This window comes from Arcticibacterium sp. (assembly GCF_055134445.1).
Window position 1 is genome coordinate 173,014 of record NZ_JBSRVI010000035.1, and the last position, 95,862, is coordinate 268,875.

Genomic DNA, 95,862 nt, shown 5'->3' on the forward strand with positions numbered 1-95,862 from the left:
AAGTTTTTAATACAAAAAACCTTTACGTTTGCGATGGCTCCGTTTTTCCTACCTCTGGAAATGTAAACATAGGCCTTACAATAGCCGCTTTGGCTCTTAGGTTAGCAGACCATTTAGAAGGGGATAAGGTATGACTTTAGGGATTATAGGTGGTAGTGGTTTTATTGGGAAAGATTTTCTTCAAAGGTATGGGTGTGATTTCTCTACCATACGGGTATTACATAGGAGACCAGTAGAAAACCTAAGTGCTGGAATGGTCGAAATCATTGGTTCGCTAGACAATCAAGAGGCGATTGAACGCCTTACAAGTGGTTGCGACGTTTTAGTACATGCTGGCTTTGATCATTCTTATAGAGATAACATTGCTGGCATTAGGAATATACTAAAGGCTTGTGAAACGAATAATGTTAAAACCCTTATATATCTAAGCTCCTATATAGTTTATGACTTAAGTAGGGATAAGTCTACGATTAATGAAATTTCTAAAAAATCGAAACTTCAAGACATTTATACCCATGAAAAGCAAAAGATAGAGGACCTATTAGCAAAGGCACCATCATCGTTATTGAAAATTGTTTTACAGCCTACCATTGTTTATGGCTTAGCTGGGAACTGGAGCAAAACCATAATAGGCCTATTGCATTCGCCAGAATTAGTCATTCCCAAAAATGGAAAAGGAAAAGTGGCTGCGGTTTATGTGGCAGATGTTTCTCAAGCCATTTTTAGAGCGACCCAACTGGAAGGAACAAACTTTAAGCAGGCCTATCAATGTTTTTTGATTTCTTATAAAAATACTGTTCAATGGCATGATTTATATGAATTACATGCATCTGTTATATACGGGGAGCAGAAACAACTTACTTATTCACCTAGCAATGATAATGTTTTTGCAGAGGGTAGCCTTAAAAATTTTATAATAACAATTCTCTATTCTCGCCTGGGTGGTTTTTTAATGCGTCCAATACTCAAAATACTTAAAGGCGTTTTAGAGTCAAAGAAAACCGAGTCGGATACTTTGCAAAAAATCAGTGTTAGCTTAAATGGTCTGTCAAGAGCTCTTCACCTAGGAAGCCCCAATGTGACAATTGATAAAGCGGAACAAGAGCTAGGCTATCGACCAGAATATGATTTAAAAGAATCTTTTAAAGAAATGTGCATTCATTATGACAAATAGTATAAAGGTTTCTATTATTACGCCCATGTTTAATGCGGGGGCTTATATTTCTGAGACCATAGATTCTGTTATAAATCAATCCTATGAAAACTGGGAAATGCTTATAAGTGATGACTGCTCTCAAGATGATAGCGTAGCAGTGGTGAAAGCGTATGCAGCAAAAGATGTTCGCATTAAACTATTCTTAAACCCAAAGAATGTAGGGCCAGCAGAAACTAGAAATAATAGTTTATCAAACGCAAGCGGTCGATTTATCGCTTTTTTAGACGCAGATGATCTCTGGAGCCCGCATAAACTTGAAGAGCAGCTTCATTTTATGCTGAATAGATCCGTTGGCTTTTCTTTTACGGAATTTCATCGTTTTAAAGGAGAGCTAGAAGGTGAGCGAGTAAGTGTACCCAAAACTATAGTTTATAGTGAATTACTGAAAAACACCGCAATTGCTACTTCAACGGTTTTAATAGATACCAAGATTGTTTCATGGCCAATAAAAATGCGGCAAGTCTATTATGATGACTTTGTGCTATGGTTAGAAATTTTGAAAAAAGAGGCTAAAGCTTATGGCATGCAAAAGGACCTGATGGCATATAGGGTATTGCCGGGTTCAGTTTCTAGAAATAAACTTAATTCGGCGGTTGAGGTTTGGCTTACTTATAGAAGAATAGAGAAAATTAACTTATTAAAATCCGCTTGGTTCTTTGTAAATTGGACTTTTAATGCTGTAAAAAAGTATAGAAAGTTCTAAGTTTTAGAAAAACCATTTAATAAAAAAGGTCTATTATGCTTTAGATTAAAGAAAATGGTGTATACTTTTATTTCATAATAATTGACTAAAAAGAAAATAACATGAAGAAATTTTACAAACTGCTGCCTGCGATTCTTGGAATTGCAGTAGCTACTAGCACATTTGCACAAGATAACGTAGGTATAGGTACGGTAAGTCCAGATAACTCTGCGGTATTAGATATTCAATCTCAAAACAAGGGTTTATTAATACCTAGAATGAGTTTGGAAGAAAGAAACTTAATTGATAATCCGGCTCAGGGTTTGTTAGTTTATCAAACTGGTAATGAAGCAGGTTTTTACTTCTTTAATGGTAAAGACTGGTCTGCAATGTCAGACAATGAAGCCAAGTCTATCGCGGCAGATCCAAACGACTGGACGAGAACAGGAAACAATATTGGAGCGTCGGATTTTATTGGAGCTTTAAATAATATTCCTTTAGTTTTTAAAGTTGGTAGTGTTCAAAGTGGTTATATTGGTACTTCTGCAACCGAAAATACATTTTTTGGTCAATATTCAGGAAGTGTGACTTCAGGTGTTAATAATACGGGATATGGGTCGAGCTCTTTAAGAAGTAATACAACGGGTATTCAGAATACAGCAATAGGGATGAATGCACTTCGTTCAAATACTTCTGGTTCTTATAACACCGCTTTTGCAAGAAATGCTTTGTATGCTAATACAACTGGTACAGGAAACGTTGCCATTGGTTTATCTTCTATGGTTTCTAATACAACGGGTGGTAACAACTTGGCCTTTGGTACAAACTCATTGTATCAAAATACCGCTGGACAGGGTAACTTGGCTCTAGGTTCTTATGCTTTGTATAAAGGTCAAGGGAATAATAATGTCGGTATTGGTAATAATGCTGGTTATAACAACATCGCTGGTACTAACAATATCTTTTTAGGAAATAGTGCTGGTTATAATGAAACAGGTTCTGATAAGCTATACGTAGCTACCACTAATACTACCATGCCGCTAATTTATGGTGATTTCTCTGCTAAGTTTGTATCTATTGGAGATGTAACCCCAGCAAAAAGATCTTCTGCAAATACTTCTGGAGGGTATAACCTTTTGGTAAAAGGTGGAATTTTAACTGAGAAAGTAAAGGTAGCATTAGCTTCTTCTGCAGATTGGGCTGATTATGTTTTTGCGGCTGATTATAAGTTAATGCCTTTAAGTGATGTTGAGAAGTTTGTAAAAGAAAACAATCATTTACCTAATGTTCCTTCCGCAGAAGAAATGGCTGCAAATGGTTTAGAAGTAGCAGAGACCTCTAAAATGTTTATGGAGAAAATTGAGGAATTGACGCTTTATATGATTGAACTAAATAAAGAAGTTAAGTCTTTAAAAGCCGAAAATCAGGCTCTTAAAGCATCTATTAAATAATTCACATTTTTTTAATGTTATTTTTAGTATAGAGCCTTTAGTGATAAAGGCTCTATTTTTATGGATATATTATTTACAGGCTCTACAGGTTTTTTAGGTTCTCATCTTTATAATCAATTGATGGTTAAGAATGAGGTTCACGAAGTCGTTAGAAAGAAAACAGCAAGCAATAGAAATAACATTGTTTGTGATTTGACAAAGGAAGTGCCAGAAATTGGCGAAAGTAATATTGATGCCGTGGTACATTGTGCTGGTTTAGCACATTTTGTTCCTAAAACTAAGGACTCGAAAGACAAGTTTTACAAGGATAATGTGAGCATAACTGCTAACTTACTTAAGGGCTTGGAGAGGCATAAAAATAAGCCTCGTTATTTTGTGTTTATTAGTTCTGTCGCAGTTTATGGATTACACAATGGAATAGATATTGATGAAACCTTCCCTTTGGATGCGGTTGATCCTTATGGATTAAGTAAAATTGAAAGTGAACGCTTGGTGAAAGCTTGGTGTGAAACGCATCGTGTGATTTTAACAATTTTTAGGCTACCTTTAATTGCGGGAGATAACCCTCCAGGGAATTTGGGAGCTATGCTCTCTGCTGTTAAAAAGGGCTATTATGTGAGAGTAATGGGGAGAAGCCCTAAGAGGAGTGTTGTATTGGCCTCGGATGTAGCCAATATAATAGAGCGGTCTTTTGAAATAGGAGGGGTTTTTAATCTTACTGATGACAGAGACCTTACTTTCGTGGAGTTAGAACGAGCAATGAAAATTGGCTATGGCATTAACAAAAGAACAATATTGCTGCCTCTGTTTCTGGTTATTCTTTTTGCAAAAATTGGTGATTTTGTAGAGTATGTATTTGGAATGTCAGTACCAATTAACTCTAATAAGTTAGAAAAGCTAACGAGTGACTTGACTTTTAAAAGTATTAATGCTAGCGATTCTTTGAAATGGCGGCCAAATAAGGTATTGGCCTATTATCACAACAAAACATAATGACGTATATTATTTCCTTTTTTATTCTAGTGCTATTAACGCAATTTTATATTGGAATAGCCAAGCGGTATAATATAGTGGATATTCCAAATGAGAGGAGCTCGCATAAAGTTATAACTACGAGAGGCTTAGGAATTGTTTTTGTGCTTGCAACAATGGTTTTTTTTGTGGTTAGTGGCTTTAAATATCCTTTTTTCATGGTTGGTGTGTCAATAGTAGCCTTGGTAAGTTTTTTGGATGACATTTATACGCTTTCTGGTGGTCAAAGAATTTTGGTTCAAGTAGCGTCCATGATTTTGGTTTTTATGGAATTAGGTGTTTTTAACGAGGCCTTGATTCTTGTTCTTGTTTTTTTTGTTTTAGGTGTGGGATTTATGAATGCTTATAACTTTATGGACGGAATTAATGGTTTGACAGGCGGCTACTCTCTAATTTCAATTTTGTCCTTTTATTATATAAATGAATTTGTTTTTTCATTCGTAGATTCTAGGCTTCTGACCTTTCTTGGAATGGGCGTAATAATTTTCCTTTTTTATAATTTTAGGAAAAAAGCAAAGGGCTTTTCTGGAGATGTTGGGAGTATTAGCATGGGTTTAATTGTGGCATTTCTGATGTTTAAATTAATTTTGGATTCAAACGACTGGAAGTATTTGCTACTTGTTTTTATCTACTTGATGGATACGTCTTGTACAATTTTTGTTAGGTTAATGGATAAGCAAAATATTTTTGTTGCCCACAGAAGGCATTTTTATCAATTACTCACAAACGAAGTAGGAATAGGACATTTAAAGGTTTCGTTGCTTTATGCCGGTATGCAGGCGGTATTAAATTGTTGGATTATTAGCTATAAGCATTTTGATTTTATTTTCTTAATACCCTTTCTTATTCTTTTAGTTATAAGTTTTTTAACTAGGAAAAGGATAGAATGGGCGTTAAATTCTTTACCGAAAAATAAATTTCACTAAAATTGGAACTCCAGTAATTAAATAATAATTAAATTGGGTTCTTTAATAAGCACATGAACAAATACTTACTATCGGTATCCGAAAAATTCGTTTCCAAATGGCTCATCTTGCTGATGGACATTGTTATTGTCTGTTGCTCTTTTGTCTTGGCTTCTTTTATAGAATTTAATTTTGATTTTCGATACTTTGATGCCTCGGTTTTTAAATACCAATTAATAATTGTAGTTGTTCTAAGAACAGCGGCATTTATTTATTTTAAGACTTATACAGGAATCATAAGGCATACAAGTATAGAAGATGCTGTTAATATTTTTAAAGCCACCTCTTTATCTAGTCTTGTATTAATTGTTCTCAATTATATAGATTTTGAGATCTTGTCTCCCTATTTTCATGTTCCAATTTCCATCATTATCATTGGTTTTTTTATCGTTTCCGTGGGGCTAATTTTTAGCCGAATAATGGTAAAAAGTACCTATGAAAGATTATTGAATTCATTTAAGGTGGAAAAAAAGGTTTTTATATATGGAGCGGGTTATTTAGGTAGAATTAGTAAGAATACACTTCAACAGGATAAACGATTGAGATATGAGGTATTGGCTTTTATTGACGATAATCCTCAATTGATAGGTAAAACTATTGAAGGGGTTAGGGTAATAAGCAGGAAAGTTGCAATAACTTCCTATTTAAAAGGAGATATTAAAAAGCTTAAATCCATAGAAGTAGTTTTTGCTATTCAAGGTATAAGCTCAACTAGGAAAAATGAAATCATCGATGAATTGCTAGAAACAGGAATAACCATTAAAATTATTCCACCGGTAAAACAGTGGATGAATGGGGAATTAAGTTCTAGTCAAATTAAAAGTATTAGAATTGAAGATCTTCTTGAACGTGATCCCATTACTTTAAATAATAGACTTGTAAGTTCTTTTTTAAGGGGTAAGGTGATTCTTGTTACGGGAGCAGCAGGCAGCATAGGAAGTGAAATTGTTAAACAAGTCATACGTTTTGAACCTAAAAAGGTTCTCATGTTAGATCAGGCAGAATCGGCATTATACGACTTAGAAACTGAGCTGAAAAGATTAGGAAAACAAACCAGTATTGAATGTGTTTCCCTTGTAGGAAGTGTCTTGGACAAAGTGCAGTTAACGAATGTTTTTGAGAAGGAGCAACCAAATGTTGTCTTTCATGCAGCGGCATATAAACATGTACCCTTGATGGAGGCCTATCCTAATAAATCAATCGAAGTCAATGTTTTAGGTACTAGAAATATTGCAGACCTTTCTTTGAAACATAAAGTAGACAGATTTGTGTTTATTTCAACGGACAAGGCGGTAAACCCAACCAATGTGATGGGTGCAACTAAGAGATTAGCGGAAATGTATGTTCAAAGCCTTAATGTAAATCAAAATAAAACAAGATTTATTACAACAAGGTTCGGAAATGTACTAGGCTCTAATGGTTCAGTCATCCCTTTGTTTAAAAGACAGATTGAAGATGGAGGACTAATTACCGTTACAGATAAACGAATCATAAGATATTTTATGACCATTCCAGAAGCATGTCAGCTTGTTTTGGAAGCAGGTACCATGGGTAAAGGGGGAGAGATTTTTGTTTTTGAAATGGGGGAGCCAGTGAGGATATTTGATTTAGCAATGAGAATGATAAAACTCTCTGGCCTTCAAATTGGTCAGGATATTGAGATAAAGATAACTGGGTTAAGGCCTGGAGAAAAGCTGTTTGAAGAGTTATTAAATGACGCAGAAGCAACTTTGCCTACCCATCATCCGAAAATAATGATATCAAAAGTCAAGTCATGCAATACCGAAGAACTAAGTACTGCAATAGAACGTTTAAGTAAAAGCTTAAATGAGGAAAAGATATCTTTGGTGTCTCAGTTGAAAACCTTAGTGCCAGAATATATTAGTCAAAATTCGGAGTATCAATCCCTTGATATTATTGATTTGAGTTCCAAGTTAGACCAAGGTTTATAGCTGTTCGGTTTCCTAAAAAATCGCCCCAGTCACTTGCCACGGCAACATTTAATATATAGCTTTTAATTCTTGTATTCCATCCCAAAAATAAAGATCGCTGAACAAGTTTATTGAACTCAAACGCATAATTACCATAGTTTTTACTTTCAGCATATTTTGCAACGAAGTTTTGATTATTATAGGATAGCATGCTGCTAAAGTTTAAAGCTAAAATTCGGGTGTTAAAAACTTTCGAACTAATAATTTCAGATGATTTGGGTATTAAAGAAGAGTATTCGCTAATAGGTAGAAAAAAAGAATTGGCTAAAGTTATCGATTGATACGTCCATCCGTCTTTATACAATGAGTTGTTAAAGTAATTATCCTGTCCCCTTAGTTCTGGGATTATATTTCCACTTCCTCCTTTACCTCCTTGATTTCTAGAGTCTATGTATTCAAAGTTAATTTTTCTAAGTTTGACTTTGGAGTTTGTATTTATAGGAGGACTTAAACTTATACCTAATAAACCATCGCTAATATTACTTAAGTAAAACAAACTGCCATCTTCATAGATGCTTTGACGATATATAAGAAGCTTTCCAATAAGAGTTTCGAACGCTAAGGCTACATCAATAGTTCCAAGGTGGTTACCCGCCCTATTAAATGCTTCATTATAGGGTACGCCATCTTTGTCCAGACCAGCGTCCAATTTTCTGTTTAGGCTTAAGCCAGAAACGACGTTGATGTATGTTTTTAAATCAGAAGGGTATTTTGTTATAATTTGTTCTGTTCTAATATCATACCATGGAACGATCGGTCGCCCTCCCCATTGTACTTGATGATTAAATCCTCCATAAAACTTAATCTTCCAAGCTGGTCTACCAATTCGGGTGTAGAAGGTTTTTTGATGTAGGTAGTAGTTTTTTACGGAGTCCGTACTGCCAAACCACCCGTGTGCATAGGAACCTTTGATTGAGATAAGACCGTTTCCTATTATAGGTACATAGTTGGGCGTAGAGATTTGAACTTTTGGGATAGGTAAGGCATTACCTGACCAAACAAACGAGCCACTAGAAAGCGTTGAGTCTACTAAGCCTAAAACCTCTTTTCTTCTTCCGGCATATAGTTCAAAATTGCCATGTCGAACTTTAAAATAACCTTCTGGAATTATGACTTGATTGACCTTTCCGGCATTGATTACCCCAGTAAAACCGTAACCATAACTAAGCTTATTAAGAGCCTTCTTTAGCGTGTATAGGCTGTCATATTCATGTTTAACAGAGGATTTTAATTGTAAAAACTGCGATTCATATGGGACTTCTCCATATTGATTAGCTTGCAACCAAAAAGGAAGCTTATCAGTGGTTGATAGGAATAATGAAGATGACGCTGTATACTCATTGTTCTTAATTATACTTTGGCAGTTACCATCTATTCCTGCAAACATTAACGCAAGAGTCATTGATATACAGGATAAACCCTTTCTCATTATTTAATTATATTAATTAGGCCCGAGTAAGAAAGGGTTTCCCCTCTTTTGTTTAGTGCCTCTACGCTATATGTAAATGTTCCCGTGGGCAAATTTATTCCTTTATAACTGCCATCCCAACTAAAGTATGGGTCGTCACTATAAAAAACTATTCTTCCCCAGCGATCGTAAATATTAATTTTAAAGGAGCTTAAAGCATTTAAATTTCCGAAAACTTTAAAGGTTTTATTTTCTAATATGCTGCTCGTGGGCGAGAATGTGTTAGGGAAGAAAAACTCAGCATCTATAGGGAGTGTTGCGATATTAGAGTATGATTCTAAGCCAGATGAAGTAATAACGCGAATAATAAACCGTGCTTCAAATTCATTGTTCTCTAAGTTGGGTTGATAGGCTCCATCTCCAAAATTAGTTCCTGAAGAAATTGATGTTCTTAAGTTAGAATTCGTTTCATCAATTGCAATAATTTCATAAGCGTCTATTGAGTTTGGAGAGAAAGGAAGACTCTCTTCCCAAAATAGTTCTGAAACATTGTCAGTTTCCAGATAAATAGAACAAACCTCTGGAGAGCGTTTAGATCTACTACCACATTCATCTAAGTATTGGACTTGGAAGCATTGACTTTTAGAAGAGGCGTCTAAATTAGTATTAAAAGAGCTTTGGGAAGCATCAACACTGTCAACAAGGTTTGTTTCGCTATAGAGATAAAACTTGTCTTTATTCAATAACCAGCCACTGTCATCTTTAAATTTGACGATGGGTAAATCATTTTCAATAGTGACATATAAACTATTTATACTTTCGGGTTCAAAGTCTTTTCGAGAAATACATATTTCATTAGAAAGACTTTCACCCTCATATTTGAATCTGAAAAGTTGTCCCGACGTTTGTACTTTTATTCTATAACAGTAGTCGTTTGAGCAGTTAATGGTATGATAGTATTCTGGAGGGGAGTTTGGTACTGCAATGTCTGTGCTGCTCGACAGGTTCTCTTTTACAATTATGGAGGTACTATGCTCTAAAAATCTTCCGTATATGGGCTGGTTTGGCCAATCGAATTGCCTTTTTTTATATTCATCCCAATTTAAAATGTTCTCTTGCTCAGTAAAGGTTGGGTCGAAAAAAGGAATGGTACAGATTTCTGCCGATTGTTCAATTCCACATGATATATTTCTTATGGCATAGAAACAATAGGATTTTGTAGAGTCCTCAATTTCAAAGGGGATATTTCCAGGTTGTTGATTACTTAAATACGGGCTTGCATTATAAGGTGTGTTTTTTTCTGTCTTATATACCTCATACCCCGAACCGTTAAAAGCACCAACTAAGGAAATTGTACCTGAGGAGGCTGTGTTTAACTCAATTTTGTCAATGTTCGGGTGAAACAATAAATCTATACCAGAGGCAGTGGGTGCTCTTAATGTTACTGGACTTGGAGCCCCACAATTTATAGCAAGACCAGTGTAGAAACCTTCTACATTGATGTCGATGGGTAATGCTATATTTTTGGTTTTCGAAAAAGAAAGCTCAGCCTTCTTAACCGTTTCCTTTGCTCCTATACCCCAATTAATTTCATAGTAGTCAAAACTATTTACAATAGCTTCTGGGATATCAATAGTCAAACTGGAGTTATTACATAGTGTGTAACTAAACTTTGGAGTATTGTCTACCCGAACCGTAACATTCTTACATGAATAAAAAGCATCCCCGCTGGCCTTTTTTCCATATTGTAATATGGTGTAATTAGACGTTTTTTCCGGCTTGAAATAAGTGTTTTCGGTACTTGTAACTGGACCTAAAGAATTTAATTTAGATTTATCTTGTCCTTGGTAGTAGTAAATATATTTAATGTCTGAAAACCCTGTTTTATCCTGCAATTTTACAGTATAGGGTCCACAGCCTACATTTGGAGTTAGTAACTCAAATCCATCTTGCAGATAGTTAGGGTTTTTACTAAGATCAGTTTCACATAAATCTTGTGAAAAGGAGGCAAAAGGGAAACCTAACAAAAGGTATATACCAAATGCAACGAAGTTAATTTTATTTATACTTAACTCGGCCATTCCGTTTCATATTAAGGGACTATAAAGGTAATTAGAATACGGCAGTTCTGTCAACAAATATTATTTAATGGTTTGATAGAGCATGTTCGCCTTGAATAAAAAAAATTATTTAAATATATACCTCAATGAGCTTCTAGAGCCAAAAGAGGAAGAGTATAACGTGCCTTCATCTAAAGAAAATATTTGTTGGAAAAACCATTTTTGGTTGAATGCTTTTTGAAGAAGTATATTTGAAGAATGTTGCTTTTTTAAAAAATCGTTAATGTAGGTGCCGAAATTAAGCGAAAAGGTATGTCTAATTTCATAATTTACGAATTTGAAATTTCCCTTAAATAATACTGAATAGTATTTAACTCTATTATTGTATGCAAGCTCGCCGCTTTCTGACTTATATAGAATAAAAGGGTTTCCAATTATTCTATCCTTATAGGACCAGCTTTGATAAACACCATGTAAAAAGTAATTGTCGATTTCACCTAGATTGCTTTCGTTGACTTTCCCAAACCTCGTTCTCCCTTGACTTTTTGTATAGAAAAAATCAAAATCAAATTTATTTAACAGAGTGTAAGGCGTGGATATACTTATAGTGTAAAGACCATCTTCTATATTATTCAAGTTTTTAACTGAGCGACCGAAATCATAAGGTTGCTGTTTGCCAACGTAAAGTTTCCAATTATTAATTCTTATTTCTGTGCCAATATCAATAGAACCTAATTGATTCCCGATGGCAAGACCTCCGTCAAATCCTGTTACTTTTTGGGGATTAGGAGGTACAATTTTCTGCAAAAAAGGAATAAGTAAATATTGGTAAGAGTACAAAGGGTAGGGTGCTAAGTAACCATTTATCGTTGGAGGGATTGGTCCCCCAACGTCTTTCAAAATTTCAGAATATCCTCCCCACATGGCCTGATGGTTGATGCCGGTGTAAAACTTAACCTTTGCGTTTTCTTTGCCGAGTTTTAGATACAGCCATTTTTGATGTAAAAGATGACCTGAAACGACACTGTCTTTGCCAAACCATCCATGTGAAATTCCGGCTTTAATAGAGACCCTGCCTTTTTTTTCAATCGGAACATAGCCTGGCGTATGGAATTGTACTTTAGGCATGGGTAAGGCGTTTCCAGACCAAATGTAAGAACCTGAGGTACTCAATGTATCGGTCAATCCGAAGATTTCCTTTCTTCGCCCAATATAAAGTTCTAATGATTTCCAGCGTGCTTTTAAAAAGGCTTCAGAAAGTAGAAATTCAGTGTTCTTATTGAAATTACTTAATGCTGTTATGCCATATGCCCAATCAACTGACTTTAATTTACCCACCGTATTTCTGGTGCTGTCATATTGGTTTTGAAGTGAGAATTTGAGCTGTAAAGAAGGTAAGGTTTTAGGTGTTTCTCCATAATTATTGGCATGAAGCCAAAATGGAGCCTTGTTTTCATTGGCCAAGAATAAACTTGACTCCAACCAAATCGATGTTTTCTTTGAAGATTGAGCATTCAATTCGAGCCCTCTTACCAAAAACATAATAAGGAAAAGTTGAATTATTCGTTTGAAAGATATCAAGGTCTAATGGCTTTAAGTTATTTATAATCAAGTTACGGAATAGAATTTAATTTTGGAGACATTGAAGCCTTTCGAACGCTTAAATTTATTATTAGGTAGGTCATTTTTACTGGTTTCCATAAAATGTTCAATATTTCATATAATTTTGTAAATTCAAAAGGCATGGATTTTAGATTTTAATTTCGTTTTCATGAAGTATACCATATATCTGATTCTTTCTTTTACAATACTGGTTTCCTGTGCAAGGAACATTACTTCTAATAAGTCGGGGGGCTCTTCTGAGGTTTCGAATTATGAAGAGTCTCTTGCTGGGGTTAGACCAAAGATGAAAATGATGAAAGAACCCGTGAACAATAAAGCTGAAGAAAAAGAGCTTGATAGAAATGCTTATGTGCCGGTGTCTTTAAAAAGCGATAATGAAAAAATTGATAAAGTTCTAGATGACATTTCAAAACATAATGCCTCTATTACAGAGCTTCCAGGTTATCGTTTGCAGATTTTCTCTGGTAATAGTAGAGAAGGTTTTGAAATAGCGAAATCGTATATCTTACAACATTATCCTGAGTTAGAAATTTACGAGTCGTACAGTCAACCAACTTACAGGGTTAAGGTTGGAGATTTTTTAAAGAAGATGGATGCAGACAAGTATTATGCATCAATAGTAGGGAGGTTTTCTTCTTCCAAAGTGGTAATGGACAATGTAGATGTCCAAAAAGGTTTAAAAATAAATTAATCGATTTTGAAAAAAGCACTTATTACTGGCGTAACAGGTCAGGACGGAGCCTATTTGGCTGAGTTTTTACTTGAGAAGGGATATGAAGTTCACGGAATTAAAAGAAGAGCTTCATTATTCAACACAGATAGAATAGATCATATTTATAAAGACCTTCATGAGGCAGATGTGAGGTTTGTGTTACATTATGGCGATCTAAGTGATTCTACAAACATCATTAGAATCATTCAAGATGTTCAGCCAGATGAAATTTATAACCTTGGAGCCATGTCTCATGTTCAGGTTAGTTTTGACTCACCTGAGTATACCGCGAACGTCGATGGCATAGGTACGCTTAGAATTTTAGAAGCGGTTAGGATTTTAGGTCTGACAAAAAAAACAAGGATATATCAGGCTTCAACTTCTGAATTGTACGGCCTTGTTCAAGAGGTTCCTCAAAAAGAGACCACACCATTTTATCCACGTTCCCCTTATGCGGTGGCCAAAATGTATGCGTATTGGATTACTGTGAATTATAGGGAAGCTTATGATATGTTTGCTTGTAATGGTATATTGTTTAATCACGAATCTCCGCTTAGAGGTGAAACGTTCGTTACAAGAAAGATTACAAGGGCAGTAGCACAGATAGCATTAGGCAAGAAGAATTGTCTTTATCTTGGAAACATGGATGCCAGAAGAGACTGGGGCCATGCTAAGGACTATATTGAAGCCATGTGGTTAATCTTACAGCAAGAAAAACCGGAGGATTTTGTAATTGCTACGGGTGTTACCACCACAGTTAAAGATTTTGTAAAGATGGCTTTCAAAGAAGTTGGGATTACATTAGAATTTAAAGGCTCTGAAGAGAAGGAAGTTGCTGTAGTAGTAGCTTGTTCTAATCCAGAATTTCAAGTGGCCATAGGTGAAACTGTAGTGGCTGTTGACCCGAAATACTATAGACCAACGGAGGTAGAATTATTAATTGGAGATCCTACAAAATCCAAAACTCAACTTGGTTGGGAGCCTAAATATGACCTGCCCATGATGGTGAAAGAAATGGTGGCGGCCGATGTAAATCTGTTTCAGAATCAATCAGGCTTAAACAAAGCAGGTAAAGCCTTGTAATTTATTTTTCGTTAATGCGTTCTTTATAAGTCTTCTGATTAGTGAAGGTTAATTTTATCAAATTTTAGATAAACTTCACTGCTCAAGAGGCTTTATGTTTGAGATTCATGGGGAGCTTCATATAATTGGAATGAAAATTGTATATTAGACCTAATGTATCTTTAAATACAGAATGTGATTAAATGAAAAAAAGCATTTACATCTTATTGTTTTTGGTATCTGGGCTAGAAGCATTTCCTCAAGACCCTCAGTTTTCTCAGTTTTATGCTGCTCCCATGTATCATAATCCTGCCTTTACGGGTGGAGGCTATGCACCAAGGCTGATTTTCAATTATAGAAATCAATGGCCCTCATTAGCTGCTAATTATACTACTTCTGCCGTTTCTGTAGATCACTATATAGACAAATTCAATAGTGGCGTAGGTTTAATGGTCGTAAACGACCAGCAAGGATCTTCTAGATTAAAGAATACAGAGATATCGGGCTTTTATTCTTATCAGTTAAATTTAATCGATGACCATTATTTAAGAATGGGTGTTCAGGCTACCAGCTCAAACAGAACCTTCGACTCTAACGGTTTAACATTCCCAGATCAGTTTGATAATAATGGATATACTGGTGGAGTTTCTTCAGATCCTTTAGCTAATTCAGGGAGTACCGTTAAGTTTGTGGACTTTAGTGGAGGTATTTTGTATTATAATCCGTCGGCATATTTGGGGGTTTCGGTGCATCACCTTACACAACCGGATATGGCTTTTACTTCAACAGGTGACAATCTTCCCAGGAAAATAATGGTAAATGGAGGTTTGAATATTCCATTGGCAGACTTATCCACTACGGGAAACAAAGAATTTGTTTTAATACCAACCTTCCTATATAAACAACAAGGAAAATTTAACCAGTTGGATTTGGGAGCCTACGTTACATATAGCCCTTTGACTTTTGGTCTTTGGTATAGAGGAATCCCCATTAAGAAAAACGATACGAATGCATTGAATCATGATGCTTTAGTGGCTTTAGTTGGTTTTAGATTCGATAACTTTTCTTTCGGATATAGTTATGATTTGACCATTAGTGGATTAGGAGCATCATCAGGAGGTTCTCATGAAATATCAATAGCTTATCAATTTGACCCATTTGAGACTTCTAAAAGCCAAAGCCCGCGAAGGAGAAAAAAGTCATTGTCGTGCCCCAAGTTTTAGGAGGTGCGACGTGGAGGTAATAGTACTTATTTAGAGGTTTGTCTTTCAAACCTCTTTTTTTCGTTTATATTGCGGTAATCAACGACCTAACTACAAAGAAATATTTCTGATGGCATCAAATTTATGGGCTAAAAAGTCAATTGATAAGCTGGTACAGTCTGCTTCTGGAGAAAAGAATGAATTAAAGCGGACACTTAGTTCCACCAGTCTAGTAGCATTGGGAGTTGGGGCAATCATAGGAGCGGGACTATTTTCCTTAACCGGTATTGCTGCCGCGAATCATGCAGGCCCAGCAGTCACCATTTCATTTATACTTGCAGCAGTAGGTTGTGCATTTGCCGGACTATGTTACGCAGAGTTTGCTTCTATGATTCCAGTTGCAGGGAGTGCTTATACTTATTCTTATGCCACAATGGGAGAATTTGTAGCTTGGATTATTGGTTGGGATCTAGTTTTAGAATACGCATTAGGTGCTGCCACGGTGGCCGTTTCTTGGTCGAGATACTTGTTAGAACTTTTGAGCTCTTGGGGTATTCACTTACCCGTAAATTTTGTTTGTTCCCCTTATGAAGTGCTGGAGTTAGCAGATGGAACTATCGTCAATGGTGGTTACATTAACCTTCCCGCAGTGGTTATTGTGGTTTTATTATCCCTATTATTAATTAGAGGAACGCACGAATCGGCTAGAATGAATAATATTCTAGTAGTTTTAAAAATTGCGGTAGTCATTCTTTTTATAACACTTGGCTGGGGTCACATTGACCCACAAAACTATGTGCCTTATATTCCAGAAAATACAGGAGTAAGGAGTCAATTTGGTTGGACGGGAATTGCCACGGCAGCTGCCGTAGTATTTTTTGCATTTATTGGTTTTGATGCGGTATCCACCGCAGCTCAGGAAGCCAAAAATCCTCAAAAGGGTATGCCAATCGGGATATTGGGCTCCTTAATCATTTGTACCATACTTTATGTTTTATTCTCACATGTAATGACAGGCCTTGTCCATTATACAGAATTTGCCAATGACGCCAAACCTGCAGCTACGGCCTTTGCTAAGACTGGATATGGCTTCCATCAAAATGGTTTAATCATTGCAATATTGGCGGGTTACACATCGGTTATGCTTGTGATGTTATTAGGACAAAGTCGGGTGTTTTATTCCATGAGCACAGATGGTCTATTACCAAAGTTCTTTGGAGCAGTCCATAAAAAGTTTCACTCGCCTTGGAAAACCAATTTGTTCTTTATGGTTTTTGTTTCACTTTTTGCCGGATTTGTACCCGTTAGTGATCTGGGGCATATGGTGAGTATAGGTACTCTGTTTGCCTTTAGTCTTGTTTGTGCTGGAGTATGGATTTTAAGGGTCAAAAGCCCAGAAATACCTAGGGCTTTTAAAACGCCACTGGTTCCATTAGTCCCAATTTTGGGTATCATTGTTTGTGTTTATCTTATGACCTCATTGCCAATAGAGGCATGGTATAGGCTTGGTATTTGGCTAGCTTTGGGCTTGGTGATATATTTTGTGTATGGGCAAAAAAACAGTAAAATAAATAAGGAAGAAGACGAAAATATGTAATTAGATATCGAAAATGCATTAATAGTGATACTATTTCGTTTATCTTGCGAGCCACTTTTGAATAAATAACCTATAACCCAAATAAAAGAATGATGCTTTTGAACCTCTTGGCTTTCCTAGACCCAGAAAAAGGAATTGACGAAATTATTAATGAATGGTTTACACCTATTGCAGACGCTTGGGGTAATATTGTTCTTTTTAAAGTTTTTGGAGTTCCATTCATTTTAGTTCTTTTGGTAGGTGGGGCTTTGATGTTTACCATCTATTTTACTTTAATAAACATTAGAAGATTTCCTTTGGCTATCAATATAGTAAGAGGGAAGTATGATCATATAGAACAAGGCGAAGATCCTGTAACGACCCAAAATTTAAATGTAGTAGACGGTGATATAGTAGATACCATCAGGATAGAAGGAAAGGATGGAGAGGTTAGTCATTTTCAAGCCTTAGCCACAGCGGTGTCAGGTACAGTAGGATTAGGGAATATAGCTGGAGTTGCTTTAGCTGTAGGTCTTGGAGGTCCAGGAGCAACTTTCTGGATGATTGTTTGTGGGGTACTTGGTATGTCAACGAAGTTTGTAGAGTGTACTTTAGGCGTAAAGTATAGAGACATAGGTAAAGATGGAACAGTATACGGAGGACCAATGTACTATTTGAAGAAAGGTTTCGCTGAAATAGGTCTTTCTGGAATCGGAAAAGTTCTGGCTGTTATTTTTGCCATATTATGTGTTGGTGCTTCTTTCGGTGGAGGTAATGCAGCACAGTCTAACCAAGCAGCTTCGCAATTGGCCTCTTTAATGGGATTGACGGGAGGAAGCTCTGGTACCATAATTGGTCTTTTTATTGCGGTTCTAGTGGGCATAGTGATTATTGGAGGGATTAAAAGAATTGCTTCAGTAACTGAAAAAATTGTTCCTTTTATGGCAGCCATTTATGTAATAGCTTGTCTTTTTATAATCTTATCTAATTACGATTTAATTGGTTATGCCTTTGGTGAAATATTTTCTCAGGCTTTTACAATGAAAGCAGGTTGGGGTGGATTTTTTGGTGTGATGATGGTAGGTTTTCAACGTGCTGCTTTTTCTAATGAAGCAGGAGCGGGTTCGGCATCTATTGCTCACTCGGCTGTGAAAACAATTTATCCCGCGTCGGAAGGCTTGGTGGCTTTATTAGAGCCGTTTATAGACACGGTTGTTATTTGTACCATGACCGCTTTAGTAATTATTATATATAACAGCACAGGTATTTTTGAGTATGGTGGTGCAACCGTTTTAATTAATGGACAAGAAGTGGAGGGTGCTGTTTTAACATCCATGGCATTTGAGTCCGAAATCTCATGGTTTCCGTATATTCTTACTATCGCTATTGTTCTGTTTGCTATTTCCACGATGATCTCTTGGTCTTACTATGGACTTCAAGCTTGGATGTATCTTTTTGGAAAAAGTAAGCTAGCAGACTTATCTTATAAGGTAATGTTTCTTATTTTTATAGTGATTGGTGCTGCTGCAAATATGTCGGCGGTTTGGGGATTTTCAGATGCCATGATTCTAGCTCTGGTTTTCCCAAATATGATAGGTCTTTTCTTCTTGTTTCCTAAGGTGAAGCAAGAATTGAATAGATATTTGGATGCTATTAATGTTAAAAAGTTCTTTAAATAAATGAAATAAAATATCTTGGTTTAGATGACCTTTATTTCGAATTAACCACAGCTATTTTGGATTGTAACTTAAAACTGCGAGTTTTGCATTTTAGATAAGTCTACAACCTTTAGCCTGAAATAAATAATAAACACATGAAAGGTGCTACTTTAGAAAATGAATACGCTTACATCAAAGACAGTAAGGTATTTTTAAAAGGGTTTTTAGAATTACCCGACAGACAAATTGGAGAAGTAAAAAGAACAGAAGAAGAAGCTTTTCAATACTTTATAAATCGCTATGATATTGCGGTTAAAAAAGTAGAACAGCTTGAGAAAGAAATTGATGGAGCCGCTAATAAAGGCTCATATCTTACTAAACTGCTTCAGCTTAGAAAGAGATTAGAAACCTTTGATGGAATTGGAAATTTTACACCACTTCTTACTAGGTTAGATCTTAAAGAGGCCTATCTGAATGGTCTCATTGAGCTTAATCAAAAGAATAATTTAAAGGTAAAGGAAGAATTGCTTTCTGAAACAAAAGCAATTGCAGACAGTGAAGACTGGGGGCCAGTTTCTGATACGCTACAAGATATTAGAACGAGATGGATAAGAACTGGACCAGTAGAGAAAAAGCTTAATGATGAAAAGGAGGAAGAGTTTAAAACACTTTTAGACTCCTTTTATCAAAGGAGGAAAATCTTCTTTGATGAGCAGAATAGGATTATAGACGAGCGTAAAGCCAAGTATGAGGCTTTGATAGAGACTTCTTATGATCTTCACAGAAGAAAAGACTGGGAAGAGGCGTTTGAAGACATGAAGAAAATGCAGCGGGAATGGAAAGATGTAGGTGAGCTGCCAGCAAAAATGATGAAGTTTCTTTATAGGAACTTCAAAAAGTCCAATACGGGCTTTTATGAAAAATACTGTAGGGTTAAAGGTATTCAGGTTCAGAGAAGAGTGGATCCTAGGGTGGATGCTCAAATGAGAATGATGAAGGAGGCGGAAAGGTTAGCTTCTGCTGAAAATGATGCTATTTTTGATTCAACAGTGAAGGCCAAAGTTCTTCTTAATGAGTGGAAAAACGTGAGGGTTCCTTCTCACGTGGCCGATAGAGGTGTGGCTGAAAGATTTAGAGCTGCATGTGATAAGATTTTTGAATTAAGTTATCTTATGAAAGTTGTTGGAAGAAAGAATCCAACGTTTAACTTTTTAGATGATGATCAAAAAAATCATACGAAATATCGTGAAATGGAGAGCATAGTTAGAAGAGCTCGCCATGATTTGCAAGAGTTAGAGCAAACCACAAAACAGGGTATGGGAGACAGTGGAGACATGGATAGTATGATGTTTAACAACCTAAAAACTCAAAAGAGAAAGCTTCTAATGAAGGAAATTATATTAGAAGAACTTAGACGAAGAGTAGATTCTTAATTGTAATAAATGGTTTTAATGAGTTTCGTGCTTTTCGCACTATTCTTTTTTTTGTTGCATAAGAGCAGCATATCCTTAGCTCAGGGTTTAGGTTCTTACCTTATTATTTTGTTTTTGGGTTTTGTAGCAGGAACCATACCCGCGGGTTATATATTGTCGTTTTTTGATGGTATTGGCTCTCCTTTTTTGTGGGCAATTACTACTTCTGTTTTAGCAGGACTTTTCTTTCTTGGTGTTTATCTTTTCGGTAGCCCGAAGGCAAAAAGGTTAGAAGAATTAATTGCTATTTCTATTAGGAATGGTAAATCGATGTGGGCTGGATGCTCCAAATGGGAAAAACTTACTTTTGGGATTTTGGGCTTAGGTCTTGTTATCTGTACCAGTATTAATTTACTTGTTTTGTTTATGAGTTATCCCAATGAATGGGATAGCATGACAGGACATTTGGTTAAATGTGCCTATTATATTCAAAATGGAAATATGGACAGGTTGGGAGGAACCACATGGTCCATTGATTTTTATCCTAATTCACTTCCCACACTCCAAATATTAGGATTTCATATTTTTGGAGAAAAGGGCTTTAAGCTTATTCATTTCTTATCTTATTGGGCTTTCGTTCTGACTTCTTATGAAATAACCAAAGAGATTTTTACCTCTAAAAAAGGTGCTGTCTTTGTAGGGTTAATGGCCGCTTTGCTGCCTACAGCCTTAATTCAGGCCGTTACTACTGAAACGGATATTGTACAATCAGCCTATTTGGGATTGGTTGTTTATTTTCTTTTAAAGGTGTACAGAAATGCTTCTTGGCAAAATATAATACTATTTGTATTGTCTACTTCTGTTTGGGTTTCTCATAAAGTGACATTTTTACTAATAGGTCCTGCTGTTGCCGTTTTAGTCCTATATATGTTTTGGAAAAGTGAAGCCATCAGGAAAAAGAGTATTGCTACCATTCTTTTAATGCTTGTCGGTTTCTCAATCTATGTTATACCTAATGGATACATTGCAAATGTTAAAGAGGTAGGGAAGTTTAGCTTAGGAGCTCTTTCTGCACCAGCAGAGGTCATGAAATGGCATGGTATTGAAGGTTATTCTACTGGAGAAAAACTAAAGAATTTTCAATTCAATGTTTTAAGGTATTCGTCAGATTTTCTTCAGTTGGACGGCATTAGAAATACAGACTTGGGTGCTGAAATTAATAATTCCTTTAGGTTTATTCCTAATAAAGTTTTTGACAAATTTGGTTTAGAGCGAGGCCTGTTTTGGGTGGTTTATCCCTTTGAAATGATGGGAGATAAACAAATGCATTTTTATAAGGAAAGACCATATTGGGGCATTATTAGCTTTATGATGGTTTTACCTGCTATATTTTTTGTATTCTTGTTTAGGAAAAGAAAAACCAACTCCGAAGAAGTTAACATGTCATTGATTTTTATAATCGCAGGTCTGTTACATTTTTTAAGTTTATGTTTTTCTGCCCCCTATGACCCTATTAAGGCTAGATATTTCATGAATATGTGTGTGTGGTTTTTACCACTTTTAGCCTGGTTTTTTCATTTGACCAAAGGGAGAATGTATTTAGCTTTTTGTTCTATTGTTATCGTCATTACTGGAATTTTAACATTAACGCATAGAGGTTTATATCCATTAGTGGGAGAAAATAATATTTTTGAACTTGACCGGATTGCTCAGCTTAATGTTACGAGGCCAGAAGGAACGGAGGCTTATCAGAAATTTGATGAGTTGGTACCTAAAGATGCAATAGTAGCTTTAGCTGCCCAGCAAGAACATGAAGATTATGTTTACCCACTCTGGGGAAAGGATTTTGAAAGGAAATTGATACCCATTCACCCATTTAGGGCAGCTTTAAAACCCATCCCTAAAGATGCCGAATACCTGTTTTATTCCGAAGGTGTGGTAGAATACCAAGAAGGGGATATACAGCTTAATGAAGGAGACATTCTTAAAGATTCTCCTGTGCCCGATAGTAAATTCTTCTTAAGAAAGCTTTAAGCTCTTTCATTTAGTATAAGAACTACCCAGTTTTTCATTAAATTTGTATGCTTAATTTAATTTAGATTTTAAGGAACATTTCAAATGGATATAGAAGAATTTATTCAACTTTTTGCAGAGCAATTTGACGAAACTGACGAGGGGGAATTTACACCAGAAACAGAATTTCGAAAATTGGACGAGTGGGATTCAATGGTGGCATTAATGGTTATTGCCATGGTTGATGAAGAATTTAATGTTAAAGTAAGCGGCGATGACATCAGAAACTCTACAACTATTCAAGATTTAATGGATGTAGTGGAATCAAAAAAATAAACGGATATGTCTCATTTAAATATACCGAATGTAAGCATAAGAGGTTTAGCTGCCACTGTTCCGGCTATGATGAAGGATAATTTGACGGATCCTTTGGTTCATGATGCCGAGAAGGTATTGAAAAACACGGGTATTCAAATAAGGCACCTTGCACCTAGTCATATATGTGCTTCCGATTTGTGTGAAGATGCGGCTAAAAGGTTAATAAGCGAATTGGGCTGGCATGCGGAGGAAATAGACTGCCTTATCTTTGTGAGACAAACGCCCGACTATATTCTACCAGCTTCGGCTACATTACTACAAGAAAAACTTGGTTTATCAGAAGGGTGCTATGCCTTAGATATTGCGATGGGATGCAGTGGCTTTGTTTTTGGCTTAAGTAATATTGCCGCTTTAATGCAAGGTGGCCTTTTCAAAAAAGGTTTGCTTCTCGTAGGAGATACCATTTCAAGAACGTGCTCTGTAAACGATAGAAGTACTTATCCTTTATTTGGAGATGCGGGTACGGCCACGGCATTAGAATTTGATAAAGATGCCGCCGAAATGAAGTTTTCTTTTGGTACCGATGGTTCGGGAAAAGATGCTATAATTATCAAAGACGGTGGCTTTAGGCATCCTTTTTCTGAAGAATCTTTGATTCAAAAGGAAAAGGGAGAAGGTATATTTAGGTCTGATTCGGACCTTGAACTAGAGGGGATGGATGTTTTCTCTTTTGGAATTAGCAAAGGCCCTAGCAGTGTAAGAGATTTAGTTGATTTTTTCGAGCTTGATTTTGATGAGGTAGACAACTTCGTTTTTCATCAGGCTAACCTTTTTATGAACGAAAAGATTAGGAAAAAACTAAAAATTGAAGAATCTAAGGTGCCTTATTCTTTAGGGAAATTTGGGAATACCAGTTCTGCTACCATTCCTTTAACGCTTGTTAGTGAAAGGAAGGAGGTTTTAAAGAACACACTACAAAAGCACATTGCTTGTGGTTTTGGTGTAGGTTTATCTTGGGGTTCAGTATATTTTGAAACCGAGAATATTGTAGTTCCTGAGATTGGATACTTGAATTGATATATTATGTCAGCATTTTTAAAGGCCATTTCTTATTATTTACCAGAAAGAATTTTGACCAACGATGAGTTGGTAGCGGAGTTCCCAGAATGGACTGTAGAGAAGGTAGCTAAGAAGGTTGGTATTAACAATAGGCACATAGCAGCAGAAGATGAGTTTGTGTCTGATATGGCTATAAAGGCTTCTGAAAAACTATTTAAGGAATTTAAAATTGACCCTTCAGAAATTGATTTTATACTTCTTTGCACGCAGAGTCCAGATTATTTTTTGCCAGCAACGGCATGTATCGTTCAGGACAGATTAGGGATACCTCAGAATGCTGGTGCTTTAGACTTTAATCAAGGGTGTTCTGGTTATGTTTATGGTTTGGCTCTTGCAAAGGGCTTAATAACTGCCAATATTGCTAAGAATGTTTTATTGATAACTTCAGAGGTTTATTCCAAGCATATTCAAAATTCTGATAAAGGAAATAGGACCATTTTTGGTGACGCAGCTTCGGCCAGTGTTATTAGTACGGAAGGTTTTGCAGAAATTGGGGAATTTGTGGTGGGTACAGACGGAAGCGGTTTTGACGATTTAATCGTGAAAAACGGTGGAATGAAATCTCCAAAGCAAGGTGATGGAAACGTAGAAGACTATCTCTATATGAACGGTTCTGGCGTTTTTAACTTTACCATTGCTGCAGTTCCAGGTTTAATTAAAGAAACACTTAAAAAGAACGGTTTAGAAGATGTGTCTGAAGCCGATTGGTATGTGTTTCATCAAGCAAATTCATTTATGTTAAACCATTTAAGAAAGAAGGTTAACATTGAAAATGAACAATTTTTAATGCACATGGAGGATTGTGGAAACACCGTTTCTTCTACCTTGCCAATTGTATTAAAAGAGCATTTAGATCGTTTTAAAAGTGGTCATAAAATTATTTTAGCGGGTTTTGGCGTAGGTTACTCTTGGGGTGGAACCATGCTTACCGCTGTATAAAAGTAATTTGATATGAAGAATCTAATTATTATTGGGGCTAGGGGTTTTGGGCGAGAAGTCTATGATTTGGCCAAGAATACTCAGGCTTTTAAAGATTCAGAGTATCAAATAAAGGGTTTCTTGGATGACAAAGCCGACGCATTAGATGGCTATAAAAATTATCCGCCCATTTTAGGGGGCGTGGAAAGCTATGAAATTCAATCAGACGATGTGTTTGTTTGTGCTTTAGGCACCGTTCAGCCTAAGAAACATTATGCAGAGCTTATTTTAAGTAAAGGTGGCTCGTTTATAAATTTGGTGGATTTACAAGCCAATGTAAGGTCCGATATCAGTCATTTAAAAGGTGTTCTTATTTTCTCTTTTGTCTTTGTTTCGGTAGACGTTACACTGTCTGATTTTGTATCTCTTCAGCATTTTTCTTGTTTAGGTCACGATGCTAAAGTGGGAATGTGGTCACACATGAGCTCTTATAGCACTATTACGGGTTATACTGTTTTAGAAGATGAAGTAATGCTTCAAACTGCCGCAAAGGTGGTTCCGAAGAAAACGGTTGGCAAGGGGGCCATGGTTGGTGCCAACTCTTTGGTAGTTAAGAATGTTAAACCCGGAGATTCCGTTTTTGGTAGCCCTGCCAGAAAAATGTAAGAAAATATGGTTGTGAATCCTTTGGTAAGTGTCGTGATGATTACTTACAATCATGAGTTGTTCATTGAAGAATCTCTCTTTTCTATTTTAAATCAAGAAACCAGTTTTGAATACGAAGTCATTGTCGGAAATGATCATTCTACGGATAGTACCGACAAGATTGTTAGAAACATTATAGAGACGCATCCTAAAGGTTATAGGATTAGATACTATAATAATAATCCAAACTTGGGTGTTACCACCAACTCTAAGAAGGCTTTGGATATGGTAAGGGGTAAATATATGGCTCTTTGTGAAGGCGATGATTTCTGGATTGATAACAAGAAACTTCAAAAGCAAGCTGATTTTTTAGAACGTAATGAAGACTATGTTCTTTGTTTTCATAACACTAGGATAGATTACTTCGACAACCAAGGAGCGTCTTACCTTCTCAATGAAGGTATTCAAAAGAATATTTTTACCCTAGATGATATGATAGGGGAAGATGAAATCTGGTTTATGGCAACAGCCAGTTTATTTATTAGAACCTCAGCCTACGGCAAAACACCCGATTGGTTCCTGAAGTCTAAAAGTGGGGATATACCTATTATTATCCTAACAGCTAGATTTGGTAAGATGAGATATTTGCCTGACGTGATGGCGGTTTATAGAAAGAATTTAGCCAGTTATAGTCATACTGACAGTCACGAGGATAAGTATTTCCTTTGGAATAGAATATTCATGTACAATAAGCTGAACGAAGAAACTGCGTTTAAATATAATGATCGTTTTAAAAGGAATATTGCTAGATATTACTTCATGCTTTTAAATTCAAGGCAGTATAAGGACAGGTATGTCAAAAATTTCCCAATAGTTTTTAAATACATTCTGCTTACCTTTCCAAGGATTCCAAATTTGAAATTGATTTTAAGGGATCATTTAATGCCTCCATTTGTAATGAATATTTTTAGGAAGGTAAAGAGGATGTTGGGGCTTATCCCACCGCAATAAATTTTATTTAGTTACAAAAGAATAATTCTTGATGTCTCAATTTCTTTCAGCTATAATTCCGAATGAAAAGTATTTCGACAATGATGCTTTTAAAGAGGAGAATGTGAAAATATTCCAGAATTGTTGGTATTATGTAGGCCTAAGTTCAAGTTTAAATACAGCCAATGATTTTTTAACGACTGATATTGGAGGCAAATCCGTTGTCATTCAAAACATTAAAGGAGTGGTTAAAGCTTTTCATAATGTTTGTACACATAGGTTTAATAAGCTTAAAATAGAAAGAGCGGGTAATGGGTCTTTAACTTGCCCTTATCACGGCTGGTCTTATAATCAAGACGGCATTCCTTTTGGCATTCCCTTAAAAAAAGAGTTTCAAGGACTTGACAAAGAATCTTTACAAACGCTTTGCTTACCAAAATTCAAAGTGGATACCTGTGGTGAGTTTGTATTTGTTAATGTTTCCAATTCTTGTGTTTCCTTAGAGGAATTTCTTGGCGAAAGTGTCAATAAGCTTAAGGAATTAAGCAAAATGATTGGCAGGAAGGTGGAATACCATGAAATATCCAATAAGGCCAATTGGAAAATAGTAGTAGAAAATACCTTAGAAGGTTATCACATCACCAATGTACATCCGACCACTTTTTTTAAACAAGGTTTTAATCTAAAATCGGAGGTTGATTTTGAGGTACAAGGTTACCATACAAATATGACATTGCACTTGGCTGAAAGTCATAAAGAAGATAAGAAAAGGGCCAAATTTCACAAGCTTTTGGGCAACCGACCATTTCAGCCAGACGGATTTTTTCATCAATTGATTTTCCCAAACCTTTCCATAGGTTCTTTATTCGGTATCACGGTTTATATAGGAAGTATTAAGTCTGTTTCACCTGAGGAATCTATTTTTGCCTATGAGCTATATGAAACAAATCTTGGTGATGGCGAGCTTTTGTCGGATGCCATATCGGAGGTCGTAAAATTTTCTTCCATTGAGTTTACCAGAACTACCTTGGCAGAAGACAAAGAAATTTGTGAAAATGTACAGAAAGGTATGGAACAGTCAAATTTGGTAAAAGGAGTATTGAACTCTTCTGAAATAAGAATCTGGGAGTTTCAGAAAACATATATGAATCTAATTAATAAATAAAAGTGGTAAATAAACTTACAATTATTGGAGGGGGAATGACAGGCTTGACGGCTGCATATTTGGCGGCAAAAAAGGGTCAGAAGGTTCAAATAATAGAAGGGAGTGATAAAATTGGAGGCTTACTTAATACTTTTGAAATAGGAGGGAATCAATTAGAACACTATTACCATCATTTCTTTACCCAAGATGCTGAGCTTCATTGGTTATTGAAGGAACTTAATATCTCTGACCAAACCGGTTACTATAATACCTCTATGGGGGTTTTTAGAAATGGGAAACTCTATGGTTTTAATGGTATTCTTGATTTGCTAAAGTTTAAACCTGCCAATCTTTTTGATAAGTTTAGATGGGGTTTAACCACGCTTTACTTAGGAAAGGTAGCAAACCCTACTAAAAGCGAAAATGTATCAACATTAGAGTGGTTTTATAAGTGGGCGGGCAAAGGTATGACCAATGCTCTATGGAAACCGATGCTGGACATTAAGTTTGGTCCATATGCAGACAAAGTGCCGCTTACATGGATGATTGGCAGACTGGCTCAAAGACTTAATTCTAGAAAAGGAGGAGACGAACGACTGGCTTACATTAAAGGAAGCTGGAAAACGCTTTTAGATACCATGAAGGCCGAATTGGAAAAGTTGGGCGTAGAAATTATTACGAATGAACCAGTTCAAGAGATTGTGGTAGAGCATAATCGGATCAAAGGTATTAAAACCAAATCGCTAGAAATTAATGATGGTAAATACTTGGTGACCATTCCATCCATTTTCTTTGATAAAGTAAAAGGGATGCCTGTAGATTTTGGAGGTAAGAATATTGAGTATTTTGGGGCAGTTTGCACCATTTTAGAGCTTAAAAAATCTTTAAGTAATATTTACTGGATGAATGTAGCCGATGATGGTTTCCCTTTTGGTGGAATTATAGAGCACACTAACATGATTCCAAAAGAAGAATATAATGGCTCGCATATAGTTTATTTATCTAGATACTTTGCGATGAGCGAAGACCTAGCAAGTATGAACGAAGAGGAGATTAAGAAAGTGATGATACCACCATTGAAGAAAATTAACCCTGAGTTTTCAGAAGATTGGATTAAAAATGTTTTTGTTTTCAAAACGAATACAGCAGCTACCGTTTGCGACTTAAACTTTTCAGACAAAGTACCTTCTTGTAAAACGGATATTGAAGGATTATATGTGGCCAATATGACCCATATTTATCCAGACGAAAGAAGTACGAATAATTCTATTCGTGTGGCTGCAGAAGCTTGTAAAGTGATGGGTATTGATACCTCAGACGTTCCTTATGGAGCTTCACTATCTGGTAAAATTGGCTTTACCGAAAAGTAATTCGTTTTACTGTATTGAACAAAAAAAATAGGTCTATTTCCTTTCGGGAGATAGACCTATTTTAGTTTTATGAGTTACGTATAAGAAATGTTGCTCAACTTCTTTTTGGCGTTTTGATTTGCCGTATAGAGTAGAAATATTCCAAATAGTACCATTGGAATACTGAGTATTTGACCCATGTTTAAGGACATACCTTCTTCAAAAGCTTCTTGGTTTTCCTTAAGATATTCGTAGAAGAATCGTAGTACAAAAATCCAAACGAAGAAAATCCCTGAAAGTAGGCCATCTGGCAAATCGGCTTTGTACTTATTCCAAAGGCTGTACATAATCACAAATAATATTAGACAAGATATTGCTTCATATAATTGAGACGGATGTCTAGGTACCTGAGCAAACTCAAAGTTTCTTAAAAAGTTAAAAGCCCAAGGTACATCTGTTGGTTTACCTACTATTTCAGAATTCATTAGGTTTCCAAATCGTATGAAAAATCCAACGAGTGCTACGGTAACCGCCACTCTATCTACAATCCAAAGAAAAGATTGGTCAGCTCTTTTTCTGGAATAAAGCCATAAGGCGAGAACAATTCCAAAGCCCGCACCATGGCTAGCAAGACCGGCGTATGGTGGGATAAGCATATCTTTCATGAACTTGATGGGATTTTCACCAAAATGTTGCCATTCATAGAATACATAATGACCTATTCTGGCACCCAGAACGGTAGCCAAAATCATGGTGAGTAAAAGGGCGTCCAAATCTTTTTCTGGCTTACCCTCTTCTTTGAAAATTTTGGTAATAACCTGATAACCTAAAAGGAAGCCTCCGGCAAACATAAGACCGTACCATCGAAGCTCAAATTCTCCGATTTTAACAATAGTTGGGTTGATATCCCAGATGATTTCAGCTAGTAACATATTGAAGTTTTGATTGATGTAAAATTAGCCCTTTATTAACAAATTGAACAAAATTCTTGTGAATCTTGACTGCTTTATGGAATTTTGGATCATAATGACAGCTAAAAGTCAATTACATATCGCATCAGCTACAAATTACGTTTTTATACGACGTACATACCGTGTCTAATTTAAAGGATACGGCAATTTTCATTTTTTTTGAACTTAAATTATTCTAATGCAAGCCATCAAAGTAGGTATCATTGGTGGGGCAGGTTATACTGGAGGAGAACTTTTAAGAATCCTTCTTAACCACCCAAACGTAAAAATCCTTTTTAGTAATTCCGAAAGCCAATCTGGTAAGTTGGTTTCAGAAACGCATAAAGATCTTTTTGGAGAAACAGATTTACGCTTCTCTAACGAGAAGAATTTTGAAAATGTAGATGTGATTTTCTTATGTTCTGGTCATGGCCAGTCTGCAAAATTCTTAGAGGCGAATGATGTGCCCATTGATGTAAGAATAATAGACTTGAGTACGGACTTTCGTGATGAAAGTAATGGCTTTACTTACGGACTTCCTGAGTTACAGAAAGAGAAAATAGAAGCAAGTCATAAGATTGCCAATCCAGGCTGTTTTGCTACTTCTATTCAGTTGGCCATATTGCCTTTGGCAAAAGAAGGCTTGTTGAAAGATGAGGTTCATGTGAGTGCGGTGACGGGTTCTACAGGTGCTGGTCAATCTCCAAGTGCTACAGGTCATTTTAGCTGGAGAGATAGTAACATTTCGGTTTACAAAGCTTTTACACATCAGCATTTGCAGGAAATAACCCAGAGTTTGAAGTCGCTTCAAAACGATTTTGAATCTGAAATAAGCTTTATTCCGTATCGAGGAAATTTTACTAGAGGAATAATGGCTAATATTTATACCACATTTGATGGCTCCTTAGAAGAGGCGGTTAGTCTTTACAAGGGATTTTATAAGGACGCTCCATTTGTGCATATATCAGAAGGTACTATTGATCTTAAAATGGTAGTCAATACCAATAAGTGCGTTTTACAGTTGCAAAAGCACGGTTCCAAACTGCTGATAACAAGTATTATCGACAATCTTGTTAAAGGAGCTTCTGGTCAGGCTGTTCAAAACATGAACATCACTTTTGGTTTAGAGGAGACAACAGGTTTAAACCTGAAACCATCAGGTTTTTAGATAAAAAGTAAGAAAATCACTTATAAGTAAGAATTTAACAATGAATACATTTAATGTATACCCAGTATATGACATAACTCCTGTAAAAGCAGAAGGGTCTAAGCTTTGGGATGATAAGGGAATAGAGTATTTGGATCTATATGGAGGTCATGCGGTTATTTCTATTGGGCATTCGCATCCACATTATGTAAAGTCAATTCAAGATCAGGTAGCTAGATTGGGGTTTTACTCCAATTCCGTAAAAATGCCTCTTCAAGACGAGCTGGCAAGCAAACTTGGTGAGCTGTCTGGGTTAACTGATTATAGTTTGTTTTTAGCAAATTCAGGTGCAGAGGCCAACGAGAATGCTTTAAAATTGGCTTCTTTTCATAACGGCAGAAAAAAGATTATCGCCTTTTCTAAAGGTTTTCATGGGAGAACATCGGCAGCGGTAGCCGTTACAGATAATCCTGGCATTCAAGCGGCCATAAATTTTGCAGAGCATGTGGTTATTTTACCTTTCAATGATGCGGAAGCCGTTAGAGCTGCAGTTGACAATGAAACCTGTGCGGTAATTATGGAGGGAATTCAAGGTGTAGGAGGCGTAAATGTTGCCACAGCAGAGTTTCAAAAAGCGATTAGGGAGGCTTGTGATAAAACCGGAGCTATTTATATTCATGACAGTGTCCAATGTGGTTATGGTAGGTCAGGTCATTTTTTTAGTTTTCAAGATACAGATATTAAGCCAGACATTATTTCTATGGCTAAAGGAATGGGTAATGGCTTTCCGGTAGGGGGAATTCTAATTTCGCCAAAATTTGAAGCTAAATTTGGAATGCTAGGAACGACATTTGGTGGAAACCATTTGGCATGTGCTGCGGCTATTGCGGTATTGGATGTATTAAAGTCCGAGAATTTGATTTCAAAAGCTCAGGAGCTTGGAGAATATGTGGTAAATGCACTGAAACCCTTGGTAGAAAGTGGTAAAATAAAAGAAGTAAGAGGAAAGGGGCTGATGATAGGTATAGAACTAGATGGTCCAATAAAGTCGATAAGAGAAAAGCTGATTTTTGAAGACAAGATATTTGTAGGAGCTTCGGGAGCAAATATACTTAGGTTACTACCTAGTCTAAATGTAAAGAAAAGTGAATTAGATAGGTTTTTAGTAGCTTTGGAGGGATATTTAGGATAATTCTGAGTTGTTCAAAATACTTACTATAATCTTGATGTTTGGTCAATTTAATTTCTTTTCTCATCGACTACCATTAATAAATGTCTCTCCACTTACACGTTTGGTCTTAATTTTAGGCAAAATTCAACGGTGTAGGGGTATGGATTTATTAGGTTTTTGTAGATTTCGTTCACTTTACAATATATAATGAAATCTAACAGACGTATATTTTTTAAACAGGCGGCCGGTGGAGCAGCAGGGTTGGGAGTTGCGGTTTCTAGCTTTTCGTTGGCATCTTGTGATAATAATAAGCACAACGCGGCATGTGAGGCTGCCACCAGTGAAGAACCCATTTTGAAAATAGGGGATGGTATTGCTATTGTAAATACCGAATATGGTGATGTTCAGGGTTTTAAATTAAGAGGAATAAACACTTTTTTAGGAATACCTTATGGGGCAGACACTTCTGGAGCAAATCGCTTTATGCCTCCTAAACCTCCAGAAAAATGGACTGATATAAAACCGGTATGGTGGTGGGGAAACTCAGCTCCACAACAAATGGCAGGTAGATATAGTAACCCAGGTTCCACCTTTGTGGATCATTGGAATTATGATGATGTTAGTGAAGATTGCTTAAAACTTAATATTTGGACTTCTGCCATAAATGATAAGGTGAAAAGACCTGTTATTGTTTGGCTTCATGGCGGTGGTTTTAAAAATGGAAACGGCATTGAGCAAGACGGTTATAATGGAGAGAATATTAGCCGGAAAGGAGATATTGTATTTTGTTCGCTAAATCACAGGCTAGGAGCTTTAGGTTTTACAAACTTGGCTGCGGTAGGAGGAAAGGATTTTGAATCCTCAGGAAATGTGGGGATGTTGGATATTGTTTTGGCATTGAAGTGGGTGAAAAACAACATTGAAAACTTTGGTGGAGATCCGGATAATGTCACTATTATGGGACAGTCTGGTGGTGGTGCTAAGGTTTGTACCTTAATGGCGATGCCTTCTGCTAAAGGTCTTTTTCATAAAGCCATTCCATTAAGTGGTTCAAGGATAAATGCCCAAGAAAAGGCGGATTCTGAAAAATTAGGCTCCAACGTATTGAATGCGTCTGGATTAAGCATAAAAGAACTTCAAGCGTTGCCTTGGCAAGAGTTCATTGATATTGCCAATTCGGTAGAAGCTAAATTTAAAGAGACGAGACTAGAAAGTGATGGTAGAAGAATTGGTTTTGTGCCAGTAGAGAACGCTATTGACATTCCAATAGGGGATTTTTTCTCTGACCCTGAAGGCCTTTCTTCGGATATACCTATGATGCTATGTACTACGTTTCATGAGTGGTCGCCTAGTAAAAGTAATCCAAGTTTAGAAAGAATTGGCTTTAATGATGTTATAGCTGAAATGAAAGAGAGTTTTGGAGATAATGCCGTTAAGGTGATGCAATCTTTCAGAAGCAATTTTCCAGAGGCAAGTCCTATTGAGATTTACGCTTTAATAGTAAGTTCACGACAAGACGTTATTAAAACGGCGAATACAAAATTAAATCAAACAGCACCTGTTTACTTAGCATGGTTTGGATGGGAGCCGCCCCACTTTGACGGGAGGTTAAGGGCATTTCATTGTTTAGATATATGCTTTTGGTTTTTTAATACGGATTTGATGTATACCCATACCGGCGGAGGATCGAGGCCTCGAGAATTGGCCGAGAAAATGTCGGATGCCTTATTGTATTTTATTAGAACCGGAAATCCTAATGGTTCTAGGTTGCCGATTTGGCCGAAGTATTCATTAAAAAACGGTGAAACAATGATTTTAAAGGATATTCCAGAAATGAAAAATAATCCAGATAAAGAGGCAAGAGCTTCTTTGGTATCTTAGCTAATATGAATATGAAAAGGATTGTTTTCGCGTTTTGTTTTTTTGCCGCTTCTCTTGGAAGCTGGGCTCAGACAGATGTTTTACCAGCTGAAGTGTCAGATGTAAAAATGACACCAATTTTCCATGCTTCTGTGGTTTTGGAATGGAATGGTAAGACTATATATGTTGACCCTTATAATGGAGCGGAAGGGTTTAAGGGTTTTGCAAATGCTGATGTTATTGTTATTACACATGCTCATGGAGATCATATGAGTTTGGAAACGCTCGGTGGTTTTAATCTGGCGAATACAATCGTTTTGGCTCCTGAATCTGTGGCGTCTAAACTTGGGGGATTACCTTTTAAAGAAATAATTTCCATTAAAAATGGCCAAATAGATGCTAGAAATGGAATAGGGGTTGAGGCTGTCCCAATGTACAATTTACCGGATGATGAATCTTCCAGACATAAAAAAGGATGGGGGAATGGCTATATCATAACGCTTGGCGGTCAGCGATTCTATTTTTCTGGAGATACCGAGGACATTGCAGAGATGAGAAACCTTCAAAACATTGACTATGCATTTGTTTGCATGAACTTACCCTATACCATGACGGTTGAGGCTGCGGCTTCAGCAGTTCTTGATTTTAAACCTAAGCATGTTTACCCATTTCACTATCGCGGTGGTGACGGTGAGTTTTCTGATATCGAGAAATTTAGGGATATCGTGAATAAGACAAACCCAAATATTGACGTAAGGCTCAGAGAGTGGTATAATTAAAAACTTCCCTTTTTCTTTCTCCCAACGGTCATAAATACAATGCCCACCAGAATAATCAAACTGGCGATAATAGAATTATTACTCAGGGTTTCATTGGCTATATAATATCCAAGAATCATAGCTACTACAGGGTTAACAAACGCGTAGGATGATGTTAAAATAGGCGGGGCATTATTAATGAGCCAAACATAAGCGGTATAGCCAATATAAGAACCAATAAATATTAGGTATGCTAAAGCACTAAAGCTTTCGAGCGATATGTTTGCAATAGAGCTTACTTGATTTTTTTCCAGAATAAATGAGGCCAATAAAGCGATTAGACCCCCAGAGAGCATTTGGATACTCACACCTTGTGAACCCTTTGATTGCTTGGTTTTCAAGCTTATTAAAGAACCATATGCCCAAGCTATTGAACCAAGAAAAACTATTGAAATGGGAAATATCTGAGCAATGCCTATTTCTCCTTTTAGGCTAAAGGGGTTAAAGATGAAAAGTACCCCAATAACGCCGAGAATCATTCCAATGCCCGAAATCTTAGAAGGACTGGTTTTACTAATGAAGAAATAATCTAAGGCGAAAACCCAAATGGGTAGTAAGGCTACCAAAAGAGCTACCAAACCAGAAGGTATATGCAGGATGCCAAAGGAAACGGAACTGGTGCCTATTCCAGTCAAAAGAATACCAATAGTAGCACTTCCCTTCACTTCTTTTTTGGATTTTGGAAGTCCGTGCCTTATTACTGAAAATATAAAAAGTAAAAATCCGCCAAGGGTAAACCTGATTCCCGTTAGTAATAAAGGAGGTAAATCTCTTATCCCAATTTTGACACCCAAGTAAGTGCTTCCCCAGATAATGTATACCAGTAAAAGGTTGAGGAATAATTTGCTTTTGTAACTTTCTAAAAAGAGCATTTAACCATGTTTAATATGGCATATAACCTTTGCAAATGTAGTCTGAATATTAATATTTCATGTTTTGTAATAATGAATTATTTCTTAAGTGCGGTTGATTTGCCATACTAATTTTAGAAAATAGGATGATTCCGTCTTAAATTGCTAAACTTCAAAGAACAAACTAAATCTAGTCCTATGAAAAATCACGAGGTAAAAGTATACCCCTCAAAATATAACCTTAGAAAAGAAGACCAGTTAGCTTGGAAGCTAGCGGCCATGGTGACAGATAATGTAACTATCTCTAAAGAGGTAGAAGACATGGTAATCAATAGAATTATTGATAACGCCTCGGTGGCGGTAGCCTCATTAAACAGAGAACCCATTATAAATGCCAGAGCTCAGGCATTAGCTCATGTTAGATTAGAAAACGGTGCTTCCGTATTTGGTTTGCCTAACAATATTAAAGTACATGCCGAGTGGGCTGCATGGGCAAACTGCGTGGCGGTAAGAGAGCTAGATTATCATGATACTTTTCTTGCCGCAGATTATTCGCACCCTGGTGATAGTATTCCGGCAGTTTTGGCGGTAGCACAGCAGCTTGGATTAGGCGGGGAAGCTTTATTGAGGGGGATAGTGGCGTCTTATGAAGTTCACGTAAACCTTGTAAAGGGAATCTGTTTGCATGAGCATAAAATTGACCACGTAGCTCATCTTTGTCCTGCTCAGGCAGCAGGTGTTTGTGCCCTTCTAGGTTTAGATACCGAAACCACTTATCAGGCTATTCAGCAAGCATTACATGTGAGTATTAGCACGCGTCAGTCTCGTAAAGGAGAAATCTCTAGTTGGAAAGCCTATGTACCTGCCCATGGAGCAAAACTGGCGATAGAAGCGGTGGATAGAGCTATGAGAGGGGAAGGAAGCCCTTCGCCGATTTATGAGGGAGAAGATTCTGTTATCGCTTGGATTTTAGATGGTCCAGACGCTAATTATACCGTTCCCTTGCCTGAAAAAGGGGAAGAGAAAAGGGCAATATTAGAAACATATACCAAAGAGCATTCTGCCGAGTATCAATCGCAGGCTTTGATAGATTTGGCTTTTAAGATGCGAAAAAGCATCAAAGACTTCTCTGAAATAAAGAGTATCTTGATAGAAACATCGCATCATACACATTATGTGATAGGAACAGGGGCAAACGACCCTCAGAAAATGGATCCTAATAGTTCTAGAGAAACATTAGACCACAGTATTATGTACATTTTTACGGTAGCTCTAGAAGATGGTTTTTGGCATCATGAAAAATCATATAACAAAGAAAGAGCTAACAAGCCAGAAACGGTTAAACTTTGGCATAAGGTAGAAACCTTTGAAAAGGAAAGATGGACAAAACTTTACCACCATAAAGACCCAGACAAAAAGGCTTTTGGCGGTAGTGTAATTATCACGATGAATAATGGCGAAGTCATTTCGGATGAGCTGGAAAGAGCGAATGCTCACCCTGCAGGTGCCATTCCTTTTGTGAGAGAAAATTATATCAAGAAATTTGATATGCTAACGGAAAACATCATTACCAAAGAAGAGCGTGATAGGTTTATTGGTTTAGCCGAAGATCTGTCCAAACTGACTTCAGAAGAGGTTATGCAATTGAATGTCCTAGCTCCTGAAGGCTATGTAGTTGAATCAAAAATTAAAGGAATTTTCGGATGATAACGAATCAATTAAGTCCTTATACCAAAAGAGAGAATTTTGTTGCCGCTCTTAAATCGGGCAAATTATTACGTTTCCCAGGGGCTTATAATCCCATGGTGGGCATGCTGATTGAGCAAAAGGGTTTTGAAGGGGTTTATGTTTCCGGTGCGGTCATGGCAAATTCCATGGGTTTGCCAGATATTGGCTTTACTACAATGACAGAAGTGTGTCTTTTTGCTTCGCAAATTGCCAGAATTACGGCTTTGCCTACCTTGATGGACATTGACACGGGATTTGGTGAGAGCATGAACGTGGCACGCTGTATTCAGGAAATTGAACATGCCGGACTGAGTGCTTGCCATATGGAAGATCAGGTGAACCCTAAAAGGTGTGGTCATTTAGATAATAAGATTATAGTTCCTGTCAATGAAATGGTGCAGAAGATTCAAACGGCAGTTAGAGCCAAGTCAGACCCTAATTTTATGGTTATGGCAAGGACAGACGCCAGAGCTTCGGAAGGTTTGGAAAAAACAATAGAGAGAATTAAAGCCTACGTAGATGCTGGTGCAGATATGATTTTTCCTGAAGCGATGTATTCTGAGGCAGATTTTGAAGCAGTCAGAAAAGCCGTTTCAGTACCTATATTGGCCAATATGACGGAATTTGGTAAGTCAAAACTTCTGAATACGACACAACTTAGCAATTTGGGCGTCAATGTAGTCATTTACCCTGTTACCATGCAAAGACTAGCTATGAAGGCTGTGGAAGATGGTTTAGATATCATAAAAGAGCAGGGCACTCAAGAACCGATTTTAGATAAAATGCAGACGAGGAAAAGGCTGTACGAGGTATTGAAGTATGAAGATTATAATGCCTTTGACAGTGATATTTATAATTTTAAACTGGACTGATTGATGCTACCATTTTTATGGCATCAATTCGTTTTAACATCAATAAACCCTAGAATAATGAACGAAGAACCTATAATTTATAAAGGTTTAGCCGGCGTAACTGTGGATTATACAAGTATTTCCAAAGTCATGCCTGAGACCAATTCTTTGACCTACCGGGGTTATGCGGTGGAAGAGCTTTGCGAGAAAAAGAGTTTTGAAAATGTAGCTTATTTGTTGGTAAATAATGATTTACCCAATTCCGAGGAAAGAGCAGTCTTCACTGACAAAGAAAAATGTCAAAGAACGCTGTCAAAAGAGCTCTTGAATATTCTTGAGAATTTACCAAAAACATCACATCCAATGGATAGCTTACGAACAGGTGTAAGTGTTTTAGGCTGTGAAGATACCCGAATTTGGGATAGTTCTAGAGAAACCAATATGGATAAATACATTTCTCTATTGGCTAAGATTCCAGCAATAATTGCTGCGTCTTATAGGCACAAAATCGGTCAGGATTTTATTCCTGCTGATAATAAGCTAAGCTTTTCGGAAAACTTCTTTTATATGTGTTTTGGTAAAGTACCAGCACCAGAGGTTATCAAAGCTTTTGATGTTTCTTTGATTTTGTATGCAGAACATAGTTTTAATGCTTCCACATTTACAGCCAGAGTCATTACAAGTACTACTTCCGATATTTATTCGGCGGTTACGGGTGCCATTGGAGCATTAAAAGGACCATTACACGGAGGTGCCAATGAACAAGTTATGCACATGCTAAAGGAAGTCGGAACTAAAGAAAATGCGGAGGCTTGGATGCTGGACGCCTTGTTGAACAAAAAGAAAATCATGGGTTTTGGGCACCGAGTTTACCGGAATGGAGACAGCCGTGTACCGACCATGAAAAAATATGCGTTAAAAACAGCAGAATTCACAAATAATATAGCTTTGATGGAAACATCCGAGAAGCTTGAAGAAGTCATGGTGAGCAAAAAGGGGATTTACCCAAATCTTGACTTTCCTGCAGGGCCGGCTTATTATATGATGGGTTTTGAAATAGAAATGTTTACGCCAATATTCGTTATGAGTCGTATAGCAGGTTGGTCGGCTCACATCATGGAGCAAAACGCCAGCAATAAATTAATAAGACCATTAAGTGCTTATGATGGCGTGCCTCAGAGGACTGTTAAGTGAAGGAAATTTAATTTCCTGAATTTTTTTAGACAGAAAATTAACAAATCTCCTGCTTTTTTATCTCCTGTTTATTAATTATTAATAAAGCATTAACTCTATACGTTGATATTTGCGAGCGAAATTTATCGTAGTTAATTTTTGTCAGGGAGTGTTTATATAAGGTGATTTTGATGTCTGTACTGTTTTAGTACAGGCTCAAAATTCCGTTTATCTCATTACTTAAGAATATCGCTGTCCCACCTATGAATTATCTTCTAAAATTTGGCTGGATTAAAAGATAGGTATGCTTTTTCATTGGCGTTCAAATTTAAGTTTTAGTCCTGCTAGGTTTATTCCATAGTCTTAAACAAAAGTTGATACGGAGATTGGGGTGAATATATGGTTTGACCATAAAGCATAATGACCACTTCAAGAGATGATGCATTTTTTATTTTCAGGCTAACTAAAGCATGAGGTAAAGTCAATTGAATAGGAGATGGAAGTGTAATGAACGCTGATGTGTCAATTGTTGTCTTCTTGCTCTATATTTCGACATGCAAGCTGATATTCCAGAAATTGCGAAATCGATGTGGGCGTTCTTGTACAACAAGGCATTGAAACATTTACTTTGTTTTGTAATCAATTTCAATAGGAAGTGTGTCCTGAACAAATCTGACTGAATGAAAGAAATAAGGGAAAACTTGTGTTGCTATTTAAGGGCTAAAATTTCATTATAAAATCTGTAAGGTTATCATCTCTTTCTAAGCCTAGTTTTCTTCTAAGCCGGTATCTCGAGGTATGTACACTCTCAATAGAGATTCCTAGTAATTTCGACATGTCTTTGCTATTGAAATTAAGTTTTATCAAGGCACATAGTTTGTCGTCTCCAGCGGTAAGTTCTGGGAATTGAGTATGAAGGTTGTCGTAAAACTGACTGTTAATAGCTACGAAACGAGTTTCAAACTCTTCCCAGTTTTGGTTATGATTTACTTCTAATGATTTTACGGCTCTTTTAAGTTTATTGGGTTCTATCTGCCAGTCCATTTTCTCTAGACTGGATTTGAACTCATCAATAATTTCCTCCTTTTCTATAAGTTTCAAAGCCGAAACTGCCATTTCACGATTTTTTAATTCTAGTAGTTCCTTCGTTTTCTGAGCTTCCAACTCCTGATTTTTCTTTGCAATTCTTTTTTCAGCTTCGTATTTGTTTCTGAGATATTTAAAGGATAAAAGAGCTAGTGCAATAAGTGAAACTAAGGCAATTATAAGAATGGTTCTTTGTAGGAAAAGTATCTCTTCTGCCGATTCAAGTTCGTTTAATTTTTGTTTTTGAATAAGGGCATCGGCTTTTTCTTGTTCTACTCTAAATTGGTCTTGAATCTCTAATAGCCCTCTGTTGTTTTCGCTTCGGCTATCAAAAAAAAGCATATCCAATTCTTTAACCTTTTTGAGTTCTTCATAAGCTAAAGGTAAATTTCCTTTCATAAAGTATACCTTAGAAAGGTATTCATGAATAAGGTTCGCGAAATCTCTGTGGCTGTCGTAGGTCTCTGAAAGCTCCAATGCTTTTCTATAATTTTTTTCTGCTTCGTCTAATTGACCATTGGATTGGTAAGCTAAACCCTGATGTGTTAGGACCAAGACATTATAAGAGCGATTATGTATTCTAAACCATTCTCTTACTTCTTCAAATAGTTTTATGGCTTGATTAACTTTATTAGTATTCGCTAGAATTACGGCTTCTTCAAATTGAAGTTCGGCTAAAGGAATAGCCGAGGTTTCGTCGAAGTAAAGAAAACAGCTGTCTAAATATATTTTGGCTTTATCGAAATCTTGAAACTCTCTGTTTAAAGCACACATGGCGGAGTAGCTTTCGACAAGAATTACGGGTGACGCTTTTTCTTTGCTTATTAGCCCCTTTTTTATTTCAATAGATTTATTGACAAAATTGAACGCCTCTTTTTCTCTTTTGTAGAATCCATAATAACGGCCGATGTCCACATATAAGGAGCCAATTAGTTTTTCATTTTTAGATGCTGATGCTAAAGAAAGAGCTTTCCATAAGTAGTCGTAAGAAATTTTATATTTCGCGTGATGCCCATTTATGAAAGCTATTCGTCTAAGAACTTTGATCGCATTTACTGTATCATTTGAGGACATGTAATCTTTGTAGCTTTCGTCCAGAATTTTTAAACTGCTTTTATAATCCGTAAATCTCAATTCATTTGCCTCCTTAAATTTTTTATCTGCTATAGGAGTGTTTTGAGCATGAGTTTGTACTGAACAGAAAACGAATGCTGTCATTACCAAAAAGAAAGGTAGCTGTCTATTGAAATTCATATATCTTGGATCAAAACAATGATTTAAGTCTATCAATTTAGCCAGAATTTCGTGCTTTGGCCTCTAATTATCTAGAGAAATGAGTATTTGTTCAGTTTTGGTCTAGTTTTCTTCGCATTTTACTAAACGGACTTTTACCACTATGATGAGTTAACATTTTTTGTAAAAAGGAGTTTCAAGTTCTGCTAATAACTTGATTTTAGCTTTAGAAAATGTACCTCTTAAAGCATTTTATGACGCTTTTTGATGAATTTACTTTTTCAATGAATAAGTATTATTAAAGGAGTGTGAGAAAGAATAAGTTAAGATACCCCATTGCTTTTTTGAGTAGGTAAAAATGACTGGAACTTCAATTTCAGTCTTTTTAGATATTGGAATCTGGTCAACTAATTTTCGTTTGTTCAGTTTTTGAATAGTTCGTTTCTATGGCGTATAGTTAATTATGTATTTGTTTTGGTAATGTGATAATCAAAACAATAATTAGCACTTTATCTTGAGTGCGTTTTGGGTTTCACAAGTTTTATTTCATCCCAATACATTAGTTTAATCAAAAAATGAACTACTCAACCCAGCATTTAGTAAAAAGAGCCACAAACCCTTTTTTTACACTCCTGCTTTTCTTTTTAGTCTCATGTAAAGACACCAAGCCTGCTATTTCTCAGGCCCAAATTGATAAGCTAGGTATTACAGACGTCTCTCATATAAGTGCGGCGTCAAAAAGAGCACTTGACTGGCCTGCAGACCTAGGGAACGAATGGTTTTTGGAATTTGGAGGTCTAGAACCACTTAAAGGCGATTTGGGCTATGAGGAAGGTGTTGTTCGAAGAGACCCAAGTGCCGTTCTGAAAATTGAAGATACTTATTATGTTTGGTATACTAGAAGCACTGGGCCCACGCAAGGTTTTGCGGGAGATATAGAAAATGAAAAAGTTTTCCCGTGGGATAGAAGTGAGATTTGGTATGCAACGTCTAAGGATGGTTGGAAATGGAAAGAAGAAGGTATTGCAATAGCTAGAGGAGAAAAAGGTAGTTACGATGACCGCTCAGTTTTTACATCGGAAATTATGGTTTACGACGGCAAATATTATTTATGTTATCAAACCGTAAAATCTCCTTATGTGGTTAGGGTAATTGAAGAAGTAGGAATAGCTTGGGCTGATTCTCCAAACGGACCTTGGCATAAAAGTTCTGGACCAATAGTGAGCCCATCTACTAATGGTGTTTGGAAAGGAACGGAAGATAATCGTTTTGCAGTAGAGAAAAAAGGTGATTTTGATAGCCACAAAACACATGACCCTTGCATTCTTCCTTATAAAGGAAAGTTTTACCTGTATTATAAAGGGGAGCAAATGGGCGAAGAGATTACTTGGGGAGGAAGACAAATTCGTCATGGGGTCGCCATTGCCGATAATCCATTGGGGCCCTACGTAAAATCACCTTACAATCCAATTAGTAACAGTGGCCATGAAATCTGTGTGTGGCCATATAAAGATGGAATTGCATCATTAATAACTACAGATGGTCCAGAGAAAAACACAATTCAATGGGCTCCAGATGGCGTTAACTTTAGTATCATGGCTTCCATTAAAGGGGCTCCTCATGCTATCGGATTAAATAGAGAATTGACTTCTGATGAAGACCCTGTTCAAATTATGGGTTGGGGTTTATCTCATATATATAATTCAGGAAATTATCAAAGCATCATGCGTTTTGAGTCTCGCAAAGTAAGAGAACATAAAGCGGTAGGAGAAAAAGGAAATTTGAAATAGTTTAACAATAGCATTATTATGATTGTAACAAAATACGAAGGAAATAAAACCTTCACGGTTTCTGAAGAATTAACTACACCCCCTCAGGCTGGAGAGGTACAGATTAAAGTGGCATACTGCGGAATTTGTGGAACAGATGTTCATATTTATCATGGCATGATGGATAAGAGAGTGGCGATGCCTCAAACCATCGGCCACGAAATGTCAGGAGAAATTTCTGCTTTAGGAGAAGGGGTTGTCGGTTTTGAAATTGGAGATAAGGTGGTTGTAAGACCGCTAGATAACAGAGCAGAGAAACCTTCAGATAAAGGTATAAGTCATATTTGTAGAGACCTGAAATTCATTGGTATTGATAGCCCTGGAGCGATGCAGCAATACTGGAATATTTTCGATTTTACAGTCCATAAGCTGAAAGCAGATACAGATTTGAAACTGGCTGCCCTTATTGAACCATTGGCCGTGGCTTGTCATGACGTACGCCTTTCTGGTCTTAAAGAAGGAGAAACAGCCGTAGTTTTAGGAGGAGGTCCAATTGGAATGTTGGTCGCTTTTGTGGCCAAAAGCCAAGGTGCCCAGGTTATCATTTCTGAGGTTAATCCAGTAAGAATAGCCATGGCGAAAAGTTGGGGTTTTGATGTCGTTAGTCCTCGAGAAACCGACCTGAAAGCTTACGTAGAAAGTAAAACTGAAAATAGATTAGCGGATGTCGTATTTGAAGTAGCTGGTGTTCAGCCCGCTCTTGATATTATGACGGAAATCGCTGGATTAAGAGGAAGAATTGTAATGGTGGCTATCCATGGCCAGCCTAAAAATGTCAACCTGTTTAACTTTTTCTGGAAAGAACTAAAGCTAATAGGAGCGAGAGTTTATGAACCTGAAGATTACGAAAAAGCCATTGAGTTGGTGACCATTAATGAACTGCCGTTCGAGGAGTTAATAACAGATGTGCAGCCTTTGAGCAACATTCAAAAAGCATTCGAACAAAACGATTTGAATCCTAATGGTATGAAAGTCCTATTGGATTGTCAAGCATAATCAAAAACGAGATATGAGTATTTTAGATAAATTCAGATTAGACGGAAAAGTAGCCTTAGTTACAGGTTGTAAAAGAGGAATAGGTAAAGCCATGGCGGTCGCTCTTGCAGAAGCAGGTGCAGATATTATTGGTGTAAGTGCTTCATTAGAAAAAAATGGTAGTGCGGTTCAGAAAGCAGTGGAGGCCACAGGCAGATCTTTTAAAGCATACACGTGTGACTTTTCAGATAGAAGTTTATTGTACGCATTTATCAAGGAAGTTAAAGCAGATAATCCTGTCATAGATATTTTGATTAACAATGCAGGAACTATTCTAAGAACACCTGCAGCAGAACATCCTGATGAAATGTGGGATAAAGTGATAGAAGTAAACCAAAATGCTCAATTTATTCTAACCAGAGAAATCGGTAAAGAAATGGTTAGTCGTGGTTCTGGAAAGATCGTTTTTACGGCTTCTCTATTGACTTTTCAAGGAGGAATTACAGTGCCAGGTTATGCGGCATCTAAAGGAGCAATTGGTCAACTAACGATGGCCTTTGCTAACGAGTGGGCATCAAAAGGTGTCAATGTAAATGCAATAGCCCCCGGTTATATCAGTACGGATAATACGGAAGCTCTACGTAAAGATGCCGACCGTTCTACGTCTATTTTAAGTAGAATTCCAGCAGGTAGATGGGGACAACCAGAAGACTTTGCGGGGCCAACAGTATTTCTTTGCTCAGAGGCAGCCTCATATATGAGCGGTTCCATTATGCTAGTCGACGGAGGTTGGATGGGCAGGTAATTAAAATAACTAAATATGAGAGTCCTAAAATTAGTCTTCTTAGTCATTTTCTTTAATTCCACTGTTTTTGCTCAGCCAGGATTAGAGAAGTCTTTGGAAAACAATAGTCAACACACGAGGGACTTGGGTGGCTATAAATGGAAAATGAAAATGATGCTGCCAGGAGAAGGTATGAAAGCAGGCTTGCATCAGCTTCCTCCTACAGATTTGGAAACCAATTTTTGGAATGCTGCCAAGGTACCTGGTGATGTCTATACGGATTTATGGAAAGTTGGAGTCCTAGAAGATCCATATTTTGGAAGAAACAGTGTAAAAGCACAGTGGGTGCAGCAGTATGAGTGGTGGTATGCCTATCAATTTAATATGACGGATGCGATAGAAAATAGGATGGTTCGTCTTGATTTTGAGGGCGTAGATTTTGCTTGTGATGTTTGGCTAAATGGTACTTTTTTAGGACATCACGAAGGAGCATTTTCCCCTTTCTCTTTTGATATTAATGAGGCCGTTAGAGTAGCGAAAGATAGGTTGGGTAGTTCCAATTTATTAATGATACGCCTCGCTCCACCGCCAGCAGTCAATTCTTTGGTGGCCGGCAGGAAGACCCCTTGGTTTGGAGATTATTGGCGTGATTTGACACCTTTCGGAATTACAGGAAATGTTAGTTTGGTCTATACAGGTAAAAGTAGATTGAAAGATGTCTACTTAAGACCTCTTGTGAAAAATGAGAATAAAGCTTCTGTTTCTCTAGAAATTGAGATAGAGAATATAAGTAATATAGATAAAAACATCTCGATTAGTTCTATTATTGAAGGCAAGAATTTTAAAAGTGAGCCTGTTCAGAATACTTTCGACGTTATATTAAAACCTGGCATAAATAAGATTATAAGAGAAATTCCTATTCCCAATCCGCAGCTGTGGTGGACTTGGGATATGGGTAAACCAAACCTATATTTGTCGAAGGTAAGCCTTAAAGAAGGAGAGAAAACGCTAGATATTAAGGAAACTGTGTTTGGCTTAAGGAAGATAGAAATGGAATGGAATCCAGGGTTTACCAAAGATGAAGTAAGTTTTCCAAGAACGACGGTTTTAAATGGTAAGCCTATTTTTATTAGATCTGCCTGTTGGGGTGGACCTCCAGATATCTTTGTTGGTCGCACTACTGACGAAAAGTATAGAAAGCTAATAGCTTTGGCGAAGGAAGCTAATATGAATAATATTAGGATATTTGGTTGGCATCCGCCTGAAATACCACTTTTTTATGAGTTATGTAATGAGGCAGGCATTTCTGTTTGGCAGGATATCGTTCCCTTGGGAACAGGTAACTTTCCGCAAGAAGATGCTTTTGTAGATAGAATCATTAATGAAGCAGTGGATGTTATTAAAGTAAGAAGGAACAATCCATCGCTTATAATGATGGAAGGTGGTGAAGAGATGATGTTGAGAGCAACAGACCCAAAGTCAACAAGAATAATGCTTGAAAAGTTGGGTGCCAAACTTCAAGAGCATGTAGACCTACCGTTTGTTCCAGATTCTCCATTGACAGATGAGCCTTCACTAGAGGCTGGTTTCAAACCAAAAGAAGCTGTTCATGCTTTGGCTTATTTCTATGGCATGGGAAGATGGCTTATGGAGGATTGGATAAAGTCTATGGACTATCCCATTGTACCTGAATTGGCGGTTACTTCTGTGCCAAATGTAGAGAGTTTGAAAAAGTTTATTCCAGAAAATGAAATGTGGCCACCGGGATTGAGTTGGGGACATCACTGGGCAGATCTTGATCACCTTAGAATGCAGAACTTCGACACATTTGGCGATGAGCGAACGGGTTCTTTACAAGAATTTGTGGATGCTACGCAAGACGCTCAGGGAACTGTATTTCAATTAACCATTGAGCACTTCAGGAGAAATAAGCCGAAAACTAGTGGGATAGCCATTTGCCATTTTATGACGTATTGGCCCGATATGAAATGGGGGATTATAGACAATTATCAAACACCCAAAAGGTCTTTCAGTTTTGTAAAGACCGCTTATCAACCCGTTCTGATTAATCTAAATTTTGAGAAAAGAAGATGGACCAACACAGAGCCCTTTAAGGCCAGTGTTTGGGTGGTGAATGACTATTATAAGGACTTTGAAAATTTGAAAGCTTCTTATGAGATTTTAAATGAAAAAGGAGACCTTTTGATTAGTAAAACTGTAAAAATTGATAAAGTTATGCCCAATAGTTCTAATATGTTTTTTGAGATAAGTCAGGATGTTTTGAGCCAAGTGAAGAACTCTTTTGACGTTAAGCTTCAACTATCAGATCTTAGCGGAAATGAAATTTCAGCGAATAAGTATCATTTCTTAATTGGAGACCAATCCTTAGCGTCTTTAAAAATGAAGGAAATGGGCGAAGAACGCATAAAGAGAAATGATCAATATACCTATGGAAATTACTTTATGTTTTTTCCAGAATATAATGGAGAGGGTAAACAAATAGAAAGCAAGACAGATAACATTTCAACGGTTGGTTTTCCAAAGAAATAGATAATACATAAATATTTGAAAAATGAATAAATCATTAAAGTTTAAACTATTTATTGATGGTAAATGGGAGGAATCAATCTCGAATGTAACGGAAGATATTCTTAACCCTTCTGACGAATCGGTGGTGGGTACAATAAATATAGCGGTTATAGAAGATGCCGAAAAGGCTCTTCAAGCGGCTACAGTGGCACAGAAGTTATGGGGAAAGTGGCCCGCTAGGAAAAGGGCGGAGTTGATGCGTAAGTTTGCACAAGAGATCAGGGATAACAAGGATTTCTTAGCTCATCTTTTGGTTAAGGAGCAAGGCAAATTAATCTCATGGGCCTATGGGGAGGTAGAGGCTACTTCAACCTTTATAGAGTATGCTTGTGATTGGGCACGACAGATTGAAGGCGACATTTTGCCGTCCGATAATGCAGATGAGCAGATTTGGATAAAGAAGGTTCCTAGAGGTGTGGTGGTAGCCATTACAGCTTGGAATTTCCCATTGGCTTTAGCAGCAAGGAAAATAGGGCCCGCTTTAGTCGCAGGTAATGCTGTGGTGCTAAAACCTACCCCTGATGCTCCATTAGCTACATTGGCACTTTGCGATATCGCTAATAAAGTAGGAATTCCTGCTGGTGTGCTAAACATGATAACTGGCGGTGTGGAAGTAGGTAAATATCTAGTAGAAAGCCCAAAAACTAAAATGATAACCATGACAGGTAGTACGCCTACCGGCCAGGCTATTTTTCGTTCTGCCGCCAATAATTTGGCCCATGTTCAGCTCGAGTTAGGAGGGAAGGCTCCATGTATTGTTTTTGAAGATGCGGATTTGGAAAAAGCGGCTATTGGTGCATTGCATTCCAGATTCGATAATTGTGGTCAGATATGTACATGTAACGAACGAATGTATGTCCATGAAGACGTATACGATGAGTTTATGGAAATATTCATGGCTAAGGTTAGAGAGCTAAAGCTCGGTGACCCTATGCTGGACGCTACCGATATTGGGCCTAAAATGAATGCGGCAGGTGTAAAGCAGTTGGAGGCTATCGTGGAAGAGAGTATAAAGGATGGTGCTCTCCTATTATATGGCGGTAAGAAGCCAGAAGGAAAGGGATTTGAAAAGGGCTATTGGTTTGAGCCCACCATTTTGGCGAATGTTAGGCAGGATATGAAAATTGTTCATGAAGAAACCTTTGGGCCAGTTTTGCCAATCATAAAGTTTAAGGATTTTGATGAGGTGGTAGGTTACGCCAATGACAGTGAATTTGGTTTAGCTGCCATGGTTTTCACCAATGACTTAAAAAAGATAATGCAGTTGCAGGATGAACTGGAATTTGGTGAAATATATATCAATCGTGGTCACGGAGAGCAGCACCAAGGCTTCCATAATGGACTTAAAATGAGTGGTACAGGCGGGGAAGATGGCAAGTATGGATTTGAGCAGTATTTAGAAAAGAAAACTTTTTACGTAAAATATTAATTGATAGTGGCTTCTTTAATTAAAAACATCGAGACTCGCTTATTTGAGGTGCCTCTTCCAGAAGTGCTTTCAGATGCCAAACATGGAGATCATTTTCATTTCGAATTAGTTACCTGTACCATTACGTTAGTAGATGGAAGCGAAGGGACTGGTTATACGTATACAGGAGGAAAAGGCGGACATGCTATTAAAGCCATGATTGAGCATGATTTTGGAATGGCTCTTATAGGTAGGGACGGTGATGATATTGCGGGTATTTATGATTTTCTAGAATGGCACATACATTATGTGGGTCGTGGAGGTATTGCTTCATTTGCGATTTCTGCTGTTGATATTGCTTTATGGGATATTCGTTGTAAAAAAGCAGGGCAACCGCTCTGGAAAATGGCTGGAGGAGCTGGCAATACCTGTAAGGCATATTGCGGCGGTATAGACCTCATGTTTCCTTTAGAAAAATTATTGAATAATATAAAAGGCTACTTGGCCGCAGGCTTTAGTGCGGTTAAGATTAAGATTGGTCGTGAAAACTTAGAAGAAGACATTGAGCGTATCAAAGCCGTGAGAGAATTGATTGGTCCAGAGGTTATATTTATGGTGGATGCCAATTATTCTATGTCTGTGGAAAAGGCCATTGAAGCGGCTAATGCCTTCAAGAAATATAATATTCTATGGTTTGAAGAGCCTACTATTCCAGATAATTATAAAGGTTATACTGAAATAAGCAAAGCGACGGGAATGCCATTGGCTATGGGAGAGAATCTCCATACCATTCACGAGTTTGAGTATGCTTTTGAGCAATCCAACCTTTCTTTTATTCAACCAGATGCATCTAACTGTGGTGGCATAAGTGGTTGGCTAGCGGTGGCTGAACTTTCAAGGGCCTACAAAATTCCAGTGTGCTCACACGGTATGCAAGAACTACATGTTAGCCTGATTTCTGCACAATCTAACAGCGGATGGTTAGAAGTTCACAGTTTTCCAATAGATCAATATACGCATCGCCCACTTGTGGTAGAGAATCAAAGAGCTGTGGCACCAGATGCTGCAGGTATTGGTGTAGCCTTCGATTGGGAGAAACTAAAGCCTTTTGAGAAATGATAAAAACATAAAGCCCTAAGCCATGAAAAAACTAATTGTACTCATCTTTTTATTTCAATCTTTTTTAATTTCTGGTCAATCTTCCATTCAACAATGGGAAGTGAAAGACGTTCCTGTTGAAATTGATTTCCCAAAAGGAAGTAATCCTTTTGATTTAAATATTGAAGCTTATGTAAAGGGCGAAAATAGCAGTCAAACGATCCCCTTATTTTATAACGGTGGTAAGGAGTGGATTCTTCGGTTTTCATCAGCCCAAACAGGAAATTATACTTATCAGGTTTTAGGGGATTGGAAAGTAAAATCCAATGCTAAAGGTGAAATAAAGGTAAATGAAAATAAAAAGGAAGATCGGCATGGAGCAGTGGTGCTGAATCCCACCAACAAAAAACGTTTCTTTTATGAAGATGGAACTCATTACTTCAATTTAGCTTTTGAGTGTGATTGGTTATTTGCTTTAGATTATAATCAAAAGGAGCTTAAAAAAACGGAGCAGCTATTAAACACCATTAAAGAAAATGGTCTAAACCAAGTGGTGATGAATGTGTATGCTCACGATGTCGTTTGGGAAAAAGACGCATTGTTAGAAAAACACCCGGAACATGAATATGGTGGCAAAATGGATATGTTTCCATTTTTAGGGAACAATGAAGAACCCAACTTTGAGCGGTTGAATACTACATTCTTTAAACACCTTGATAAGGTTATTGCTTCTTTGCACGACAAGGAAATTACGAGTCATTTGATGATTTATGTTTGGAACAAAGCCGTGAATTGGCCTGATATGAATACCGCGGCAGACAATCGTTATTTCGATTATGTGGTAAAACGTTACCAAGCATACCCTAACATGGTTTGGGATATCTCTAAGGAAGCACTTTTTTATGGAAGGGCGTCTGAAGAATATATTTTGGAGCGGATAGAAAGGCTAAGGAAGCTTGATAAATACGATAGAATTCTTTCGGTACATGATTATGGTTTTTGTTCTAGAAACCCAGAAAAGGTAGATTTTATTTCTAGTCAAAACTGGACAGGGACGCTGTACCATTCGATGTCAAATATGAATGAGAAATTCGCTAACAAGCCTGTTTTTAACATTGAACATGGTGGTTATGAAGAGTCGCCTTATGTCGTTTTTACAGGAGCCTATATTAATCCAGAAGTTTGTTTAAGAAGGAACTATTTGTGCCTTTTTGCTGGGGTATATTCTACGTACTATTGGCAAGGAACCTCCTGGAATGTTGTTATTCATAACCCATTTGAACAACCTTCAGACTTTATAAAACCTAAGTTTGAATATTATAAGCACTTAAAAGGTTTCTTTGAAAAGTATAACTTTAAGGACTTCTCGCCATACCCTAATGCTAATTCTAGTGGCTATTGTCTAAGAAGTGAGGATGAAAAAACGTTACTCTATTATTTCCCAAAAGAAAACTATCACATCAAGCTTTGGCCTGTTCTGAAAAATCTAAAAGGAACATTCACTTACCAGTTTTTCAATACCATTACTGGCGAGTATACCGAAGAGGATACCTATGAGAAAAAACAAGGAGATGGAATAAAGTCACCTTGGTATGAAAAAGAGGATGCCATATTAATCCTGAATATTAAATGATAGGACGGGTTTGGAAAGAATACTACGGGCTTTGTCTCCCCTTTGACTGAATACCTTAGATAAGAGAAATCAATGATACAGAATTCTTTTTTTGGCAATTATAATGATCAGGAAGTACGTCTGTATAGCTTGATAAACGCAAACGGTATGGAAGTCAAAATATCTAATTATGGAGCTACCATTACTTCTATAACAATCCCGACTGATAACGGAATAGATGAACTGGTGGCTGGTTTTGATTCTTTAGAAGGCTATTTTGGTGAAGCTTATAAGGAGAATTCTCCCTACTTTGGGTGCACGGTTGGCAGAGTGGCTTCTGTAATTAAGGATTCAAGTTTTATTCTCCATGGTAAAAAGTATGCGTTGAAGGCAAATGCAGGTTCTGACCAGCTGCACGGAGGTCCAGACGCTTTTGATAAAAAAATATGGAATGTCAAGGTATATGACAATAGCCTTGAAATGAACATATTTAGCCCTCATAGCGAAAATGGATTTCCTGGAAACTTAGACATCAGCGTTACTTTCAGTTTAGATGATAGTAATGCCCTTTCCATCAAATATGTAGGTCGCACAGACCAAGACACGCCTATTTCGCTTACAAATCACACCTATTTTAATTTAAACGGTTTTAAAGAAACCATTCATGGCCATAAGGCTCAAGTTAGTGCTTCTAGAGCTTTGGTAACGGATGCAGATTTTGCACCTATTGGGCCGGTTTTCAATGTGACCAATACACCTAGTGATTTTCAGGAGGCGACTTCCTTTTCTGAGGTTTTTGAAAAGGTAGAGACGGGCATACTTCAATATTACATTTTTGATGACCCGAGTAATAGCTTAAGGTCTGTGGCAAGTTTTGAAGAGGAAGTATCTGGTCGAAAACTGGAAGTTTTAACGACAGAACCTGGGATGCTTTTATACACGGGGTATTTCACCTCTAATGAGCTGAAAAGAGAAAATGGTATTGAGTATGGTAGTTTAAGAGCTTTTTGCTGTGAAACTAGTCGCTGTCCCAATGGTGTGAATGATGATAAACTGCCAGGAACTATAACTCGAGCAGGAGAAAAGTATCAAAGTGAAACGGTCTATAAGTTCACTTTTTGAAAAGAAAAATCAACCCTAATCTTATAAAAATATGTTAACTGGAATCTTATTTGCTCTATTCGCGGGTCTAACATTAGGGCTCTATGCCCTTCCCGAAAAGTTTACTAAGGACTTTGAATTTGAGAATACTTGGGGGCTTTTCTTTGCCATAAATATGTTAATAGTGCCACCACTGGCTGCATTTATGTTTGTGGATGGTCTAAATGATATAATTTCTTCATTGCCTATAAATGTTCTTTGGGGCATGGCTCTGGGTGGAATTCTCTGGGGTGTGGGTGTAATGATGTGGGGTAAGGCCATTAACTATGTTGGGCTTTCTTTGGGTTTTTCCATTTTCATAGGAACGGTCATACTAGTAGGTTCACTTATACCTTTTGCGGTGAATGGTTTGCCAGAAAATAATGTATTTCTGACTATTATGGCAGGTATTATGGTTGTTTTGTTTGGTGTTATTTTCAATGGAAAGGCAGGCATGTTACGGGAGAAAGAAGGGCTTTCTGGGAAGAAAAACATGTTTGCGGGTATTGTAATTGCTATTATTGGAGGCTTATTGGCAACGGGTTTTAGTTATGCCAATGCCGTAGGAGGTGAAGTAATAAGTCAAGCCAGTGAGGCTCAGGGAAACGCCTCTTGGGTAGCATCTGTGGTAATTATGCTTATCATTTATCTTTCAGGAGCTCTTTTTGTAATTCCTTACTTCATTATTCAGTTAAGTAAAAAGAACCTTTGGGGTAAATTTAGTACAGCAGCTTTAGGAAAAAATATTGGGCTGGCGTCTATTATGGCGGTTTTGAATTTTGTGGCCGGAGTAGCTTTTGCTTATTCTGCTTATTTGCTGGGTAAGATAGGTGGAACGGTAGGTTACGCCATTTATAACGCCGTGAGTGTGGGTGTGGCCATGTTTAGTGGACTAGTTACCGGCGAATGGCAATCTGCCAGTGGAGTAGCAAAGCGATTTTTATACATGGGATTGGCTGCCATGATAACGGGTGTAGTATTGATTGCTTTGGGGAATAGCTTTTAATCCGTTGAAAGAAAAAAGCGAAGCACTTATATTTTGCATAAATGCTTCGCTAATAAATCTAAAAATGGCTCTTACCAGTTGGTGTAAGAGCCGTCTCTTTTCTTCAATCTCGGTATATCCATCATGACAAATTCTGAGCTTAAGGATAGTTCTTCGTTGAATTCTACACCTAAGCCAGGGGAAGTTGGAATAGCGTATCTGGAACCTTCTAAAACAGGCTGTACAGGATAAAAATTAGGGTCATCAAAGCCAGGATTCGCCACCGGCGTATGAATTTCTTCTAAAAAAGCAAAGTTTGGGCAAGCCGCTGCTAAATGAATAGTAGCTGCAGTGCAGATGGGGCCAAGTGGATTATGGGGCATTAGGTCTATATAATGCGTCTCAGCCATAGCGGCAACTTTCATAGACTCGGTTAAACCTCCCACGTTACAAACGTCAATTCTAGCGTATTGTGTAATTCCTCTTTCTATAAAAGGTTGAAATTGCCATTTGCTAGCAAACTCCTCGCCGATGGCAAATGGTATATCTATCATTTTGCGTAAGCTTTCATAAGCCTCCGGCGATTCATCGCGAATAGGCTCTTCTATAAAATCAAGTGTACCTTTCGGCATTCTGTTCATAAAAGAAACGGTTTCTACAGGTGAAAGACGATGATGATAATCTATTCCTAGTGTTACAGATGTGCCAATCTCCTTTCTTAATGCTATCATCCATTCTGCCATTTTACTGATAGATTCTCTTGGTTCAAAAATGGAGCCGTCGCCTTCAGCTTCAAACTCTGCAGGAGCTAGTCTTAATACATTCCAGCCTTCTTTGACCAAGGATTTGCCCATAGTCATCAATTCTTCCTTGTTGGTAAACCTTAAGGAAGCAAAGCAGTCAACATAGTCTCGTTGTTTTCCTCCTAAAAGCTCATAGACAGGAACGCCAAGGGCTTTTCCTTTGATGTCGTAAAGAGCGATATCGATAGCAGAAATAGCTGCTGTAAGAACACGGCCTCCTTCAAAATACTGTCCGCGATATAGGTCTTGCCAAATGGCTCCAATTTGGAATGGGTCTTTGCCAATAATAGCGGCTTCAAAGTGTTTAATGGCACCCATGACCGCAAACTCTCTTCCTGTTAAGCCAGAAGTTCCCCATCCGTAAATACCAGAATCAGTGAGTACTTTGATAATGAGTGAGCTTCTACCGCCAATGTTGGTAGGGAAGCATACAACTTTAGTGATTTTCATTGAATTAAATAAAGGTTTAAATTTCTATTCTTTGAACTTTACCTACTATAAAAAGTAAAGATATAAAGCCCAAAATACATAGTCCCGAAATGAGTGCCAAGGCAGGTGCAAAGTCTCCGCCATCTACAAAATATCCTATGGCAATAGGTATGACCACAGCTGATAAGCCACCAATAAGATTAAACACACCTCCCACTAAGCCAATCAGATGTTTCGGTGCAATGAGTGAAACAAAAATCCAGCTTATTGATGAAAGGCCGTTACCGAAAAAGGCAATCGTAAGAAAAAGGATAATTAAAGGCGTACTGTCTGTATAGTTTGCTCCTATAATACACATGGATAATAAAAGGCCAACAAGCACAGGTGTTTTTCTGGCTAGTTCATTGGATAAGCCTTTCTTGATAAGTAAATCTGAGGTAAAGCCAGAAAGCAGTATACCGCAAAATGCCGCTAGAAAAGGAATGGATGCCAAAAAGCCTGATTTGATAAAGTTTAAACCTCTAAACTCTACCAAATAGGTAGGAAACCATGTCAAAAAGAAAATAGTGACTGAACCCATGCAAAATTGAGTGATATATAATCCCCAAAGTTTTTTATGCTGAAAGGCCTTGGCCAAATCTGACCAGTTCCATGGTTCGCTTTTGTTTTCTCTATGAATTCCTCCTCCTTCTTTAATTAAAGCCAATTCTTCTGGGGTAATACTTTTGTGTTTGTCAGGGTCGCGGTATAAAACATACCAAACTATGGCCCAAATTATGCCTATGATTCCTGAAATGACAAATAGTCCTCGCCATCCAAAATAAGCTTGTACGGTAGCTAGCACAGGGTATAAAAAAGCAAGGCCGATGTATTGGCCAGAAGTATAAATGGCAATGGCAGACGCTCGTTCACTTTCTGGAAACCAGCTACTCACGATGGAGTTATTACAAGGGTAGGAAGGAGCCTCAAAAACTCCAATAGCCGCTCTTAGCCCTATAAGTGCGGCAAAGGAGCTTACTAAAGATTGTAAAACGGTGACAATAGACCATAAGAGTAACATTATGCTATATAATAACCTTGGACGTACTTTATCCACTAAAATTCCACCCGGAATCTGAAGGGTGACATAAGTCCAGCCGAATGCTGAAAAAATGAGCCCCATCTGGACTTTGCTTAATTCTAGGGAATCTGTCATGGCAGATGCTGCCACAGAAATATTAGTCCTGTCTAGGTAATTAATAACCACCGTACCAAAAATCAAAGCCAATATTTGAAATCTCTTTTTTGAAATCATACTTTTTGTTAAATGCAAAAAAAAGAGAGGGTAGTCCCTCCCGTTTTAACATTTATTCAATCTATTCTTTTAATACTTAATATTGTTCTTAAAGCTCATTCTTATCTTAAAAGCATGAATTAAACTGTTCTAGGAAATTTAAATATTCATGTACTTTAACGTTTCCATTTTCTCAGAAGGGAGGATTCATATATTCTGAAATCACGGTCTCTGTGAGGTCAAATAAATAATCGTTGCTAGCTCGGTTTTCTTTAATGACACTTCATAAGAATAGAACATCTCAAAAATCATATAAAATAGGGGTAAAGTGAAGTTTTTTAACTGATTAAAAACTGAACATGGACTAAGGTTTTGACCGAAGGGTTATTAAAAGGGTTATAAATAAGTTGCTGTCTATGCCTTTAACATAGTAGGTGGTAGAAAGCAAGATCATAAATAGAGGGGATGGTACTGCGTAAATTAAGGTAATCAAATATGTTGAGAGACTTTTGGAGTAAGATTTATGACCCAATTATAAGTGGCAGCATTGAATAACATATTGTAAGAATTTTCAAACGTTCAAGTCGGCCTTTCTCCTTTTGATATCAAGTTTTGTGACAACGACTACTGCTTGCCTAAAAAATGCTGTTAGGTCTACAATTAAGAAAAGTAAGTTTTATAAAAGGTGTCCTAAGCACTAATTGTATAATTTCAATAATTTATTATCTCTCTCGATTTTATTAAGATGCTACTTATGAGCCCATTATCGACTTTGACTGCTGTTATTTAAAATAATTCTAAATAGTTTTGAAAGTTTAACGTCTCTGCTCTACATTTGTGCCTTATTTGTAATTGATCTAAATAAAACCAATGAAAAATATAGGATTCTACTTTTTACTCTTAAGCACATTAATTTTTGCTTCTGCAAAAGCACAAGAAATTCCCACTGAGATAGTATCTAGTATCGACACTTCAATTATTGACTTAAATGAAGTGATCATTTCAGCGAATATGTTTTTTGGAAGTAAAGCAAATACAATAAACAGAACAGGTTCGGCTTATTTCTTATCTTCCCAAGAAATAGCCAAACAAGGTCACACAGATATAGCAAGAATGCTTGCAAAGGTTCCAGGAGTTAATTCTTATGACGAAGATGGGTTCGGGTTGAGGCCGAACATTAGTCTTAGAGGAGTTTCAGCAGAAAGAAGTGCAAAAATAACAATCATGGAAGATGGTGTATTAATTGCTCCCGCTCCATATAGTGCCCCAGCGGCTTATTATTTTCCTATGGCTCAGCGAATGAATGCAGTAGAGGTTCTTAAAGGATCTAGTCAAATAGAATTCGGGCCTTTTACAACCGGAGGGGCAATTAATATGGTTTCAGCTCCTATTCCAAACAGTAAATCTGCTGGAAAGGTAAAAGCTAACTACGGAAGTTTTGGAAATAGGAATTTGAGTTTGAGATTCGGCCAGAAATTTGGGCAGTTTTCTTATGTATTGGAAGGTTATAATCAAGGATCAAATGGTTTCAAAGAACTTCCTGTTGGCGAAAGAAATACAGGTTTTAATAAGAGTGATATTCTAACAAAAATTAGATTCAACACAAAGGAGCATAAGACTAATTCACAATCGATTGAGCTTAAAGCCCAATATTCTAATGAACTTTCAGATGAAACTTATCTTGGTTTAACCACAAAAGATTTTGAGCTTAATCCATTCATTCGTTATGCGGCATCAGCTAATGATGAGATGAAAGCGGAACATTTTCAGTTGATGGCTACACATACCATCGATTTGGGCAATTCTTTTAGAATTACCACAGTGGCCTATAGAAATACGTTTTCTAGAAATTGGTATAAACTCAATGATGTTGTTGTGAATGGTACCAAAACTGGAATTGCCTCAATCTTAAACAATACAGCGTCAAATGAAATTGCTTTTGGGTATTTAAGAGGAGCAGACTCTCCTGTAAATACTCTATTGCTTAAAAACAACAATAGGAAATATGTTGCTCAAGGGGTTCAGACTAAGTTGGATAAACATTGGAGCACAAATAAGATCAGCCATGATTTAGAAATTGGAGCACGGGTACATTACGACGAAGAAGATAGGTTTCAATGGGTAGATGGCTATCAAATGAATGAGGGTAATCTTAGTTTGACAAATCCTGGTGTTCAAGGTACAGATGCCAATCGCATTAGTTTTGCCAATGCTGCTTCAAGTCATATTTTATACAGATTTACCTTATCAAAAAAACTCACTATTGCTCCTGGAGTGAGATATGAAAACATCAAACTTGGTCTCGAGGACTTTGGCAAGTCGGATGTCGAAAGAAATGGGCAAGATTTAAAAACGAAAGAAAACAATGTTGACCAGTTTATTCCTGGGATAGGCGTAAACTTCAAACCTAATGAAGCGATCGCAGTGTTTTCAGGAGTACATAAAGGTTTTTCCCCTCCAGGGGTTGATGAGGGCAGTTTACCTGAGTCCAGTATCAACACAGAGTTGGGAATTAGAGTTTCCAAAAATGGCTTCTACGGTGAATTGGTAGGCTTTAATAATAATTACAGCAACCTTCTTGGGAGTGATTTAGCAGCAAGTGGAGGTACTGGATCGCTAACGCTTTTTAATGCAGGAGCTGTCAGGGTTAATGGTATTGAAGCCATGGTAAATTATAGTTTGAAAGTTGGCCAAAATAAAGATGTCATTATTCCTTTGGAATTCAGCTATACCCAAACAAACTCTAAGTTCCTTAGTGACTTTTCGAGTTCTGAGGAGATTTGGGGAAAAGTTACATATGGTGACCAACTTCCTTATATTCCGGTTCATCAGTTTTTTACGACTATTGGTATTGAGATTAACCAATTTACAGCTCAACTGACGGGTCGATACAACGGAGCTATTCGTACTATCGCTGGATCGGGTGAAATACCAATAGAGAGCTTGGTAAAAGCTTACTTTGTCTCGGACTTTGCTACCAAGTATCAATTGAATGAGAAATTGCAACTTAACGTGAACATCAACAATGTGTTTAATAATCACTATCTAGTTTCACGTGTTCCTTCTGGTTTAAGGCCTGGTTTACCTTTTAGTCTGATGGGCGGATTTGAGTTTAGCTTTTAAATTAAAGGGAAGACATTCTTGATTCCAAACAATACAAGAGTATGACAAGTAGGTGGAAATAAGTTTAACCTTGTTTGTTTTAGGCAACACAATCAGGGTAAATGACATCTTTTTGATTTTTCAAAAACTTATTTAATAGCATATTATTTACTGAGGATCGGGAGTCGGGTTTGATTACGAAGATCTCATGGGTCAAGAGCAAAATCTGGGGGATGAGTTCTTTAAGCATAAATTTGACATAGTCTAAAAAGGGAGAATTCAATACTCCTGACACCTCTAAACCTAGATCTAAAAGCTTTGATTTTCGCATTGAAAGATTCTGCTGAAGCATTGGTACTTCTGTTATCAAAATAATTAAGAATAGTTCTGTAATGATGCTCAAATGTTCGAGCGATAGAATTAAAGGATTTAAAGCCTGCCTGCCTTACCTCTTCATGCCATTTAACTAGTCGTGCTAAACCATATACTTGATCCACTTTATGAACGAATTTTTCAAAACACGTTAAAGGAAAATTTACCATCATCAGGACATGGAGCCATAACCTCACCAGCAGATCCTGACCTTTTTTATCGGAATCAGAAGAATTATTCTACCCCAGGAAATCATAATAATCTAAACTATTTGGAAATATCAGCATGTAGCTTTACACAAGCTTACACAGACCCAAGTCTTTCAACGGCGGAAAAAGAAGAGCTAACCTCTGCATTAACAGATCTTATTGAAAATGATCATGACATAGCTAATGAGATGTTTCAAACATATACCAACCTTAAGCAGTTAGTAAGTCCATGCTCACAAGGTGAAGAAGACCGCAATTGCGATGCAGGAGGAAATTTAGCTTTAACGGTACTAGACGCACTAATAGGTGAAGGACTAGACCCAAATGAAGAACTGATGACTTTAAACAATCAAATTTATTTGGCAGAAAGCCCTCGCTGTGCAAGGTCTTCCGACCTTGTACGTGTGGCAGGCGGTCTTCCAGACCGATATTAAGGAATTTCTTATATTACAATCATGATTCAAAGTCAAACGAAAGGAGGATATCAAATTAAGGTGGTATTCATTTTCTAACATTTACTGTTGTAGATTGGTGTAGACGTTTTTAGTGTACCCTTTGGATATTGACCAGTGGTAGAATTCATCATATAGGTCATAAGACCTATCAACACCAATACGAGGTCAGGAAGACCTCGCACAGCGGATAAACTAGCTTCTGTAAATCCTGCTTTTACTATTGGTGAAAACATATATATCAATAGAAACGGCGGAATTAATGAAAGTCTTTCTCAAAAATTTAATTTGTTAAGTACCTTGTTATATGAGAACCAGCACAGACAAAATAATATTGATAAGGTTCCGAAAAGCTTTTTGACGCACGCATTAGTTTATATGAAGGAGGTTGAAAACCCCAATTTTGTTAATTGCACTGATGCAAAACAGATGTCAACGATTGTTGGTGTCGGTCAACGATTACTTCATCATTACAACGAACAAGGGAGAACCAACACCGCCGAGGCTGTTCTTATTCATAATATGGGCTTAGTCAGCACCAAAACGAGTGACAGAATCAGGTTAACTTACACATATCCAGCGGGTAGCAGGGAAACCATTAAAGATTATGGATTAGAAATTAGATTTAATGAAACATGGATTTCAAACGAAGATTATTTAAAGTATGACACGAGTATCAAAAATTACGGGGATTAGTATAATCCTAAGTATCGTTATTATTATGGTAAGTCCTAACCTTAATGCTATTCATGCATATTTTCAGCTACAAAGTGGTTACTGGCAAGTATTTAGTTATGACTTTACCAAGGGTGAATATACTAAACCATTCAAGGCTAATAAAATGACTTTAAATGGTGAAGTTACTAGTTTCCATTTTAGAAATGATACGCTTTTTTCTCCTAATGATGATTATTTGAGAATTTCATGGGGCAATAGGTTAAAAACTCCTTGGGGTAGTTTTAAGATAATTGATGTAAAAAAGGATACTATTGTCTATGCAATTTTCAGCAGGCCATATATAATTAAAGATACGATTGACAGAGAGATAAAAACCGACGTTCCAAATGCATGGGAAGTTCTTTATATGACGAAAATGAAAAACCCTATCTTGCATGAATTACCATCTGAAATTGAAACTTATATTGGTTATTAGGAGAATTTAGGTTGATTATATTCCCCTCAGCAGTGTCTCCTAAAAGGGACACTGCGGTATTTATTATTACAGAATATAATGATTAAGTGACCTTGTAATTATCAAAACTCACGCTTCAAAACTCGTAAGTCGTTCTCAATAAAATATTCAAATAGTTTTAATTTCACAAAACCTCCATGCAACTTAAATTCTTGGCTATTCTAGCTGCAGGATTGGCTCTTACTGAGGCTTGGCAAGCTCACCATATTATACCTAAAGAATTAATTCAGAGTAATGTTGTACTAAGGAATGCCATAGACCAAGGTTTTGATTTTAATAAATTAGTTAATTTGCTACCGCTTTCTAATGCAAGGCATTTAGGCAGTCACCCGAATTATACAGCTCAGGTGACCAGTTTGATTGATGAAATTAGTGTTGATTTATCTCACTTGACGGATAAACAAAAATTGGAAAAAGCTGTTGAAGTAATAATTGAAACTGTAAATACCACCTCTGGAAAAATTAATGATTTGACATTTAGCTTATGAGATATTACTTATTAAACCGCTCACTGAAAAGGAAAGATGTTGGAGTTGCGTTTGGTCAAACTTCAGAATTATGGGATTTAGATTTTATTAAAGGGATACCATATATTAAACAATTAGAAAGCCTTCCAAACTATCATGGTAAATTAAGGAATGATGAATTTCCGAATTGGAAACCACGTATTAAGTTTGAACTAACAGAAAAAGGAAAAAAAACAGACTTAGTGGATATCCCTAATATTAACTGTAATGGTATGTTGGTAAGCCCGAAATTCAAAGAATTATTGGAAAAGTTTAACCTTATGGAACATCGATTTTACTCTGGAAAACTAAAGGTTGGTGACTTTTTTATGAAGTATTTTTGGTTTCACCCTAAGGCTAACTATTTTGAATGGTTTGATTTCAACAAAAGTAAAGTGCTTTTTAGACTGGAAGACAATCCTCTTATTTCGATAAAATCATATGAAGACTATCAGAAATATCACAAAAAAGGTGGCTTTAAGTTGGAAAAGGTTGTTTTAAATAATGCCTTCCCTGAGTACGATTTGTTCTACCTTCCTTACCTTAATAGAAATACTGAGTTTTTCATTTCTGAAACCTTAATGAGAGCAATCAAAAAAGAAAAAATCACGGGAATAGAAATAAAGGAGCAGGATATTATATAGTACTCAGTTTATGAGATATTTTCCCTCCGAAGTGTCTGCTAAAAGGGACACTGCGGTATTTATTATTATCCTGCTTACGAGAGGGAGATAATTCAAAATTACTCTCTTGAAATTTTATTTAATGGAACATGGATTTCAAACGAAGATTATTGAAAATATGACACGAGTATCAAAGATTACGGGGATTAGTTTCATTTTTCTATATATTGATTCTTCCAAACTTTAATAGCCTATTAGCGTACTTAAAATTGCAAAATGGGTATTGGAAAGTTTATAGCTATGACTATTCCAAAGGTGATTTTACCAAGGCACATGCGGCATATGAATTAACTCTTTACGGCAGGTTAGCAAGTTTTCATTTTCGAAATGACACTTTGTATTCGCCATTCAACGACTATTTAAGAGTTGGTTGGGGTAATAAGTTAATAACGTCTTGGGGAAGTTATAAAATTATTGAGGTAAAAAAAGATACGATAGTGTATACAATTTTCAGTAGACCTTATATTGTAAAAGATACAATAAATAAAGAAGTAAAGATAGATGTACCTAGCACTTGGGGGGTTGTATATTTAAGTAAAATGAAAAACCCAATCCTTTCTGAATTACCATCGGAAATTGAAACATATATTGGTTATTAGGAGAATTTAGGTTGATTATATTGTAATGTTCCCCCCCAGCATTGTCTCCCAACGGGGACAAAACGGCCTTACATGGTGAAAGCTATAAAAATAGAAAGTCTCACCTTTAGCACATGGCAACAAAGGTAAAACGAGAAGAAAAGAAGGCAATGTTCTCCCCCTAAAGCGGGAGAGGTATAGGATGGTTTTTAGACTTATTATTTAGCTTTTGAAAAATTTATGGAATATGCAGCAGAGTCCCTTTCAGGAGACTCAGCTGAGGTACTTGGAGATTTAACTGGATAGATGGATCCGACTGGATTACGGTAAATTATAGCGAAAATGAAGATGATTTTAGAGAAATAAAATATCATGCAAAACATGAATTAGATTCTTTATTGATCTACAAAGAAAAACTAAGATTAAAAGAAATGGGTAGAGAATATAGTCTCTATTATAATAAGTCACTTCAGCTTAGGCTAGAATCGGAGAAGCTAGCCCAAATTATAAGACTAGATACAACATCCTATGAAACAAGAAGTAGCATTTTTGATATTACTACTTTTTTACCTCCTGATTCCCTTGGAGAGATTTGTTTCTAAATAATTTACTTCCCCACCGCAGTGTCTACGAAAAGGGGCACTGCGGTATTTTCTTTACACAAATTCTATTCCCCAAAACAACCAAGCTTTAGATTTGCATAAATTGCAGCTGAGCCATTTGGATATTGAACAATCGTAGAAATCATCATATAGGTCAGAAGACCTATCAATACCAATACGAGGTCAGGAAGACCTCGCACAGCGGGCTTAGTAAAGTAAATAGATAAATGAAATATAGTAACCTTTTAATAATAGCCTCTCTTCTTATTATTAGTTTGATATTCTTTTCCTGTACCGATGGGATTTTCCCTTCCTTGCAAAATATACATGTCGAGAACAATACGAACCATGAAATTGAATTTCTTTCATATAGTAATGGTGAAAAAATAGATAATTATAGTTTTTAGTTAAAAGGAGGAGAGTCGTTTGATTATGTCGGAAATATTACCCGAGGTGTGAAATATTTCAACTTTTTCTCACCTTACGCAAATGATTCTTTAGCACTAAGATTAAATGGGAGTGAAATATTTAGTATAACCTGCAAAGGTTGATTTTATGAGATGCCCTGCACTAACACTATTCCGGAATTTGATTTCCTTCTCGCCCTCCCGGGAGCTCGTGGTGCTGAGGCAGTTGATTTAGATAAACCGATTAAAGTAAATGGAAGAAGAGTTTCTTATATTCTAATTTTTGAAATTGAAGAAAGTGACATTGAGGGTTTGAGAGAGTTACAGATGAAGGAAGAATAGAATATTCTCTCGACCACAGTGCCTTCTATAAGGGGTCTTTTATGAATTTCTACCTTTATATTCTGATAACTTTTAATTGTCAAATCGTACGATGCCAAAACTTTCCCCACTGCAGTGTCTACGAAAAGGGACACTGCGGTATTTATTATTACAGAATATATAATGATTAAGTGACCTTGTAATTATCAAAACTCACGCTGCCAAAATCGTAAGTCGTTCTCAATAAAATATTCAAATAGCTTTAAATTCACAAAACCTCCATGCAACTTAAATTCTTGGCTATCCTAGCCCTAGCTACGTTCTCCTGCTCAAAAAATCAAGAGATAGAACCATTAAAGAATTATCAGGAAAAGTGTGTCATTCAGCAGGAGACAAAATTGAATTATGGTTCTGTAAATACAGATGAAATTTATGAGTTTGATGAGTTCCTAAATAAAACCAATTACTCTTTTATAAATTCTGCTGTTACAGCATATACCTACACTTATCAGAATACTTATGAAGGTACTAAAATCTAAAAACCATAGTTTCCTATCAGGGTACAGAGACTGGCAAAATAGAGTATGAGCACCACGCTACTGGCGAGCTTTTCAGAACTACGGAAACCAAATTAAATGATGCAGATTTTCTACTAATTCAGGAGTTTGATAAAGAAGGGAGATTAACAAAAGAAGTAGAACAAGATGCGGCTAGCCATTCAGAGCAAATTCATGCCTATGAAGGAGAAAATGAAATACTTTACCATTTTTTATATAATGGGGAGTCCGCCTTTAAATATGAAACATTCTTTAGACCAGATGGTCAAATAAGTTATGTCATTTACTCTTCTGATAATTTAGGAGAAAGCCAAACCATGTACATTTATGATGATTCTGGCCTTTTGGCAGAAATAAAAAGAGATGGAGAATCTGACGTCTTTATTTACGACAGTAATAATATTTTACAGAAAAAAGTAAATGTAGTCCGAATCTATACCGCCACTTTTAATACATATACCAAGTACGAGTATAACACCAAAGGGCAAATAGTTAAAGAGTATGAAAGATGAGAGCTCATACCGCCTAAAAGAAGGCTATGAATATCATGAGAATGGCAATGTCAGCAGACATGACTACTACAGCCTAACAGGAGATTTGTATATAAATTACAGCTACTTTTATGACGAAAAGGAGAAATATACAGGTAAAAAATATTGGAATGAAAACGGCATTTTAACTTCCGAGAATGTTAGAAAGTATATTTGTGCAGATCTACTCCCAATAAGCATATTCTTCTTCTCTTTTTACCGTCCATTGGCCACCTACTAGCTCAGAAATAGTTCGGAGCGTTGGTTTGTTCTCTTCATCAGATTCAACATCTATTTTAGAAACTTTGTTTTGGAAATTAGACCTCATGGCCACTAAATTATTCTTAGAAAGAAACAAAACATCAAAAGTGAAAAGGGGGAACTCGCTTTCTATAAACTGATTAAAGTAATTATCTTTTTCGTCATACTGAAATTCGAACTCCTCGTATTTTCCGATTTCTTGTTACGCTCATTCCTGTTTCCAAATCCGTCCATTTACGACGTTTGACGTGAAGGAACACTTTGTAATTATGAATCGGAAAGTCTTGGATGGTTATTTCATCATAGAAGCCTTTTGAATGAAGTTTGGTTTTGATAATTCCTCTGAGGTCTCCAACTTCTCGCCTTAATAAATTCGCAGAATTTCAGTCCTTGTCGACCTTTATCGGATTGGAATTATCCACTAACAATTCAGGTCATAATAGCTTTGCTAATTCTGCCAAATCTTGACTTTTTAAGTTTTCTCAAAATTCAGAATTTCATAGCTACCCCCAACTTTTGTTCTTGATCCGTTAATTGCTACAAGATAGACACCATCTCTTAAAGCTGTTGAAATTCAATGAAACGCTAGGTGTAGATAATAGCTATCAGTATTCTAAAACTATCATTAAATATTGGCATAGTAGTATGAATTAAATAATAAGTGTTATATTGACACTTAAAACAGAAAAGAACTTTCACATTAAATTTTAATTTTGGAATTTTCTTTTCTAACAACATGAAAGGCAGTTGTTTATCAAAAAGTCAATAAGTAAAACATTGTAATTCATCTAATAAAACCTATCTAAATTATATTTCTAAATAAGCAGTAACTATTCAAACTTATGAAAAACCTTCATTTAAGCACATTATCATGCCTTTGCTTGGTGGCAATGTACTCATGCTCTCAAGTATTACCCAAAAATTTAAAGGACTCCTACAAAGATGACTTTTTGATGGGTACAGCATTAGGAACTCCGCACATTCTCCAAAAAGACGCCAAAGCTGATGTAATAATCAAAGGACAGTTTAACGCTATCACACCAGAAAATATCATGAAAGCAGAGGTGATTCACCCTGCGATAGACAAATACAATTTTGAACTTTCTGATAAATACGTGAACTATGGTAAGGACAATAAGATGTTTGTGGTAGGTCATACATTGATATGGCATTCGCAGCTTCCTAGTTTTGTAAGTGAAATGACTAACGCAGAGCAGGTAAAAGGTTTTATGGAAGAGCACATCGCTACAGTGGTAGGAAGATATGCAGGTAAAATTGATAGTTGGGATGTAGTAAACGAAGCCCTTAATGAAGACGGTACGCTACGTGAATCGGTCTTTTCGAAAACGCTGGGAGAAGACTTTATTAAAGATGCATTCGTACTGGCTGCAAAAGCCGACCCTAAAGCTGAATTATACTATAATGATTACAATATTGAGCAGGCTGCTAAACGCAAAGGGGCGATAAAATTGATTAAAAAACTCCAAAGTGAGGGTGTCAAAATTGACGGTGTAGGTATACAGGGACACTGGAGCATCAATACTTTAGATTTGGCAGAAATAGAAGATGCCATAAAAGATTATGCAGCCCTAGGTATCAAAATTGCATTTACTGAACTAGATTTGACTGTACTCCCTAACCCTTGGGATTTGCAAGGTGCAGATGTGAACCAAAATTTTGAAGGAAGCGAAAAGATGAATCCTTATACTTCAGGATTGCCAGCGGAAATAGACCAAAAACTAGCAAATAAATACGAAGATTTATTCAAGCTGTTTTTGAAATACAAAGATAACATCAGCCGTGTAACCTTTTGGGGCATAAATGACGGGCACTCTTGGTTAAATGGTTTTCCTATCAAAGGTAGAACTAACTATCCATTGCTTTTTGATAGAAACTACGAGCCTAAAAAGGCATATTTTTCAGTTATGAATCTTAAAAATTAGAACCCTTTAACCGTTGAGCTTTTATGAGTAATCAATCTCAAAAACTTTCTGTTTTAGAAAAAGTAGGCTATAGTCTGGGAGATTTGGCTGCTAATCTGGTGTTTCAAACACTAGTGACCTACCTGGCTTATTTCTATACAGATATTTATGGTCTAAAACCTGAAGATGCCACCTTGGTGACTCTTTTTGTGGGTCTTTTTGCCGCTTTTGTGTTTAACCCAGTGATGGGGGCCGTAGCAGACCGCACCAGTACTCGCTGGGGTAAATTTAGGCCTTGGATTTTGTGGACGGCCATACCGCTCGGTTTAGCAGCATTATTAGCCTTTAGTACTCCTGATTTTTCTTATAAAGGGAAAGTCATTTATGCGGTTATCACCTATAGTTTATTATTGCTTCTTTATGCTGCCAATAACCTTCCTTACTCCGCTTTAAGTGGGGTAATCACTGGTGATATGGCGGAGCGTAACAGTATGTCAGCCTATCGTTTTGTTGCGGTGATGTTCTCGCAGTTTTTTGTGCAGGTGTTTATGTATAACCTCATCTTAAAAGCTGGTGATGGCGATAAAGCCCTAGGTATCGAAAAAGTAATGACCATATTGGCCATTGTTGGTACTATAATGCTTCTGATTACCTTCTTAACCACCAAAGAAAGAGTAGTGCCGAAGCCAGAGCAGAAATCCACTTTGAAAGAAGATTTGGGAGATTTATTTAAAAACATCCCATGGATCATCATGCTGATAGTTACTACTTTGGTTTTCATCACGCTGGCCCTTAAAGGCGGGTCTTATGTGTATTATTTTGAAAACTATGTTAGTCAAGACGCCTTAACTGGCTTTTTAGCTCCATTAAAACCGTATTTGCCCGCCTTTGAAAATGACATTTCTATGGGTCTTGGTGTTTTTAACGGTGGAGGTATTTTAATCGGCCTTATAGGTATCATGCTATCCAAAACATTGGCAGATAAGTATGGAAAAAGAAATGTATTTGGAGCATCGCTCCTTGTCTCTACTTTATTCATTATAGTATTTTACTTCTTTCCGCCGCAGTCTGTAGGTCTCATATTTGGTTCTCAGATTTTACATATGTTTTTCTATGGCATTAGTACCCCTATTTTATGGACCATGATAGCCGACGTAGCGGATTATTCAGAATGGCTAAATAATCGTAGAGCCACGGCCATTATTTTCTCTGCCATGATGGTAGGTCTGAAAGGTGGCTTAAGCATTGGTAGCTCCTTGCTAACGCTAATTTTAGGAATCTTTAACTACGTACCTCAGTCGAGTAGTGAGCAGTCTGCCGAAACCATAAACGGCATCAAAATGCTGGTGAGTATTTTCCCAGCGGTTCCATTTTTGATGGCTGTAGGGCTCTTATTTTTCTATAAAATAAACAAAGCCATGGAGTTGAAACTAGAATCAGAATTAAAAATCAGAAGACAAGAAAATTAAAATTACCTATTATCGAAATGCCAGAAAATAGCATAGAACATATTGATTTTAAAGAGTTAAATGAAAAAGCGATTTCCCAGCCATTAATCAAAAACATTTATACGGCAGACCCCTCTGCACATGTATTTAATGGCAAAATCTACATTTACCCATCACATGATGTCGATGCTGGAGAGGCCTTTGATGATTTGGGAAGTCACTTTGCTATGGAAGACTACCATGTTATTTCCATGGATAAGGTGGACGGTGAAGCTGTAGACAATGGTGTGGCCTTGCATGTAAATGAGGTACCTTGGGCAGATAAGCAGATGTGGGCACCAGATGCCAATGAAAAAGATGGCAAATACTATTTGTTTTTTCCCGCCAAAGGTTATGATGGAATCTTTAAAATAGGTGTAGCGGTAAGCGATTCGCCTATTGGGCCTTTTACACCACAGCCTGAAGCTATCAAAGATAGTTTTTCCATTGATCCTGCCGTTTTTAAAGATGACGATGGCGAATACTACATGTATTTCGGTGGAATCTGGGGAGGGCAATTGCAGCGTTGGAGAGAAGGCAAATTCAATGCATCGCAAGCTGAAAGCCCTTTTGCTCATTTACCAGCAGACAATGAACCAGCTCTTTGCCCTAAAGTAGCGAAAATGACTGATGACCTGCTGGAGTTTGTTCATGAAGCCAAAGACCTTGTGATTCTAGATGAAAATGGACAGCCATTGCTTCAGGGAGATATCGATAGAAGGTTTTTTGAAGCCGCATGGATGCATAAATACAATGGGAAATACTATTTCTCATATTCCACAGGTGATAGTCATTTTATCTGCTATGCTGTAGGTGATAATCCCTATGGTCCATTTATCTACGCTGGTAAAGTATTGGAGCCTGTGGTGGGCTGGACCTCGCATCATTCTATCTGTGAGGTAGAAGGCAAATGGTATTTATTCTACCATGATTCTAGCTTATCTGAGGGTGTTACGCACCTAAGAAGTGTAAAAGTGGCTCAAATACATTATAACGAGGACGGCAATATTCAAACCTTAGTGCCTTATAGCTAACCCAAAAAAGGAAATCTTGACGGTTTCCTTTTAGATATCCTTACGCTTCGACAACGATAGGTCTAATTCTTTCATTTTTTTATTGCATTTGCTCAGGAGAAAGTGCCGTCGGCCTTTGCTCTGATCACATGGTATTGCAGCAAGACGAGACAGAGATTTTTTTTGGCTTGGCTTCTCCTAAAAAGAAAATTTCCATATCCTTGAAAAGGCAAAAACCATGGCCGATACCAAGGGGAACAGGGAATTTAAGACCCTTTCCCAAAAACAAGACAACTGAATATCAATAGTAGAGAATCCAAGCTTATTTATTTTTCAGAAAGTATTGGCTCCATTTGTCCGGAGCTTTATTAACGAATTCACTGCCTTTATCAACTTTAATCGCGATTCATCGTTACAAACACAAATTGTTCGTTTTAAATCAAAACTAGTTTGCTCTATTTTTAATCTATCCGATTTATTTGGAAGACCTCAATAATGTCTAAAAAATATCTCACGCCTGCTTTATAAACCAATGCGATACTACTCTCTATATTATTTATACCTTTCGAGATTATTCAATCTGTTTTTAAATAATTGCACTATTTTGGCCGGTACACGAAATAGGTTGAGCCTATTACGACTTCGTTTTACGGTAAAATTATCTCTCTTTGTGAGATAGTAATTTTGAAGTCCAAGTTTATTGTCAGGTCTTTCTTCATTACCTAGATTATTGAAATGGAGTAATGAATAAATGAAAAATATAATTAGTCCTATACTTCCGATAATTAATTCCATTACATATAAATTTAAGGTTTAAACTTGTGTCTAAATGTGAAACCCAAAAGCAAAACGAGGTCTAACAAAACCGGTAGGAAACCATCCAGGTTATTGATACGACTAGCACCTTTGTTAGTCGTAATTTTAAATGCTATAATGGGAGTAAAACCAATCATGCCATTTTTTGTTTTTGGGAAATATGAATTCTTTCTGTATGAATTCTTTCTGAATGTTATCATAAAAAATCATTCCTTATGTAAAGGCGATAATTTTTGAAATGCCGATTTTCAAATGGATTTCAATATCAACCTTGTAATTCCCCCTTTGCGGACAGCAACTTTTGAAAATCTCCTACTTATAAGAACTTTATGGTTCGTTCATGACGATATCTGCAAAAAATGAATGTACTATTTCGGCTACTTTTTCAAATGCATGGAGGTATTTTAAACCCGCTTTATTCATTAGAAAATCTCCCGATTTTATCGGGGTCGTAGCTAAATTGCTTCAAATCAGTATACTTCGTCTAGCTCAGCACAGGCTACACCCATTTAAACTCAATCACCAGAACCCTTCGACATTGGCTCAGGGAAAACGCTATGCTAACATTCTTTAAATGTCTGATTTATTCCACTTTAAAACTCATTACGTTTCTCCAATGCATAAACCGGGTTAAACGTGGGTGAGGAATCGATCATGATTCTATTTATTAAAAGTTTCTATTCAATGTAAGTGAATTAAATTCTACAACTCCTCAATGACTTTTTGCAACCGTGCTCTTATTTCCGTGGCTATGTCAACTAGTTCTTCATTTTCTACTGCCTGCATTGAGGCTGCAGGGTCAACGGCAGAAACCTCTATCTGTCCTGCTAATTTTTCCTGAACAATAACATTACAGGGCAGCATGGTTCCAATTTTATCTTCTGCGAGTAAGGCTTTGTAGGCAAATGGTGGATTGCAAGCCCCAAGGATTTTATAATTATAAAAATCCACATCAAGCTTTTTCTTTAGTGTGGCTTTGATATCAATTTCTGTAAGAATGCCAAAGCCTTCTGTTTTCAGAGCCTCTGTAATTTTTTCTATGGCTTCATCGAAGGTTATATCTACAAGTAATTTTGAATGATAGTAATTCATACTGGATGGTTTTTATTATGGTGTTTTTTGTTATAACAATTAAAATAGTAATGCTGAATTATAGCAAAATTCCTTAGATGACTCCTTCTAGTTATGAAATTGAAGAATAAAACAACTTTTTTAATGGTATAACGAACTGCTATATTAAGTTGGGTTTGCTATTGTTCAGTAGCTATAAATCTATTTATGGTGATAATGGCTCCCTACGGATTCAGATGGACTTCCCCATCTATAACAGCAGGCACCTGCATCAATGCCCTTTTTGTATTCCTCGCACAGTTACCACAACTCATTCCAAGTAACTCATATTCCATTTTCATATTATTAGTTTTTTAATTAGACAATCCCTTTATCGGAATAGGAAATATAAAATCTGCCAGTATATTATGATGGGCCCGCAACACGTGTTCTTTAAATGAGTTCATACTGCTATGAATTGCAGACACATACTCCTCTTCCAGTTTCAATACTAAGTTTTCGAGAATAAATAATTCTTTGTTTATAGCGGCTTCTCTTGCTAATTTTTCTGAAGGCAAGTCCTTATCTAAGTGCATTATATTATTTTCAAAATATATATCGGCTTCTTTGTAAAAACTAAAAAGTAAAGGATTGCAGGAATAAGTTTTGATGTGCGAAAACTTGATAATTGCTTGCATTTCTTTGGCATCCAATTTATTGTCATTATTAGCCGCTAGAAGCGATATAAAACAAGGAAGTTTTAGTAATTCTTTATTTTGAGATTCTGTGAGTTCTTTAAATGGTTTCATTTTCTGATTGATTAATCTGATGTATAATCTGTAACAGGGCCTGAATTCAAGAACCCATCGTCGCCGCCATCTACATCTCCAGAGGCATTGTGTTTTTGTTTTGCACTATCTACAGCACTGCGATATGGCGAAGCCGTCTTATTATATGGCTTAAATTCTGAAATGTAATAGTCTGTATCAACAGTTGCTTTCTGCAAAGTTTCAACATCCAAAACCTCTTTTGATGTGATTTGAAGCTGCTTTTTTTCTGAGTCAATTTTTACTGAAATTACACCTTCAATATCAGTAAGTATGTTTTGTAAAATTGTGGCACAGTCTCCTGTTTTCATGCCAATAACGGTGTAAGTAGTTGAAATTAAATTTTCCATAGTTTTTTTTATGTCAATATGAATAATAATTATTTTTTTTCGAGAAGCTTTCTTGTCTCATGATATTCCTCATTTAACCAGTAGCTATTCTCTTTTGTAAAATGTGGAGCGGTGAATCTTTTTCTTTCGCTGGCCAGGTAAACCGCAGGGCATAGCGAAAATCCAAAAGATAACAGTGAGCCAAACGATCCATCAAATACGCTGCATTCCTCTAATGTGATATCCTGTGTGCATCATATTTTATATGTTATAAACGAGTTCTTTTAATAAATTTTAGCAGCGTGTTTACCGCTAATTACTTTATTTGTTGCTTTCTTTATATACTATAATTCTTTTAAAATGGATCATTCAGTTCGCTTACTCGAATGAGTTTTTTGTTAACAAACTCCTGAATTCCTAACGCTGATAGTTCACGACCAAAGCCTGAACGTTTCGTTCCACCAAAAGGAAGATCGGCTTGTGTCCATGTAGGATGATTGATGAAAACCATTCCGGTATCGATTTGGTCAGCTACTCTTTTTCCACGTTTGATATCTTGTGTAAAAACAGAAGCACCCAGACCAAAGACAGAATCATTGGCTAGAACAATGGCAGCCTTTTCGTCTTTTACGACATAGAAGGAGGCCACCGGACCAAATAATTCTTCATGGTAAGCAGCAATGCCAGGCTTCAAATCGGTGAGTATGGTAGGTTCCATAAAGGCACCTTCACGGTCTGCCCGTTTACCACCCAGTAAAACTTTTGCTCCTTCATCAACGGAACGTTTCACCTGATCAGCTAAATGAACAGCCGCTGCTTCACTACTTAAAGGGCCTAACTCTGTAACGGGATCCATCGGATCACCCACTTTCATTTTTGATAACTTGTCCTTGAACTTTTGAATGAACTCTTCTGCTATAGCTTCCACAGCGATAAACCGCTTTGAGGCCACACAGCACTGACCGTTGTTATTCATTCTGCCTACCACGGCCCATTCTACTGTTTTTTCCATATCGGCATCTTCCAGTATAATGAACACATCGTTACCACCGAGTTCGAGCACCACTTTTTTCAAATGTTTTCCGGCTTCCATGGCAATACTTGCACCTGCTTCTTCACTTCCCGTTAAGGAAACCCCTTTTATTCTTTTATCTGAAACCAATGCGGATGCACGTTTGCCAGTGATGAATAAATTGGTATACAGGCCTTCAGGAGCTTCAGCTTCGTTGATAAGCTCTTCAATGGCAGCTGCACATTGTGGAACGATGGAGGCATGCTTAAGCAAAATGGTATTGCCCACCATAATATTAGGAGCTGCAAACCGAGCTACCTGATAGAATGGAAAATTCCACGGCATCACACCTAACAATACCCCAATGGGACTACTTCGAATAATAGCGGTTCCATATTCTGGGTTAAGTACTTTATCGGCAAGAAAGGCTTCCCCATGTTCTGCATAATAATCAATGATATCGGCACTCAAGTCAATTTCTGCCTCAGCCTGAGCCAAGAGTTTACCCATCTCTAAAGTGATGGTTTTGGCAAGTACTGCTTTCTTAGCACGCATGAGCTTAGCTACTTTATGTAATAAAACAGCTCGTTGTTGGTAGCTGGTTTCTTTCCAATCCGTGAAAGTGGCCTGTGCTTTGGTAACCTTTCCGTCAACGGCCTTTTACGTCATTTCTTCAAAGGACTTTCCTTTCTTATTTGTATTGGGATTAACTGTTTGAATTGACATCTTCTAATCGTTTTTAAATTGTAATCTCATAGCGGATATTCCACTTTTAGTTTAGCCAAAGCCAAAGAATAACCTTCCAATTCTTCGGAATGTCTTGACCAAATTTGTAGAATGCTTTTAACTAGACTTTCTAAAGGTGAGGTCTTCTTTAGTAAATTGTTTTACACAAATAATGACGATGCTTATATAATTCACACATTAGAAAATGTGTGACAAATAGATACAGTATGGGCTGACTTTTTCATTTTCCAAATCAATTGATCACATGCAGCAATACAATTTCTGCGTGCATCGCTTTAGCTATATTAAAACCAGTTTCAGCAACTTTTTAGGAGGTAGGAGCATAGTCTAGCGTTATAAGTACTTTTTTCATAATAGGTGTTTTTTGTTAAATTTTCAATGATCGTATGTTAATCATCAGTACCCCTATATATATTATACGATTTTTTGAAATGCTTGTATGATTCACACATTTGGAAGAGTTTAATTAATTGACAATAAGATTATTGAGTTGTAATAGTTGATTGAAAGAACAGCTAAGCACATCGTTTTCCGTTAAGATTTAAGCACATTTACTACTACAACAATGGTTTTCTTATTGCCTTAATGATAGAACCAGTTTTTTAATAAATTCAGGGGCTCACAGTGGTTACATCTTGTGCCGGTCTAACTTCATCAGGTGTTTTTTCCATATCTCTGTCGAATGTGTATAAAGCATTACTGCTCATTTTCTCACCTCCTGCTATTTTCATTTTATCTAATAGATTCATAGCAAGCGTTTCCTCTTCTACTTGTTCATTAACAAACCATTGCATAAAGTTCCAGGTTGCCCAGTCCTCTTCTTTATGGCTTATTTTCGCTACTACATAAACGGCTTTTGTATTATCTACTTCGTGCTGGAATATTTTTTCAAAACAGTTGAATAAACTCACGGGGTTTTCTGGGGGAGCAGGAATTGGGGACACCTCTACTTCAGCACCTCTTTTTAGAATATATTCCAATATTTTCATCATGTGATTTCGTTCTTCATGTGCATGCCTGAAAAGGAAATTGGCAACACCTCCGAAGCCTTCTTTAGCAGCCCATGCCGCATACGCCAAATATATTTGTGAAGCATGTGCTTCTTTTGTCATTTGCACATTCAACACTGTCGCAATAGTTTTTGAAAGTCTGTTCGTATTCATATGTTTTTTATTTAAAATGCTTCTTTGATGATTGATTTTTTGTCAACCTTTAAATCGGCTAATTGCTTTTCTATGGCTTCCATCATGGGCGGTGGTCCGCAGAGGTAAAACAGTTTATTTATTCCGCCACTGTTTGCTTTTATAAAATCTTCGCTTATCATTCCGTTTGAATATCCCTCCACTTTTTCATCCGATAAAATGTTGATGAAATTGTCGCCTAATAATTTTTTAAATTCATTTTCAAGTATAATATCCTCCCTTTTTTTGTTGGCAAAGATTAGTTTGTTGTTCCCTATTTCCTTTTTCGACTGAAGATCTCTGAAAATGGAGATAAAAGGGGTAATCCCTGCACCCCCAGCTATAAACGTACCTTCTCCTTCATAGTTGATAGCACCAAATACCTCATTTAAAATCAGTTCGTCATGTGCTTTTAGAGTCAGCAATTCGTTGGTCACTCCATTGTGCTTCGGATAAGTTTTAATAGTAAATTCTAGGTACTTATCCTCAGGCAAACAAGTAAAAGTGAAAGGCTTTTTCTTATCCTCCCAACCGTTTTTGTCTATGGAAATATCTGTGGCTTGTCCCGGCTTGAAGGTGTAATTCTTTGGTTTTTCAGTAACGATTTTCAACACATCATGGGTGACTTTGTTAATTGACTGAATCTTTACTTTATGTTGATTTTTCATGTTTTTTCGTTAATTCACAATACCCAAAATGAGTCAACAAATAATGCAGATGCCCAAGATTGGGCTAGGCCATGAAATACGCTTTCTTTGATTCTAAGCTGCTCATTTTTAAGATATTCAAAGTTGACTTAGTTAGGGCAGTATAGTGTTATACAACTTTAGATATTAGTTGTATTATTCACACATTGCTAGAATAGCAAGCAGTTTATTATCAAGATGCTATCCTGATTGATGGCTGAGGATAGGATGTCAGTCAAATTTGGAAAAAGAATGCCGCTCGTAGGATTTTACCCGAACAGAAATTCACTTTCAGATGCGTTTGGATACTATTTTACCAACAAGGGTATTGGCTTCTATGCTAACTAATTTCCCATTAGCGTAAGTATAAGTAGAATGATTATTGTCTGGTGTAATCAATTGATATTTTCCTGTATCTATTCGCTTCAATTGTAGCATTTCTACGTACATGTTTGAAAAAACCTGAGTAACCTTTAAAGGTTCTTTAAAGTAAAGATCGACTACACAAAACCGAATGGGTTTACTTTTCATTTTATCCTTCACGCCATTTCGTTCTCGTTCATAAAGGCGGAATCCAATCTTTCTAATGGTGGCATTCACATCACTAGATTTACGACTTGCGTTTCGGTAAGCAGTTCCTTCAATTAGAATGCCTTTTTTTTGAGTTGTTCTTATTTCTGATTCCATGTAGATAGGAATTAAGAGAAAAGTGCTCTTCGTGTCGACGGTCAATTCTTTGAATGATTTCGAATCTGACTTAGTCTCCTGTGCGTGTAGCGTACCAATTTTTTTACCCTTAAAGATGACCTCAAAAACAGTTTCTTGTTTTTGAGCAAATGCCAAGGTGCATGTGAACAGGAAACAAATAAATAGTCTGAAGTTTAGTTTTAACATGATTTTAATGTTTCCTAAGTAATAATTTTGCCGTATTTACGGAGACCAATAAAGATAGTGACTGGTTTGTTAACATTTGCTGATTAAGGTCATCATACTTTCGAGTGTGTGTCTTTTAGTTGTTTACTGAAATTGATTTTCATAAAGTCCGACTTTAAAAACTAGGAGGAGCTAGGAATAAAATTAATAAGGGTACATTTTATATGGTTACTGGCTCTGTGATACGGTTTGGGCTGTGGTGTTGGTTTTGCGAATCGAACGCTTTTCTATCTTACCATTGTTTCTGCGACACATTTAATTAATTCTTTTCCTAAGTGGTATGAAGAAACAACTTCCTGATATGTAACTGTATTTGGGATGTGCCCTTCATGTGCGAAATCGTTTCTCCAAGTGATTAAATTATTATAAGAATTGATTACACTTTTACCTTGAGTTGTTAGCAAGTTTTTTTCAAGCTTAATCATTTTTTTCTTATATCTTTTTAAATACTTCAAACCAAATTTCTTTACATAATCTTCTTTTATACTATTATATTTAATTCTGCCATTAATTCTATCGAAATGGTTTTCTGCATAGGTTCCAAAGACACTATTTTTTTGTTTTGCAAAATCAATAAATATTTCTTTGAGTGCTAATTCATAAACTGTAACCGCACTGACTGAAACAAATCCAATATATCTTGAACTAATCCACGGATCCGTAATTGCTCCTACTACTACGTCAAGATGATTGATCATATCATCCGCCATTGTAAAATGAGATGTATATGCCATTTCAATTAAATAAATGCCCGTTAACGAAATCAAATCTTTCCCTGATTACTGATGGGTCAGTCGTACCAATTGTTGTTAGTTCTTCTAATTTTTTAGTCAAAATCATTTCATTATACTTCATATTAAAATTTTCTGGAATTTTATTTAAATTTTTCATCATCGAGACCATTACTGAATCTAATGTTGAAGAACTTAATCGAGTTCTTAGATGAAATGGCTTTTCGCCTAAAGTTTCACTTAAATATTTAGTCGTCTTTATAAACCTATCACTAAACTCTTTCACAGATTTTGTATCTCCATTTTGATTCTGTTTCATGGACACATTCAAAAATTCTTTCATTGGTTTCTCATAGTCCGCCATTCTTGTATATAAAGCAAACAGTCTAAGTACTAACTCTACGTCTGTTTGATGTTTATTTACGTTTTTGCTTCCTAGAATCAACCTCCAATTTTTATCTTTATTAAGTTCCCTTAGAATATTGACAAAGTCGCCTCTAAAAACTACATTTCTAATTTCTTGTGATTTTAAAGGTGTACCTCCTGTATTCAATCGTTCAAATATGTGATACATACTGGTACTTTCTCCTTTTGGCGTTAATTGGCGAATGTTAATTGCTCTAAGGACCGTGTTATCAAGTTTTCTCCTATCTGAATCTCCTAATTCTTCATAAGTTTTTTTGTAATACGGACTAAGTTCGTTTAAGCCTGATAATCTAAAAACCTGCTTACGGCCTTTTGTATTTTCATTGCCAAAAAAACCATTAAAAAAGTATACAGTGCTTAGAATCCTTTGCTGCCCATCAATCACGAGGTTTGAGTTTTCTTCATCAATATAGAAGAATACTGGTGGGACTGGTAATCCTAAAAGAAAAGATTCAATGAGTAATGATGACTGTTTAATTGACCATACAAATTCTCTTTGGAAGTCTGGTATAGTTATGCCTCCCTCATTCCACATATTTACGATTCCTTTAAGTGTAAAATCCGAGGGATATGTTGCAATATCGAAAGTTTGATAAACCGCTTCGTCTTCAATAGTTTCTTCTATTTCTAATTCTAAATCTTCATCCTTCATATTTGCTTATTTTTAATGTAATTCCTTATAAATAAGTGAAAAGTGTTTCCCCTTTTTCTGTTAATTGTACAATTGCATCTATCACTCCGTAAGTTAAGAAATCAAAGAATTCCTCTTTCAAAAAGCCCTAGAGAAAAGCATTTTATTTATTATTCGGTATTGGCTGGGCATTAGATAAGTAGGCGGTATTTATTAAGTCTGATTTAATTCAAATGCGTAGGTATAACTAATGATGCTTTTGTCTTTTGCGTTTTCTTTCCAAGCTTCTCCCAAATGCGTTTGTTCTATCATGTCTTTTGTGTTAGTGGATTTAAAAGCCATTGATACTTTCTCTAAAACTTCTAATTCTGATTCAGAAAATAAATCGGCATTAAATGCTCTGTCGGGTCTTGCTTTAAATTGTTCGCCAGTATATCCTTGAGGGAATTCTTTGGTGTCAATGTCTATTACTTTATTATTGGCTAGATATTCAAAAATACTTTGAAAATTGGTTGGAACTGGGCCCATTTCTATGGCTTTGTACCTTACACCACTAATAGAAAAACAGCTTTGTTTGAACATTAAAAAATCCGCATAAAATAACAGCTTGTTCATTTTGGTTTTATGAGGCTGTACTTTGTCCGAAAAATAGACTACCATTTCGGTGAATTTATCAAAGTTTGGGTTTCTATAGCCAGAGTAAATATCGGCTAGATGGTGGCCCAATAAATATTCTTTAAAATTGAGATTGAAAATATTTCGTTTTCTTTCTTCTACCAATAATTGTGCTTTCTGAATATACTTTTCTTTTAGTTTTTCTTCCAATGTACCCGATAGTTCTACCATGTCGATAAACCTTTTAGGGTCTTCAGCCATCTGAATCAATTTGGCATTGGCGGTGCTTGGTATTTCACCAGTTTCGTATTGCCTATAAGTGTTTACGCCAAGCCCTAAAATTTCGGACATCTTGGCGGCGGCTAATCCGTACTTTTCTCTAATGCCTATTATTTCGTCAGGAAAAGGAATGTTGAATTTGGCTCGGTATTGGTTATATAACTGATTTATATTCACTTCATCTGTGGACGTATTGGTAAATTGTTCTCCACTATCTTCACATTTGAAATAATGAAAAACAATTTCAAATGTTTCCTTTCTAAGTTCCATTGACCGTTGTTCTTTGGTCAGTGTCATTTCCTTTCCCGTAATTGGACTTTTCAATTCGTATTATTTTAGAGGATATTTCATTTTATGCTCTGCCAGATGAAAAGAGATGCAGATAACAGCAAAGCTCACGATACCCATAGTGATTTGATATATACTTCTTTTTTCTTGACAGCTTTACCAAACACCCACATATCAGCACCTCCGTAAAGTTTTTCTTCAAGCGGCCCTTCGATATAATCTTTGGCCTTTAGTGATTCTAAAACTTTCTTTCGGTCAATAGGTCGGATTTCTAAGTCTGCCAAAGCTTGTGCATTTTTGCCTCTATCGTCGCGAAAGAGTACATCCCTAAACTTCATCTTTTCTTTGAAGTCCTTTAAGAATTAATCAACCACTTCTTCTTTGCTCATAATTAGGTTTGATACTGTAAAGGTGCATATTTGTTTTTGAAATCAACTATAAAGTTGTAAAATATGGTGTTTGGACGAAAATATAAACCTTATAGTGATATTAATAAACTTGAAATATTTTGGAAATATTTACAATTAACCTCTAATTAAAGTCCCCATTGAAATTAGAAAACTTATTATTCGGTAAATGGCTAATTAGAAATTGGAAGATTTTTATTTCAACACTTGTTTTTTATCTAAGAGCCTACTTTTAATCTTACCATAGGTCAAATCTTGCACCGCTTTGTTTTCTTCTATGGCCAGTGAGGCTATAATGGCGGCACTTTGTCCCAGCACCATAAATACAGGCTCCATACGTATAGACCCAAAGGCTATGTGGGTTGCACTCAGGCAAACAGGCACCAGCAGATTAGATGCTTCTTCTTTTTTAGGGACTATGGAGCGATAACTTATAGGAAAAGGGGCTTTCACATGAGCTTCCACATTCCCTTCGTTTGAGGCATGGCCTTTGGCATTTATATAACGCTGTATATGATGGGAGTCCATGCCATATGCAGCCATACCCACTGCATCTTGCACCTTTTCTATGCCCTCACAGTGTTTTTGGTTCATCACCACATCTGCTATCATTCTTCTGGCTTCTCTAATGTAAAGCTGTTGCTGCCAGCCATCTTCCCGCTCAAACTCATCTTTTGAGGTGCCCCATCTGCTTACTTCCTTTCTAATGTCTTCTGGTATTCTTGGGTGATTTGCCAAACTCCACATGAGACCTTGCTGATAGTCGCGGTGTTTGGTCACTATGTGCTCTCTCTCTGCATAGCTAGCTTCTGGGTAAGCATAATTCTGTCCTATAAAATCAGTAGAAAAACCATCTCTGTTATTTGAGTCCGTTTTTCTGTTGGGCATTTGGCTGTTTATCCAAGGTATTCGGGCGTATCCTGCTTCATAATTTCGAAAGAGCAATTCATAATCTTGCTCATTATAATTGGCAGGTTTTTTAAAAGGAATTCTGTTCTCAGGATGGTCTGTGAGGCACATGCGGAAGCAATAGGATTGTATTTTATTATCTCCACTTCCATCTTCATCTTCTATGATGTTAATTCCAGAAAGTAGTCCAGAAGATGGGTCTCCGGCTCTGGTGTAAGGGTCCACACTCGCCACAAAATTATGATTTATCCCATTTCTAGATAAAACGCCAGTGAGTGTTCTGCTGGTGTCATTGGCCTGGATGCCGTTTAATGATTCTCCATATTGTGCATTGGCTTCTCTTCCTATGGTGTATGTTACGCCTGCAGCTGCCAAGAGGTCGCCCTCATAGGTGGCATCAATAAACATTTTACCACAATATTTTTCTCCAGATTCCATAGTAATGCACTCAATGGCGGCACCGTTTTTTTGTACGTCTAAGTTTCTGTCGAGTCTTTGTTTGTATATAATTTTAATGTCGAGGTCGTGTGTCATTTCATGAAAAATTTTCAATGCAACTGAAGGCTCAAAAGTCCACATGGCATCCTCATGGCTTGCGGTGGTGGTTTGGCCTCCATCTTTATATTCAGACTTGTTTTGCCAAACCCAATTGGTAGAATCTTGGTAATGTTCTCTGATGTTTTGATAAAACTCACGGGCTATGCCCCCAATTACCTGTTTATTGCCAATGTCTGTTTGACCCAATCCTCCTGTGGTTAGTCCTCCCAGACGATTCGTTGGTTCTATTAATATCACAGATTTCCCAAGTCGTGCCGTTTCAATGGCGGCAGATACACCTGCCGAAGTTCCACCATAAATAACCACGTCGGTCATGTTTGGTTTTTTTGTGGCACATGAGAAGAGGATTCCCGTGAAGAGGATTACCGATATAAGGTTTGTTTTCATGTAATGTTTTTTGGCTATTGAAAAAAAAGTATGATTAGTCATATGACAATGGCTACCCAAATTTACAGTATTTTTTCTTCTAGCTTCCATTTGGTAAACCGTTCGGATTTCGGTGTTGCACTTTCAGGCTAAAGCATCACGTACCAATTACTTTCAGAATTATTTTTACCCTAAATAGGGCGTTTCCTAAAATTGATTTTTAGGATAACAAAACCTATGGTTCCTGCTACAATGGAACCCACTACTATGCCTATTTTAGAAGCGTTTATTACACCCGCATCTGTATAGGCTAAATTTGTTATAAATAAAGACATGGTAAATCCTATACCTGCCAAAAAACCGACACCTATTACCTGTGTCCAATTAACACCGGCAGGTAATTTTGCCCATCCCAGACGAACACTAAGCCAGGAAAACAAACTGACGCCCAAAACCTTTCCTACTAATAAACCGAGTCCTGCAGCCAAGGTTACTTTGTCCAATAGATTAAATTCATTTCCAGCAATGACTATGGATGCATTGGCCAATGCAAATATGGGCATCACTAGATTGGCAGTGAAATCACTCAGAGAGTTTTCTAAACTTTGGACGGGCGACTGTACTTTTTTAACACTTTTTGCGATGTGGTCAACCGCTGAAATCTGTTTTTCCCCCAACACAACATAAGAATCTGGCCATTCAGCATTTTCGAATTGTGTTAAGCTAGTTTTAGTTTCCTCAATAAAATCATCCATTCTTATTTTTCGCTTAGCTGGAATGGTTAGAGCAATGAGCACACCAGCTACTGTGGGATGTACCCCAGATTTTAGAAAGCAAAACCACGCAAAGAAACCTATGAAGATATACAGTGTTAACATGCGGAGATCAAAATAATTAAAGACAAGTAACATCACAAACAAACCAGCAGCTGCCTGAAGATACACCCATTGGATATCGTTGCTATAAAAAAATGCGATAATGAGTATAGCTCCAATATCATCCACAATAGCGAGGGCGGTAAGAAATACTTTTAGCCCAATGGGCACTTTAGGGCCTAAAAGACTTAGTATTCCCAAGCTAAAGGCGATATCGGTGGCCATGGGAATGCCCCAACCTTTGGCCATTTCAGTATTTCCGACCACTAATAAAAAGATGATGGCAGGCACCAGCATACCTCCAATGGCCGCACTTAAGGGCAAAACCACATCCTTTATAGAGGACAATTCCCCAGCCAAAACTTCACGTTTGATTTCCAAGCCAACCACAAAAAAGAATATGGCCATTAGTCCATCATTGACCCAATGAAGCAAAGATTCTGACACTCGAAAAAACCCAATACCTAAAGCTAACTCGTAATCCCAAATATCGAAATACACATCTGCATAAGATGAATTGCTCCATATTATGGCAATTATGGCCGCTACCAACAATAATATTCCAGCCGACGATTGTTTTTCCAAGAATCGCTCGAATGGACTTAAAACTATGTTTGCTATTTCTTTGGTCTTTTTTCTCGTCATTTTCTAAATCTAATCCTTCTAACTAGAATCGTTTACACGACATTGTGATGTTCTTCTTATAGTCCTAATTAATCACTTCCTTTCCAATATAAAAACCATTTTTCGCCAGCAAAAACCAGAATTACTCCGATGGCTGAAACAATAACCACAAAAATGTCAGAACTGGCTTTGACCCATAAAAAAGCACTTAATACAATGAAGTCAAGTACTAATGCTGATATCAATATGATGCCATTGGCATTTACATCTTTTCTCAAATGTTTAAACACACCCCAATGAACAATCATGTCCATCACCAAATAAAATATTGCTCCAATGGAAGCAATTCGTGATAGGTCAAAGAAAATGGTTAAGGTAATGGCAATAACCACAACATAGATTAACATGTGTTTTTGTACACTTCCAGACATTCCGAAATGGCTGTGCGGTATAAGCTTCATTTCAGTTAACATGGCGGTCATACGCGAAACCGCAAAAATGCTGGCAATTACGCCCGAAATGGTTGCTATAATGGCTATTCCTACTGTAAAATAAAGCCCAAAATTTCCAAAAGCAGGCCTTGCTGCTTCTGCTAAAGAGTAATCTTTTGCCTTGACTATTTCAGTGATTGAAAGACTCGCATTTACCGAAATGGCAACTAAAAAATAGACTACCGTGCAAATGAGTAAGGAAATTATAATTGACCTTCTTACATTTTTGTGCGGCTTGGTGATTTCGCCTCCGCTATTTGTAATCGTGGTAAATCCTTTATAGGCCAAGATGGAAAGTGCAATAGCCCCTATAAAACTTGCAGCCGAATAATTTTGGGTATCGTTAGAAGAAGGCAGCATATCGCCTAAAGAGAAATGGGCTGCCCAAAGTCCGCCAATAGCAAACACAATAATGCCTACGATTTTAATAAATGCCATAAACTGGGAAGTTTTTCCAATAACCCTATTTCCCGAGACATTTATAATATAGGCAAATATCAATAAAGCAACACCTAATGCCGGCACCCAAAGGGAATTCATCTCCATATCAAAAAGCTGCAAAGTATAAGTCCCAAAGGTTCTTGCCACTAAGCTTTCATTTATAATCATGGAAAGTGCCATCAACACAGAAGCCGCTGCAGTTAGTGTTGTTTTGCCATAAGCTTTCATTAAAATCATGGCAATGCCTCCAGCAGATGGGTAAGCATTAGACACCTTAATGTAAGCGTAAGAGCTGAAACCAGAAATGATGGCTCCGATGATAAAGATATAGGGAAACCAAGTTCCGGATAATTCGGCTACCTGACCTAATAATGCAAAAATTCCAGCTCCAATCATCACACCGGTGCCAAGAGCCACGGCACCTTTTAGTGTTAAACTATCTTTTTTGTAATTGTCCATTTTTGTTTTGGATTTTAATCTTCATGTATGCAGCAAGGGAATAGCTTTTCCATTTTTTAATTATGATTGATCTATCCGCTTGGTAAGTTAGCTCTTATGCATTTACTTCCTTACAAAGTCTTTATTGTAAAATCATTAGTGGTCAAACCTTTAGTATTTGAAAACGTGGAGGTTTTATTCCGCGACTTCTGATTTTTTCAGTTAGAATAAGACATCGCTGCTTTGACTCGTACCGCAATTATAGCGAGCATTTTCATGCATAAGAAAGCCATTCTTTGTCCACCATTTTAAAAATTAAACTTCTGTTCATTTCTTCAAGTGAATGACAGCCCGATGCAGCCAATAATTCCAAAAAATCTTCCAATATGTTTTTTTGGTAATTTCTGACTCTTTTCCATTTTTCAGAAACCACCAAACCTCTCACAAATTTTGGATTATTTGTGGCTACTCCAGTAGGACATTCATTAGTGTTGCATTTAAGAGCCTGGATACAGCCTAAGGCTAGCATCATACCTCGGGCAGAATTACAGACATCAGCCCCGATACAAAGGGCTTTGAAAATGTCAAAAGCTGTAAATATCTTGGTAGCAGTAATAACTTTTATTTCTTTTTTGAGATTGTATGCTTTAAGGGTATCGACAACGAAAATCAATGCATCTTCCCAAGGCATACCTACGTAGTTTGAGAAATCTATTGGAGCAGCACCCGTGCCACCTTCCGCACCATCCACGGTTATAAAATCTGGTTGTATACCTGTTTCAACCATTTTTTGACATATTTCTATAAACTCCTGTTTACTTCCTATGGCAAGCTTAAATCCAACAGGTTTACCGCTAGATAATTCTCTCAATTGCTGAACAAACTTCAATAGGCCTACAGCATCACTAAAAGTAGAATGCCCGGGAGGTGAGAGCACGGCTATATGTGGTGTTATGCCTCTTATTTTAGCAATTTCCTCATTATTTTTAGTAGCGGGAAGTACTCCTCCATGTCCTGGTTTTGCACCTTGAGATATTTTGATTTCAATCATTTTAACCTGCTCCCAATTTGCCTTTTCTTTGAATTTTTCTGCATCAAAATTTCCATTAGAATTTCGACAACCAAAGTAACCTGTACCGATTTCCCACACTAAATCTCCACCTTGTAAATGGTATATTGATATTCCCCCTTCGCCTGTATCGTGAAAAAAATTGCCCGCTTTTGCACCTTTGTTTAATGCTTCAATGGCATTATTACTCAAAGCTCCAAAACTCATGGCTGAAATATTGAAAAGACTAGCACTGTAAGGTCGTTGGCAATCTTTCCCACCTATGACTACCCGAGGTGGTGTATCCATTTTCTTTGCGGGATAGTTGCTGTGTTGCATCCATTTATAATCATCAGCATATACATTAAGCTCAGTGCCAAAAGGGTGTGTTTGGGTTTGCTCTTTGGCTCGTTCATAAATGTAAGTGCGGTGATTCTTATCAATGGGTTTGCCTTCAGTATTGGATTCTACAAAATATTGATGAATCTCAGGACCAATCATTTCTAATAAGTATCGCACATGACCAATTATTGGAAAGTTTCTGAGTATCGTATGTTTTTTCTGAAATAAATCATAGAATCCCAGTATCACCAGCAATACTACAAAAACAAGAAAACCAGGTAAAGGCCACAAAATAATACCGATGAGAACGGCAAAAATAAACATGGAGATAAATGTGAACTTAATAGCTTTCTTCATAATGATTTATAATAATTCCCGCAAATAGTTTACATCGCTCTTCGTCGTATCTACTATTTCTGTGAATTTTCCATTCACAATCAATTTTGCCATGGATGGAGCAAAACCCGTCATTTGTTCAACCCGCTCTATTCATTAGAAAATCTCCCGATTTTATCGGGACCGTAGCTAAATTGCTTCAAATCAGTTTGAACTCAATCACCAGATTAGCTCAGGGTAAACCGCTATGCTAATCTCGTTTAAATGTCTGATTTATCCCACTTTAAAACTCATTGCGATTCTCCAATGCATAAACCGGATTTAACAGTTCATTATCTCATAGTGTTTCAGATTCTTTAACCTGATGAATAACCCTTTGTGGGAATGGGATTTCAATCCCTTCTTTATCAAAAACGATTTTAATCCTTTTTCTAAGCTCTCCAGTTACTTCCCATTGTTTAAGTGGTTGAGTTTCTCCAAGAATCTTTAGTACAATGGAAGAATCTGCAAAGTCATCCACCCGTAAAAACTGAGGAGGTTTAATTATAAGTTCTTTCCATTGAGGGTCTTGGGACAATTCATCACCTATTTTGTTAACTATTTTTATTACATGCTCTAAATTAGAGTTATAGCCTATTCCAATGTTCAAGTTTACCCTTGCAAAATCTTTTGAAAGATTTGATACCTTTTTAATTTCACCATGGGGAATATGATGAACTGTTCCATCCAGATCCCTTAATGTTGTCATTCGCAAACTAATGTCCTCTATCAATCCACTTGTGTCTTCAATGATAACCACATCCCCTATACGATATTGATTTTCCAGAATAATAAAAAAGCCGGAAATAATATCTCGAATAAGATATTGCCCACCAAACCCAACAGCTAATCCGATGATTCCAGCACCAGCCAATATGGGACCAGTCGGGATTCCGAATTCCTGTAAAATCATCAATACCGTGACAATCAAAATTATTATTCGGCTTGTCCATGTGAAAATGCTTATGAGTGTGTCTTCTCTTTTTTCTTCAGCATCTTTTGACAAATACTTGTCGGAAACGACAGCAACTCTTACCATTTTGTCAATGGAACGTTTTAAAAATCTATTTAGAATGTACGTACCAATGATAATAAACAAGATTTTTAGTCCATGTGTTAAAAGCCATGGGAAGATAAACTCTGTCCACTTCATAATTTTTTCTTCCATTTTTGTTGATTTTAATTGGGCTTACCAAAATGCCTATTTTCCAGTATCCCTTATCTTACCAGCGGTTAAAAGCCAATTTCGAAATCCTTAAAATGTAAATCTTTATTCAGGAAATAATGGAGTTCAACTTTTGAGTTTTTGGGACCCCAATAGCAGCATCAGCTTGTATTTCAAAGTGTCTCGATGGCTATTTCTTTGCAGTAGGCTTCATGCATTTGCGGTCTCTCTTGTTTGCATTAGATTTTCACATTTATATGAAGCCTTTTACACCTAAAAAGCTTAATAACTCAATTAAACTGGACTCAAATAGTCTACTAAGCCTCTACAATCATCTTTCCAGTATTATCTCCTTTAAATAGACCCAGAAGTGCTTCTGGCAGTTTTTCAAACCCATGCTCTATGGTTTCAGAAAATTTCAACATGCCTTCTTTTACCCATTTTGCCAACTCCTTATGACCTTGCGGAAAATCAGATTGAAAGTTGCTTACTATAAATCCCTGCATTAATACACTTCGAGTTAATAGCATAGGTTGCAATCTTGGTCCCATTGGGATTTCTGTGCTGTTGTATAAGGCTATTTGCCCACAGAGTGGAATCCTCGCATGAAAGTTAATATTGCTAATAACTGCATCGGAAATTTCTCCGCCAACATTGTCAAAATAAATATCTACTCCTTTTGGACAAGCCGCTGCGATGGCTTTTTTAATGTCAGGATTTGTTTTGTAATTAATGGCATCATCAAAACCAAACTCTTCTTTTAGTGATTTAACTTTTTCGTCAGTGCCAGCTATACCCACTACATGGCAGCCATTTATCTTAGCAATTTGGCCTACTACTAAGCCCACTGCACCAGCAGCACCCGACACTACAACAGTTTCGCCTGCTTTGGGTTTGCCTATATTCATCAATCCAAAATAAGCAGTAAGCCCCGTCATGCCTAATATGCTGAGATAGTAACTTGCCGGAGCAATATTTGTATCTATCCTCTGAATATCCTTTTCCGCTGCAATTACGTTGGTTCGCCAAGGCAGGTTTCCGCTTACTACGTCTCCTATTTTAAAATTGCCCGATTTACTTTCTATTACTTTTGCCACTACGCCACCACTTAGTGGTTTTCCAATTTCAAATGGAGGTACATAAGATTTAGCATCATTCATGCGGCCTCTCATGTAAGGATCTACAGAATAATACATTCCTTCTAATAGTATTTCATCTTTAAGGATACTCGGTAATTCAACATTTTCCAATTTGAAATTTTCTAGCGTAGGGAAGCCCACTGGCCTGGATGCTAATGTAATTTGTTTTGTGGTCATTTTTTTTAATTTAAAATTTGAAAATTGTGCGAATTTTTCACTCTAATAAATGTGTCTTAATAGTTCTTTTCCTTACCTGCGATAGTTTTAAGGGAAGCTGTTAATTTATCAACTGCATCTGATACTGCCTCTTCTGCAGTATCAGCTTGGCTAGTGACAGCAATGGGTTGCTTTCCTTCTTGCCGGGCTTCAATCATACAGTGTATGTCGTTCTGTCCTGTTTTATTTCCATTTTCGTCAGAAAGATGTACTTCTATTCTTGATATGTGAGAACTAAACCTGCTTAGCTCATTATTTATCTGAGCTATAAATGGAGCGGTGTCTTCTTCCTTACCACTTATGGTTTTGTCGGTATTAAATTGAACTGTCATAATTGTTTTTTGATTTGTAAATCTGAAATAGGATCTCTACCGATTTAATTCTTAATATCGAAATATTGCTGCCAACCCCGTTTTAGAAGGCATATCTTGCTTTGGGATAATTAAAACGTCGGATCCATTCTTTTTTGCCATATCGGCTATGTCATCCAACTGGTCGTCTGTTTCGAGCTTATTAATAACTCCATTTTCAATAGAAGCTGAATTGCTATTTATAGCTTTACCCGGTATAATCCGACCGGCCTCAATAAGTATTGTAGCTACCTTACCTTCTGCCATTGCTTTGAAAGCTGTTTCCATATCATCGGTACCCTTATTATTCGCTTTGGCCTGAGCAAATTCTTCTGAAAGGGTTATCACTTTTAGTAAGTACACAGGTTCCATCACTTCCCAAGCCATTTTCACTAGGTTATCAATGGATAAACTTTCCGGATTTTTAAGGATGCCTTCTTTTAAAAGAAAGGGATTATTGCTAACCTCATGGAAAAGGTTATGATGCTCGGGCAAGGCCGCCAATATAAGAGGTAGCTCGGTAGGCTTAGAAAAAGTTTCAAATATTTCTTCACTTATAAAACGGAAAAACTTCTCTGTATCATTATCTATCTGATCTTTTACTCCTCCATCACCATGGTGCATGCTTCCATTACCCACACCGCCATAGGATGCAACGGTAGTATGTTTTTCAGTCACTTCCTTGCCCAGTACTTCTGTAAGGTTTTTTGGCATATCATCAGGTAATGAAATTTCTACCAATGAGTGCCTGTTACCTTCAAAAAGCTGAATCCTGTCGAGGCTTAGACCTAACACTTGATAGCGGTCTGTGGTTTGTAAATATTGACGGAGTGGTTTTGTATAAAAGCTATTAGCAACAATCGCTAGTTCTTTAAAACTATTTTGTAAACCTACTACCTTGAATACGCCAGGTGCACTAAATATAGCGATTCCAGGTGTGGTATGGTTCCAGAAAGCTTCGTCCTTTATGAGTAATTCTAATGGTTGTAAATGTTGTTTGACCTCATTTTCAGAATATTGTTGCAATAATGATTCCTCCAGTTCCTTAAGTAAATGTCTATAAACTATTGGATCCTGTTGGTTTTCAGGATGACTTTGATGCGTAGGCATGTAAAGTGAAAGGCAAGTTTCATTGTTTACCGTCAGAAGTTCTTGCAACATTTTTTTACTAAGTATTTTCATAATTTGTTTTTCATATTGTTGTTTATGTTCCTAAAGAAAAATTGAATATCACTTTGGAACCGTCAGGAGCGATAGCTAGCATTTGAATAATGCCATTTTGTGCAGAAAGGAGAGCCTTATCAATATCTTTTGGTGTTTCAACTGGCTTTCCATTTATATATACAATTATAGTATACTTAGGGATACCTATTTGGTCGAAAAAACCGCCCCTTTTTACCTCCGTAACGACAACACCTGAATTGATATTTAACTGTTGTTTCTGCTCTCTTGAAAGAGACGCAAAACCAGCTCCGAGTTTGTTATATATATTTTCAAGTGATTCGTTTAGGTTAGTTGAGGTTTTTGTAGATTCATCACTTTTTAAAGTAGCCGAAGTAGCATAGACTGTGCCTTTACGTAAATAGCTCAGTTTAATTGTATCCTCAGGTTTATGCCTCGCTATCCTTTCCGAAAATTCTGCTGATGAAGTTATTTTAATGCCATCAACACTTTGAATTATATCGCCTTCTTTTAGCCCTGCCGCTGAGGCGGCACTATTATTTAACACACTTGTTATATAAACACCTTTTACCGTAGATGGGTTGAGCCCCTGTTGCTTAAAAAATTGATCCTCAGCAGAAGGTGAAGGGAACGACACACCCAATATTCCCCTTTTTACCTCACCATATTTTTTTAAATCGTCCAATATTTTTTTAGCAAGATTAACAGGAATGGCAAATGCATAGCCAGCGTAACTGCCAGTTTGTGAAGCAATTGCACTATTGATACCAATAAGTTCACCATTTAGATTTACCAATGCCCCACCACTATTTCCTGGATTTATAGCTGCGTCTGTTTGAATAAAGGATTCAACTGCCGAATTCAGGATTTGCGAATTATCATTTGTGTTATAGCTTTCTTGACGGTTAATAATTCCGATGCTTCGTGCTTTTGCACTTACTATGCCGGCTGTAACCGTTGTATTAAGTGAGAAAGGGTAACCAACAGCCAATACCCATTCGCCTACTTCTACGATATCCGAGTTTCCAAATTTTACGGTTGTCAGCCCAGTAGCATTGACTTTTAATAGTGCTAAATCTGTATTTGCGTCTTGTCCAACCAGTTTAGCGGTAAATACACGTTTATCGGGAAGTATAACTTCAATTTTGGAGGCATTTTCTATTACGTGATTATTGGTGGCTATATAACCATCTGCATCAATAATTATCCCAGAACCGGAACCCATAGCCAAGCCGTTTTTGCCTGATAATTCATTATAATTGCCGGTAGCATTTCCTGAAGCTGGGTATATTGTTTTTATATGCACTACAGAAGGAGTTACGGCTTTTGAGGCTGTAACAAAATCTCCCATTTCATCTTGTGATTTATGGGTAGTTTCTATAGCTGAATGAGCAATGGTATCACTAAAGAAACCCTTTTCTGAGCTGGCTTCATTGTAACAGCTAACTAAACTTGTTTCTATACCAATTAGTATTATTACCAAAATCAATAATGAACTATTTTTCATATCATTTTTATTTACTTCCAAGCATAGTTGGTTTTCTAATGGTTCTACCACCAATTAAAAGGTTGTAATTATTGACAACAAAAGACTATTTAGCAGTATCATATCTTTCATAATAGTTCTGTAGGCTATTTTCATAATGGTTGCTAATCTCTTGACGGTAAATATATTCTGGACTATTTTTTACTTGTTGTTCAGATAAAACAACAATCACCGAAGCCGTTTCCCAGTTTATTTCCTTGATCCATTTTGGGGATATCAAAACCTTTTTTCCGGGAAACCAATTACCGGTATCAACTACTAAGAAATTGATTTCCCAAGTTTGGTCATCTATGATAAAATCTTCAACATCACCTATTTCACCGTCAGAAGCTTTAATGCTATAGCCGGTTACCTTTTCAGTACTTCTTAAATGCTGATCTATCTCATTTTCCTTACCCTCTGCTTGTATTTTATTTTGAATAGCATGATTGAGCGGCAATGAGGAGGAACTCACCATTCCAGAGTTATCTATTCCACTAGCCCATATTCCGCTTTCCCAATAGTTTGTCCATGAATAGTATCCATATAGCTCGGTTTCCTGATGTCTTGATACGGGCATATCAGTATCAATGTTAGGGCTGCCTTTAATCTGCTCCAAGGTAAGCTTCACTGGGAAAATCTTATTCTCCCAATCGGGTGTAAGTAAAGCCTCTGACGACACCAATATTTTTTTGCCCAAGAGCCAGTTTCCAGTTTCTACTATTAAATATCGAATAGTCCAAGTTTTATCATCAAAGTAAAACTCTTTTACTTCACCTACAATTCCGTCTGTTGCACCTATTGTAAAACCAGTGAGACTTTTTATTTTCCGTTTCATAATTTTGCTTTTTAGATTTATCATTTTGCTCAAAACAGCCTCTCCATTTCTTTCCTGAATGAGAATCTATTTAATAGCTCTGTTAAATCTTACATAAAATAATCATTCCTAAAATCTTCACGTTCGTAAAAGCTCGCAAAGGTACCCGAACCCGGAATAGATTGATCTCGCTTGTAATGGCGAAGCAAGATTAATTCGTTCTCAAAATCTATAGCGTCTCCTTTCTTGAATCGTTTAGTTTTAGCAAAAGTCGAGCTGTCAATTTGATCGGTATTTACCAATTTGTTTTTCTCATCAATAATTACCATTCCAATAGGAATAATCAAGTGATTCTCTCCTTCTTTATTTAGAAACTCATGGACGCCCTCGCTAACAGAATTTTGATAAGTTTTGAATCCCTCTTCAATCAAAGTTTCATCAACTTCGACATCAAGATAAACCACACGTTCTGCAGTCTTATTTACTAGCAAATGATCTACTTTCCCAATGATGCGGTTATTTGAGTCTTTGACCTCCCAGCCACGTACATCTTTATAATTTTCGGCCACTTGATAATCCGACAATTCGTCAAGATTAAAAAGGTTTTTATTTGTTACTGACATTTTTTATTTCTTTAAAAGATAAACTAGTTCATTTTTTGAAGCAGATCTGAAGCCTTTGAAAAGTAATTTTTAACTGCATCTTTTTGGTCAAGTGTAAGTATTCCTGGCTTTATTGATGCTGTTGCACTTTGTAATTCTTCAACCTCAGCTCCTAAGCTTGGGTAATTCGCTTTTTGGATGTTTTGTAATACATCGTTTAAAATCTCACCTGCCTTTTTAATATTATCTGCGTGGGTTGTTTCAAACGGGTCTTTAACAATCATTTTTGCATATTTTTCTACTTTTCCTAAACTCTCCTTTACATCAAAGCCGACCTCGTTGGCCATAGCACTTGTAGCCAAGGTGAGTTTAAGTAGAGCATCATTTGTATATGCGTGGCTTAGACTCATCTCGTCCTTACTATGATCTATAAAGTTTACATAAGACACCACAACGGCATTTTTTTCTTTTACAGCTATTAGATCATTTTCATTAGTATGATTAATGGATTGGGCTTCATTTGCCGAATCTTGATTGTTATTATCATTATTTAATAGGAAATAAAACAGTAATGACACAACCAGAAGGCTAAAAAGTAACCAAGGCCAAAGCTTTCTCTTTTGTTCAATCTTAATTTCTGCCATGATAATTTATATTTGAATGTCCAGTTTATTTTTTGCAAATATTTAAAATTTAAAGTTCGGCAGGTTTCTTGGAATAGGATTTACACAATTTTTGTAGATGCTTACATCATTGACAGATCAGGACTTTAAGTTTACAAAAGCTCCGCTGCTATCTCCTTCTAAAAGGCTCCTAGCATTTTATTATGCATCAAATTTTCATTTTTAGGGAAGGCTATATGGCGTGGTAACAAAAAAGGTGTAAACCTAAAAATCCCGCTTAAACAG

84 protein-coding genes and 1 pseudogene (1 of these 85 only partly in view) are annotated in these 95,862 nt (G+C 36.8%); 51 read left to right on the forward strand and 34 right to left on the reverse strand.

The annotated features are described in order from the left end of the window. The 7 genes from ACTBZY_RS05135 to ACTBZY_RS05165 all read left to right on the forward strand — a co-directional run. On the forward strand, positions 1 to 134 hold the final stretch of the coding sequence (locus ACTBZY_RS05135; RefSeq protein WP_463045266.1) for a GMC oxidoreductase. The gene continues 1,357 nt to the left of window position 1, outside the view; only the last 134 of its 1,491 coding nucleotides appear in the window; its start codon lies beyond the left edge, outside the window; the stop codon is at positions 132 to 134. Beyond that, the gene (locus ACTBZY_RS05140; RefSeq protein ID WP_463045267.1) at positions 131 to 1,174 is read left to right on the forward strand and encodes an NAD-dependent epimerase/dehydratase family protein; all 1,044 of its coding nucleotides are present in this window, start codon (positions 131 to 133) and stop codon (positions 1,172 to 1,174) included. The genes ACTBZY_RS05135 and ACTBZY_RS05140 overlap by 4 nt, the downstream gene beginning before the upstream one ends. Further along, positions 1,164 to 1,919 carry a glycosyltransferase family 2 protein gene (locus ACTBZY_RS05145; RefSeq protein ID WP_463045268.1) on the forward strand — a complete coding sequence of 252 codons (756 nt, stop codon included), beginning with the start codon at positions 1,164 to 1,166 and terminating at the stop codon, positions 1,917 to 1,919. Before ACTBZY_RS05140 ends, ACTBZY_RS05145 begins: the two co-directional genes overlap by 11 nt. Before the next feature lie 101 nt (positions 1,920 to 2,020). Beyond that, positions 2,021 to 3,349 carry a hypothetical protein gene (locus ACTBZY_RS05150; protein WP_463045269.1) on the forward strand — a complete coding sequence of 443 codons (1,329 nt, stop codon included), beginning with the start codon at positions 2,021 to 2,023 and terminating at the stop codon, positions 3,347 to 3,349. A gap of 60 nt (positions 3,350 to 3,409) precedes the next feature. Beyond that, complete coding sequence (locus ACTBZY_RS05155) at positions 3,410 to 4,342, forward strand: NAD-dependent epimerase/dehydratase family protein (protein WP_463045270.1); 933 nt, start codon at positions 3,410 to 3,412, stop codon at positions 4,340 to 4,342. Next, entirely contained in the window at positions 4,342 to 5,307 is a 966-nt protein-coding gene (locus tag ACTBZY_RS05160) for an MraY family glycosyltransferase (protein ID WP_463045271.1), read from the forward strand. The genes ACTBZY_RS05155 and ACTBZY_RS05160 overlap by 1 nt, the downstream gene beginning before the upstream one ends. Before the next feature lie 53 nt (positions 5,308 to 5,360). Next, positions 5,361 to 7,298 (forward strand): polysaccharide biosynthesis protein, encoded by a 1,938-nt coding sequence (locus ACTBZY_RS05165; RefSeq protein ID WP_463045272.1) that lies wholly within the window; start codon positions 5,361 to 5,363, stop codon positions 7,296 to 7,298. Here the strand turns inward: ACTBZY_RS05165 and ACTBZY_RS05170 are convergent. From ACTBZY_RS05170 to ACTBZY_RS05180, 3 genes are all read right to left on the reverse strand, one after another. Further along, a complete protein-coding gene (locus ACTBZY_RS05170; protein WP_463045273.1) occupies positions 7,261 to 8,766 on the reverse strand; it encodes a capsule assembly Wzi family protein in 1,506 nt (501 codons plus the stop codon). The two genes, ACTBZY_RS05165 and ACTBZY_RS05170, sit on opposite strands and share 38 nt — an antisense overlap. Further along, positions 8,766 to 10,826 (reverse strand): T9SS type B sorting domain-containing protein, encoded by a 2,061-nt coding sequence (locus ACTBZY_RS05175; protein WP_463045274.1) that lies wholly within the window; start codon positions 10,824 to 10,826, stop codon positions 8,766 to 8,768. Before ACTBZY_RS05175 ends, ACTBZY_RS05170 begins: the two co-directional genes overlap by 1 nt. 105 nt (positions 10,827 to 10,931) lie before the next feature. After that, complete coding sequence (locus ACTBZY_RS05180; RefSeq protein WP_463045275.1) at positions 10,932 to 12,287, reverse strand: hypothetical protein; 1,356 nt, start codon at positions 12,285 to 12,287, stop codon at positions 10,932 to 10,934. Between the two features lie 289 nt (positions 12,288 to 12,576). On the opposite strand from ACTBZY_RS05180, the gene ACTBZY_RS05185 reads away from it, so the two are divergent. The 14 genes from ACTBZY_RS05185 (at position 12,577) to ACTBZY_RS05250 (ending at position 28,567) form a co-directional block, all read left to right on the forward strand. Beyond that, on the forward strand, positions 12,577 to 13,119 hold the full coding sequence (locus tag ACTBZY_RS05185) for a hypothetical protein (protein WP_463045276.1): 543 nt from the start codon (positions 12,577 to 12,579) through the stop codon (positions 13,117 to 13,119). 6 nt (positions 13,120 to 13,125) lie between these two features. After that, positions 13,126 to 14,223 carry a GDP-mannose 4,6-dehydratase gene (gene gmd, locus ACTBZY_RS05190; RefSeq protein ID WP_463045277.1) on the forward strand — a complete coding sequence of 366 codons (1,098 nt, stop codon included), beginning with the start codon at positions 13,126 to 13,128 and terminating at the stop codon, positions 14,221 to 14,223. A gap of 182 nt (positions 14,224 to 14,405) precedes the next feature. After that, entirely contained in the window at positions 14,406 to 15,425 is a 1,020-nt protein-coding gene (locus ACTBZY_RS05195; protein WP_463045278.1) for a PorP/SprF family type IX secretion system membrane protein, read from the forward strand. Positions 15,426 to 15,534: 109 nt separating this feature from the next. Then, positions 15,535 to 17,001 carry an amino acid permease gene (locus ACTBZY_RS05200; protein ID WP_463045279.1) on the forward strand — a complete coding sequence of 489 codons (1,467 nt, stop codon included), beginning with the start codon at positions 15,535 to 15,537 and terminating at the stop codon, positions 16,999 to 17,001. An 89-nt stretch (positions 17,002 to 17,090) separates the two neighbouring features. After that, positions 17,091 to 18,659: an alanine/glycine:cation symporter family protein gene (locus tag ACTBZY_RS05205; protein WP_463045280.1), complete on the forward strand. Its 1,569-nt coding sequence runs from the start codon at positions 17,091 to 17,093 to the stop codon at positions 18,657 to 18,659. Between the two features lie 134 nt (positions 18,660 to 18,793). Further along, the gene (locus ACTBZY_RS05210) at positions 18,794 to 20,071 is read left to right on the forward strand and encodes a DUF349 domain-containing protein (RefSeq protein ID WP_463045281.1); all 1,278 of its coding nucleotides are present in this window, start codon (positions 18,794 to 18,796) and stop codon (positions 20,069 to 20,071) included. Positions 20,072 to 20,089: 18 nt separating this feature from the next. Continuing rightward, a complete protein-coding gene (locus ACTBZY_RS05215; RefSeq protein WP_463045282.1) occupies positions 20,090 to 22,084 on the forward strand; it encodes an ArnT family glycosyltransferase in 1,995 nt (664 codons plus the stop codon). Positions 22,085 to 22,168: 84 nt separating this feature from the next. After that, positions 22,169 to 22,399 carry an acyl carrier protein gene (locus tag ACTBZY_RS05220; protein WP_463045283.1) on the forward strand — a complete coding sequence of 77 codons (231 nt, stop codon included), beginning with the start codon at positions 22,169 to 22,171 and terminating at the stop codon, positions 22,397 to 22,399. 6 nt (positions 22,400 to 22,405) lie between these two features. Beyond that, the gene (locus ACTBZY_RS05225) at positions 22,406 to 23,458 is read left to right on the forward strand and encodes a 3-oxoacyl-ACP synthase III family protein (protein WP_463045284.1); all 1,053 of its coding nucleotides are present in this window, start codon (positions 22,406 to 22,408) and stop codon (positions 23,456 to 23,458) included. Between the two features lie 6 nt (positions 23,459 to 23,464). Beyond that, a complete protein-coding gene (locus ACTBZY_RS05230; protein ID WP_463045285.1) occupies positions 23,465 to 24,439 on the forward strand; it encodes a ketoacyl-ACP synthase III in 975 nt (324 codons plus the stop codon). A gap of 12 nt (positions 24,440 to 24,451) precedes the next feature. After that, a complete protein-coding gene (locus tag ACTBZY_RS05235; RefSeq protein ID WP_463045286.1) occupies positions 24,452 to 25,084 on the forward strand; it encodes a PglD-related sugar-binding protein in 633 nt (210 codons plus the stop codon). Positions 25,085 to 25,090: 6 nt separating this feature from the next. Then, complete coding sequence (locus ACTBZY_RS05240; RefSeq protein ID WP_463045287.1) at positions 25,091 to 26,074, forward strand: glycosyltransferase family 2 protein; 984 nt, start codon at positions 25,091 to 25,093, stop codon at positions 26,072 to 26,074. A 31-nt stretch (positions 26,075 to 26,105) separates the two neighbouring features. After that, positions 26,106 to 27,218, forward strand: coding sequence for an aromatic ring-hydroxylating oxygenase subunit alpha (locus tag ACTBZY_RS05245; RefSeq protein ID WP_463045288.1), 1,113 nt, complete (start codon positions 26,106 to 26,108; stop codon positions 27,216 to 27,218). A gap of 2 nt (positions 27,219 to 27,220) precedes the next feature. Beyond that, positions 27,221 to 28,567, forward strand: coding sequence for an NAD(P)/FAD-dependent oxidoreductase (locus ACTBZY_RS05250; RefSeq protein ID WP_463045289.1), 1,347 nt, complete (start codon positions 27,221 to 27,223; stop codon positions 28,565 to 28,567). 74 nt (positions 28,568 to 28,641) lie between these two features. Here the strand turns inward: ACTBZY_RS05250 and lgt are convergent, their stop codons facing one another. Beyond that, entirely contained in the window at positions 28,642 to 29,478 is an 837-nt protein-coding gene (gene lgt, locus ACTBZY_RS05255) for a prolipoprotein diacylglyceryl transferase (RefSeq protein WP_463045290.1), read from the reverse strand. Between the two features lie 217 nt (positions 29,479 to 29,695). Here lgt and argC point away from each other — a divergent pair, with 217 nt between their 5' ends. The 4 genes from argC (at position 29,696) to ACTBZY_RS05275 (ending at position 34,453) form a co-directional block, all read left to right on the forward strand. Then, a complete protein-coding gene (gene argC / locus ACTBZY_RS05260) occupies positions 29,696 to 30,664 on the forward strand; it encodes an N-acetyl-gamma-glutamyl-phosphate reductase (RefSeq protein WP_463045291.1) in 969 nt (322 codons plus the stop codon). Between the two features lie 40 nt (positions 30,665 to 30,704). Next, complete coding sequence (locus ACTBZY_RS05265; protein WP_463045292.1) at positions 30,705 to 31,835, forward strand: aspartate aminotransferase family protein; 1,131 nt, start codon at positions 30,705 to 30,707, stop codon at positions 31,833 to 31,835. Positions 31,836 to 32,021: 186 nt separating this feature from the next. Continuing rightward, positions 32,022 to 33,695 carry a carboxylesterase/lipase family protein gene (locus ACTBZY_RS05270; protein WP_463045293.1) on the forward strand — a complete coding sequence of 558 codons (1,674 nt, stop codon included), beginning with the start codon at positions 32,022 to 32,024 and terminating at the stop codon, positions 33,693 to 33,695. An 11-nt stretch (positions 33,696 to 33,706) separates the two neighbouring features. Beyond that, positions 33,707 to 34,453: an MBL fold metallo-hydrolase gene (locus tag ACTBZY_RS05275; protein WP_463045294.1), complete on the forward strand. Its 747-nt coding sequence runs from the start codon at positions 33,707 to 33,709 to the stop codon at positions 34,451 to 34,453. On the opposite strand, the gene ACTBZY_RS05280 is transcribed toward ACTBZY_RS05275, so the two are convergent. Then, the gene (locus tag ACTBZY_RS05280) at positions 34,450 to 35,364 is read right to left on the reverse strand and encodes an EamA family transporter (RefSeq protein WP_463045295.1); all 915 of its coding nucleotides are present in this window, start codon (positions 35,362 to 35,364) and stop codon (positions 34,450 to 34,452) included. The two genes, ACTBZY_RS05275 and ACTBZY_RS05280, sit on opposite strands and share 4 nt — an antisense overlap. Positions 35,365 to 35,541: 177 nt before the next feature. Between ACTBZY_RS05280 and ACTBZY_RS05285 the strand changes: the two genes are divergently transcribed. Genes ACTBZY_RS05285 through ACTBZY_RS05295 form a run of 3 tightly spaced genes read left to right on the forward strand, consistent with a single transcriptional unit; the run spans position 35,542 to position 39,116 of the window. After that, positions 35,542 to 37,050 (forward strand): MmgE/PrpD family protein, encoded by a 1,509-nt coding sequence (locus tag ACTBZY_RS05285; RefSeq protein ID WP_463045296.1) that lies wholly within the window; start codon positions 35,542 to 35,544, stop codon positions 37,048 to 37,050. After that, the gene (gene prpB / locus ACTBZY_RS05290) at positions 37,047 to 37,943 is read left to right on the forward strand and encodes a methylisocitrate lyase (RefSeq protein ID WP_463045297.1); all 897 of its coding nucleotides are present in this window, start codon (positions 37,047 to 37,049) and stop codon (positions 37,941 to 37,943) included. Before ACTBZY_RS05285 ends, prpB begins: the two co-directional genes overlap by 4 nt. A gap of 57 nt (positions 37,944 to 38,000) precedes the next feature. Next, positions 38,001 to 39,116, forward strand: a complete 1,116-nt coding sequence (locus ACTBZY_RS05295) for a bifunctional 2-methylcitrate synthase/citrate synthase (RefSeq protein ID WP_463045298.1) — start codon at positions 38,001 to 38,003, stop codon at positions 39,114 to 39,116. Between the two features lie 699 nt (positions 39,117 to 39,815). Here ACTBZY_RS05295 and ACTBZY_RS05300 read toward each other — a convergent pair. Continuing rightward, positions 39,816 to 41,435, reverse strand: a complete 1,620-nt coding sequence (locus tag ACTBZY_RS05300; RefSeq protein WP_463045299.1) for a tetratricopeptide repeat protein — start codon at positions 41,433 to 41,435, stop codon at positions 39,816 to 39,818. Between the two features lie 554 nt (positions 41,436 to 41,989). On the opposite strand from ACTBZY_RS05300, the gene ACTBZY_RS05305 reads away from it, so the two are divergent. The 9 genes from ACTBZY_RS05305 to ACTBZY_RS05345 all read left to right on the forward strand — a co-directional run bounded on the left by ACTBZY_RS05305 (position 41,990) and on the right by ACTBZY_RS05345 (position 53,855). Further along, positions 41,990 to 43,204 (forward strand): glycoside hydrolase family 117 protein, encoded by a 1,215-nt coding sequence (locus ACTBZY_RS05305; RefSeq protein ID WP_463045300.1) that lies wholly within the window; start codon positions 41,990 to 41,992, stop codon positions 43,202 to 43,204. Between the two features lie 18 nt (positions 43,205 to 43,222). Continuing rightward, the gene (locus ACTBZY_RS05310) at positions 43,223 to 44,239 is read left to right on the forward strand and encodes a zinc-dependent alcohol dehydrogenase (RefSeq protein ID WP_463045301.1); all 1,017 of its coding nucleotides are present in this window, start codon (positions 43,223 to 43,225) and stop codon (positions 44,237 to 44,239) included. A 19-nt stretch (positions 44,240 to 44,258) separates the two neighbouring features. Further along, positions 44,259 to 45,023, forward strand: coding sequence for an SDR family NAD(P)-dependent oxidoreductase (locus ACTBZY_RS05315; RefSeq protein ID WP_463045350.1), 765 nt, complete (start codon positions 44,259 to 44,261; stop codon positions 45,021 to 45,023). A 15-nt stretch (positions 45,024 to 45,038) separates the two neighbouring features. After that, positions 45,039 to 47,552, forward strand: a complete 2,514-nt coding sequence (locus tag ACTBZY_RS05320) for a glycoside hydrolase family 2 protein (protein WP_463045302.1) — start codon at positions 45,039 to 45,041, stop codon at positions 47,550 to 47,552. 22 nt (positions 47,553 to 47,574) lie between these two features. Then, positions 47,575 to 49,020 (forward strand): aldehyde dehydrogenase, encoded by a 1,446-nt coding sequence (aldA, locus tag ACTBZY_RS05325; RefSeq protein WP_463045303.1) that lies wholly within the window; start codon positions 47,575 to 47,577, stop codon positions 49,018 to 49,020. A gap of 6 nt (positions 49,021 to 49,026) precedes the next feature. Further along, the gene (locus tag ACTBZY_RS05330) at positions 49,027 to 50,118 is read left to right on the forward strand and encodes a mandelate racemase/muconate lactonizing enzyme family protein (protein WP_463045304.1); all 1,092 of its coding nucleotides are present in this window, start codon (positions 49,027 to 49,029) and stop codon (positions 50,116 to 50,118) included. A gap of 22 nt (positions 50,119 to 50,140) precedes the next feature. Then, positions 50,141 to 51,730, forward strand: coding sequence for an apiosidase-like domain-containing protein (locus ACTBZY_RS05335; protein ID WP_463045305.1), 1,590 nt, complete (start codon positions 50,141 to 50,143; stop codon positions 51,728 to 51,730). A 72-nt stretch (positions 51,731 to 51,802) separates the two neighbouring features. Beyond that, a complete protein-coding gene (locus tag ACTBZY_RS05340) occupies positions 51,803 to 52,831 on the forward strand; it encodes an aldose epimerase family protein (protein WP_463045306.1) in 1,029 nt (342 codons plus the stop codon). Between the two features lie 31 nt (positions 52,832 to 52,862). Continuing rightward, entirely contained in the window at positions 52,863 to 53,855 is a 993-nt protein-coding gene (locus ACTBZY_RS05345) for an L-rhamnose/proton symporter RhaT (protein ID WP_463045307.1), read from the forward strand. Positions 53,856 to 53,926: 71 nt separating this feature from the next. Here ACTBZY_RS05345 and ACTBZY_RS05350 read toward each other — a convergent pair whose 3' ends face one another. After that, positions 53,927 to 55,087, reverse strand: a complete 1,161-nt coding sequence (locus ACTBZY_RS05350; protein ID WP_463045308.1) for a mandelate racemase/muconate lactonizing enzyme family protein — start codon at positions 55,085 to 55,087, stop codon at positions 53,927 to 53,929. 16 nt (positions 55,088 to 55,103) lie between these two features. Beyond that, a complete protein-coding gene (locus tag ACTBZY_RS05355) occupies positions 55,104 to 56,360 on the reverse strand; it encodes an MFS transporter (protein WP_463045309.1) in 1,257 nt (418 codons plus the stop codon). An 849-nt stretch (positions 56,361 to 57,209) separates the two neighbouring features. Here ACTBZY_RS05355 and ACTBZY_RS05360 point away from each other — a divergent pair. After that, positions 57,210 to 59,462, forward strand: coding sequence for a TonB-dependent receptor family protein (locus tag ACTBZY_RS05360; protein ID WP_463045310.1), 2,253 nt, complete (start codon positions 57,210 to 57,212; stop codon positions 59,460 to 59,462). A gap of 221 nt (positions 59,463 to 59,683) precedes the next feature. Here the strand turns inward: ACTBZY_RS05360 and ACTBZY_RS05365 are convergent, their stop codons facing one another. Continuing rightward, positions 59,684 to 59,938, reverse strand: a complete 255-nt coding sequence (locus ACTBZY_RS05365) for a transposase (protein WP_463045311.1) — start codon at positions 59,936 to 59,938, stop codon at positions 59,684 to 59,686. Between ACTBZY_RS05365 and ACTBZY_RS05370 the strand changes: the two genes are divergently transcribed. Continuing rightward, positions 59,914 to 60,456: a hypothetical protein gene (locus ACTBZY_RS05370; RefSeq protein WP_463045312.1), complete on the forward strand. Its 543-nt coding sequence runs from the start codon at positions 59,914 to 59,916 to the stop codon at positions 60,454 to 60,456. The two genes, ACTBZY_RS05365 and ACTBZY_RS05370, sit on opposite strands and share 25 nt — an antisense overlap. Positions 60,457 to 60,530: 74 nt before the next feature. Here the strand turns inward: ACTBZY_RS05370 and ACTBZY_RS05375 are convergent, their stop codons facing one another. Continuing rightward, on the reverse strand, positions 60,531 to 60,710 hold the full coding sequence (locus ACTBZY_RS05375) for a hypothetical protein (protein ID WP_463045313.1): 180 nt from the start codon (positions 60,708 to 60,710) through the stop codon (positions 60,531 to 60,533). A 22-nt stretch (positions 60,711 to 60,732) separates the two neighbouring features. On the opposite strand from ACTBZY_RS05375, the gene ACTBZY_RS05380 reads away from it, so the two are divergent. From ACTBZY_RS05380 to ACTBZY_RS05420, 9 genes are all read left to right on the forward strand, one after another. Next, on the forward strand, positions 60,733 to 61,170 hold the full coding sequence (locus ACTBZY_RS05380) for a hypothetical protein (protein WP_463045351.1): 438 nt from the start codon (positions 60,733 to 60,735) through the stop codon (positions 61,168 to 61,170). Beyond that, positions 61,139 to 61,627: a hypothetical protein gene (locus tag ACTBZY_RS05385; protein ID WP_463045314.1), complete on the forward strand. Its 489-nt coding sequence runs from the start codon at positions 61,139 to 61,141 to the stop codon at positions 61,625 to 61,627. The genes ACTBZY_RS05380 and ACTBZY_RS05385 overlap by 32 nt, the downstream gene beginning before the upstream one ends. 176 nt (positions 61,628 to 61,803) lie before the next feature. Next, entirely contained in the window at positions 61,804 to 62,154 is a 351-nt protein-coding gene (locus ACTBZY_RS05390; protein WP_463045315.1) for an AHH domain-containing protein, read from the forward strand. Further along, positions 62,151 to 62,816, forward strand: coding sequence for an imm11 family protein (locus tag ACTBZY_RS05395; RefSeq protein ID WP_463045316.1), 666 nt, complete (start codon positions 62,151 to 62,153; stop codon positions 62,814 to 62,816). Before ACTBZY_RS05390 ends, ACTBZY_RS05395 begins: the two co-directional genes overlap by 4 nt. Positions 62,817 to 63,064: 248 nt before the next feature. Then, positions 63,065 to 63,454: a hypothetical protein gene (locus tag ACTBZY_RS05400; RefSeq protein ID WP_463045317.1), complete on the forward strand. Its 390-nt coding sequence runs from the start codon at positions 63,065 to 63,067 to the stop codon at positions 63,452 to 63,454. 1,141 nt (positions 63,455 to 64,595) lie between these two features. Continuing rightward, positions 64,596 to 64,784, forward strand: coding sequence for a hypothetical protein (locus ACTBZY_RS05405; protein WP_463045318.1), 189 nt, complete (start codon positions 64,596 to 64,598; stop codon positions 64,782 to 64,784). Between the two features lie 260 nt (positions 64,785 to 65,044). Next, positions 65,045 to 65,302 carry a hypothetical protein gene (locus ACTBZY_RS05410; protein WP_463045319.1) on the forward strand — a complete coding sequence of 86 codons (258 nt, stop codon included), beginning with the start codon at positions 65,045 to 65,047 and terminating at the stop codon, positions 65,300 to 65,302. A gap of 335 nt (positions 65,303 to 65,637) precedes the next feature. After that, positions 65,638 to 65,832: a hypothetical protein gene (locus ACTBZY_RS05415; RefSeq protein ID WP_463045320.1), complete on the forward strand. Its 195-nt coding sequence runs from the start codon at positions 65,638 to 65,640 to the stop codon at positions 65,830 to 65,832. Then, entirely contained in the window at positions 65,822 to 66,091 is a 270-nt protein-coding gene (locus ACTBZY_RS05420) for a hypothetical protein (protein WP_463045321.1), read from the forward strand. The genes ACTBZY_RS05415 and ACTBZY_RS05420 overlap by 11 nt, the downstream gene beginning before the upstream one ends. A gap of 181 nt (positions 66,092 to 66,272) precedes the next feature. On the opposite strand, the gene ACTBZY_RS05425 is transcribed toward ACTBZY_RS05420, so the two are convergent. Next, positions 66,273 to 66,449: an ISAon1 family transposase N-terminal region protein gene (locus tag ACTBZY_RS05425; RefSeq protein ID WP_463045352.1), complete on the reverse strand. Its 177-nt coding sequence runs from the start codon at positions 66,447 to 66,449 to the stop codon at positions 66,273 to 66,275. Positions 66,450 to 66,953: 504 nt separating this feature from the next. Here ACTBZY_RS05425 and ACTBZY_RS05430 point away from each other — a divergent pair. From ACTBZY_RS05430 to ACTBZY_RS05440, 3 genes are read left to right on the forward strand one after another with little or no spacing between them, the layout of a single operon-like run. Continuing rightward, positions 66,954 to 68,054 carry an endo-1,4-beta-xylanase gene (locus ACTBZY_RS05430; RefSeq protein WP_463045322.1) on the forward strand — a complete coding sequence of 367 codons (1,101 nt, stop codon included), beginning with the start codon at positions 66,954 to 66,956 and terminating at the stop codon, positions 68,052 to 68,054. A 23-nt stretch (positions 68,055 to 68,077) separates the two neighbouring features. Beyond that, on the forward strand, positions 68,078 to 69,502 hold the full coding sequence (locus tag ACTBZY_RS05435) for an MFS transporter (RefSeq protein ID WP_463045323.1): 1,425 nt from the start codon (positions 68,078 to 68,080) through the stop codon (positions 69,500 to 69,502). A 17-nt stretch (positions 69,503 to 69,519) separates the two neighbouring features. Next, the gene (locus tag ACTBZY_RS05440; protein WP_463045324.1) at positions 69,520 to 70,554 is read left to right on the forward strand and encodes a glycoside hydrolase family 43 protein; all 1,035 of its coding nucleotides are present in this window, start codon (positions 69,520 to 69,522) and stop codon (positions 70,552 to 70,554) included. Positions 70,555 to 72,051: 1,497 nt separating this feature from the next. Here the strand turns inward: ACTBZY_RS05440 and ACTBZY_RS05445 are convergent. From ACTBZY_RS05445 to ACTBZY_RS05555, 23 genes and pseudogenes are all read right to left on the reverse strand, one after another. Further along, positions 72,052 to 72,441 (reverse strand): DUF302 domain-containing protein, encoded by a 390-nt coding sequence (locus tag ACTBZY_RS05445; protein ID WP_463045325.1) that lies wholly within the window; start codon positions 72,439 to 72,441, stop codon positions 72,052 to 72,054. A 332-nt stretch (positions 72,442 to 72,773) separates the two neighbouring features. After that, entirely contained in the window at positions 72,774 to 73,208 is a 435-nt protein-coding gene (locus tag ACTBZY_RS05450) for a hypothetical protein (protein WP_463045326.1), read from the reverse strand. Between the two features lie 11 nt (positions 73,209 to 73,219). Continuing rightward, complete coding sequence (locus tag ACTBZY_RS05455; protein WP_463045327.1) at positions 73,220 to 73,576, reverse strand: heavy-metal-associated domain-containing protein; 357 nt, start codon at positions 73,574 to 73,576, stop codon at positions 73,220 to 73,222. Between the two features lie 334 nt (positions 73,577 to 73,910). Further along, positions 73,911 to 75,212, reverse strand: a pseudogene (locus tag ACTBZY_RS05460) (NAD-dependent succinate-semialdehyde dehydrogenase); the annotation flags it as partial. Positions 75,213 to 75,925: 713 nt separating this feature from the next. After that, a complete protein-coding gene (locus ACTBZY_RS05465) occupies positions 75,926 to 76,477 on the reverse strand; it encodes a ferritin (protein WP_463045328.1) in 552 nt (183 codons plus the stop codon). An 11-nt stretch (positions 76,478 to 76,488) separates the two neighbouring features. Continuing rightward, positions 76,489 to 77,163 (reverse strand): ferredoxin reductase domain-containing protein, encoded by a 675-nt coding sequence (locus ACTBZY_RS05470; RefSeq protein ID WP_463045329.1) that lies wholly within the window; start codon positions 77,161 to 77,163, stop codon positions 76,489 to 76,491. Positions 77,164 to 77,472: 309 nt separating this feature from the next. After that, on the reverse strand, positions 77,473 to 78,075 hold the full coding sequence (locus ACTBZY_RS05475) for a DUF6134 family protein (protein WP_463045330.1): 603 nt from the start codon (positions 78,073 to 78,075) through the stop codon (positions 77,473 to 77,475). A gap of 266 nt (positions 78,076 to 78,341) precedes the next feature. After that, complete coding sequence (locus ACTBZY_RS05480) at positions 78,342 to 78,848, reverse strand: HEPN domain-containing protein (protein ID WP_463045331.1); 507 nt, start codon at positions 78,846 to 78,848, stop codon at positions 78,342 to 78,344. Between the two features lies 1 nt (position 78,849). Beyond that, positions 78,850 to 79,923, reverse strand: a complete 1,074-nt coding sequence (locus tag ACTBZY_RS05485) for a GmrSD restriction endonuclease domain-containing protein (RefSeq protein ID WP_463045332.1) — start codon at positions 79,921 to 79,923, stop codon at positions 78,850 to 78,852. A gap of 192 nt (positions 79,924 to 80,115) precedes the next feature. Beyond that, on the reverse strand, positions 80,116 to 81,120 hold the full coding sequence (locus ACTBZY_RS05490; protein ID WP_463045333.1) for a type II TA system antitoxin MqsA family protein: 1,005 nt from the start codon (positions 81,118 to 81,120) through the stop codon (positions 80,116 to 80,118). 71 nt (positions 81,121 to 81,191) lie between these two features. Further along, positions 81,192 to 81,422, reverse strand: coding sequence for a hypothetical protein (locus ACTBZY_RS05495; protein ID WP_463045334.1), 231 nt, complete (start codon positions 81,420 to 81,422; stop codon positions 81,192 to 81,194). Between the two features lie 264 nt (positions 81,423 to 81,686). Then, on the reverse strand, positions 81,687 to 83,345 hold the full coding sequence (locus ACTBZY_RS05500) for an FAD-dependent oxidoreductase (protein ID WP_463045335.1): 1,659 nt from the start codon (positions 83,343 to 83,345) through the stop codon (positions 81,687 to 81,689). Between the two features lie 170 nt (positions 83,346 to 83,515). Continuing rightward, entirely contained in the window at positions 83,516 to 84,844 is a 1,329-nt protein-coding gene (gene nhaA / locus ACTBZY_RS05505; protein ID WP_463045336.1) for a Na+/H+ antiporter NhaA, read from the reverse strand. 68 nt (positions 84,845 to 84,912) lie between these two features. Then, the gene (locus tag ACTBZY_RS05510; RefSeq protein ID WP_463045337.1) at positions 84,913 to 86,214 is read right to left on the reverse strand and encodes an APC family permease; all 1,302 of its coding nucleotides are present in this window, start codon (positions 86,212 to 86,214) and stop codon (positions 84,913 to 84,915) included. A gap of 253 nt (positions 86,215 to 86,467) precedes the next feature. Continuing rightward, positions 86,468 to 87,940: an FMN-binding glutamate synthase family protein gene (locus ACTBZY_RS05515; protein WP_463045338.1), complete on the reverse strand. Its 1,473-nt coding sequence runs from the start codon at positions 87,938 to 87,940 to the stop codon at positions 86,468 to 86,470. Between the two features lie 316 nt (positions 87,941 to 88,256). Then, on the reverse strand, positions 88,257 to 89,126 hold the full coding sequence (locus ACTBZY_RS05520; protein ID WP_463045339.1) for a mechanosensitive ion channel family protein: 870 nt from the start codon (positions 89,124 to 89,126) through the stop codon (positions 88,257 to 88,259). A gap of 314 nt (positions 89,127 to 89,440) precedes the next feature. Then, on the reverse strand, positions 89,441 to 90,439 hold the full coding sequence (locus ACTBZY_RS05525) for an NADP-dependent oxidoreductase (protein WP_463045340.1): 999 nt from the start codon (positions 90,437 to 90,439) through the stop codon (positions 89,441 to 89,443). 56 nt (positions 90,440 to 90,495) lie between these two features. Next, complete coding sequence (locus tag ACTBZY_RS05530; RefSeq protein WP_463045341.1) at positions 90,496 to 90,810, reverse strand: HPF/RaiA family ribosome-associated protein; 315 nt, start codon at positions 90,808 to 90,810, stop codon at positions 90,496 to 90,498. Positions 90,811 to 90,861: 51 nt separating this feature from the next. Next, complete coding sequence (locus ACTBZY_RS05535) at positions 90,862 to 92,010, reverse strand: baeRF3 domain-containing protein (RefSeq protein WP_463045342.1); 1,149 nt, start codon at positions 92,008 to 92,010, stop codon at positions 90,862 to 90,864. A gap of 22 nt (positions 92,011 to 92,032) precedes the next feature. Continuing rightward, positions 92,033 to 93,517, reverse strand: a complete 1,485-nt coding sequence (locus tag ACTBZY_RS05540) for a trypsin-like peptidase domain-containing protein (RefSeq protein WP_463045343.1) — start codon at positions 93,515 to 93,517, stop codon at positions 92,033 to 92,035. An 85-nt stretch (positions 93,518 to 93,602) separates the two neighbouring features. Further along, complete coding sequence (locus tag ACTBZY_RS05545) at positions 93,603 to 94,373, reverse strand: PRC-barrel domain-containing protein (RefSeq protein WP_463045344.1); 771 nt, start codon at positions 94,371 to 94,373, stop codon at positions 93,603 to 93,605. Positions 94,374 to 94,462: 89 nt separating this feature from the next. Then, complete coding sequence (locus ACTBZY_RS05550; protein WP_463045345.1) at positions 94,463 to 94,975, reverse strand: PRC-barrel domain-containing protein; 513 nt, start codon at positions 94,973 to 94,975, stop codon at positions 94,463 to 94,465. 23 nt (positions 94,976 to 94,998) lie between these two features. Next, the gene (locus ACTBZY_RS05555; RefSeq protein ID WP_463045346.1) at positions 94,999 to 95,598 is read right to left on the reverse strand and encodes a hypothetical protein; all 600 of its coding nucleotides are present in this window, start codon (positions 95,596 to 95,598) and stop codon (positions 94,999 to 95,001) included. Between the last annotated feature and the right edge of the window lie 264 nt (positions 95,599 to 95,862).

Bases quoted from the DNA above. Each gene is read 5' to 3' on its own strand.
- ACTBZY_RS05140 (WP_463045267.1), top strand. From the start codon at position 131: ATGACTTTAGGGATTATAGGTGGTAGTGGTTTTATTGGGAAAGATTTT.
- ACTBZY_RS05145 (WP_463045268.1), top strand. From the start codon at position 1,164: ATGACAAATAGTATAAAGGTTTCTATTATTACGCCCATGTTTAATGCG.
- ACTBZY_RS05150 (WP_463045269.1), top strand. From the start codon at position 2,021: ATGAAGAAATTTTACAAACTGCTGCCTGCGATTCTTGGAATTGCAGTA.
- ACTBZY_RS05155 (WP_463045270.1), top strand. From the start codon at position 3,410: ATGGATATATTATTTACAGGCTCTACAGGTTTTTTAGGTTCTCATCTT.
- ACTBZY_RS05160 (WP_463045271.1), top strand. From the start codon at position 4,342: ATGACGTATATTATTTCCTTTTTTATTCTAGTGCTATTAACGCAATTT.
- ACTBZY_RS05165 (WP_463045272.1), top strand. From the start codon at position 5,361: ATGAACAAATACTTACTATCGGTATCCGAAAAATTCGTTTCCAAATGG.
- ACTBZY_RS05170 (WP_463045273.1), bottom strand. From the start codon at position 8,766: ATGAGAAAGGGTTTATCCTGTATATCAATGACTCTTGCGTTAATGTTT.
- ACTBZY_RS05175 (WP_463045274.1), bottom strand. From the start codon at position 10,826: ATGGCCGAGTTAAGTATAAATAAAATTAACTTCGTTGCATTTGGTATA.
- ACTBZY_RS05185 (WP_463045276.1), top strand. From the start codon at position 12,577: ATGAAGTATACCATATATCTGATTCTTTCTTTTACAATACTGGTTTCC.
- ACTBZY_RS05195 (WP_463045278.1), top strand. From the start codon at position 14,406: ATGAAAAAAAGCATTTACATCTTATTGTTTTTGGTATCTGGGCTAGAA.
- ACTBZY_RS05200 (WP_463045279.1), top strand. From the start codon at position 15,535: ATGGCATCAAATTTATGGGCTAAAAAGTCAATTGATAAGCTGGTACAG.
- ACTBZY_RS05205 (WP_463045280.1), top strand. From the start codon at position 17,091: ATGATGCTTTTGAACCTCTTGGCTTTCCTAGACCCAGAAAAAGGAATT.
- ACTBZY_RS05210 (WP_463045281.1), top strand. From the start codon at position 18,794: ATGAAAGGTGCTACTTTAGAAAATGAATACGCTTACATCAAAGACAGT.
- ACTBZY_RS05215 (WP_463045282.1), top strand. From the start codon at position 20,090: ATGAGTTTCGTGCTTTTCGCACTATTCTTTTTTTTGTTGCATAAGAGC.
- ACTBZY_RS05220 (WP_463045283.1), top strand. From the start codon at position 22,169: ATGGATATAGAAGAATTTATTCAACTTTTTGCAGAGCAATTTGACGAA.
- ACTBZY_RS05225 (WP_463045284.1), top strand. From the start codon at position 22,406: ATGTCTCATTTAAATATACCGAATGTAAGCATAAGAGGTTTAGCTGCC.
- ACTBZY_RS05230 (WP_463045285.1), top strand. From the start codon at position 23,465: ATGTCAGCATTTTTAAAGGCCATTTCTTATTATTTACCAGAAAGAATT.
- ACTBZY_RS05235 (WP_463045286.1), top strand. From the start codon at position 24,452: ATGAAGAATCTAATTATTATTGGGGCTAGGGGTTTTGGGCGAGAAGTC.
- ACTBZY_RS05240 (WP_463045287.1), top strand. From the start codon at position 25,091: ATGGTTGTGAATCCTTTGGTAAGTGTCGTGATGATTACTTACAATCAT.
- ACTBZY_RS05245 (WP_463045288.1), top strand. From the start codon at position 26,106: ATGTCTCAATTTCTTTCAGCTATAATTCCGAATGAAAAGTATTTCGAC.
- lgt (WP_463045290.1), bottom strand. From the start codon at position 29,478: ATGTTACTAGCTGAAATCATCTGGGATATCAACCCAACTATTGTTAAA.
- argC (WP_463045291.1), top strand. From the start codon at position 29,696: ATGCAAGCCATCAAAGTAGGTATCATTGGTGGGGCAGGTTATACTGGA.
- ACTBZY_RS05265 (WP_463045292.1), top strand. From the start codon at position 30,705: ATGAATACATTTAATGTATACCCAGTATATGACATAACTCCTGTAAAA.
- ACTBZY_RS05270 (WP_463045293.1), top strand. From the start codon at position 32,022: ATGAAATCTAACAGACGTATATTTTTTAAACAGGCGGCCGGTGGAGCA.
- ACTBZY_RS05275 (WP_463045294.1), top strand. From the start codon at position 33,707: ATGAAAAGGATTGTTTTCGCGTTTTGTTTTTTTGCCGCTTCTCTTGGA.
- ACTBZY_RS05280 (WP_463045295.1), bottom strand. From the start codon at position 35,364: ATGCTCTTTTTAGAAAGTTACAAAAGCAAATTATTCCTCAACCTTTTA.
- ACTBZY_RS05285 (WP_463045296.1), top strand. From the start codon at position 35,542: ATGAAAAATCACGAGGTAAAAGTATACCCCTCAAAATATAACCTTAGA.
- prpB (WP_463045297.1), top strand. From the start codon at position 37,047: ATGATAACGAATCAATTAAGTCCTTATACCAAAAGAGAGAATTTTGTT.
- ACTBZY_RS05295 (WP_463045298.1), top strand. From the start codon at position 38,001: ATGAACGAAGAACCTATAATTTATAAAGGTTTAGCCGGCGTAACTGTG.
- ACTBZY_RS05300 (WP_463045299.1), bottom strand. From the start codon at position 41,435: ATGAATTTCAATAGACAGCTACCTTTCTTTTTGGTAATGACAGCATTC.
- ACTBZY_RS05305 (WP_463045300.1), top strand. From the start codon at position 41,990: ATGAACTACTCAACCCAGCATTTAGTAAAAAGAGCCACAAACCCTTTT.
- ACTBZY_RS05310 (WP_463045301.1), top strand. From the start codon at position 43,223: ATGATTGTAACAAAATACGAAGGAAATAAAACCTTCACGGTTTCTGAA.
- ACTBZY_RS05320 (WP_463045302.1), top strand. From the start codon at position 45,039: ATGAGAGTCCTAAAATTAGTCTTCTTAGTCATTTTCTTTAATTCCACT.
- aldA (WP_463045303.1), top strand. From the start codon at position 47,575: ATGAATAAATCATTAAAGTTTAAACTATTTATTGATGGTAAATGGGAG.
- ACTBZY_RS05335 (WP_463045305.1), top strand. From the start codon at position 50,141: ATGAAAAAACTAATTGTACTCATCTTTTTATTTCAATCTTTTTTAATT.
- ACTBZY_RS05340 (WP_463045306.1), top strand. From the start codon at position 51,803: ATGATACAGAATTCTTTTTTTGGCAATTATAATGATCAGGAAGTACGT.
- ACTBZY_RS05345 (WP_463045307.1), top strand. From the start codon at position 52,863: ATGTTAACTGGAATCTTATTTGCTCTATTCGCGGGTCTAACATTAGGG.
- ACTBZY_RS05350 (WP_463045308.1), bottom strand. From the start codon at position 55,087: ATGAAAATCACTAAAGTTGTATGCTTCCCTACCAACATTGGCGGTAGA.
- ACTBZY_RS05355 (WP_463045309.1), bottom strand. From the start codon at position 56,360: ATGATTTCAAAAAAGAGATTTCAAATATTGGCTTTGATTTTTGGTACG.
- ACTBZY_RS05360 (WP_463045310.1), top strand. From the start codon at position 57,210: ATGAAAAATATAGGATTCTACTTTTTACTCTTAAGCACATTAATTTTT.
- ACTBZY_RS05375 (WP_463045313.1), bottom strand. From the start codon at position 60,710: ATGTTTTCACCAATAGTAAAAGCAGGATTTACAGAAGCTAGTTTATCC.
- ACTBZY_RS05385 (WP_463045314.1), top strand. From the start codon at position 61,139: ATGACACGAGTATCAAAAATTACGGGGATTAGTATAATCCTAAGTATC.
- ACTBZY_RS05390 (WP_463045315.1), top strand. From the start codon at position 61,804: ATGCAACTTAAATTCTTGGCTATTCTAGCTGCAGGATTGGCTCTTACT.
- ACTBZY_RS05395 (WP_463045316.1), top strand. From the start codon at position 62,151: ATGAGATATTACTTATTAAACCGCTCACTGAAAAGGAAAGATGTTGGA.
- ACTBZY_RS05405 (WP_463045318.1), top strand. From the start codon at position 64,596: ATGCCCTGCACTAACACTATTCCGGAATTTGATTTCCTTCTCGCCCTC.
- ACTBZY_RS05410 (WP_463045319.1), top strand. From the start codon at position 65,045: ATGCAACTTAAATTCTTGGCTATCCTAGCCCTAGCTACGTTCTCCTGC.
- ACTBZY_RS05415 (WP_463045320.1), top strand. From the start codon at position 65,638: ATGTACATTTATGATGATTCTGGCCTTTTGGCAGAAATAAAAAGAGAT.
- ACTBZY_RS05420 (WP_463045321.1), top strand. From the start codon at position 65,822: ATGAAAGATGAGAGCTCATACCGCCTAAAAGAAGGCTATGAATATCAT.
- ACTBZY_RS05430 (WP_463045322.1), top strand. From the start codon at position 66,954: ATGAAAAACCTTCATTTAAGCACATTATCATGCCTTTGCTTGGTGGCA.
- ACTBZY_RS05435 (WP_463045323.1), top strand. From the start codon at position 68,078: ATGAGTAATCAATCTCAAAAACTTTCTGTTTTAGAAAAAGTAGGCTAT.
- ACTBZY_RS05440 (WP_463045324.1), top strand. From the start codon at position 69,520: ATGCCAGAAAATAGCATAGAACATATTGATTTTAAAGAGTTAAATGAA.
- ACTBZY_RS05445 (WP_463045325.1), bottom strand. From the start codon at position 72,441: ATGAATTACTATCATTCAAAATTACTTGTAGATATAACCTTCGATGAA.
- ACTBZY_RS05450 (WP_463045326.1), bottom strand. From the start codon at position 73,208: ATGAAACCATTTAAAGAACTCACAGAATCTCAAAATAAAGAATTACTA.
- ACTBZY_RS05455 (WP_463045327.1), bottom strand. From the start codon at position 73,576: ATGGAAAATTTAATTTCAACTACTTACACCGTTATTGGCATGAAAACA.
- ACTBZY_RS05465 (WP_463045328.1), bottom strand. From the start codon at position 76,477: ATGAATACGAACAGACTTTCAAAAACTATTGCGACAGTGTTGAATGTG.
- ACTBZY_RS05470 (WP_463045329.1), bottom strand. From the start codon at position 77,163: ATGAAAAATCAACATAAAGTAAAGATTCAGTCAATTAACAAAGTCACC.
- ACTBZY_RS05475 (WP_463045330.1), bottom strand. From the start codon at position 78,075: ATGTTAAAACTAAACTTCAGACTATTTATTTGTTTCCTGTTCACATGC.
- ACTBZY_RS05480 (WP_463045331.1), bottom strand. From the start codon at position 78,848: ATGGCATATACATCTCATTTTACAATGGCGGATGATATGATCAATCAT.
- ACTBZY_RS05485 (WP_463045332.1), bottom strand. From the start codon at position 79,923: ATGAAGGATGAAGATTTAGAATTAGAAATAGAAGAAACTATTGAAGAC.
- ACTBZY_RS05495 (WP_463045334.1), bottom strand. From the start codon at position 81,422: ATGAAGTTTAGGGATGTACTCTTTCGCGACGATAGAGGCAAAAATGCA.
- ACTBZY_RS05500 (WP_463045335.1), bottom strand. From the start codon at position 83,345: ATGAAAACAAACCTTATATCGGTAATCCTCTTCACGGGAATCCTCTTC.
- nhaA (WP_463045336.1), bottom strand. From the start codon at position 84,844: ATGACGAGAAAAAAGACCAAAGAAATAGCAAACATAGTTTTAAGTCCA.
- ACTBZY_RS05510 (WP_463045337.1), bottom strand. From the start codon at position 86,214: ATGGACAATTACAAAAAAGATAGTTTAACACTAAAAGGTGCCGTGGCT.
- ACTBZY_RS05515 (WP_463045338.1), bottom strand. From the start codon at position 87,940: ATGAAGAAAGCTATTAAGTTCACATTTATCTCCATGTTTATTTTTGCC.
- ACTBZY_RS05520 (WP_463045339.1), bottom strand. From the start codon at position 89,126: ATGGAAGAAAAAATTATGAAGTGGACAGAGTTTATCTTCCCATGGCTT.
- ACTBZY_RS05525 (WP_463045340.1), bottom strand. From the start codon at position 90,439: ATGACCACAAAACAAATTACATTAGCATCCAGGCCAGTGGGCTTCCCT.
- ACTBZY_RS05530 (WP_463045341.1), bottom strand. From the start codon at position 90,810: ATGACAGTTCAATTTAATACCGACAAAACCATAAGTGGTAAGGAAGAA.
- ACTBZY_RS05535 (WP_463045342.1), bottom strand. From the start codon at position 92,010: ATGAAAATACTTAGTAAAAAAATGTTGCAAGAACTTCTGACGGTAAAC.
- ACTBZY_RS05540 (WP_463045343.1), bottom strand. From the start codon at position 93,517: ATGAAAAATAGTTCATTATTGATTTTGGTAATAATACTAATTGGTATA.
- ACTBZY_RS05545 (WP_463045344.1), bottom strand. From the start codon at position 94,373: ATGAAACGGAAAATAAAAAGTCTCACTGGTTTTACAATAGGTGCAACA.
- ACTBZY_RS05550 (WP_463045345.1), bottom strand. From the start codon at position 94,975: ATGTCAGTAACAAATAAAAACCTTTTTAATCTTGACGAATTGTCGGAT.
- ACTBZY_RS05555 (WP_463045346.1), bottom strand. From the start codon at position 95,598: ATGGCAGAAATTAAGATTGAACAAAAGAGAAAGCTTTGGCCTTGGTTA.